116 protein-coding genes and 1 tRNA gene (2 of these 117 cut by a window edge) are annotated in these 110,332 nt (G+C 68.1%); 55 read left to right on the forward strand and 62 right to left on the reverse strand.

The window, feature by feature from the left end; genetic code table 11:
- From clpB to ACZ6YV_RS02810, 3 genes are all read right to left on the reverse strand, one after another.
- Positions 1 to 8, reverse strand: the 5' portion of a protein-coding gene (gene clpB / locus ACZ6YV_RS02800; protein WP_465508011.1) for an ATP-dependent chaperone ClpB. 2,593 nt of this gene lie to the left of the window's left edge; only the first 8 of its 2,601 coding nucleotides appear in the window; its start codon is at positions 6 to 8; its stop codon lies beyond the left edge, outside the window.
- 89 nt (positions 9 to 97) lie between these two features.
- A complete protein-coding gene (locus ACZ6YV_RS02805) occupies positions 98 to 1,282 on the reverse strand; it encodes an MFS transporter (protein WP_465508012.1) in 1,185 nt (394 codons plus the stop codon).
- A gap of 75 nt (positions 1,283 to 1,357) precedes the next feature.
- The gene (locus tag ACZ6YV_RS02810; protein ID WP_465508013.1) at positions 1,358 to 1,822 is read right to left on the reverse strand and encodes a MarR family winged helix-turn-helix transcriptional regulator; all 465 of its coding nucleotides are present in this window, start codon (positions 1,820 to 1,822) and stop codon (positions 1,358 to 1,360) included.
- A 269-nt stretch (positions 1,823 to 2,091) separates the two neighbouring features.
- On the opposite strand from ACZ6YV_RS02810, the gene ACZ6YV_RS02815 reads away from it, so the two are divergent.
- The 4 genes from ACZ6YV_RS02815 (at position 2,092) to ACZ6YV_RS02830 (ending at position 6,452) form a co-directional block, all read left to right on the forward strand.
- Positions 2,092 to 3,297 carry a globin domain-containing protein gene (locus tag ACZ6YV_RS02815; protein WP_465508014.1) on the forward strand — a complete coding sequence of 402 codons (1,206 nt, stop codon included), beginning with the start codon at positions 2,092 to 2,094 and terminating at the stop codon, positions 3,295 to 3,297.
- Positions 3,298 to 3,828: 531 nt separating this feature from the next.
- The gene (locus ACZ6YV_RS02820; protein WP_465508513.1) at positions 3,829 to 4,929 is read left to right on the forward strand and encodes a globin domain-containing protein; all 1,101 of its coding nucleotides are present in this window, start codon (positions 3,829 to 3,831) and stop codon (positions 4,927 to 4,929) included.
- Between the two features lie 160 nt (positions 4,930 to 5,089).
- Positions 5,090 to 5,842, forward strand: a complete 753-nt coding sequence (locus ACZ6YV_RS02825; protein ID WP_465508015.1) for a lytic polysaccharide monooxygenase — start codon at positions 5,090 to 5,092, stop codon at positions 5,840 to 5,842.
- Between the two features lie 10 nt (positions 5,843 to 5,852).
- A complete protein-coding gene (locus ACZ6YV_RS02830) occupies positions 5,853 to 6,452 on the forward strand; it encodes a DUF305 domain-containing protein (protein WP_465508016.1) in 600 nt (199 codons plus the stop codon).
- Between the two features lie 52 nt (positions 6,453 to 6,504).
- Here the strand turns inward: ACZ6YV_RS02830 and ACZ6YV_RS02835 are convergent, their stop codons facing one another.
- The 7 genes from ACZ6YV_RS02835 to ACZ6YV_RS02865 are packed head-to-tail and all read right to left on the reverse strand — an operon-like array spanning position 6,505 to position 12,738.
- Complete coding sequence (locus tag ACZ6YV_RS02835; RefSeq protein WP_465508017.1) at positions 6,505 to 7,695, reverse strand: cytochrome P450 family protein; 1,191 nt, start codon at positions 7,693 to 7,695, stop codon at positions 6,505 to 6,507.
- Positions 7,692 to 8,807 (reverse strand): peptidase M16 family protein, encoded by a 1,116-nt coding sequence (locus tag ACZ6YV_RS02840; RefSeq protein ID WP_465508018.1) that lies wholly within the window; start codon positions 8,805 to 8,807, stop codon positions 7,692 to 7,694. The genes ACZ6YV_RS02835 and ACZ6YV_RS02840 overlap by 4 nt, the downstream gene beginning before the upstream one ends.
- Entirely contained in the window at positions 8,804 to 9,883 is a 1,080-nt protein-coding gene (locus tag ACZ6YV_RS02845; RefSeq protein WP_465508019.1) for an insulinase family protein, read from the reverse strand. The genes ACZ6YV_RS02840 and ACZ6YV_RS02845 overlap by 4 nt, the downstream gene beginning before the upstream one ends.
- Complete coding sequence (locus tag ACZ6YV_RS02850; protein ID WP_465508020.1) at positions 9,880 to 11,094, reverse strand: MFS transporter; 1,215 nt, start codon at positions 11,092 to 11,094, stop codon at positions 9,880 to 9,882. Before ACZ6YV_RS02850 ends, ACZ6YV_RS02845 begins: the two co-directional genes overlap by 4 nt.
- The gene (locus ACZ6YV_RS02855) at positions 11,091 to 11,786 is read right to left on the reverse strand and encodes a CYTH domain-containing protein (RefSeq protein ID WP_465508021.1); all 696 of its coding nucleotides are present in this window, start codon (positions 11,784 to 11,786) and stop codon (positions 11,091 to 11,093) included. Before ACZ6YV_RS02855 ends, ACZ6YV_RS02850 begins: the two co-directional genes overlap by 4 nt.
- The gene (locus ACZ6YV_RS02860; RefSeq protein WP_465508022.1) at positions 11,783 to 12,535 is read right to left on the reverse strand and encodes a hypothetical protein; all 753 of its coding nucleotides are present in this window, start codon (positions 12,533 to 12,535) and stop codon (positions 11,783 to 11,785) included. Before ACZ6YV_RS02860 ends, ACZ6YV_RS02855 begins: the two co-directional genes overlap by 4 nt.
- 59 nt (positions 12,536 to 12,594) lie before the next feature.
- On the reverse strand, positions 12,595 to 12,738 hold the full coding sequence (locus ACZ6YV_RS02865) for a hypothetical protein (RefSeq protein WP_378236785.1): 144 nt from the start codon (positions 12,736 to 12,738) through the stop codon (positions 12,595 to 12,597).
- 174 nt (positions 12,739 to 12,912) lie between these two features.
- On the opposite strand from ACZ6YV_RS02865, the gene ACZ6YV_RS02870 reads away from it, so the two are divergent.
- Entirely contained in the window at positions 12,913 to 13,104 is a 192-nt protein-coding gene (locus tag ACZ6YV_RS02870; protein WP_465508023.1) for a hypothetical protein, read from the forward strand.
- 4 nt (positions 13,105 to 13,108) lie between these two features.
- Here ACZ6YV_RS02870 and ACZ6YV_RS02875 read toward each other — a convergent pair whose 3' ends face one another.
- The 8 genes from ACZ6YV_RS02875 to ACZ6YV_RS02910 form a co-directional block, all read right to left on the reverse strand.
- Entirely contained in the window at positions 13,109 to 16,099 is a 2,991-nt protein-coding gene (locus ACZ6YV_RS02875) for an AfsR/SARP family transcriptional regulator (protein ID WP_465508024.1), read from the reverse strand.
- Between the two features lie 178 nt (positions 16,100 to 16,277).
- On the reverse strand, positions 16,278 to 16,706 hold the full coding sequence (locus ACZ6YV_RS02880; RefSeq protein WP_465508514.1) for a heat shock protein transcriptional repressor HspR: 429 nt from the start codon (positions 16,704 to 16,706) through the stop codon (positions 16,278 to 16,280).
- Positions 16,707 to 16,711: 5 nt separating this feature from the next.
- The gene (gene dnaJ / locus ACZ6YV_RS02885; protein WP_378236781.1) at positions 16,712 to 17,890 is read right to left on the reverse strand and encodes a molecular chaperone DnaJ; all 1,179 of its coding nucleotides are present in this window, start codon (positions 17,888 to 17,890) and stop codon (positions 16,712 to 16,714) included.
- A 33-nt stretch (positions 17,891 to 17,923) separates the two neighbouring features.
- The gene (gene grpE, locus ACZ6YV_RS02890; RefSeq protein WP_465508025.1) at positions 17,924 to 18,700 is read right to left on the reverse strand and encodes a nucleotide exchange factor GrpE; all 777 of its coding nucleotides are present in this window, start codon (positions 18,698 to 18,700) and stop codon (positions 17,924 to 17,926) included.
- Positions 18,697 to 20,574, reverse strand: a complete 1,878-nt coding sequence (dnaK, locus tag ACZ6YV_RS02895) for a molecular chaperone DnaK (RefSeq protein ID WP_465508026.1) — start codon at positions 20,572 to 20,574, stop codon at positions 18,697 to 18,699. The genes grpE (ACZ6YV_RS02890) and dnaK overlap by 4 nt, the downstream gene beginning before the upstream one ends.
- Positions 20,575 to 20,740: 166 nt before the next feature.
- On the reverse strand, positions 20,741 to 22,147 hold the full coding sequence (locus tag ACZ6YV_RS02900; protein WP_465508027.1) for an alpha/beta hydrolase: 1,407 nt from the start codon (positions 22,145 to 22,147) through the stop codon (positions 20,741 to 20,743).
- Complete coding sequence (locus tag ACZ6YV_RS02905; protein ID WP_465508554.1) at positions 22,144 to 22,815, reverse strand: DUF4097 family beta strand repeat-containing protein; 672 nt, start codon at positions 22,813 to 22,815, stop codon at positions 22,144 to 22,146. Before ACZ6YV_RS02905 ends, ACZ6YV_RS02900 begins: the two co-directional genes overlap by 4 nt.
- Before the next feature lie 27 nt (positions 22,816 to 22,842).
- Positions 22,843 to 23,610 carry a DUF4097 family beta strand repeat-containing protein gene (locus ACZ6YV_RS02910; protein ID WP_465508028.1) on the reverse strand — a complete coding sequence of 256 codons (768 nt, stop codon included), beginning with the start codon at positions 23,608 to 23,610 and terminating at the stop codon, positions 22,843 to 22,845.
- 161 nt (positions 23,611 to 23,771) lie between these two features.
- Between ACZ6YV_RS02910 and ACZ6YV_RS02915 the strand changes: the two genes are divergently transcribed.
- The gene (locus ACZ6YV_RS02915; RefSeq protein ID WP_465508029.1) at positions 23,772 to 24,311 is read left to right on the forward strand and encodes a YbhB/YbcL family Raf kinase inhibitor-like protein; all 540 of its coding nucleotides are present in this window, start codon (positions 23,772 to 23,774) and stop codon (positions 24,309 to 24,311) included.
- A gap of 65 nt (positions 24,312 to 24,376) precedes the next feature.
- On the opposite strand, the gene ACZ6YV_RS02920 is transcribed toward ACZ6YV_RS02915, so the two are convergent.
- From ACZ6YV_RS02920 to ACZ6YV_RS02930, 3 genes are read right to left on the reverse strand one after another with little or no spacing between them, the layout of a single operon-like run.
- Positions 24,377 to 24,811 (reverse strand): GNAT family N-acetyltransferase, encoded by a 435-nt coding sequence (locus tag ACZ6YV_RS02920; protein WP_465508030.1) that lies wholly within the window; start codon positions 24,809 to 24,811, stop codon positions 24,377 to 24,379.
- Positions 24,812 to 24,833: 22 nt separating this feature from the next.
- A complete protein-coding gene (locus ACZ6YV_RS02925; RefSeq protein WP_020632424.1) occupies positions 24,834 to 25,394 on the reverse strand; it encodes a TetR/AcrR family transcriptional regulator in 561 nt (186 codons plus the stop codon).
- Positions 25,395 to 25,721 (reverse strand): DMT family transporter, encoded by a 327-nt coding sequence (locus tag ACZ6YV_RS02930; protein ID WP_465508031.1) that lies wholly within the window; start codon positions 25,719 to 25,721, stop codon positions 25,395 to 25,397.
- A gap of 152 nt (positions 25,722 to 25,873) precedes the next feature.
- Here ACZ6YV_RS02930 and ACZ6YV_RS02935 point away from each other — a divergent pair, with 152 nt between their 5' ends.
- The 3 genes from ACZ6YV_RS02935 (at position 25,874) to ACZ6YV_RS02945 (ending at position 29,867) form a co-directional block, all read left to right on the forward strand.
- Complete coding sequence (locus tag ACZ6YV_RS02935; RefSeq protein WP_465508032.1) at positions 25,874 to 28,168, forward strand: (Fe-S)-binding protein; 2,295 nt, start codon at positions 25,874 to 25,876, stop codon at positions 28,166 to 28,168.
- Between the two features lie 160 nt (positions 28,169 to 28,328).
- Complete coding sequence (locus tag ACZ6YV_RS02940) at positions 28,329 to 28,841, forward strand: DUF742 domain-containing protein (protein ID WP_465508033.1); 513 nt, start codon at positions 28,329 to 28,331, stop codon at positions 28,839 to 28,841.
- Between the two features lie 30 nt (positions 28,842 to 28,871).
- Positions 28,872 to 29,867 carry a cation diffusion facilitator family transporter gene (locus tag ACZ6YV_RS02945; RefSeq protein ID WP_465508034.1) on the forward strand — a complete coding sequence of 332 codons (996 nt, stop codon included), beginning with the start codon at positions 28,872 to 28,874 and terminating at the stop codon, positions 29,865 to 29,867.
- On the opposite strand, the gene ACZ6YV_RS02950 is transcribed toward ACZ6YV_RS02945, so the two are convergent.
- A complete protein-coding gene (locus tag ACZ6YV_RS02950) occupies positions 29,861 to 30,550 on the reverse strand; it encodes a CAP domain-containing protein (protein ID WP_465508515.1) in 690 nt (229 codons plus the stop codon). The genes ACZ6YV_RS02945 and ACZ6YV_RS02950 overlap by 7 nt on opposite strands.
- A 121-nt stretch (positions 30,551 to 30,671) precedes the next feature.
- Positions 30,672 to 31,139 (reverse strand): MarR family winged helix-turn-helix transcriptional regulator, encoded by a 468-nt coding sequence (locus tag ACZ6YV_RS02955; protein ID WP_465508035.1) that lies wholly within the window; start codon positions 31,137 to 31,139, stop codon positions 30,672 to 30,674.
- A 73-nt stretch (positions 31,140 to 31,212) separates the two neighbouring features.
- On the opposite strand from ACZ6YV_RS02955, the gene ACZ6YV_RS02960 reads away from it, so the two are divergent.
- On the forward strand, positions 31,213 to 32,403 hold the full coding sequence (locus ACZ6YV_RS02960) for an FAD-dependent oxidoreductase (protein ID WP_465508036.1): 1,191 nt from the start codon (positions 31,213 to 31,215) through the stop codon (positions 32,401 to 32,403).
- Positions 32,404 to 32,408: 5 nt separating this feature from the next.
- Here the strand turns inward: ACZ6YV_RS02960 and dcd are convergent, their stop codons facing one another.
- Both dcd and ACZ6YV_RS02970 read right to left on the reverse strand, forming a co-directional pair.
- Positions 32,409 to 32,990 carry a dCTP deaminase gene (gene dcd / locus ACZ6YV_RS02965; RefSeq protein WP_016338162.1) on the reverse strand — a complete coding sequence of 194 codons (582 nt, stop codon included), beginning with the start codon at positions 32,988 to 32,990 and terminating at the stop codon, positions 32,409 to 32,411.
- Between the two features lie 13 nt (positions 32,991 to 33,003).
- The gene (locus tag ACZ6YV_RS02970; RefSeq protein ID WP_465508037.1) at positions 33,004 to 34,209 is read right to left on the reverse strand and encodes an oxygenase MpaB family protein; all 1,206 of its coding nucleotides are present in this window, start codon (positions 34,207 to 34,209) and stop codon (positions 33,004 to 33,006) included.
- 110 nt (positions 34,210 to 34,319) lie between these two features.
- On the opposite strand from ACZ6YV_RS02970, the gene ACZ6YV_RS02975 reads away from it, so the two are divergent.
- The 4 genes from ACZ6YV_RS02975 (at position 34,320) to ACZ6YV_RS02990 (ending at position 36,388) form a co-directional block, all read left to right on the forward strand.
- Positions 34,320 to 34,390, forward strand: a tRNA-Gly gene (locus tag ACZ6YV_RS02975).
- 130 nt (positions 34,391 to 34,520) lie between these two features.
- On the forward strand, positions 34,521 to 35,111 hold the full coding sequence (locus ACZ6YV_RS02980; RefSeq protein WP_465508516.1) for a YdcF family protein: 591 nt from the start codon (positions 34,521 to 34,523) through the stop codon (positions 35,109 to 35,111).
- A gap of 230 nt (positions 35,112 to 35,341) precedes the next feature.
- Positions 35,342 to 35,866: a hypothetical protein gene (locus tag ACZ6YV_RS02985; protein ID WP_465508038.1), complete on the forward strand. Its 525-nt coding sequence runs from the start codon at positions 35,342 to 35,344 to the stop codon at positions 35,864 to 35,866.
- A gap of 27 nt (positions 35,867 to 35,893) precedes the next feature.
- On the forward strand, positions 35,894 to 36,388 hold the full coding sequence (locus ACZ6YV_RS02990) for a GNAT family N-acetyltransferase (RefSeq protein WP_465508039.1): 495 nt from the start codon (positions 35,894 to 35,896) through the stop codon (positions 36,386 to 36,388).
- Positions 36,389 to 36,392: 4 nt separating this feature from the next.
- On the opposite strand, the gene ACZ6YV_RS02995 is transcribed toward ACZ6YV_RS02990, so the two are convergent.
- A complete protein-coding gene (locus tag ACZ6YV_RS02995) occupies positions 36,393 to 37,046 on the reverse strand; it encodes a hypothetical protein (RefSeq protein WP_378236762.1) in 654 nt (217 codons plus the stop codon).
- Positions 37,047 to 37,131: 85 nt separating this feature from the next.
- On the reverse strand, positions 37,132 to 37,533 hold the full coding sequence (locus ACZ6YV_RS03000; protein ID WP_465508040.1) for a DUF4279 domain-containing protein: 402 nt from the start codon (positions 37,531 to 37,533) through the stop codon (positions 37,132 to 37,134).
- A 36-nt stretch (positions 37,534 to 37,569) separates the two neighbouring features.
- Between ACZ6YV_RS03000 and ACZ6YV_RS03005 the strand changes: the two genes are divergently transcribed.
- Both ACZ6YV_RS03005 and ACZ6YV_RS03010 read left to right on the forward strand, forming a co-directional pair.
- Complete coding sequence (locus ACZ6YV_RS03005; RefSeq protein ID WP_465508041.1) at positions 37,570 to 37,869, forward strand: pyridoxamine 5'-phosphate oxidase family protein; 300 nt, start codon at positions 37,570 to 37,572, stop codon at positions 37,867 to 37,869.
- 34 nt (positions 37,870 to 37,903) lie between these two features.
- Positions 37,904 to 38,431, forward strand: a complete 528-nt coding sequence (locus ACZ6YV_RS03010; RefSeq protein WP_465508042.1) for a GNAT family N-acetyltransferase — start codon at positions 37,904 to 37,906, stop codon at positions 38,429 to 38,431.
- Here the strand turns inward: ACZ6YV_RS03010 and ACZ6YV_RS03015 are convergent.
- The 4 genes from ACZ6YV_RS03015 to ACZ6YV_RS03030 form a co-directional block, all read right to left on the reverse strand.
- Positions 38,428 to 38,766, reverse strand: a complete 339-nt coding sequence (locus tag ACZ6YV_RS03015) for an MmcQ/YjbR family DNA-binding protein (RefSeq protein WP_378236757.1) — start codon at positions 38,764 to 38,766, stop codon at positions 38,428 to 38,430. The two genes, ACZ6YV_RS03010 and ACZ6YV_RS03015, sit on opposite strands and share 4 nt — an antisense overlap.
- Positions 38,767 to 38,875: 109 nt before the next feature.
- Complete coding sequence (locus ACZ6YV_RS03020; RefSeq protein ID WP_465508043.1) at positions 38,876 to 40,561, reverse strand: bifunctional metallophosphatase/5'-nucleotidase; 1,686 nt, start codon at positions 40,559 to 40,561, stop codon at positions 38,876 to 38,878.
- A gap of 106 nt (positions 40,562 to 40,667) precedes the next feature.
- Positions 40,668 to 41,453: an alpha/beta fold hydrolase gene (locus ACZ6YV_RS03025; RefSeq protein ID WP_465508044.1), complete on the reverse strand. Its 786-nt coding sequence runs from the start codon at positions 41,451 to 41,453 to the stop codon at positions 40,668 to 40,670.
- Positions 41,454 to 41,471: 18 nt separating this feature from the next.
- On the reverse strand, positions 41,472 to 41,957 hold the full coding sequence (locus ACZ6YV_RS03030; RefSeq protein ID WP_465508045.1) for a GNAT family N-acetyltransferase: 486 nt from the start codon (positions 41,955 to 41,957) through the stop codon (positions 41,472 to 41,474).
- 150 nt (positions 41,958 to 42,107) lie between these two features.
- Here ACZ6YV_RS03030 and ACZ6YV_RS03035 point away from each other — a divergent pair, with 150 nt between their 5' ends.
- Positions 42,108 to 42,755, forward strand: coding sequence for a VanZ family protein (locus ACZ6YV_RS03035; RefSeq protein ID WP_465508046.1), 648 nt, complete (start codon positions 42,108 to 42,110; stop codon positions 42,753 to 42,755).
- Here the strand turns inward: ACZ6YV_RS03035 and ACZ6YV_RS03040 are convergent.
- Positions 42,696 to 42,872: a hypothetical protein gene (locus ACZ6YV_RS03040; RefSeq protein WP_465508047.1), complete on the reverse strand. Its 177-nt coding sequence runs from the start codon at positions 42,870 to 42,872 to the stop codon at positions 42,696 to 42,698. The genes ACZ6YV_RS03035 and ACZ6YV_RS03040 overlap by 60 nt on opposite strands.
- Positions 42,873 to 42,969: 97 nt before the next feature.
- Positions 42,970 to 43,623: a class I SAM-dependent methyltransferase gene (locus ACZ6YV_RS03045; protein WP_465508048.1), complete on the reverse strand. Its 654-nt coding sequence runs from the start codon at positions 43,621 to 43,623 to the stop codon at positions 42,970 to 42,972.
- Between the two features lie 28 nt (positions 43,624 to 43,651).
- Here ACZ6YV_RS03045 and mug point away from each other — a divergent pair, with 28 nt between their 5' ends.
- The 6 genes from mug (at position 43,652) to ACZ6YV_RS03075 (ending at position 48,903) form a co-directional block, all read left to right on the forward strand.
- The gene (gene mug, locus ACZ6YV_RS03050; protein WP_465508049.1) at positions 43,652 to 44,203 is read left to right on the forward strand and encodes a G/U mismatch-specific DNA glycosylase; all 552 of its coding nucleotides are present in this window, start codon (positions 43,652 to 43,654) and stop codon (positions 44,201 to 44,203) included.
- Between the two features lie 282 nt (positions 44,204 to 44,485).
- Positions 44,486 to 45,286, forward strand: a complete 801-nt coding sequence (locus tag ACZ6YV_RS03055; RefSeq protein ID WP_378236749.1) for a response regulator transcription factor — start codon at positions 44,486 to 44,488, stop codon at positions 45,284 to 45,286.
- A gap of 262 nt (positions 45,287 to 45,548) precedes the next feature.
- The gene (locus ACZ6YV_RS03060; protein ID WP_465508050.1) at positions 45,549 to 47,393 is read left to right on the forward strand and encodes an acyl-CoA dehydrogenase; all 1,845 of its coding nucleotides are present in this window, start codon (positions 45,549 to 45,551) and stop codon (positions 47,391 to 47,393) included.
- Between the two features lie 124 nt (positions 47,394 to 47,517).
- Entirely contained in the window at positions 47,518 to 47,793 is a 276-nt protein-coding gene (locus ACZ6YV_RS03065) for a GlsB/YeaQ/YmgE family stress response membrane protein (RefSeq protein WP_378236747.1), read from the forward strand.
- A 74-nt stretch (positions 47,794 to 47,867) separates the two neighbouring features.
- Positions 47,868 to 48,164 carry a GlsB/YeaQ/YmgE family stress response membrane protein gene (locus ACZ6YV_RS03070; protein WP_465508051.1) on the forward strand — a complete coding sequence of 99 codons (297 nt, stop codon included), beginning with the start codon at positions 47,868 to 47,870 and terminating at the stop codon, positions 48,162 to 48,164.
- 22 nt (positions 48,165 to 48,186) lie between these two features.
- The gene (locus ACZ6YV_RS03075; RefSeq protein WP_465508052.1) at positions 48,187 to 48,903 is read left to right on the forward strand and encodes a leucine-rich repeat domain-containing protein; all 717 of its coding nucleotides are present in this window, start codon (positions 48,187 to 48,189) and stop codon (positions 48,901 to 48,903) included.
- 3 nt (positions 48,904 to 48,906) lie between these two features.
- On the opposite strand, the gene ACZ6YV_RS03080 is transcribed toward ACZ6YV_RS03075, so the two are convergent.
- The 4 genes from ACZ6YV_RS03080 to ACZ6YV_RS03095 all read right to left on the reverse strand — a co-directional run bounded on the left by ACZ6YV_RS03080 (position 48,907) and on the right by ACZ6YV_RS03095 (position 53,821).
- A complete protein-coding gene (locus tag ACZ6YV_RS03080) occupies positions 48,907 to 50,751 on the reverse strand; it encodes a VanW family protein (RefSeq protein WP_465508053.1) in 1,845 nt (614 codons plus the stop codon).
- Between the two features lie 28 nt (positions 50,752 to 50,779).
- Complete coding sequence (locus ACZ6YV_RS03085) at positions 50,780 to 51,073, reverse strand: GroES family chaperonin (protein ID WP_378236854.1); 294 nt, start codon at positions 51,071 to 51,073, stop codon at positions 50,780 to 50,782.
- Between the two features lie 40 nt (positions 51,074 to 51,113).
- Positions 51,114 to 52,922: an NHL domain-containing thioredoxin family protein gene (locus ACZ6YV_RS03090; RefSeq protein WP_465508517.1), complete on the reverse strand. Its 1,809-nt coding sequence runs from the start codon at positions 52,920 to 52,922 to the stop codon at positions 51,114 to 51,116.
- Positions 52,923 to 53,011: 89 nt separating this feature from the next.
- On the reverse strand, positions 53,012 to 53,821 hold the full coding sequence (locus tag ACZ6YV_RS03095) for a class I SAM-dependent DNA methyltransferase (protein ID WP_465508054.1): 810 nt from the start codon (positions 53,819 to 53,821) through the stop codon (positions 53,012 to 53,014).
- A gap of 80 nt (positions 53,822 to 53,901) precedes the next feature.
- Here ACZ6YV_RS03095 and ACZ6YV_RS03100 point away from each other — a divergent pair, with 80 nt between their 5' ends.
- Entirely contained in the window at positions 53,902 to 54,471 is a 570-nt protein-coding gene (locus ACZ6YV_RS03100; RefSeq protein ID WP_465508055.1) for a hypothetical protein, read from the forward strand.
- A 139-nt stretch (positions 54,472 to 54,610) separates the two neighbouring features.
- On the opposite strand, the gene ACZ6YV_RS03105 is transcribed toward ACZ6YV_RS03100, so the two are convergent.
- Positions 54,611 to 55,075, reverse strand: a complete 465-nt coding sequence (locus ACZ6YV_RS03105) for an SRPBCC family protein (RefSeq protein ID WP_465508056.1) — start codon at positions 55,073 to 55,075, stop codon at positions 54,611 to 54,613.
- Between the two features lie 35 nt (positions 55,076 to 55,110).
- Entirely contained in the window at positions 55,111 to 57,456 is a 2,346-nt protein-coding gene (locus ACZ6YV_RS03110) for an oxidoreductase (RefSeq protein ID WP_465508057.1), read from the reverse strand.
- Positions 57,457 to 58,377: 921 nt separating this feature from the next.
- Between ACZ6YV_RS03110 and ACZ6YV_RS03115 the strand changes: the two genes are divergently transcribed.
- The 6 genes from ACZ6YV_RS03115 to ACZ6YV_RS03140 all read left to right on the forward strand — a co-directional run bounded on the left by ACZ6YV_RS03115 (position 58,378) and on the right by ACZ6YV_RS03140 (position 62,327).
- Complete coding sequence (locus tag ACZ6YV_RS03115) at positions 58,378 to 58,662, forward strand: hypothetical protein (RefSeq protein ID WP_465508058.1); 285 nt, start codon at positions 58,378 to 58,380, stop codon at positions 58,660 to 58,662.
- Positions 58,663 to 58,805: 143 nt separating this feature from the next.
- Positions 58,806 to 59,006, forward strand: coding sequence for a DUF3558 family protein (locus tag ACZ6YV_RS03120; RefSeq protein WP_465508518.1), 201 nt, complete (start codon positions 58,806 to 58,808; stop codon positions 59,004 to 59,006).
- 237 nt (positions 59,007 to 59,243) lie between these two features.
- Entirely contained in the window at positions 59,244 to 59,750 is a 507-nt protein-coding gene (locus ACZ6YV_RS03125) for a hypothetical protein (RefSeq protein ID WP_465508059.1), read from the forward strand.
- A 26-nt stretch (positions 59,751 to 59,776) separates the two neighbouring features.
- Complete coding sequence (locus ACZ6YV_RS03130) at positions 59,777 to 60,361, forward strand: DUF3558 domain-containing protein (protein WP_465508060.1); 585 nt, start codon at positions 59,777 to 59,779, stop codon at positions 60,359 to 60,361.
- A gap of 3 nt (positions 60,362 to 60,364) precedes the next feature.
- Positions 60,365 to 61,582, forward strand: a complete 1,218-nt coding sequence (locus ACZ6YV_RS03135; RefSeq protein ID WP_465508061.1) for a hypothetical protein — start codon at positions 60,365 to 60,367, stop codon at positions 61,580 to 61,582.
- Between the two features lies 1 nt (position 61,583).
- Positions 61,584 to 62,327: an ESX secretion-associated protein EspG gene (locus ACZ6YV_RS03140; RefSeq protein ID WP_465508062.1), complete on the forward strand. Its 744-nt coding sequence runs from the start codon at positions 61,584 to 61,586 to the stop codon at positions 62,325 to 62,327.
- On the opposite strand, the gene ACZ6YV_RS03145 is transcribed toward ACZ6YV_RS03140, so the two are convergent.
- The 3 genes from ACZ6YV_RS03145 to ACZ6YV_RS03155 form a co-directional block, all read right to left on the reverse strand.
- Positions 62,324 to 63,079, reverse strand: a complete 756-nt coding sequence (locus tag ACZ6YV_RS03145) for an amino acid ABC transporter ATP-binding protein (protein ID WP_465508063.1) — start codon at positions 63,077 to 63,079, stop codon at positions 62,324 to 62,326. The two genes, ACZ6YV_RS03140 and ACZ6YV_RS03145, sit on opposite strands and share 4 nt — an antisense overlap.
- Positions 63,076 to 63,882: an amino acid ABC transporter permease gene (locus ACZ6YV_RS03150; protein WP_465508064.1), complete on the reverse strand. Its 807-nt coding sequence runs from the start codon at positions 63,880 to 63,882 to the stop codon at positions 63,076 to 63,078. Before ACZ6YV_RS03150 ends, ACZ6YV_RS03145 begins: the two co-directional genes overlap by 4 nt.
- A gap of 70 nt (positions 63,883 to 63,952) precedes the next feature.
- Entirely contained in the window at positions 63,953 to 64,774 is an 822-nt protein-coding gene (locus tag ACZ6YV_RS03155) for a transporter substrate-binding domain-containing protein (RefSeq protein WP_465508065.1), read from the reverse strand.
- 148 nt (positions 64,775 to 64,922) lie between these two features.
- On the opposite strand from ACZ6YV_RS03155, the gene ACZ6YV_RS03160 reads away from it, so the two are divergent.
- Genes ACZ6YV_RS03160 through ACZ6YV_RS03170 form a run of 3 tightly spaced genes read left to right on the forward strand, consistent with a single transcriptional unit; the run spans position 64,923 to position 68,383 of the window.
- On the forward strand, positions 64,923 to 66,584 hold the full coding sequence (locus ACZ6YV_RS03160) for a circularly permuted type 2 ATP-grasp protein (protein WP_465508066.1): 1,662 nt from the start codon (positions 64,923 to 64,925) through the stop codon (positions 66,582 to 66,584).
- Between the two features lie 12 nt (positions 66,585 to 66,596).
- A complete protein-coding gene (locus ACZ6YV_RS03165; RefSeq protein ID WP_005160255.1) occupies positions 66,597 to 67,544 on the forward strand; it encodes an alpha-E domain-containing protein in 948 nt (315 codons plus the stop codon).
- A complete protein-coding gene (locus ACZ6YV_RS03170) occupies positions 67,541 to 68,383 on the forward strand; it encodes a transglutaminase family protein (RefSeq protein ID WP_465508067.1) in 843 nt (280 codons plus the stop codon). The genes ACZ6YV_RS03165 and ACZ6YV_RS03170 overlap by 4 nt, the downstream gene beginning before the upstream one ends.
- Here ACZ6YV_RS03170 and ACZ6YV_RS03175 read toward each other — a convergent pair.
- Positions 68,380 to 69,384: a FecCD family ABC transporter permease gene (locus tag ACZ6YV_RS03175; protein ID WP_465508068.1), complete on the reverse strand. Its 1,005-nt coding sequence runs from the start codon at positions 69,382 to 69,384 to the stop codon at positions 68,380 to 68,382. The two genes, ACZ6YV_RS03170 and ACZ6YV_RS03175, sit on opposite strands and share 4 nt — an antisense overlap.
- Entirely contained in the window at positions 69,381 to 70,412 is a 1,032-nt protein-coding gene (locus ACZ6YV_RS03180) for a FecCD family ABC transporter permease (protein WP_465508069.1), read from the reverse strand. The genes ACZ6YV_RS03175 and ACZ6YV_RS03180 overlap by 4 nt, the downstream gene beginning before the upstream one ends.
- Positions 70,413 to 70,478: 66 nt before the next feature.
- On the opposite strand from ACZ6YV_RS03180, the gene ACZ6YV_RS03185 reads away from it, so the two are divergent.
- Positions 70,479 to 71,477 (forward strand): ABC transporter substrate-binding protein, encoded by a 999-nt coding sequence (locus ACZ6YV_RS03185; RefSeq protein WP_465508070.1) that lies wholly within the window; start codon positions 70,479 to 70,481, stop codon positions 71,475 to 71,477.
- Between the two features lie 79 nt (positions 71,478 to 71,556).
- On the opposite strand, the gene ACZ6YV_RS03190 is transcribed toward ACZ6YV_RS03185, so the two are convergent.
- The gene (locus ACZ6YV_RS03190; protein WP_465508071.1) at positions 71,557 to 72,969 is read right to left on the reverse strand and encodes a M20/M25/M40 family metallo-hydrolase; all 1,413 of its coding nucleotides are present in this window, start codon (positions 72,967 to 72,969) and stop codon (positions 71,557 to 71,559) included.
- A 373-nt stretch (positions 72,970 to 73,342) separates the two neighbouring features.
- On the opposite strand from ACZ6YV_RS03190, the gene pdhA reads away from it, so the two are divergent.
- The 5 genes from pdhA (at position 73,343) to ACZ6YV_RS03215 (ending at position 79,011) form a co-directional block, all read left to right on the forward strand.
- Positions 73,343 to 74,548, forward strand: a complete 1,206-nt coding sequence (pdhA, locus tag ACZ6YV_RS03195) for a pyruvate dehydrogenase (acetyl-transferring) E1 component subunit alpha (protein ID WP_465508072.1) — start codon at positions 73,343 to 73,345, stop codon at positions 74,546 to 74,548.
- Position 74,549: 1 nt separating this feature from the next.
- Complete coding sequence (locus ACZ6YV_RS03200; RefSeq protein WP_465508073.1) at positions 74,550 to 75,542, forward strand: alpha-ketoacid dehydrogenase subunit beta; 993 nt, start codon at positions 74,550 to 74,552, stop codon at positions 75,540 to 75,542.
- 16 nt (positions 75,543 to 75,558) lie between these two features.
- On the forward strand, positions 75,559 to 76,926 hold the full coding sequence (locus tag ACZ6YV_RS03205; RefSeq protein WP_465508074.1) for a dihydrolipoamide acetyltransferase family protein: 1,368 nt from the start codon (positions 75,559 to 75,561) through the stop codon (positions 76,924 to 76,926).
- A 243-nt stretch (positions 76,927 to 77,169) separates the two neighbouring features.
- Positions 77,170 to 78,714 (forward strand): hypothetical protein, encoded by a 1,545-nt coding sequence (locus tag ACZ6YV_RS03210; RefSeq protein WP_465508075.1) that lies wholly within the window; start codon positions 77,170 to 77,172, stop codon positions 78,712 to 78,714.
- Positions 78,715 to 78,735: 21 nt separating this feature from the next.
- On the forward strand, positions 78,736 to 79,011 hold the full coding sequence (locus tag ACZ6YV_RS03215; protein WP_465508076.1) for a hypothetical protein: 276 nt from the start codon (positions 78,736 to 78,738) through the stop codon (positions 79,009 to 79,011).
- Between the two features lie 3 nt (positions 79,012 to 79,014).
- Here the strand turns inward: ACZ6YV_RS03215 and ACZ6YV_RS03220 are convergent, their stop codons facing one another.
- Positions 79,015 to 79,275 (reverse strand): DUF6191 domain-containing protein, encoded by a 261-nt coding sequence (locus ACZ6YV_RS03220; protein ID WP_465508077.1) that lies wholly within the window; start codon positions 79,273 to 79,275, stop codon positions 79,015 to 79,017.
- Between the two features lie 118 nt (positions 79,276 to 79,393).
- Here ACZ6YV_RS03220 and ACZ6YV_RS03225 point away from each other — a divergent pair, with 118 nt between their 5' ends.
- The 4 genes from ACZ6YV_RS03225 to ACZ6YV_RS03240 are packed head-to-tail and all read left to right on the forward strand — an operon-like array spanning position 79,394 to position 82,996.
- Positions 79,394 to 79,969 (forward strand): TetR/AcrR family transcriptional regulator, encoded by a 576-nt coding sequence (locus tag ACZ6YV_RS03225; RefSeq protein WP_465508519.1) that lies wholly within the window; start codon positions 79,394 to 79,396, stop codon positions 79,967 to 79,969.
- A 32-nt stretch (positions 79,970 to 80,001) separates the two neighbouring features.
- A complete protein-coding gene (locus ACZ6YV_RS03230; protein WP_465508520.1) occupies positions 80,002 to 81,951 on the forward strand; it encodes an ABC transporter ATP-binding protein in 1,950 nt (649 codons plus the stop codon).
- Between the two features lie 2 nt (positions 81,952 to 81,953).
- Positions 81,954 to 82,454: a P-loop NTPase family protein gene (locus ACZ6YV_RS03235; protein ID WP_465508078.1), complete on the forward strand. Its 501-nt coding sequence runs from the start codon at positions 81,954 to 81,956 to the stop codon at positions 82,452 to 82,454.
- Positions 82,455 to 82,513: 59 nt separating this feature from the next.
- Complete coding sequence (locus ACZ6YV_RS03240; RefSeq protein WP_465508079.1) at positions 82,514 to 82,996, forward strand: FxsA family protein; 483 nt, start codon at positions 82,514 to 82,516, stop codon at positions 82,994 to 82,996.
- Positions 82,997 to 83,105: 109 nt separating this feature from the next.
- Here ACZ6YV_RS03240 and ACZ6YV_RS03245 read toward each other — a convergent pair whose 3' ends face one another.
- Both ACZ6YV_RS03245 and ACZ6YV_RS03250 read right to left on the reverse strand, forming a co-directional pair.
- A complete protein-coding gene (locus tag ACZ6YV_RS03245; RefSeq protein WP_465508521.1) occupies positions 83,106 to 83,696 on the reverse strand; it encodes an SCP2 sterol-binding domain-containing protein in 591 nt (196 codons plus the stop codon).
- Between the two features lie 86 nt (positions 83,697 to 83,782).
- The gene (locus tag ACZ6YV_RS03250) at positions 83,783 to 84,427 is read right to left on the reverse strand and encodes an SCP2 sterol-binding domain-containing protein (protein WP_465508080.1); all 645 of its coding nucleotides are present in this window, start codon (positions 84,425 to 84,427) and stop codon (positions 83,783 to 83,785) included.
- A gap of 126 nt (positions 84,428 to 84,553) precedes the next feature.
- Between ACZ6YV_RS03250 and ACZ6YV_RS03255 the strand changes: the two genes are divergently transcribed.
- The gene (locus tag ACZ6YV_RS03255; protein ID WP_465508081.1) at positions 84,554 to 85,219 is read left to right on the forward strand and encodes a TetR/AcrR family transcriptional regulator; all 666 of its coding nucleotides are present in this window, start codon (positions 84,554 to 84,556) and stop codon (positions 85,217 to 85,219) included.
- On the opposite strand, the gene ACZ6YV_RS03260 is transcribed toward ACZ6YV_RS03255, so the two are convergent.
- Complete coding sequence (locus ACZ6YV_RS03260; RefSeq protein WP_465508522.1) at positions 85,202 to 86,047, reverse strand: MaoC/PaaZ C-terminal domain-containing protein; 846 nt, start codon at positions 86,045 to 86,047, stop codon at positions 85,202 to 85,204. The two genes, ACZ6YV_RS03255 and ACZ6YV_RS03260, sit on opposite strands and share 18 nt — an antisense overlap.
- 2 nt (positions 86,048 to 86,049) lie before the next feature.
- The gene (locus tag ACZ6YV_RS03265; protein ID WP_465508082.1) at positions 86,050 to 87,384 is read right to left on the reverse strand and encodes a 3-oxoacyl-ACP reductase; all 1,335 of its coding nucleotides are present in this window, start codon (positions 87,382 to 87,384) and stop codon (positions 86,050 to 86,052) included.
- Between the two features lie 93 nt (positions 87,385 to 87,477).
- Between ACZ6YV_RS03265 and ACZ6YV_RS03270 the strand changes: the two genes are divergently transcribed.
- The 4 genes from ACZ6YV_RS03270 (at position 87,478) to ACZ6YV_RS03285 (ending at position 91,062) form a co-directional block, all read left to right on the forward strand.
- On the forward strand, positions 87,478 to 88,767 hold the full coding sequence (locus ACZ6YV_RS03270) for an acetyl-CoA C-acetyltransferase (RefSeq protein WP_465508083.1): 1,290 nt from the start codon (positions 87,478 to 87,480) through the stop codon (positions 88,765 to 88,767).
- Between the two features lie 70 nt (positions 88,768 to 88,837).
- Positions 88,838 to 89,791 (forward strand): ATP-binding cassette domain-containing protein, encoded by a 954-nt coding sequence (locus tag ACZ6YV_RS03275; protein ID WP_465508084.1) that lies wholly within the window; start codon positions 88,838 to 88,840, stop codon positions 89,789 to 89,791.
- Positions 89,788 to 90,591, forward strand: coding sequence for an ABC transporter permease (locus ACZ6YV_RS03280; RefSeq protein WP_093935018.1), 804 nt, complete (start codon positions 89,788 to 89,790; stop codon positions 90,589 to 90,591). Before ACZ6YV_RS03275 ends, ACZ6YV_RS03280 begins: the two co-directional genes overlap by 4 nt.
- Positions 90,592 to 90,690: 99 nt before the next feature.
- Positions 90,691 to 91,062, forward strand: coding sequence for a YciI family protein (locus tag ACZ6YV_RS03285; protein WP_378241951.1), 372 nt, complete (start codon positions 90,691 to 90,693; stop codon positions 91,060 to 91,062).
- Positions 91,063 to 91,149: 87 nt separating this feature from the next.
- Here the strand turns inward: ACZ6YV_RS03285 and ACZ6YV_RS03290 are convergent, their stop codons facing one another.
- Together ACZ6YV_RS03290 and ACZ6YV_RS03295 are read right to left on the reverse strand one after the other, a co-directional pair.
- Entirely contained in the window at positions 91,150 to 91,656 is a 507-nt protein-coding gene (locus ACZ6YV_RS03290) for a DoxX family membrane protein (protein ID WP_465508085.1), read from the reverse strand.
- A 129-nt stretch (positions 91,657 to 91,785) separates the two neighbouring features.
- The gene (locus ACZ6YV_RS03295; protein ID WP_465508086.1) at positions 91,786 to 92,817 is read right to left on the reverse strand and encodes a glycerophosphodiester phosphodiesterase family protein; all 1,032 of its coding nucleotides are present in this window, start codon (positions 92,815 to 92,817) and stop codon (positions 91,786 to 91,788) included.
- 71 nt (positions 92,818 to 92,888) lie between these two features.
- Here ACZ6YV_RS03295 and ACZ6YV_RS03300 point away from each other — a divergent pair, with 71 nt between their 5' ends.
- The 5 genes from ACZ6YV_RS03300 to ACZ6YV_RS03320 all read left to right on the forward strand — a co-directional run bounded on the left by ACZ6YV_RS03300 (position 92,889) and on the right by ACZ6YV_RS03320 (position 96,969).
- Positions 92,889 to 93,650, forward strand: coding sequence for a MerR family transcriptional regulator (locus ACZ6YV_RS03300; RefSeq protein ID WP_465508087.1), 762 nt, complete (start codon positions 92,889 to 92,891; stop codon positions 93,648 to 93,650).
- Positions 93,651 to 93,762: 112 nt separating this feature from the next.
- On the forward strand, positions 93,763 to 94,953 hold the full coding sequence (locus ACZ6YV_RS03305; RefSeq protein WP_465508088.1) for an AAA family ATPase: 1,191 nt from the start codon (positions 93,763 to 93,765) through the stop codon (positions 94,951 to 94,953).
- A 360-nt stretch (positions 94,954 to 95,313) separates the two neighbouring features.
- Complete coding sequence (locus ACZ6YV_RS03310; protein WP_005155873.1) at positions 95,314 to 95,463, forward strand: hypothetical protein; 150 nt, start codon at positions 95,314 to 95,316, stop codon at positions 95,461 to 95,463.
- Positions 95,464 to 95,698: 235 nt separating this feature from the next.
- The gene (locus ACZ6YV_RS03315) at positions 95,699 to 96,622 is read left to right on the forward strand and encodes a bifunctional helix-turn-helix transcriptional regulator/GNAT family N-acetyltransferase (RefSeq protein ID WP_465508089.1); all 924 of its coding nucleotides are present in this window, start codon (positions 95,699 to 95,701) and stop codon (positions 96,620 to 96,622) included.
- A 182-nt stretch (positions 96,623 to 96,804) separates the two neighbouring features.
- Positions 96,805 to 96,969: a hypothetical protein gene (locus tag ACZ6YV_RS03320; protein ID WP_465508090.1), complete on the forward strand. Its 165-nt coding sequence runs from the start codon at positions 96,805 to 96,807 to the stop codon at positions 96,967 to 96,969.
- Here ACZ6YV_RS03320 and mctP read toward each other — a convergent pair whose 3' ends face one another.
- A complete protein-coding gene (gene mctP / locus ACZ6YV_RS03325) occupies positions 96,970 to 98,613 on the reverse strand; it encodes a monocarboxylate uptake permease MctP (protein ID WP_465508091.1) in 1,644 nt (547 codons plus the stop codon).
- Complete coding sequence (locus tag ACZ6YV_RS03330) at positions 98,610 to 98,888, reverse strand: DUF3311 domain-containing protein (RefSeq protein WP_465508092.1); 279 nt, start codon at positions 98,886 to 98,888, stop codon at positions 98,610 to 98,612. The genes mctP and ACZ6YV_RS03330 overlap by 4 nt, the downstream gene beginning before the upstream one ends.
- A gap of 203 nt (positions 98,889 to 99,091) precedes the next feature.
- Here ACZ6YV_RS03330 and ACZ6YV_RS03335 point away from each other — a divergent pair, with 203 nt between their 5' ends.
- Together ACZ6YV_RS03335 and ACZ6YV_RS03340 are read left to right on the forward strand one after the other, a co-directional pair.
- On the forward strand, positions 99,092 to 100,708 hold the full coding sequence (locus tag ACZ6YV_RS03335; RefSeq protein ID WP_465508093.1) for an alpha/beta hydrolase: 1,617 nt from the start codon (positions 99,092 to 99,094) through the stop codon (positions 100,706 to 100,708).
- A gap of 277 nt (positions 100,709 to 100,985) precedes the next feature.
- Positions 100,986 to 101,270 (forward strand): helix-turn-helix domain-containing protein, encoded by a 285-nt coding sequence (locus tag ACZ6YV_RS03340; protein WP_465508094.1) that lies wholly within the window; start codon positions 100,986 to 100,988, stop codon positions 101,268 to 101,270.
- A gap of 244 nt (positions 101,271 to 101,514) precedes the next feature.
- On the opposite strand, the gene ACZ6YV_RS03345 is transcribed toward ACZ6YV_RS03340, so the two are convergent.
- The 8 genes from ACZ6YV_RS03345 to grpE (ACZ6YV_RS03380) form a co-directional block, all read right to left on the reverse strand.
- Positions 101,515 to 102,090: an EndoU domain-containing protein gene (locus ACZ6YV_RS03345; protein ID WP_465508095.1), complete on the reverse strand. Its 576-nt coding sequence runs from the start codon at positions 102,088 to 102,090 to the stop codon at positions 101,515 to 101,517.
- 76 nt (positions 102,091 to 102,166) lie between these two features.
- Positions 102,167 to 103,414, reverse strand: a complete 1,248-nt coding sequence (locus ACZ6YV_RS03350; RefSeq protein WP_465508096.1) for a DUF6297 family protein — start codon at positions 103,412 to 103,414, stop codon at positions 102,167 to 102,169.
- The gene (locus tag ACZ6YV_RS03355) at positions 103,408 to 104,013 is read right to left on the reverse strand and encodes an ABC transporter ATP-binding protein (protein WP_465508097.1); all 606 of its coding nucleotides are present in this window, start codon (positions 104,011 to 104,013) and stop codon (positions 103,408 to 103,410) included. Before ACZ6YV_RS03355 ends, ACZ6YV_RS03350 begins: the two co-directional genes overlap by 7 nt.
- Entirely contained in the window at positions 104,010 to 104,882 is an 873-nt protein-coding gene (locus tag ACZ6YV_RS03360) for an LLM class F420-dependent oxidoreductase (protein WP_465508098.1), read from the reverse strand. Before ACZ6YV_RS03360 ends, ACZ6YV_RS03355 begins: the two co-directional genes overlap by 4 nt.
- Before the next feature lie 85 nt (positions 104,883 to 104,967).
- Positions 104,968 to 106,791 (reverse strand): phosphoenolpyruvate carboxykinase (GTP), encoded by a 1,824-nt coding sequence (locus ACZ6YV_RS03365; RefSeq protein ID WP_465508099.1) that lies wholly within the window; start codon positions 106,789 to 106,791, stop codon positions 104,968 to 104,970.
- A 407-nt stretch (positions 106,792 to 107,198) separates the two neighbouring features.
- The gene (locus ACZ6YV_RS03370) at positions 107,199 to 107,918 is read right to left on the reverse strand and encodes a DUF6802 family protein (RefSeq protein ID WP_465508100.1); all 720 of its coding nucleotides are present in this window, start codon (positions 107,916 to 107,918) and stop codon (positions 107,199 to 107,201) included.
- A gap of 91 nt (positions 107,919 to 108,009) precedes the next feature.
- Complete coding sequence (locus tag ACZ6YV_RS03375; protein WP_465508101.1) at positions 108,010 to 109,845, reverse strand: dynamin family protein; 1,836 nt, start codon at positions 109,843 to 109,845, stop codon at positions 108,010 to 108,012.
- Positions 109,842 to 110,332, reverse strand: the 3' portion of a protein-coding gene (gene grpE / locus ACZ6YV_RS03380) for a nucleotide exchange factor GrpE (RefSeq protein ID WP_465508102.1). Its footprint extends 13 nt past the window's final position; the window shows 491 of its 504 coding nt (coding positions 14-504); the start codon falls outside the window, past its right edge; its stop codon occupies positions 109,842 to 109,844. Before grpE (ACZ6YV_RS03380) ends, ACZ6YV_RS03375 begins: the two co-directional genes overlap by 4 nt.

Consider the following 110,332-nt stretch of genomic DNA (forward strand, 5'->3'; position numbering starts at 1 on the left):
GCGTCCATCCCTCACCTCGTACTAGGTCCTGCGAAGTTCTTCTCGACACGTACAACGTCAGCAAAGTTGAGTCTGTTCCGCTCAACTCTGAAAAAGTTCAGCCCCCCGTCGGCGAGACGGCCTCCGCGGGCAGGCGCGGGCCCACCCGGCCGAGTCCGACGACGGCCGTACAGGCGCACGCGGCCACGAGCACCCACGGGATCCACACTGCCACGGAGAACAGCGCGACGACGGCCGGAGCGATCACCGCGGCGAGTGTGAACGCGTATTGGAAGGCCGCCAAATAGCGGCCCTTCGCCTCGGGCGGCGCCGCGGCTTCGGCCAGCGCCCCGGACCGCGGGCCGAACGCGAGATCGCCCGCGGCCAGCACGAGGGTCGCGCCGAGCAGGTAGACCGGCTGGAAGACCTTCGGCACGAACACCACCACGAGGCACGCCAGGCACCACACCGCGAACAACGCCGAGCCCGCGCGCATCGCGGCGATCCGGGTCAGCTTCCGGGTGAGCCGCAGCCCGACGACTCCACCCAGACTGGTGACGACGGTGAGCAGCGCGATGATCGCGCCGGGCAACCAGCGGGGGCCCTGCAGGGAGTTGAAGACGTACACCGGCATCCCGATGAGGAAGAAGTCCATCGTGAGCGCGAAGAGCCCGCTGAACACGATGAGCGCCAGGTACGGGCGGTTCCGCCAGACCCGCGCGGGCCCCGAGAGCCGCCGCGAATGCCGCGGGACCGGCGTGACCAGCGTCGAGAGGATGGCCGCGGCGACGACGAAGGTGGCGACGTCGACCATCACGGCGACGTACAGGCCCTCGCGCCCGATCCAGACCAGGAGCCCGGCCGCCGCGAGCCCGCCCAGCCCGAAGCCCGCGGAGCGGACCATCGCGGCTTCGGCGAACGGCCGGTCCTTCGGTCCTTCGCCCGCGACGTCGGCGATGAGCGAGAACTGCGAGCTGTAGAAAAGCTGCTGTCCGGCCGCGAGCATGACCGACGCGCCGACGACGCCGGTGAAGCCGCTGGCGAGCAAGAAAGCGCTCGCTCCGGCGGCCTGCAGGACGTGGGCGCAGATCATCACCGTCCGCGGTCCGATCAGATCGACGAGCCGTCCGGCGAACGCGGGGACGAGCAGTCCGGCCAGCGCACCGAGAGTGACGGCGGCCCCCGCCTGGGCGAGCGGCAGACCCACCACACGGATGACGAAGACGAGGCCCAGCGGGAGGAAGAGCCCCGAGCCGAAGTTGTCGATTCCCAAAGCGACCAGCAACGCGACCCTGCTCCGCACAACTTCGACGCTACCGGCGTGACAGCGCTACGAAAGGTCCGTTCAGTCAAGACCGGCGGGTAGCAACGACACCCGTCAGACGTCGCACGTGCGGACGGACAGGACGGCGCGAACGTCGGCGTTCATCTCCGCCAGGCGCGTGGTCAACTCGACGACCTTCTCGTCGTCCCAAGCACCGAGCGCGCGCTCCATGAACTCCAGATACCCGGTCCGCCGCCGCCCCAGTTCCTCACGGCCCCGCTCGGAGATGCTGATGATCGACGCGCGGCCGTCCTCGGGCGCGGGACGGCGGTCGACCATGCCCGCGGCGGACAGCTGGGAGATTTGACGACTCACGACCGAAAGATCCACAAAGCGCCGTTTGGCGAGTTCCGAGGGACGCGCCTCGCCGTGCTTCGCCAGATCGGACAGCAGCATCGCGGCCGCCGGATGCAGGCCGGGATCGTCCTGCCAGGCCTGCATGATCCAGGCGTGCTGCAGCTGGGAGGCGGCCTTCAGCTCACGCATCAGTTCGACCCTGACGTCGTCGTCGGAGCTCATCGGCGCCTCCCGGCTACTTGTACAGTACAACCTTATTCGGCGACACTTGCGTAAGACAACTATTTACCTCGTGAGATCGCCCACTGCCCGCCGGATTCGAGTACACCCGTCCGGAGCAACGATGCAGGCAAAAGGGCTCTCGGCAGCTAGTCTCGCGAGCGAGCCGGAACCAGCCGACCGGCCGCCAGCCACTGACCGGAGAGGTGAATGATCCGTGAATTCTTCTCCAGTGGTCACTCGTCCGTGAACCTGGGAAACTCTCTACCGGTATGCCTTTCCCGATCAGCGACTCCCAGCCCGTGACGGCCGACGCGGTCAGTCCGGTACCCCGGTCATCGGCGCCACGAGAAGCCCCGCCCGCGGTCACCGCGATGGTCCGGCTCATCCGTGACACCTGGGCGAAGTCGGAACCCTTCGTCCCGGAGATCTCCCAGTTCTTCTACGGGATGCTCTTCACCCTCGCGCCCGCCACCCGCGACTTCTTCCCGATCAACATGGAGGTCCAGCGCGGCAGGCTGGTGCGCGCGCTGGTCCACATCGTGCAGATGGTCGACCGGCCGGACGACCTCGTGCCGTTCCTGACCCAACTCGGCCGCGACCACCGCAAGTTCGGCGTCATCCCGCGGCACTACGAGGCCGTCGGCACCGCACTGCTCGCCTCGCTCAAGAGCCACCTCGGACCGGAGTGGACACCGGAGGTCGAACGGGCCTGGGCGGAGGCGTTCACCATCGTCGCCCGCGCGATGCAGGAGGCCGCCGCGGCCGACGTCAACCCGGCGTCGTGGTCGGCCACCGTGCTCGAACACCGGCGGCTCACCTGGGATCTCGCCCTGGTCCGCGTCCAGCCCGAATTCCCGGTGCCGTATCAGCCCGGTCAGTACATGAGCGTCGAAGTCCCGCAGCGGCCGAGGCTCTGGCGCTATCTGTCGCCGGCGAACGCGCCGCGCGAGGACGGCGGCATCGAGTTCCACGTGCGCGCGGTCGACGGCGGCTGGGTGTCCCGCGCCATCGTGAGCCACACGCAGCCGGGCGACGTCTGGCGGCTGGGACCGCCGCTCGGCAGGCTCGCGATCGACAGGGCCGACGGCCGCGCCGTGCTGATGATCGCGGGCGGTACCGGCGTCGCGCCGTTGCGCGCCATTCTGGACGACCTCGCGCAATGGGGCGAGAACCCGAAGGTCCAGCTGTTCTACGGCGGACCGTCGCGTGAGGACCTTTACGACCTCGACGAGTTGCGCGCCCTCGCGGCCACGAACCCGTGGCTCACCGTGACCCCGGTGGTCGAGCACGGTGACGAAGCGCCCGGCTGCGTCCAGGGCACGCTCGCGGAAGCCGTTACACAGCAAGGATCCTGGCCGGGACATCGCATCCTCGTCTCCGGCTCGCCCGCGATGATCCGGGCGACGGTGTCGCGGATGCTGGTCGCGGGCAGCGCCCTCGACCAGATCGCGTACGACCCCTTCACCATCGACTAGCAGGTCTTTTCCCCACTCCGTTCAAAGATCACCGGCTGCCCTCGAAACGCGTCGGCTAATGCTATTCCACAATGGAGATCAGCAAAAGACCGCGCACCGTTACGCAACCGGCCGATAGCGGAAAGAAAGCCACCCGATCGGCGGATCAGGTTTCGCCGAGAACTGGCGAAAAACACTGGTGAAGCAAGAGAAATACCCCTTGCATGATCACCCTTACTTAGTGCCAGACGGGGTTGACGGCGCGTATATCGTTTGCTCCGTTCGAGCGGGAAACATCTTTTACCGGATCCTTTCCCGACGTTCGGGCATACAGTCAGGAACCCTCGGGGGAACACGATCGCCATCACGACATCGGGTCTGGAGAATATGCCCGATACAACTGGAGAACATCGTTCAGCCATGACTGCAGAAACAGTGAAGTACGTGCATCCACCGAGTTCGTCCAGATCTTCACCAGCACGGAATCCCGCCACCGGACCGATTCCCGTCCCACCCTTGATCGAGACGCCCGCGGCGGACAAGACCGTCCAGATGGCCAAGCTCGTCCGCGAGAGTTTCGCCTCCGTCGAAACGAGGGCCGAGGAGCTGTCCCAGTACTTCTACGGGGCACTTTTCTCCGTTTCGCCGGATACCAGGGCGCTGTTCCCGATCAACATGGCCACGCAACGAAATCGTTTACTTCGCGCACTCGTCTACGTCGTGCAGATGGTGGACCGGCCCGAAGAGCTGACCACCTTCCTCAGCCAGCTCGGCCGGGATCACCGGAAGTTCGACGTCCTCGGCCGTCATTACGACGCGGTCGGCGTCGCGCTGATCGCCACGTTGAAAAGGTTCTTGAAAGACGGCTGGACACCCGAGGTGGAAGATGCCTGGGTCACCGCGTACGGCGTCATTTCGAAGAACATGCGCGAGGCCGCGAGCAAGGAGTCGGGGCCGGCGTGGTGGAAGGCGACCGTCGTCGAACACCGGCTCGTGTCCCGCGACGTCGCCATCGTCAAGGTGCGCACCGACCAGCCGCTCCCGTACCGGGCAGGCGGTTACGTCAGCGTCGAAGTCCCGCAGCGGCCCCGGATGTGGCGCTACTTCTCGCCGGCCACCGCGCCGCACGACGACGGGTTGATGGAGTTCCACGTGCACGCCGTGCACGGCGGCTGGGTCTCGCGCGCCATCGTCCGCCACACCCGGTTCGGCGACGCCTGGCGCCTCGGCCCCTCGCTCGGCGCGCTTTCGGTGCACCACACCGAAAGCCGTCCGCTGCTGATGATCGGCGGCGGTACCGGGGTCGCGCCGCTGCTCGCCCTGCTCGACGACATGTCGCGCTGGCAGCACAACCCGCCGGTGCACCTGTTCTTCGGCGGCCGTCGACCGGAAGACCTCTACGCCCTCGACGAACTCCGCGGGCTGACGGTCACCTGCCCTTGGCTGACGGTGACCCCGGTGACCGAGGAAGGCACCATCGCCGGCGGTGACCGCGGCACGCTGGCCACGGCGGTCACGCAACGTGGCGCTTGGAAGGAGCGTGACGTGTACGTCGCCGGGTCGCCGTCGATGATCCGCGCGACGATCGCGAAACTGCTCGCCGCCGGGACCGACCTGGCCCGGATCAAGTACGACCCCTTCACCCTGGACTGACCCGATGCTTCCTTCGTATTAGGCCGTTCGGCTGTTCTACCTGGGCTCGACGCAGCAGTAGGTCTTCGAATCATTGACCGCGGTCACCGGCGGATTTATGGTCTAGACCACATTGCTCCCCCTCAACGGGAACACCGTCGTTCCATCCCCAGGAGCCGGCATGACCGTCAAACGCAAGCTCGTGGCAGCCGCCGCCGGTGCGATCCTCGCCCCGATCGCCATCGTGGCCATCCCTCAGGTGGCCAGCGCCCACGGCTACGTGCTGTCCCCGCCCAGCCGCCAGGCGAACTGCGCCCAAGGCAAGGTTTCCGGCTGCGGTGCCATCGTCTACGAACCGCAGAGCGTCGAAGGCCCCAAGGGGCTCCGCAGCTGCAACGGCGGTCTTCCGGGATTCGCCGAGCTCAACGACGAGTCGAAGTCGTGGCCCGCCGCCTCGGTCGGCAACAGCGTGACCTTCAACTGGAAGTTCACCGCCTACCACCGGACCACGAACTACGAGTACTACATCGGCGGCACCAAGATCGCCGACATCAGCGGGAACAACTCCGCGCCGAAGGACCCGACGTCCCACACGGTCAGCCTGAACGGCTTCAGCGGACGCCAGAAGGTCCTCGCCATCTGGAACATCGCGGACACGCCGATGGCCTTCTACAGCTGCATCGACCTGCAGATCGGCGGCGGCAACCCGCCCACCACGAGCAACCCGCCGACCACCAGCAACCCGCCTTCGACGTCGAACCCGCCGAGCAGCACCACCAACCCGCCCACGGGCGGCACCTGGGCGGCCGGGACGGCCTACGCGGTCGGCAGCACGGTGACCTACGGCGGCGCGACGTACCGCTGCCAGCTGGCGCACACGGCGATCCAGGGCTGGGAACCGCCGAACACCCCCGCACTGTGGACTCGGCAGTAAGGACGCGTCCGTGAAGCTCGCCCTCGTTCTCGTCGCCGGTCTCGTGGCCCTCTCGGGCTGCGGGGCCGGTGATGGCTCACCCAACACCGCCGGCGCCCCGCTCACCCCGGTTCCCCAATCGGGCGCCCCGGCGGCCGCGGAGTACAACGACGCCGACGTGATGTTCCTGCAGATGATGCTCGCCCACAACGACCAGGGCGTGGAGATCGTCAAACTGGTGAAGACCAAGCAGGCGCAGAAACAGGAGCTCAAGGATCTCGCGGCCGCCATCGAGGCGACGCAGCTGACCGAGAGCACCGACATACGGAACTGGCTGAAGAACTGGGGCAAACCCGAGACGGGCTCGATGGACCCGAACGCCCACCACCATCACGGTGGCGACGGGCTCACCGACAAGGGCCTGCTCGACGCACTGTCCAAAAAGGATGGTTCGGAGTTCACCCTCGACTTCGCCGACATCTTCGTCGCGCACCAGCACAACGGGGTCGCGCTGGCGAGGACCGAGCTGAAGGACGGCAAGGACCCCGGTTCGAAGGCGCTGGCCCAGCGGATCATGGATTCCCGGACCGGCGAGGTCCAGCAGATCCGGACTCTCGTGCCCGGCCAGTGAACGCGTTTAGTCCTCTGAATGCGGACAAGCATTCAGAGGACTAAACGCGTTTTCAGTGGAGCAGTACGGGTAAGTCGGCGACACCGCGCGAGATGAGCGTGCGGCGCCAAGAGCGATCCGTGCCACCGGCCAGGCGAAGCGCCGGAAACCGGGTCAGCAGCACACGAAGCGCGGTGCTCACCTGAACGCGGGCCAAGGGCGCGCCGAGGCAGTAGTGGATGCCGTGGCCGAACGCGAGATGTCCCGGCGCGGTGCGGCGGATGTCGAAGTCTGCGGGTCGGGGGAAACGCGCCGGGTCGTGGCCTGCCGCGGCGAGCGCGATCATGACTGTCGCGCCGGGTGGGAGAACCGAGTCGCCCACTGGGTAAGGCGTGGTCGTGAATCGGCGCGTGGAGAACGGCTGAGGCCCGTCGTAGCGCAGGATCTCCTCCACCGCGCGGGGCAGCAGCCCCCAGTCGGCGCGCAGCGCGGCGAGCTGGTCCGGGTGGTCGAGCAGGGCGAGGACGCCGTTGGCGATCAGATTCGTGCTGGTGACATGCCCGGCGACCAGGAGAAGGAAGGTCGTGGCGCGCAGTTCGGCGTGGCTCAGCCTGTCGGCGTCCTCGTCGGTGACCCGGATCAGCGCGCTGAGCAGATCGTCGCCGGGGTCGGCCCGTTTCCGCTCGATCAGCCCGTCGAAGTAGTGGTTGATCTCCTCGATGTCCTTCTCGGTCGACGTGGCGTCCCCCGCCGCAGCCATGATCCGGCCGCAGAGACCGGAAAACTCCGACCGGTCCAGGAACGGCACGCCGAGCAGTTCGGAGATCACGGAGATGGGCAGCGGGAAGGCGAACCCGGCGACCAGGTCCTGCGGGCCGTCGCCGGACTCCATCCGGTCCAGCAACTCGACGGCGATCGCTTCGACGCGCGGGGCCAGCGCCGCGACCCGCCGGGCGGTGAACTCCCGGGAGACCAGCCTGCGCAGCCGGGTGTGGTCCGGCGGGTCGCTGGAGATCATGTTCGCGCCGATCGCGCCGGGGCCGATCCGGCCGGTGGCCCGCAGCCAGTTCTTGATCAGCGTGGGATCCCCCAGCGCGGCGAGCGCCTCGTCGTAGCCGACGATCAGCCAGACCTCGCTTCCGTTGGGCAGCCGTACGAAATGCGCCGGTCCTCGCTCGCGGAGTCCGGCGAGGACGGCATACGGATCCCGGTAAAGGTCTTCGGCCGCGTCGGTCAGGTCGACGATTTCAGGGCTGCTGATCACGGTATCTCCTCGGCGTGCGGTATTCCGGCGCGCACTCGCCACAACCGGGCCGTTCCGATGGCGCGACGTAGTTCGCCGGACATCGTGTGCGCGCCGGGAGACGGCGGTGGTGGCAGTAGGGCAGCCTGGGCCAGGCCGAGTGGCGAAACCCGGGCGAACGCCAGCTCCTGGTGTTCGCGCACGGCGGCGTAATGCCAGGATTCGACGACGTCGGGATCGGCCCGGCGGATGGCCGCGAAAGCCTTTCGCAGCCCGCTGTCCGGCTGCTCGTCGCGCCAGCACATCACGGTGACCTCGTGTTCCCCGTCGGAGACGGCGGTGGTGCCCACCGTGCGGGCCGTCCGTGTCGCGATAGGACCCTCGGGGGAGGCCAGGGCGCGAACGGCAGAGCGGCCGACGTGGTCGCCGAGCGCGGCCGTCAAGGTGAGCACCGTCAGTCCGTCCACTTCGGATGGAAGGACGATCGGCGGACGGTCCGCTTCGCCGCCGCCGGACACCGCCGTTGGTTCAGGCGGCCTCAACGCGGCGGAAACCGTTTCGAGCAAACGTTCCCGGTGCACCGAGGGCGCGGCGAAGGCGAGGACGGCGTTTTCGGGCCGGTAGTGCTCCGCGGTGAAACCTTCGACATCGGCGAGCGTGATGCCGTCGACGCTCGCCTGGTCGGCACGGGTGGTGTCGGCCATCCGGCCCCCGGGCACGGCGGCTTCCGCGGCGGCGGGACCGAGCAGCAGCAACGGATTGACGGCGGCCGCACGCATCTCCAGCACCACGGCCTGCCGTTCGGAGCGAAGGACAGCGTCGTCGATCGGACGCCCCTCGCCGAGCAGCCGGGCCAGCGTCCGGGCGACCTCGTCGCCCTGTTCCGGCAACGCCGCCACGGTGAACCGGGTCTCCGCGTTCTCCGTGCGCCCGGTGAGGTGCAGCCGCGAGCCGTCTTCCGACGCGGCGGCGATCCGGAGATGCTCGGTGAGATGGGCCGTTCCCCACGGGCGCAAGGGATCCGCGGCGGAACCGGCCGAGACCCGCAGGCAGGCACCGACGGTGTGGGCGTCGGGCGCCGGGACGAACCGGACCCGCAGCCCGGCGACCAGGACCTCTTCGTATTCGGTCATTTCAAGGTCTCCAGCCGGGACAGCTGGTCGTCGCGCAGCGCGCCGACGACGGCGATGGCGGGTGGAGCGGCGTCGGGGACGCGCAGAACGAGGCCTTCCAGCGCGCGTTCCGCGACAGCTTCGGCGAGCCGGCTCAGCGGGATTTCGCCGCGCGCCAGCCGTCGCCGATCGCCGACCGCGCCGAACGGCTCGTCCGCCTGGACGAGCAGCAGCGTGCGGCAGCGCACCGCCGCGTCGGCCAGTTCGCCGGACGGCGGCGCGGACACCGCCTCGCGCAGCGTGTCGAGCAGGAGGGTCGCGGCTTCGGCCACGTGCCGGGGATCCACGAGGGCGTAACCACCCACGCTCGGCCCGGTTTCCCGGTCGTCCCAGCTCAACGCGGCGACACCGTAGGCCAGCCCGCGCGCTCCCCGCAGCAGGCTGATCAGCCTGCCTTGAGCTCCCGTGCCCAGGAGTTCCACCAGGAGCGGGAGCGCGCCGTCGGGCAACACGTCCGCCTGCAACGGAAGGCGGACCGCCACCCTGGCCAAGGTCTCGTCCGGCATCGGTGTGGCGACCAGGCCGCCCACCCACGGTTCCCTGCCTTCGAACCGCCGCACGGGCGGACGAACCTGTTCGTCTCCGGGCCGGTACACGGTGACTCCCGTTTCGCGGCAACGATCCAGGTATCCGATGACGTCGTCCGCCGAGACGCGCGCCATCGACTCGTCGTCCCCCAAAGGTCCACAATGGACTAACCCGGAGGCGGCCGTGTCGATCGCGCCGAGCATCCGAAGATAGAGATCGCCCGAGCGGCGGCGCAGCAACCGCGACTGCGCCTCCCGCAGTCCTCGCAGCTGTTCACTGTCCGGGCCGCGGAAGTCGCCGGTCACCCGGTCCAGATCGTTCAGCGCCGTCCAATAGGAGAACGAGGAGAGGCGTGCTTCGAGCCGGTGCCGGGTGTGCCAGCCCAGTTCCTTCGGCGGCGCCCCGCCCGCAGGGGAGGCGAGCCACCGCGCGGCGAGGGCGGCGAGACCCGCGAGCCCTTCGGGGTCGTCGCGGTATCCGTACGGCAGGTCGACGATCGCGCCGCTCACACCGTCACCGCCGAGGCCCGGCGCAGCGAGAGCACGGCGACCGGCAGGGCCGTGACCGTGGCGGCGATCCCGGCCGCGGCGAGTACCGGGCCGACACCCCAGACCGGGGTCAGGAAGGTGACCAGGACGAGCGAAAGGCATTGCGCCGAAACGACGAAGGACCGGCGGAAGGCCAGCACCCGGCCGAGCGAGGCCGGATCCGCGTGCCGCTGGCACAGGAGGGTGTTGGGCATGGCGAACAGCAGGTTGTGCGCCCCGGCGACCAGTCCGGCGAGGAACACCCAGACCGGGCCGGCGTGCGCGCAGAGCACCACGAGACCGATCACCGGCGCGGCCAGGGCGGCGCCCGCGGTCACCATCAGGGCCGGGTTGAGCAGGTTCCGCCGTTTCGCCACCGACGCCGACATCGTCAGCCAGCCGACCCCCATCGCGGAGACGAACAGTCCCGCTTCCCCGGTCCTGCCGCCCTCGCCCACGAGGATCACCGCGAACTGCGGTACCGCACCGAGGCAAGCGAAAAGTGCCGCTTCCGCCAGCACCGCCGTGCGCAGCAGCCGGTCTCCGGTCAAGGAACGCAGGCCGTCGCGCAGCATGGCGAAGGGGTGGCGGCGTTCGCGCGCGGCGGCCTTCTGCCGTGGCACGGGCAGGGTGAGCAGCGCCGCGAGCACGAAGCTCGCCGCGTTGACCGCCACCGCGCCGGAAAAGCCGAGGCCCACCGCGACGGCCGCCCCCAGCAGCGGACCGAGCGCGAGGATCGCGCCGTTCGTCACCTCCTGCGCGGCGTCGGCGGCGGCCAGGCGGGAGGCGGGCACCAGTGCGGGCGTCAGGCTCGGCAGCACCGCCGAGCTCAGCGTGCTGACCGTGCCCAGCAGCACGGCCAGCACGTAGTAGAGCGGGATGTTCCGCAGGCTCACCGCGAGCAGCAGCACGAGGGTGATCGCCCCGGCGACGAGATTGAGCACGATGGACAGCCCGCGCCGGTCGAACCGGTCGGCGAGCACGCCCGCCCACGGGGAGAACAGCACCCTGGGCAGCAGTTGGACGACGAACGCGCCGCCGGTCAGGCTCGCGGAACCGGTCACCTGCAGCACCCACAACGGCAGGGCGAGCGACTGTGCCGTGCCGCCGAGCCCGGACAGCGACTGCCCGGCCCACAGCCACCAGAACGGCCGCCCGAGCCGCTCCTTGCCCTCGGTGGCGACGGCGGTCATCGCCCGGGTCGCGCCGCGTCCGCCGCCGCGACCGCGAGCTGCGCCTTGGTCCGCGATTCCCGCGGCGAGCCGATCCACGCGTCGACGGCCGCGCAGAAGTCGTCCAGTGCCTCCAGGCAGGTGAGCGAGGATTCGTTGACCTCGACCTCCAGGCAGGCGTACTCGCCGATCGGCGTGATGTCGCCATCCGGCCTGCGGAACTCGACGAGGTCGACGCTGAACACGCACGGATGGCCGCCGTCGAGTTCGCCGAACCGTTTGATCCGCCGCTGGCTGGTGACCCCCACCGACTCCAGCGGTCCCCGCACCAGGCCGAGGGACCGGAGATGGCGCAACGGCAGGACTTCCCCGGCGGTCAGGACGGCGGACAGCTCGCCGGGTTCGATCCGCTCGGAGATCTCCAGCGCGTCCCGGCGGCCTTCCCAGACCACCGTCTGTTTGACGCCGATCCAGCCGATCCCGGCCAGCCGCCCTTGGTTGGCGGCGACGCGTAGCGAGTGGCCGGCGGTGGTGAGGCTGCGCTCGGCGTCGTCGAGGTAGACGATGCCCTGGGTCGCGGTGACCGTCTCGGTGAGCCCGGTGAGGTTCGCGCGGACAGGCGGGGAATCGAGCCACCGCATCGGATTCACTGCGGCCGAAGCGCGGTCCAGCGCCCATTTGCTTTCGTGCTCGACACCCACGATCCGGGTCATCGGGCCGTCCTTTCGTCCAGCGAAGCGGGCGGGAAGAGATGGAAGACGTCCACGTCCGCGTCGGTCAGCCCGAAGACCCGGCGGAAGGTCTCCCGCACCACCGCCACCGACTGCAGGGGCGGCTGGAAGTGCCCGGACTTCGTGTTGGCGACGACCATCGAGACCCGGTGGCCGCCGATGAGCACGATCTCGCCCGCCGCGCGGGCGAGCAGCCGGTCGGGCACCAGCATCGGATGCGCCACGGGGACACCGTCGACGGTGGCGCGGTTGCGGCCGAAGATCAGATCGGCCAGCTCGAACGGCCTCGTCCAGACCAGCAACCGGTCCTCGTCGTCGACGACGAACATGTAGGAAACGCCGGAAGTCAACCGGCGCAACGGTTCCACCGGATCCCGCAGTTCGATCGTGTCCGCGAGGACGGCGCCGGCGACCGGGCGATAGCGCTGCTCGAACAGTGCGCGGTCGAACTCCAGCAACGGCGGGTCCAGCTCCAGCACCGTGCGTCGCGGCGGTGGCGCGCCCCCGGCGGAGGCGAGATAGGCCTGGCCGATCAGCTCCCGCAGCTCGCGGACCCGTTCGGCGACGCGCTCCTCACTCGGGTCCGCGGTCAGCACCGTCCGCAGCGCGATCAGCTCTTCGTAGAGGACGAAGACCCTCGCCTGCGAACGCGGACCGTAGGAGTCCGAGGCCCGCGCGCCGACCTCGGCGAACCGGCGCAGCAGCAGAGCGACGGAATCGGCGGTGAGCAATCCGGCCTCCTCGTGGCCAGGGCCGGGGATCGCTCCCCGGCCCGGCCTCGTTCCGCTGCTTACATGTCGTCCGGGTGGGTGAAGCCCGCCTGCGCCATGGCCAGCGCCTCGTGCCCGTCGGCGGTGGCGTCCAGCTCCCGGAGACCGGTCACGATGGCCTCGACCTTCAGCAGCTGCTCCGCGGTCACCAGATTCGCGTTCATGCACTTGCTCCTTACCTGGTCCTGCGGCGTCGTCCCGGCCGGAGTCCGGCGGGACGGCACCTTGGCACCACCGATGATCACGACGCCGGATCTACGCCGGTTCTGCGTCCGCTCGCAGCCGCCGTCCATCGGCCGTAGATCCGACGTAGATCGGGACTCGCGAGACTCGGGGGCGTGATCGTGGAAGACAACGACCGGACGCGCTCCCGGCGCGGAACGGTGCTCCTGTCGGCTGCGGCGGCGCTCCTGGCCGCGGCCGGATACCTGGCGCAGGGTCAGGCCATCGGCCAGGCGAACGCGTCCGAAGGCGAAGTGAACTGGAACAACACCATTTCGGCGCCGCCACCGCCGCTCGGGACCAGCTGAGACGTCAGCGCGCGTGGTTCGAAAGCTCTTCGATCGCCCGGGCCGTGTCGTCGGCTTCGGGCAGGTTGAGCGCGACGAAATGCGCATGAGCCTGGTGCAATCGCGCTTCGGCTTCGCGCGGGTTTCCCAGCTCGGCAAGGGCCTTGCCGAGCACGAGCAGCGCGTTGGCCTGGTCCCGCCGGGTGCCGAGCTCCTCGCAGAGCCGCAACGCCGACCGTGCCTCGGAAGCCGCCTCTTCGGCCCGCCCCAGTGCCAGCAGGGTTTCGGCGAGCCGGAAGAGCGCGTGCGCCGCCCGGTCCCGGATGCCGGCCGCCAGGCAGCTCTCGACGCACGTGGTGAAGTGCGCGGACGCGGCTTCGTAGCGTTCGAGCGCGTGGTTCGCGAGCCCGAGCACGTAGAGCGCGTAGCCGATTCCCGGCGCGTCACCGATCTCACGGGCCACGGCGAGCGCCGACTCGCAGACGGCGAGGACGTTCGCCGGGTCGCCACCGCGCAGCAGGGCGTGCGCCGAGTTCAGGCTGCTGGTCACCGCGCCGGAGCTGTGCCCGAGCCGCCGCGCGAGTTCGGCGGACCGGTCGAAACACCGCACAGCGAGCCGGTAGTCGTGGCGGAGCTGGGCGGCCAGGCCGAGGTTGTTGAGCGCCTGCCGGAGGATCGCCGGGTCGTCGGCCTCGGTCGCGGCGGTCACCGCGCGCCGGGCGTGCGCCTCGACGTCGGTGTGCGTCCCCGTGCGCAACGCGACTGTGCTGCACAGGAATTCGGCCCGGCCGAGCAGGCGGTGGCGTGCCCGCCTTCCCGGTCCCGCCGGTTCGGGAACACGGGCGGCCGCTCTCGCGAGAGTGCCCGCGGCGGCGTCCAGTCTTCGCGCCCCGGCTTCCACGGCGAACGGGCTCATCGCGATGAGCAGGTCGATCGCGGTGCCCAGGAGCGGAACCGAGCCGATTTCGACGACTCGCGCGCAGACCGCGACCACGGTGTCCCCGGCCGCCGACGCCCAGTCCCTCGCCGCCCGCAGGTCGGCGATCGGCGTCCCGGCGGTGCTGGGCGAGCGCGGACCGAGCACGTCCCCGGTGGGATCGCCGGGCACGGCGTGCGCGAACGCGGTGCGCGCCGTGGCCGTCAACAGCGACAGCAGCCGATCGAGCGCGGCCAGTTCGCCGTCCGCGTCGCGGTCACGGCCGCGGCCGAAGGAGACCAGGAGCTCGTGGACGCGGAACCGGCCGGGGACCGTACCGTCCAAAATGGACGCGTCGACCAGCACCTCCAGCCGCGTTTCGGCCTCGGCCGGGGGCACACCGAGGACCGCCGCCGCTTCCGGCAGCGTGAACTCGCCTCCGGCGACAGCGGTGAGCAGCACGAAATCCTTGGCGAGCGGCTCGGCGAGCTGCCGGTACGCGACTTCGAAGACCGCCTCGATGGCGAGGGGACCGGCCCGCAGCTCGGCGATCCGGCGGCGCTCGTCCCGCAGGCGTTCGACCATGGACCGCAGGGTCCAGTGCGGCCGCGCCGCGAGACGCGAGGCCACGATCCGCACCGCCAGGGGCAGCAGGCCGCAGGCGGTGACGAGGTCGAGGGCATCGTCCGGTTCGACTTCCAGCCGTCGCGCGCCGACCCCCCGCCGCACCAGTTCGAGCGCCTCGCCCGGGCTGAAGACGTCGAGGTTGACCTGGGTGAGCAGCGGCAGACCGTCGAGTCTGGCGCGGCTGGTGATCAAGACCGCGCAGCCGGGCGTACCGGGCAGCGCGTCGCGGATCTGCGCGGCGTCGGCGACGTTGTCGAGCACGATGAGCAACCGGCGGCCGTCGAGAAGCGAACGCCACAGCCCGCGGCGCTCGGCGAGGCTCCCCGGCGACCGGTTCGACGGCACGCCCAGCCCGGCGAGCAGCAGTTCCAGCAGGTCGGGGCCGGTCACCGGCTCCCCGACCTGGTCGAGGTCGCCGAGGTCGACGTGCAGCTGCCCGTCCGGATAGCGCTCGCGGATCTCGTGTGCCAGACGCACCGCGAGGGTGGTCTTGCCGACGCCGCTCATCCCGGTGATCGCCAGCATCGCCGGTGCCCGCCCGTCGGCGGTCTCCAGCACCGCCCGCAGGGCCGAGAGCTGGTCCTGCCTGCCGGTGAAGTCCGGCAGATCGGGTGGGAGCTGCGCCGGGATCGGCCGCCATCGGCCCGGCGGCTCCTCCTGTCCAGCGGGCGGCGAGAGGGTCACCGGCGGCGGGGCGGGCGCGACGACGTCGTCTCCCCGGAGGATGCGCTCGTGCAGCTCGACCAGTTCCGCGCCCGGCTCGACACCGTGGCTCTCCACCAGGCCCCGGCGGGCGTCCTGGAAGACCCTCAGCGCGTCGACCTGGCGGCCCATCCCGTAGAGCGCGCGCATCAGCAGGACGTAGAGGCGTTCCCGCATCGGGTGTTCGGCGATCATCCCGGTCAGCCGCGGCTGTGCCTCGTAGTAGTGCCCGAGCCGCAGCTCGGCCTCCAGGTACTGCTCGGTGAGCGCGGTGTGCAACTCGCCGAGCCACCGGCGGCTCTGTTCGGCGAACAGGCCGGGCACTCCCGCGAGCGGCTCGCCGGTCCACAGGGCGAGTGCTTCCGACAACACCTGTCTGGCCTGGTGCGCGTCCCCCGAAGACAGCGCTTCTTGAGCAAGGGCACCGAGTTCTCCCGCGCGGGAGGCGTCCACAGTCGAGGGCGGCACGGCGAGCCGGTAACCGTCACCCGCCGACACCAGCACGTCGTCGCCGGCACCGGCGGTGGCGAGCAGCCGCCGCAGTCGCCAGGCGTAGGTGCGGACGGTCGAAGCCGCACGGGCGGGCAGGTCCTGGTCCCACAGTGTGTCGGTCAGCCTGCCGAGGGACACCGCCGTGCCGGGCGTGAGCGCCAGCGCGGCCAGCATCGCCTGCTGTTTCGGCGTTCCCACGGGGATCGCCACCCCGTCCGGGCGGTACAGCCGCATCGGGCCCAGCACCACGAATCGCACCCCAGGCCACGCTGCCGCCATGCGCGTCGCTCCCTCCGGCGCAACGACCGTCGGCGCCACTCGATGCTAACTCCGGTGGAGCCCGGGGAGCGCGGGATTGCCTCTTCGGCTCCGCTTCGGTGCACGAACGGCCGTGGAACGACGAAGGCCTCCTCCTCACCTCAAGGGCGGGGAAGGAGGCCTTCGCGAAACTCGAGGCTCACCTGCGGGGTTTGGGCTTCCAAACCACGAGCGCGGTCTGCTGCCGCAGGGTCACGAGATCCTTGCGGTAGGAGGCGTGCACGGCCGCGGCCGTCTGTTCGGCGGTGACGTACGCCGCCGTGAGCTCCTCGGTCAGTTCGGCGATCCGGGCGCGGAGCGCGTCGACCTGGTTCTCCAGCTCGATGATCCGCTTGATGCCCGCGAGGTTGACACCGTCCTCTTGGGACAGTCGCTGCACCTCGCGGAGCAGCGCGATGTCCCGCATGGAGTAGCGACGGCCACCACCGGAGGTCCGGCCCGGCGACACGAGACCATGGCGGTCGTAGGACCGCAGGGTCTGCGCGTGCAGGCCGGACAGTTGCGCCGCCACCGAAATGACGAACACCGGGGTGTCCTCGTCCGCACCGTGCGGCAGCCCGCCGAACATCGTGCTCACCTGCCTTCGAGAAGTTCGGTGATCTCCGGTCGCGGATCGTGCTCGGACATGGCCTCCGCGTAGGCCTCCAGCGCTTCACGGGCCTTGTCGTCCAATTTGGACGGTATGGCCGCCTGCAGGGTGACCAGCAGGTCGCCCTGCGAGCCGTCCCGTTTCGCGATTCCCTTGCCGCGCACGCGAAGCACGCGACCGCTCGCCGTACCCTGCGGCACCTTCAGTGAGACCTTGCCCTCGAGCGTCGGCACGGTGATCGTGCCGCCGAGGGCCAGCTCCGCGAAGGACACCGGCACGGCGATCGTCAGGTCGAGGTCCTGGCGCCCGAACACCGCGTGCGGCGCGACGTGCACGCGGACGTACAGGTCGCCCGGCTGCGCGCCGCCCTTGCCCGGTTCGCCCTGGCCCGCCAGCCGGATCCGCTGGTCGTCGGCGACGCCCGGCGGGATCCGCACGGTCAGGGTGCGGGTGCGGGTGCTGACGCCCTCGCCCGCGCATTCCGGGCAGGGGTCGTCGATGATCGTGCCGCGGCCGCGGCAGTCGCGGCACGGCTCGGAGAACGCGAACGCGCCCTGGCTCCGGCTGACCAGCCCGCTGCCCTGACAGGTCGAACACGTCCTCGGGGAGGTCCCCGGCTTCGCGCCGTTCCCGCCGCAGGTGGAACAGGTCGCCGGGCTCGACAGCCTCAGCGGCAGGGTCGCGCCCTTGACCGCCTCGGTGAAGTCGATCCGGACGTCGGTCTCCACGTCCGCGCCGCGCTGCGGGCGGTTCGCCGTGGCACCGGCCGCGCCGCCGCGGCGGCCGAAGAGACCGCCGAGGATGTCGCCGAGCCCGCCGAAACCGGCCTGCTGCTGACCACCCGACTGACCGAAGATGTCGCCGACGTCGAAACCGCCGCTTCCGCCGCCACCACCCGGGAAGCCGAAGCCGCCCGGACCGCCGGAGCCGAAGAGGCGGCGGGCCTCGTCGTACTCCTTGCGCTTGGACGTGTCGGAAAGAACGCCGTACGCCTCGGAAACCGCCTTGAACTTCTTCTCGGCCTCCGCGTTGCCCGCGTTGGCGTCGGGGTGGTTCTCCTTGGCCAGCTTGCGATAGGCCTTCTTGATCTCGTCCGCGGTGGCGTCGGAGGAGACGCCCAGCTCACGGTAGAAGTCCTTACCGATCCATTCCCGTGCACTCACCGAACGTCTCCTCCTTTCACGCCGTATCGCCGATCAGCGGTTGTTCTCATCGAAGAGCTCGCCCTCGAGGGGCAGCTCGCCGCCCACGGGCGGGTCCACCGGGGCGTCCTGTGCCGCCGGCGCCGGAGCCGGGGCGGCACCTGGCTCGTGGTCGGTGACCCCGACCAGCGCCGCGCGCAGCACGCGCTCGCCGAAGCGGTAACCGCGGCGCATGACCGTGGTGACCGTCGGTCCGGCGACGTCCGGCGAGGTGCTGTGCTGGACGGCCTCGTGCACGCTCGGGTCGAAGGGCTCGCCCTCGGCGCCGAACGGCTCGAGCCCCGATCGCTGCAGGCTCCCGACCAGCTTCTCGCCGACCGCCTTGAACGCACCGGTCAGATCGCCGTGCTGCCCCGCGCGCTCGAGGTCGTCGAGCAGCGGGAGCAGGTCGGCGACGACCGACGCCTTGGCGCCGGTGACGACCTGTTCGCGGTCGCGGTCCACGCGCTTGCGGTAGTTGGCGTACTCCGCCTGGAGACGCTGGAGGTCGGCGGTGCGTTCCGCCAGCTCCTTCTCCAGGTCGGTGGCCACCGACACCGAATCGTCCATGATGGAGTCCCCGAGGCCGGGGCCCGCGTGGGTCGCGAGCACCGGCTCGACGGGCTCCACCGGGTCTTGCGAGGGAGCGGCGTGCTTCGGGCCATCCTGGGATTCGGGCGCCGGGGCGGGCGGGCGGACCTCACCGGTCAGCGGATCGATCCGCCTGCGGTCCCGCACGACCACCGGTTCCTCCGGGCCCCGGCCCTCGGTCTCGTCGTAGCGTCCCGTCACTTCTTGTCCTTCTCGTCCTCTTCGACGATCTCGGCGTCGACGACGTCGTCGGCCTTGGCCTGCGAACCGGTGCCCGCGCCGGCGGAACCGGTCGCGCCTTCACCGGCGGCGGCGTCATCGGCGGCGTTGCCCGCCGCGTTGGCGTAGAGCGCCGTGCCGAGCTCCTGCGAAGCGGTGTTCAGCTTCTCGATGGACTCGCGGATCTTCGCCGAGTCGGTGCCCTTGAGCGCCTCGTTGGCCTCGTCGATCGCGGACTTCACCTTGCCCTTGAGCTCCTCGGGCAGCTTGTCCTCGTTGTCCTTGACGAACTTCTCGGTCTGGTAGACGAGCGTCTCCGCCTGGTTGCGGGTCTCCGCCTCCTCGCGGCGCTGCTTGTCCTCCTCGGCGTGCGCCTCGGCGTCCTTGACCATGCGCTCGATGTCGTCCTTCGGCAGCGCGGAGCCACCGGTGATCGTCATCGACTGCTCCTTGTTCGTGCCGAGGTCCTTCGCGAGGACGTGCACGATGCCGTTGGCGTCGATGTCGAAGGTGACCTCGATCTGCGGCACGCCACGGGGGGCGGGCGGGAGACCGGTCAGCTCGAACATGCCGAGCTTCTTGTTGTGCGCCGCGATCTCGCGCTCACCCTGGAACACCTGGATCTGCACCGACGGCTGGTTGTCGTCCGCGGTGGAGAAGATCTCCGAACGCTTGGTCGGGATCGTGGTGTTGCGCTCGATGAGCTTGGTGAACACGCCGCCCTTGGTCTCGATGCCCAGCGAAAGCGGGGTCACGTCGAGCAGCAGGACGTCCTTGACCTCGCCCTTGAGCACGCCGGCCTGCAGCGCGGCGCCGACGGCGACGACCTCGTCCGGGTTCACGCCCTTGTTCGGCTCGCGGCCGCCGGTCAGCTCCTTGACCAGGTCCGACACGGCGGGCATGCGGGTGGAACCACCCACGAGCACGACGTGGTCGATGTCGCCGACGGCGACACCCGCGTCACGGATGACGTTGTTGAACGGCTTGCGGGTGCGCTCGAGCAGGTCCGAGGTGATCTTCTGGAACTCGGCGCGGGAGAGCTGCTCGTCGAGGAACAGCGGGTTCTTGTCCGAGTCCACGGTGATGTACGGCAGGTTGATGCCCGCGGAGTTCGAGCTGGACAGCTCGATCTTCGCCTTCTCGGAGGCCTCACGGATGCGCTGGAGCGCCATCTTGTCCTTGGTGAGGTCGATGCCGCTGGAGGCCTTGAACTTGTCGACCAGCCAGGTGACGATGCGCTCGTCCCAGTCGTCACCGCCGAGGTGGTTGTCACCGGATGTCGCGCGGACCTCGACGACGCCCTCGCCGATCTCCAGCAGCGAGACGTCGAACGTGCCGCCACCGAGGTCGAAGACCAGGATGGTCTGTTCCTTCTCGCCCTTGTCCAGGCCGTACGCCAGCGCGGCGGCGGTGGGCTCGTTGACGATGCGGAGCACGTTCAGGCCGGCGATCTGCCCGGCCTCCTTGGTGGCCTGCCGCTGCGCGTCCTCGAAGTAGGCGGGGACGGTGATGACCGCGTCGGTGATGGTCTCGCCCAGGTACGCCTCGGCGTCGCGCTTGAGCTTCATCAGCACACGGGCGCTGATCTCCTGCGAGGTGTAGGCCTTGCCGTCGATCTCGGTCTTCCAGTCGGTCCCGACGTGCCGCTTCACCGACCGAATGGTCCGGTCGACGTTCGTCACCGCCTGGTTCTTCGCCGGCTGACCGGTCAGCACTTCGCCGTTCTTGGCGAAGGCGACGATCGAGGGAGTGGTGCGTGAACCTTCCGAGTTGGCGATGACCGTCGGCTCGCCGCCCTCAAGGACAGCGACGACCGAGTTGGTCGTGCCGAGGTCGATGCCGACCGCTCGCGCCATGGTGTGATCCTCCTGCTAGTTCTTGACCTGCGTGTTCGCCCCCACCTTGAGTGGGTGCCACGCAAGTTCTATCGGGATGATGCGGTCTCCGTCAAGCCGGACTTGAGTCGACTGCACTCAACCTTGTACCCGGCTCAACGTGCGACCCGGGCGTCTTGTTCCCGGACTACCGGCAGACCGTGCCCGGGGCGGGTGTGAGCCCGCTCACCAGGTACTTCACTTCTTCGGTGCGCACGCAGGCCGAGTTGAGCAGCCCCGTGTGCCCGTATCCGGCGTCGACCAGCAACGCCGAGTTCTCGATGTTCCGCGCGAGCCCCTTCGCCCAGACGAGTGGCGTCGCCGGATCGTGTTCGCCGCCGACCACGAGGATCGGCGCCGCGCCCTTCACCTTCTGCGGCCGCGGCAGGTACGCCGAGGGCACGGACCAGCCCGCGCAACCGCTCGCCATGTCCCAGAACTCCGAATACCGCCAGCTGTGCGGCGCGAGGGTCTTCACCAGCCCCTGCATCACCCGCATGTCGGCGTAGGAGGTGAACGGCGAGCCGAAGTCGTGGCAGCCGATCGAGCGGTACGCGCCGTAGGACGGGTCCAGCTGCGAGTAGGGCAGCAGCCCGTCCGCGTTCCCCGAGGCCGCGTCGGCGATCCCCTTCGCGATCTCCGGCCAGAACGCGGGAAGGATGAGCGAGCCGTAGAGACCGGACGCCATTTCCTCGCCGGTCACGTTCCGGCCGAGTTGCTTCGACGGCACGCCGCCGGGCGTCGCCATGAGCGCGTCGTAGGTGGCGAGGACATCTTTGCCGCGAAGCGCGCAGTCCGCCGCCGTCGTGCACCACTTCGCGAAGTCTTTGAGGGCGCTTTCGGTCGCGATGGCCTCGTCGAGGACGGCCAGCCGCGTCGGCCGCGAATGGTCGACGGCGCCGTCGAGCACCATCGCCCGGACGCGCTTCGGGTACTTCTCCGCATACACGGCACCGAGTTCGGAACCGTAGGAGACGCCGAGCCAGTTCACCTTCGGCTCACCCAGCGCGACCCGGATCGCTTCGACGTCGTCCGCGGCGTGCCAAGTGTCCACAGAGGACAACTCGGGTCCGGTCCGCTTGAGACACTCGTCGCCCGAAGCGCGGTTGTGCGCGATGAGCTTGTCGTAGTCCGCGCGACTGCGCGGGAACCGGCTGATCGACGGATCGTGCAGATCCGGCCCGCAGGTGATCGCGGGTGTGCTGTCGCCGACGCCGCGCGGGTCGAACCCGATGACGTCGAATCGCTGCCGCACTTCGGCCATCTCGGGCTTGTCCAGCGCGAACCCGCGACCGCCGTACTTGAGCACAGTGACCCCGGCGCCGCCGGGACCGCCCGGGTTCGTCAGCAGCGAACCGACGCGGCGCGCCGGATCGGTCGCGGGCAGCTTCGCCAGCGCGATCGAAACGGTGCCGCTCACCGGAAGGCTCGCGCATTCCAGCGTCGGCGCGTACTCGGTCGCGCAGGGCTTCCAGTCGAGCCGGGGCGCGGCCGACGCGGGCAGTGCGGAGAGCGGAAGCAGGGTCAGCGCGGTGACCACCGCGAGAGCCTTCATACGGGCTTCACCGTGATCGAGCCGGTGCCGGACTTGAGGTCCAGGACGTTCGCCGAAGCCTGGTCCTGCCGCACGCCGGCGGTTTCGACCCCGCCGGTCTCCGAGCTGGCGTTGATGCGATACGCGCCGTCGGGAACGGTGACGGTGACCTTCCCGGTGTCGGCGCTCGCGGTGACCATGCCCGGTTTGGCCAGCCCGACCTTGATGTCACCGGTACCGGTGACCATTTTCACCGGTCCGGTCGAGCTCAGGACCTCGAGATCCCCGGTGTCACCCCGGAGGTCCACCGCGGCCGCCCGGGTGAGCGTGATCTTGCCGGTCCCGATGCCGCCGGAGATCGCCAGCTCGCGCGGGACCACGACCTCGTAGTCCACGCCGCACTGGCTGCAGCCGCCGAGGATCAGCGTGCCGTTCTCGACACTGTGCGTCTTGCCGGGATTCTTTCCGGTGTAGGTCACTTCGCGGCGCAGCGAGACCGGCGCGCCGTCCTCGACCCGGAGCGTGACCCCGCCGACCGGGACGTCCACCTTGATCGCGGTGATCTGCTCGGTGACCGGCGTCCCGTCGCTCAGCTTCTCGCGGCTTTCACCCGTGCAGCCGACGACCCCGAAGGCCACCAGCGCGCCGAGAGCGAGCGCGCCGAGGACGCGCTTTTCCTTGTTCCCCATGAGAAAGTGTTCCCCCGATAAAGTCCGTCAGGCCGCTTTGACCGTGACGCTTCCGCTGTCGGTGTTGAGATCGAGCTTGTGCTGGGCCGAACCCGACTGGTTGACGTCGATGTCGCGGTGGCCGCTGTCGGTGGTGCCGGTGACGTTGTAGTCGCCGGAAGGCACCTGGACCTCGATCGAACCGCTGTCGGTCCGCGCGGTGACGTCGGCGCCCGTGACCAGTTCGAGGTCGATCCGGCCGCTGTCGGTGCGGGCTTCGACGTTGCCGCCGAGCCGTTCCCCCTTGATGGCACCGGAAGCGGCCTGCACGGTGACGGCCTGTCCGATGTTCGCCAGTTCGACGCGACCGGCGTCGGACTTCACCTTCACGGTGCCCGGCACGTCGCGCACCTCGACCCGGCCGGAGTCGACGGTGATATCCACAGTGGACGCCCCGGCGATGTCCACCGACCCCGAGTCGAGCCTGCCCGAGACCGGGATCCCCGCCGGGACGGTCACTTCGTAGGCGACCTCGCAGTTGTTGCCGCAGCCTTCGAGGACCAGGGTGTCGCCGTCCACGCGGTAGGCGTCGCCCGGCTTGTTCCACCGGTATTCGAACGACTGGTGGACCTTCACCGGGCCGCTGCCCGTGCGGATCTTGAGTGCGCCCTCGTCGTTGTCGACGCGGACGTTCTTGATCTGCTGGGTGAGCTCGGCGGTCGCCTCCGCGTCGGACGGCCACCACCAGCCGAGACCGGTGAGCACACCGACGCCGATCAACGCGATGCCTCCGAGTGCGAGGAGTGGGCGCGCCATGGTCTTGAGTCCCTCCAGAGCAGGTTTTCGTGTAGCTCGACGCTAAAGGCAGCGCGACGGGTTGGACATAGGGGTAACCCCCGGATTCGTCCCTGAGAACGCACCGGGGTCCTCGGGGTCATAACCTGGCTTCGTCATCTGTTCCACGACCAGGAGGACGCATGCCGCAGGCACCCGATCCGTACGACTTCCTGCCCGATCTGCCTGCCTTCACCTTGAGCAGCATCGACATCGAAGAAGGCGGCTTCCTGCCGACACCCCAGCTTTCCGGGATCTTCGGCGCGGGCGGCGAAGATCGCTCCCCGCAGCTGTCCTGGGACGGCTTCCCCGACGGGACCAAGAGTTTCGCCGTGACCTGCTACGACCCCGACGCCCCGACGGCGAGCGGGTTCTGGCACTGGGCGGTGTTCGATATCCCGGCGTCGGTGAACGCGCTGGCCGCGAACGCGGGCGACGAAGCGGGCTCCGGCCTGCCGGCGGGCGCAGTCACTCTGAAGGGGGACGGCGGCGTGAAGCAGTTCCTCGGCGCCGCCCCGCCGCCCGGACACGGGCCGCACCGGTACATCTTCGCGGTGCACGCTGTCGACGTCGAAAAGCTGGACGTCGGGGAGGACGCTACGCCGGCTTTGCTGGGGTTCAACCTGTTCAGCCACGCGCTCGGGCGGGCGACGCTCACGGCGCTGCACGAAAACAAGGGCTGACGCCGACATTTCCGTGAAGGTCTCCTTCCCTACTCTCAAGGTAGGGAAGGAGACCTTCACGGACTTTAGGCCTGCCCGTTCGGCCGCGACCGCTCCATGTACTGCCCCTCCGGAGGGTCGCCGAAGCCGAACTGCCGGTACAGCCCGTGCGCGTCGGCGGTGTGCAGCATCCACCGGAACGCCGCGCCCGGCCCGTTGTCGATCATCTCCCGGACCAGTTCCTTGCCGAGCCCCGCGCCACGCGCCTCGTCGACGACGAAGACGTCCGCGAGGTACGCACTGCCGATGGTGTCGGAGAACGCCCGCGCGAAGCCGACCATCCGCCCTGTCGAAGTCTCGTACGCGCCGACGACGCGCCACGCGTTCCTGAAGACCTTCTCGACCAGCTCGCGGTCTCGCCACTTGCCCCAGTAGACGCCGGTGGACAGGCACTTCCACACCACGTCGAGGTCCACCCGTGCCGGGTCGTCATCCATTTCGTATGCGCCGACAGTCCTCATGATCCGCACGTTACCCAGCAGGTCAACGGGGTTTCAGCAGATAGTCCACCACCGGCCGCAGCTCGTCCGCGGACGGCGGCTCGTCGTCGATGAGGCCCTGGATCAGGAGTCCGTCGATCCCGGCGAGGAACACCCGGAACGCGACCTCGTCGTCGTGCCGGACCATCGAGGTCAGCACGTCCAGCCAGCGCCGCGCGGCGGGCCGCAGCTCGGGTTTGCGCGCGGCCAGCAGGTACAGCTCGTACTCCGCCATCGTCCGCCCGCGCCGCGGGCCCAGCGCCTCCGCGAGCAGCCCGGCGACCTCTTCCGCGCCGCGGCTGCCGCGGGACCGGGCGCGGTCGATCATCCAGTAGACCTCGGTCGCCATGTCCCTCGCGCACGAGATGAGGGTCGCGATCAGCAGGTCGTCGAGGCTGGAGAAGTGATAGGTCGTCGAAGCCGTCGGCACGCCCGCCTCGGTGGCGACCGTCCGATGGGTGACACCGGCGACGCCGTCCCGTTCGATCACCCGCAGCGCGGCCGCGATGATCTCCTCGCGCCGCTTCTCGCCCCTGGCCTTCCGGCCGTCGACCTGGATCTTCACTTAGTGCGCGCTCCCGACCTCGATCAACACGACCCCGCCGACCACCAGTGCCAGCCCGGCGATGACGGAGAGGTTGACCGGCTCCTTGAAGAACACGATGCCGACGGCCGCCACCAGCGCGACACCGGCCGCGGCCCAGATCGCGTAGGCGACGCTCACCGGCACGCCCGCCTTCAGAACGTACGCGAGCGCGACGAACGCGAAGGCGTATCCGACCACCACGACGATCGACGGTCCGACCTTGGAGAAGCCCTCGGAGAGCTTCAGCGAGACCGTGGCCGTCACCTCGGCGGCGATGGCGAAAGCGAGCAGAAGGTACGCACCCATGTCACAAAAACTACCTGGACGATCGTCTTAAAACAAAGAGAGGCGTACACCACATCGGTGGGACTTGGGCGCGGCCAGTGGGTTACCCATCAGTAAGAAGCATTAGTCTGCCCGAACCACCACAGCTTCACTCGGACGAAAGGCACCCGACGATGGGCGCTGTACAGCTGACGCTCGGCGGGATCGCGGTCCTGCTCGGCGTCGTCGCCTGGGGAATGTTCTTCGCGACCATCGCCCGCTTCGTGCGGGTGATCCGCCTCGGTCAGCCGGACTCGACCCGCAACGGCCCGTTCGTGCCGCGGATGAAGACCCTGATCAAGGAATTCGCCGCGCACACCCGCATGAACAAGGTCAAGAGCGTCGGCCCGGCGCACTGGCTGGTCATGTGGGGCTTCCTGCTCGGGTCGCTGGCCCTGTTCGAGGCGTACGGCGAGGTCTTCGTCCCCACCTGGGGCTGGCCCATCCTCGACGACTGGTCGCTGTTCCAGCTGCTCATGGAGCTGCTCGGGGTCGGCACGATCGTCGGCATCCTGGTCCTGATGGGGATCCGCCAGAAGAACCACCCGCGCCGCGCGGACCGGCAGTCCCGTTTCCAGGGCTCCAACTTCAAGTGGGCGTACTTCATCGAGGCCGTCGTGCTCATCGAGGGCATCGGCATCATCGGCGTCCGCGCCGCGAAGTCCGCGCTGGACGTCCACGAAACGCCGGTCTGGGCCGCGTTCGTCTCGCACCCGCTCGGCGAACTGCTGCCCGCCAGCGCGAACCTGGTCACGGTGTTCGCGTTCGTCAAGCTGATGAGCGCCACGATCTGGCTGATCGTCGTCGCGCGCACGATGACCATGGGCATCGCCTGGCACCGGTTCAGCGCCTTCTTCAACATCTACTTCAAGCGCGAGGCCGACGGTGGCGTCGCGCTGGGCGCGCTCAAGCCGATGATGAGCAACGGCAAGGTGCTCGACCTCGAAGAGGCAGACCCGGACGAGGACACCTTCGGCGTCGGCAAGGTCGAAGACTTCAGCTGGAAGGGCTGGCTGGACTTCTCGACCTGTACCGAATGCGGCCGCTGCCAGTCGCAGTGCCCCGCGTGGAACACCGGCAAGCCGCTTTCGCCGAAGCTGCTCATCACGCAGCTTCGCGACCACGCCTACGCGAAGGCGCCGTACCTGCTCGCGGGCGGCAAGCGCGACATGGCCGGCGACGAGGTTGGCCTGTCCGGGGACAACATGTACGCGGGGATCGACGTCCTCGCGATCGCCGAGTCCCAGAAGGCGCTCATCGGCGACGACGGCGGGATCATCGACCCCGAGGTGCTGTGGTCCTGCACCTCCTGCGGCGCGTGTGTCGAGCAGTGCCCGGTGGACATCGAGCACGTCGACCACATCGTCGACATGCGCCGCTACCAGGTGATGATCGAGTCCTCGTTCCCCAGCGAGCTCAACGGGATGTTCAAGAACCTGGAGAACAAGGGCAACCCGTGGGGCCAGAACGCCAAGGACCGGCTCGCCTGGACCGAGGACCTGGACTTCGAGGTGCCGGTGTTCGACGGCGACCTCGGCGACACCGAGTACCTCTTCTGGGTCGGCTGCGCCGGCGCGTTCGAGGACCGCGCGAAGAAGACCACGCGCGCCGTCGCGGAACTGCTGCACATCGCGGGCGTGAAGTACACCGTGCTCGGCTCGGAGGAGTCCTGCACCGGCGACCCGGCCCGCCGCGCGGGCAACGAGTTCCTGTTCCAGATGCTGGCACAGCAGAACGTCGAGATCCTGAACTCGGTGTTCGAGGGCCGCGAACGCAAGGCGCGCAAGGTGGTCGTCACCTGTGCCCACTGCTTCAACACCCTCGCGAACGAGTACCCGGAACTGGGCGGCCAGTTCGACGTCGTGCACCACACGCAGTTGCTCAACCGTCTCGTGCGGGAAAAGCACCTGACCCCGGTGGCCGCGGTCGCCGAGGACGTCACCTACCACGACCCGTGCTACCTGGGCCGTCACAACAAGGTCTACGACGCTCCGCGCGAGCTCGTCACCGCGTCGGGCGCGCAGCTGCGGGAGATGCCGCGGCACGGCGACCGCTCGATGTGCTGTGGTGCCGGCGGCGCGCGGATGTGGATGGAAGAGAAGATCGGCAAGCGGATCAACGTCGAGCGCGTGGACGAGGCGCTCGGCACCGCGCCGTCGAAGATCGCGACCGGCTGCCCGTTCTGCAAGGTGATGCTCAATGACGGTCTCACCGCGCGCCAAAGCGACGGCCAGGCGAGCGAGAAGGTCGAAATCGTCGACGTCGCGCAGCTGCTGCTGACCGCCGTCAAGCGCAAGCCGGAACCGCAGCTGGTCCCGGCGGGAGCGCCGTCCCTGGACGCCGTCTCAGATGCCGAACTCGACGAGAAGGCCGAGAAGCCCGCCGTCGAGAAGGCCGCCGAGACACCGCTCCCGGAGGAAGACAAGTAGAACTTTTCGAGGTCGGAGGGAACATTCTCTCGCACATAATGCGAGAGAATGTTCCCTCTTGTTTTATCCCGGACATGACCATTCCGTTCCCATTACCCGTTCGGCGGTACACCGTGGCGATAGGCTGCAGCGGATCCGAAAAAAGGGGTGAGGAAAATCAATGGGCAACCGTCACGAACTCCGTCCGGGCAAGGAACACCGCCTCGCGATGCCGGGATCGTCGACGCTGCGTCCGCCTGCCCGCCTCCCTTCGGCCGCGGCACTCGCCAGAATGGCCCAGGAAGCGACCATCCCCAGCATCCCGGCCGCTCGGCGACCGTCGCGACAGGAACGGCAGCGCACGCGCGTCCGCCCGTACGTCCGCACGGGCGGACGCACGCAGTCCAAGCGAAACTTCGCCATCGAAGCGATGATCTCCGTCCGGAACGACGCCCCCTGGAACGCGCCGGGGTTCAGCGTCGAATTCCATTCGGTCCGATCACTGTGCCGCCGTCCGGCTTCCGTGGCCGAAGTAGCGTCGTCACTAAGCGTTCCGCTCGGCGTCGCAAAGGTCCTTTTGGGTGATATGGCCGAACTCGGTCTGGTTACCGTTCATGAAACGCAGGCTGAATTCGACGGTCATCCGGCACTCGCCTTGATGGAACGCGTCCTGCAGGGTTTGCGTCGCCTGTGAGATCGGCCCACTCGCACTACGCTGCGCTAGGTGAGTGAAGAAACCGGTGGCGAAAGCACCCTGACGGTGGTGCTGGCGGGTGGGGTCAACCTCGCCATCGCCGTACTCAAACTGATCGCCGGGATCATCACCGGTTCCGGCGCGATGCTGTCCGAAGCCGTGCACTCGGTGGCCGACACGATCACCGAAGTACTCCTGCTGACAGCACTGAAACGCTCGGACCGTCCCGCCGACCGCGTCCACCCCTTCGGCTACGGCAAGGAGCGGTACTTCTGGTCGCTGCTCGCGGCGGTGTCGATCTTCGCCTCCGGCGCGATGTTCGCGCTCTACGAAGGCTTCTCGACGGTGTTCGGCGAAGAGACCGAGCAGACCGACCCGATCGTCGGCTACATCGTGCTCGCGATCGCCTTCGTCCTCGAGTCCGTCTCGTGGTTGCAGGCCGTGCGGCAGGTGCGGCGTGACGCCGCCGACGCGGGCCAGAAGATCTCGGTCTACCTGCGGATGATCGACGACCCGGCGCCGAAGACCGTCCTGTTCGAAGACTCGGCCGCGCTGATCGGCCTGCTGCTCGCGTTCGCCGGGATCGGGCTGCACCAGCTCACCGGCTCGCATATCTGGGACGGTGCGGCGTCGATCGCGATCGGTGTGCTGCTGGCGCTGGTCGCCTACGTGCTCGGGCGCACCAACCGCGGCCTGCTGATCGGCAGGCAGGCGGATCCGAGGCTGGTCCGCGGGGTGCGTGACCATCTGCTGGGCGCGCCCGAGATCGAGGCCGTCGTCGACCTGCAGACCATGCTGATGGGCACCGATCAGGTGCTCGTCTGCACCCGTGTCGACTTCGACGACGCGCTGGGCGCGGCGGACGTCGAACGTGCCTGCGTCCGGATCGCGGCCGAACTGACCCGGGAGTTCGGCGACGTCACCGAGGTGTTCATCGAACCGGTCCCGCGTACGGATCCCGAGCTGCGCGCGGCGGTACTGGCCCGCTACGGCGAAATCGCCGAACGGTGGGAAAAGGGTCAGTAGCCGAAGTTCTGCGTCCAGTACATGCCCTTGGTGTTGACGCCGACACCGATCTTCTTCAGCTTGCAGTTGAGGATGTTCGCGCGGTGGCCCTCGGAGTTCATCCAGGCGTCCATCACCTTGGCGGCGTTCGACTGGCCCTTGGCGATGTTCTCGGCGCCGGGCTTGTCGTAGCCGGCGGACCGGATGCGCTGGTCGAACGTGACGCCTTCCGGCGTGGTGTGGGAGAAGTAGTTCCGGGCCGACATGTCGTCGCTGTGGCCCTGCGCGGCGGCGGCGAGGTGGGACTCGTTGCTCACCGGCGAGCAGCCTGCGTCGGCGCGCTCGGAGTTGACGAGATCGATGACCTGACCGGAGAGCGAGCTGTCCTGCGAACGGGGCGGTTCCGGAGCCTTGCTCGGGGTGGGCTTGGGGGCCTCGGAAGGCTTCGGCGGCTCGGCCGGGGCGGAGGACGAGCTGGGCGGGGCGGAGGAAGACGTGGGAGCCGCCGAGGACGACGTCGGAGCTGCCGAGCCGGGCGCGGCGCCGTCCTGAGCGGGAGCGGACGTCTGGCCGAAGTAGGCGGGAGGCTTCGCGAGGGCGTCGCCGGATCTGCCCTTGGTGTCGGGGACGCTCAGCGACAGGTTGCTCAACGCGGTGCCCTGGAACCGATCGGTCACCATCAGGTAGCTCGCGCTCGCGATCACCCCACCCAGCAGCACGCTGAGCGTGACAAGCAGTAACCGGCTTCTTGTTCTATTGGGGGACACGGGGCCGAAAACTATCACGAACTGGTTACGGCAATACCCCCGAAAGTAGTAATACCGGTCAGCGGTCGCTTTGGGTGATCACTTCCGTGGACTCATGGGTGATCGCGGTCGCGTCGGCCAAGAACCGGAGGACGGTCTCCAGCTCACCGTCCGTATAACCCACGCAGACCTCGCGGACCCGCTTCACCAGGTGATCCCACATCGGCGCGGCGGAGGCCATCATCGCCCCGTCGATCTCGATGAGCACCTTCCGCCGATCCTCGGGATGCGGTTTCCGCGTGACGACACCCTTGCCCACAAGCCTGTCGATGAGCGCGGTGATCGACGCCGGTGCGAGCCCCGAAAGCTGCGAGAGCGCCTTCGGCGTCTGCGGACCGAAGCGGGCGAGATAGTCGGCCACCTTGCTTTCGACAGCCGAAAGGCCGCCCTGTTCGGCGATCGCCGAATGGAACATGACCGTCTCCGTCGACAGGGCACGCGAGCCGTTGAGGATCCGCTCGACCAGTTCCGCTCGCTCGCTTGACACATCGGCCAGCCTAGCGGAGTCTTTAGTTCGATAGAACGAATTAGTTTCTAAGAGATTCGATGGGGTGAACTACATGGCGAAGGTACTGATCGCCGGCGGGGGTATCGCGGGCACGATCACGGCGATCGCACTGCACGAGACCGGCCACGAGCCGGTGATCCACGAGGCGTACGACAGGACCGCGGAGGGGGTCGGCGCGTTCCTGACCCTCGCGGTGAACGGGCTGGACGCCTTGGCGCCGCTGGGCCTGAAAGGCCTGGTCAAGGACCTGGGATTCGACACGCCGCGGATCAAGATGCAGCTGGGGAACGGGCGCGAGCTGGCGGACTTCGCGCTCGGCGGGCAGCTGGAAGACGGCACCGTGAGCCAGACCGTGCTGCGCTCCGACCTCTACGTCGCCCTTCGCGACGAAGCCGTCAGACGCGGCATCGAGGTCCGCTACGGCAAGCGTCTGGCCGACGCGCGCGACACCGGCAGCGGCGTGCACGCGACGTTCGAGGACGGTTCGTCGTCCGAAGGTGACCTGCTGATCGGCGCGGACGGGCTCCGGTCGCGGGTGCGGGAGCTCATCGACCCGCAGGCGCCGTCGCCGCGCTACGTGCCGCTGCTGAACACCGGCGGGCTGGCCGAGGGCCCGCGCCTGGACGACGAACCCGGCGTCATGCACATGACCTTCGGCAAGCGGCTGTTCTTCGCGCACGTCGTCCACCCGGACGGTGGCGTCTGGTGGTTCGCGAACGTCCCCCGGAAGCAGGATCCGTCGCAGGCCGAGCTCACCGCGATGACCGGTGACGCCTGGCGCGAGGACCTGATCCGGCAGCTGGCGGTGGACCGCACCCCGGCCGTCGAGATCGTGCGCGCGACGCGGGAGATCTACCGGCCGTGGGCGACCTACGACTTCCCGAGCGTGCCGACCTGGCGGACGGACCGGATGGTCATCATCGGCGACGCCGCCCACGCCACCTCACCGGCGGCGGGGCAAGGCGCCGCGATGGCGATCGAGGACGCCGTCACGCTGGCGCGATGCCTGCGTGACGTGCCCTCGATCCCGAAGGCACTCGCCGTCTACGAAGGACTGCGGCGCGAGCGCGTCGAAGCCGTCGTCGAGCGCGGCAAGCGCAACGGCGACGCGAAGGCTGTCGGCCCCGTCGGACGGGTGATCCGGGACTTCTTCCTCTCGCGGGCGTTCAAGAACCCGCCGGCCGACGATCCGAACGCCTTCATGTGGCGGCACCGGATCGACTGGGAGGCGCCGGTGAGCTGACCGCGCTACCTCCAGGTGTCGACGCGGTGGAAGTTCTTGTACGCGCGGCTCGGGGTCGGTCCCCGCTGCCCCTGGTAGCGCGAACCGGCCTCGTTCGAGCCGTACGGGAACTCCGCCGCGCTGGACAGGCGGAAGATGCAGAGCTGGCCGATCTTCATGCCGGGCCAGAGCGTGATCGGCAGGTTGGCCACGTTCGACAGTTCGAGGGTGATGTGGCCGGAGAAGCCCGGGTCGATGAAGCCCGCGGTGGAGTGCGTGAGCAGGCCGAGGCGGCCAAGGGAGGACTTGCCCTCCAGGCGGCCGGCGAGGTCGTCGGCGAGCGTGACGGTCTCGTACGTCGAACCCAGCACGAACTCGCCGGGGTGAAGGACGAAGGGGTCTTCGCCCTCCTTCTCGACCAGCGACGTCAGCTCGTCCTGCTGGAGCTGCGGGTCGATATGCGTGTACTTGCTGTTGTCGAACACGCGGAAGAAGCGGTCGAGTCGCACGTCGATGCTCGACGGCTGGACCATCGTCGGGTCGAACGGGTCGACGCCGAGACGGCCGGCGTCGAGCTCTTTACGGAGGTCACGGTCGCTGAGGAGCACGTGCTCAGCGTAGTCAAGCGGCCTTCATGTGCCTGCCGTAGGTGGTGTCGGGCCGGAACACCTTGTCGACCTGGCGGAGGTAGTGGCGCCGTCCGGCGGCCCCGATCAGCTCCTGGAGCGCCGTCGCCCCCGGCACCACCCGGCGGACCGTCTCGGCGGCGAAGTTGACTCCCGCCACCGCGACCACGGCCGCCTGCGCGATCGGATCGTCGGGCAGCTCCAGGAAGTCGGCGTTGGTCTTGCCCAGGAGAAGCCTGCTGATCGCGCCGTGCCCCGCGACCGACACGTGCGCGAGGACCTTGCCGAGCGCGCCCCTGCCCTCGCCGATGCCGGCGTGGGACTTCATGAGCGCCGCGGCGAGCCGCTTGGAGTCGTCGTCGGGGATGAACTCGGTGGTCGCGAGCAGCCACAGCAGCCGCCAGGCGTCCTCCTCGTCGGCCGGGAGGAGTTCCTCGTCGACGCCCATCAGCCAGCCGACGTAACGCCAAAGGTGCAGGATGTCGGCGCGCTCGCGGGCGCTGTAGCGGAGCCCGAGCAGCTGCGTGCCGAAGACGTAGACGAGAGAGAAGAGCAGGAGCGTGCCCGCGGTCTGGACCTGGTTGACCGGCTTGTCCCAAGCGGCGTAATCCCAGTCCTTGCGGCGATTCATGGCCGCGCGGACGTGCGCGTGCACCACCCGCACCCGCAACGCGGACTCGTACCCACGGCCACCGAGCACCAGCGCGCCCGGAGTCGTCACGTGGATCCACCAGGTCGCCGTCTCGACAAGGCGACGTGACGCCTTGTACTCGATCTCGCCGGTGCCGACGAGCGACTTCGTGGCACGCGACGCGAGATAACCGCCCATCAGCGAGACGTCGCCGAGCGGAAAAAGCCCGAGCAACCCGGCGCGCGTGATCGCCCGCGCCCCGCGGTCGAGGCGCTCCGGATCGACCCAGTACGGCGTCGCCTCTACGTTGCGGAAGAAGGCTTCGAGCTCCTCCGGCGGATCCTCGACGCTGTCGATGCCTTGCCGCAGCGCCTGTTCGAGCTTTCCTTGGGCGCCTTTCCGCAGCAACGGCACCAGCACGTCGGCCGCCGGGTCCTCCCGCTGCGCGAACTTCCGCAGCCGCGCCACCTGGCGCTCGTCACCCCTGATGTCGCCGTCGATGAACAGCCTCGACGCGACCCGGAACCCGCCTTGACGGAACAGTTCGGGGTCAGGCAGCTTCTCGCCCATCCGGATCACCTCCGAGGTAGACAACAAGTGTTGTCACTTTCGTCGGCGACGTCAAGGTGGGCGGGGTCTTGGCAAGAGGAGATCCGGACCATGTATGCTGGCCGAGCACTGCGGATGTAGTTCAATGGTAGAACATCAGCTTCCCAAGCTGAATACGCGGGTTCGATTCCCGTCATCCGCTCTCCTGCGAAAGCCCCAGGTCAGTGGATGTCCACTGAGGACTTGGGGCTTTTGTTTTGGAGTCCACCGTGGCCGCGACCCTCCCGGACGATCTCCGCGTCGACGTCCAAACGCTCTGGGACTACCACGACATGCGGCACGAACTCCGGCCCGCCGACGTCGGGATCGGACTCGGCAGCCACGACCTCGGCGTCGCGATGTTCACCGCGGAGCTGTTCCACGCCGGGACGTTCCCACTCATCGTCGTCACCGGCGCCAACGCGCCGACCACCGTCGAGCGCTTCCCGCGCGGTGAGGCGGTGCACTACCGCGAGCACGCGCTTGAACTGGGCGTGCCGGATGACGCGATCCTGATCGAGCCCGAAGCGCGGAACACCGGGGAGAACGTCACGCTCACGCGACGACTGCTGGAGTCTCGCGGCATTGAGGCCGGGTCGGTCGTTCTCGTCTCGCGGCCGTATCAGCAGCGGCGCGCCTATGCGACTTGCAAGAAGCTCTGGCCTGAGGTCGAGGTTAGGTGCGCTTCGCGGCCATTGCCGCTGGATGACTACATCGAGAGCATCGGCGATGTGGACCGGGTCATCAACATGCTTGTCGGTGACACACAACGGATCACCGTCTATGCCGAACGCGGTTTCGCCGTCCAGCAGGAAGTTCCGAGCAACGTCGTAGAAGCTTACGACCGCTTAGTCCGGGCTGGATTCAAAGAGCGTCTCCTGTGACAGACCACTTGGTTGACATAGAGCCATCTGCGACGTCACGAAGGTAGCTCTGTTCAGCATTGTGAAACGCCGCCCGAGATCACACATTGGGCGCACACCCCGACGACATGACACGTTTGCCCTGCCCCTCAGGTGCCCGCAGCTCAGGGCCATTCAGCATGATCACCAGAAGTAGTCCGAGCCGACAGGTTCGGGGACCCGTCCCCGAACGCCGCAGCTACCGTCCGGGTATGCGGGCAAAGTCGAGTGACAGCACCGCGGCCGTCTTGCTGACCGTCCTGGCGGGGTCGCTGCTCATCCCGCTGTTGCTGATGGGCGGGATCTTCCTCATCATCGGACTGAACACGGGCAGCGACCCGGGGGCGTACACCGTCATCTTCGCCAAGGCGGGTGACGAATGCGGCGCGAAGGGGCAATACCTCGACACGTCCACCGGCGAGCCGCTGCAATGCATGGGCCCTGGAGGGTTCCGGTCGGCCTCGCTCGAATTCCCCGGTTTTTCCCGTGAGCAGAACGACGACGTTCGCCGTTGGCTGACCACGTTGGCGGAGGACGGCGATCTGAGCGTCTTCGACCACCGTTCGGTCCAGGCCAAGATCGACGGGATCGCGGCCGGATTGCCGCCGGGGACGCGGGTGGAACCGGAATCCGGCTCGACGAAGATCTGGATCGGCGCGGCTTTGACAGCCATCGGGCTGTCGCTGTGTTCCGGCTTCGCTTGGCGGTGGTACCAGAACCGTCGGACCGGTTTTTGATTTCCCGCCGTTGTTACGGTGCAGGACATGGAGATCCGGGAGTACCGCGAAGACGACTGGGCGCAGGTCTGGCCGATCGTGCGCGAAGTCGTGCGCGCGGCGGACACGTACACCTACGACCCCGACCTCACCGAAGAAACCTCGCGAGGCCTTTGGGTCGACGAGCCGCCGAGTCGGACGGTGGTCGCGGTCGAGGACGGCCGGGTACTCGGCACGGCCAAGACGGGCCCGAACCGCGGCGGACCCGGATCGCATGTGGCGACGGCCAGTTTCATGGTGGACAAGGAAGTTCGCGGCAAGGGCGTCGGCAGTGCGCTGTGCGCGCACGTCTTGGATTGGGCCAGGGAACAGGGTTTCGCGGGCATGCAGTTCAACGCGGTCGCCGAGTCGAACGTGGCCGGGATCCGAGTCTACGAACGGCTCGGGTTCGCGATCGTCGGGACGGTGCCGGGCGCGTTCGAGCACCCGACGCTGGGGCGCATCGGGTTGCACGTCATGTACTGCGACTTCGGTCGAGGCTGAGGCGTCAGCCTTCGACGAGTTCCCACGGGTCGCCGGCGCTCGGCCGGTCGTACACCTGGCCGGGCGCGGCGCTCAGCACCAGCGCGACGTCCGGGTAAAGCGTGACGGCGTGCTCCATTTCGAGGGCTTCGACCTCGAAGTCCTCGTCCTCCGGCACCTGGAAACCGACGAGCAGCCAGCTGCCGTCGGCCTCGCGGACGACCTGGCGCACGGCGCGGGCCGGGGCGGCGGGGTCGGTGGAGATCTCGGCGAGTTCGGTGCTCACCTGGACTTCTTCCAGCGGCGAGCCCGGATGCGTCCACGCGGCGAGGCGGGCGGCGCGCACCAGGAGGTCTTCTTCGTCGTCATCCGAGTCGGCGACCGAGCTCAGCAGCCACGCGCGCCTCTCCGGGTCCCAGTCGGCGGCCATGCCTGTGGGGAGGCCGGCGAGCACGGTGAGTTCGGGGATGAGCTCCACCGCGTCCCGCAGGGGCAGCGCGCCGAACGCGTCGCGGTTGAGGTCCATGTCCTCGGAGAACTCGTTGCCGTCGCTGATGAACCAGTCACCGTCGTCGTCCAGCACGGCGAACGCGAGGTTCGACGGGTCCTCCACCAGCGACCGGGAGATGATGACCGGCGACTCCGGATCCTGACGCATCGGCCAGTTCTCGCTCGACATGCGGGCTCCCAACGGGGGTTGTCCGGCTGTGGGGCACCATCCCACCATCTCCGGCGTCATCGCCGCGCACCGGACCGGCGGAAGGCTATTCGCTGAGGTCGTACTCGTCGACGTCCAGCGCGGCGGCGGCTTCGGTGAGGAACGCGATCACCGCCGGTGACAAGTGCCAGCCGAATTCCTCGCCGCCGTCACGGTGGTGGAAGTAGCGCACCACCTGCAGTACCGCGCTCGCGCCTTCGTCCACCAGCTTCCGGATCCCCGGGCGGACCGGGGCGAGCCTGCCGATCAAGCCCTCGATCTGGTCGTCGACAGCGCCCGGCCCGCGATGCGTCACCTTCCAGGCGTGCATCCTCGGCAGCCGGTGTTCGGCGGACCTCGATCCCAGTACCTGGGCCTCGTCGGGCGCCATCCCGAGCCGCGCGGTGATCTCCCCGGCGGACACGGTTTCGCTCTTCAAGGCGAAGTAGCAGTACTGGTGGACCTTCATACGCCCGGCACCCTAGCTTTCGGGCAGGCTGACCAGGTGAAACGTGATCAATCGCTTATCGAACGTCTCGCGCGGGAGCGCAATGTCTGGCTGTGCACGCTCCGCCGGGACGATGCCGATCCGCGCGTCAGCCTCGCGCTGGAAGACGGCGACGCGCCCGCTGTCGCCGAAGGTCTGGCACACATCCATCGCGGGGCTTTGCGCGAAGACGTTCTCGCCGCGCTGGCGGCGAAGTACGACGGCTGGGCGGCAGGCGAGGAGATCGCGCCGTTCGGGGCCAGGGTGCTGCTGGAAGTGCCCGTTAAGCGGTGGCTGCTCCGGGGTGTCGCCCAATAGTCTGGAAAGTCCGATACCGATCTTGGGATGGACGATGCTGACCGGTGAACTGATCCGCTTACGGCCGCTGGAACCCGAGGACGCGGACACGCTCTGGCGCTGGCACAACGACCCGGAGGTCACGCGCTGGCTGACCACGGACCACCCGGAATCGCTCGCCCAGATCCGCGAACGCTTCGCCGAGCGGAAGCCCAACAGCTACGGCCGGGCGAGCTTCGCGATCGAGAGCCTCGCTGTCGGCACGCTGATCGGCACCTGCACCCTGCGCGACGCCACCCCGGAACAGGGCCGCGCCGAGCTCGACATCTATCTCGGCGAGAAGGACCACTGGGGCGGCGGCTACGGCACCGACGCCATGCGCACGCTCTGCCGCTACGGCTTCGACATGATGCGGCTGCACCTGATCGCGCTGTGGGTCGTGGTCGACAACGAGGCCGCGATCCACGTCTACAAGAAGCTCGGGTTCCAGGTGGACGGCAGGCATCGGCAGTCGTTCCGCGGCCAGAACGGCGAGTGGCACGACGAGTACCTGATGAGCTTGCTCGAAGGGGAACTTCTCTAGGCCTCCAGTCCTTTCGTGAGCCTGGCGGGTGCCTTCATCCGCCAGGCCTCCTCGATGAGCTCACGCAACTGCGCCTTCTCGACCTTCTCCAGGTCGACGAGGATCGCGCCGTAGCCGTCGTAATGCGGGGTGGTGAAGTACGCGGGGTCGCCGGAGGCCAGCAGGGCCTCCTTCTCCGCGTGCTCGCACAGCAGCATCAGCCCGCCCTCGGCCTCGGTGCGCAGGCGGGCGAAGTTCTTGCCCGCGACCTTGAGCGACGGTGTGCGGTACGAAGTGGACTCCTCGACCTCCGGGAGCCTGCCCGCCAGGTCCACGACTTCTTCCCAGGTCGTCATGGCGGCCATTGTGCCCTGGGTCACTGACAAAACCACCCCACAGACGTCATGAAAGGGTCGTTCAGGACGAAGAACGTCTTGAACGACCCTTTCATGACACTCGCAGGAGCTACGGCAGGGCGATGATCCGGTCCGCGGCCGGCGGAGCGACGCCGGGGTGCGCCCCGAAGTACGCGATCAGCGCGTCCAGGTCCACCGGACCACCGGACAGGTTGGTCCCCTTCGTGAACTCGGTGAAGCCGTCCCCGCCGGCGGCGAGGAAGTTGTTCACCGAGACGCGGTACGACGCCGCCGGGTCGATCGGCGCGCCGTTGAGCGTCAGGTCCGAGATGCGCGAACCCTGGGCCGCCGAAGCCGAGTACGAGTACTTCAGCGACTTCGAGATCTGCAGCGTGCGCACGATCCCGTTGGCCTGCCACTGCTGTTCGAGCACGTTCTTCAGGTTCGCCCCGGTGAGCGTGATCGTCTGCATGATGTTCGCGAACGGCTGCACGGCGAACGCCTCGCCGTAGGTCACGACGCCGTCGCCTTCGCCGGCGGGCGAGGACGCGTAGGTGAAGTCCGTGCGGATGCCGCCCGGGTTCGTCATGGCGATCTGCGCGCCGTTCGACTGCGTGGCTTCGAGCTGGGCGTCGGCGATGACGTCGCCCAGCGGGGACTCACCGGAGGGCGCGCCCTTGGCGTTCAGGTCCGCGGTGATGGTGCCGACGGCCTTGTTCGCGATCGGCGCGGCCTTGGCCTTGGCTTCGTCGATCAGCGTCTGCACGTCGCCGTCCGGGTCGACGTCGCGCGTGACGATCTCGTTGTGCGCCTTGGTCTCGCCACGCACGACGTCGCGGGTCCGGCGGTCGATCTTCAGGTCGACGACCGAAAGCAGACGGCCGAACGACGCGCCCTGGATCACCGGGCGCGGCTTGCCTTCGGGGTCGTTGATCACGCAGTTGTACTGCTGGTGGCTGTGCCCGGTGAAGATCGCGTCCACTTTGGACGTCACCTTCTGCGCGATGGCCGTCGCGGCACCCGGCTTGACCTTGCACTCGTCCGGACCGGCGGTCTCGGAGTTGTCGCCCTGGTGCAGCAGCACGACCTGCGCCTTGACGCCGAAGAGGTCGAGCAGCTTGGCGGTGCGGTCGATCGCCTGGACCTCTTCGCCGAACTTCAGGCCCTTGATCGCCTCCGGGGTGACGACCTGCGGCAGGTCCTTCAGCGTCGCTCCGATGACGCCGATCGGGACGCCGCCGGAGAACTCGATGCTGAACGGCAGCAACGCCGGGAAGCCGTTCTCGTAGTACACGTTGGACCCGAGGAACGGGAAGTTCGCGCCCTTGAAGGACTTCCGGAACTGGCAGCCGTCGGTCGGATGACAGCCGCCGTTCTGGATCCGGCGGAGTTCCTTGAGACCCTCGTCGAACTCGTGGTTGCCCACCACGGAGGCATCGACACCGAGCTGGTTCAGCAGCTCGACGGTCGGCTCGTCGTGGAACAGCGCCGAGATCACCGGCGACGCGCCGATGCTGTCACCGGCCGAAAGCACGACCGAGTTACGCGCTTCGCTCCGAAGCTTCTTCAGATGCGTCGCGAGGTACGCGGCACCACCCGCGTTGACCGTCCCGCCGCCGGGCAGCGTGACACGGCCGCTCGAACCGGACGGCGGTTCGAGGTTGCCGTGCAGGTCGTTGAACGTGATGATCCGGACGTCGGTGGTGGCCGGCGCGGCGGACGCGGGCGCGGCGACGGTGGCCAGCGCGGTCAGCGCGACGCCGGCGACGACGGCCAGCCGGGTAGAGAGCTTCATTCTTCCTCCGATTCGCGCCCGAACGTCCCCATCGGGCGCACGGCGGAGGAGTCTGCCTGGCGGATTTGACCTTCACCAGAGGAAAAAGCAGGACGATAGGCAAACGTCACATGTCGCGCGAACCGTTCAGAAGGACCCGCGCCACGACCTCGGGCTCGTCGTTCATCGGCACGTGGCCGCAGCCGCGCAGCACCAGCAGCTCGGCCTTCGGCGCGATCCGGCGCAGCTCGGCGGCCTTCGGGCGGGCGAGGATGCGGTCGCGTTCCGCCCACGCGATGGTCACCGGCACGTCCTTGACGACGCCGTCGAACCGGAAACCGCCGCGGGCCTGCTCCAGCGTCGGCCGGAAACCAGGACAGCCCGCGAGCGCCCGGATGTCCTCCATGACGACCTGCGAGGTCAGCCGGTCCGGGCGGCCGACGATCATCCCGGTCAGCATCGACCGGCCCGCCGGTGTCGCGGCGAGACGGCGCGCGGTGCGCTCGGGCATCCGCTCGGCGAGGAGGCGATGGGTACGCAGCATGCTCAGCGCGTACCGCTGCTGGCGCGGCGTCCACAGCCCGGCCGGGGACAGCGCCGTCACGCTGCGGACGAGGCCCGCTTCGCCGAGCGCGAGCGAGAGCAGTCCGCCGAGCGAGTTGCCCGCGACGTGCGGCTTGCCGAGGCCGTGTTCGCTGAAGAACTTCCCGAACATCTCGACGGCGGCCTCGACGCCGTAGCCGCCGGAGTGCGGCGCCGATTCGCCGAACCCGGGCAGGTCGACGGTGACGACGTCACGGTGCGAAGTGAGCAGCGGGAGCACAGGTGACCAGGCCTGACGGCGGTGACCGACCCCGTGGATCAGCACCAGCGGCTCGCCCTTGCCCGCGCGGTCGAAGACGACGTTGTCCATCCCGCGAGGCTAAGCCACTTACCTGCTACCGTCGGTAACAGGTAAGTAAAGACGCTCGCGCCGCCGGGTGACGTCGTTCGGCATCGGCTCCAGTTCGCCCGTCGCGATGAACCCGAGCTTCAGGTACAGCCGCCGCGCCCGGTCGTTGTCCTCCGCGACGTGCAGCCACACTTCGCGCGCGCCGTCGTCCTCGGCGGCCGACCGCACCTCGCCCATCAGCTTCGTGCCCAGCCCTTGACCACGGGCTTCGGACGCGACCCACATCGAATAGAGGATCCAGCCGTCTTCGCGGGCCCGCCCGGCGACGAGCCCCACCGGACGGCCGTCGTCGAAGGCGGCGAACCAGGCGTCCGCGGCCAGCCGCGCGAGCCACTCTTCGTCGGACTGCGCCCGTTCGGCCGCGGCGATCGAGCCGTAGTTCTCGGGGGTGTCCGTCAGGGCACGCAGGCGAATCTCACGGAAGACGTCGAGGTCATCGGGGGTCAGCCGTCGAACGAGCAGCATCCCGGCAGAATCCCACGTCCACCGGCGGATCGGGGAACGAATATCGCCGATCGGCCAAGATCGGGATCAGCCGCTTGGCCGATCCGGCGCCGTCCGCCGCGGCCCTTCGACCGAAGTGGCGGGTCCCCCGGGATCCATAACGTTCCTGTCATGACGAACGCACAGGTCACCGCCCTGCAGTACGGCTTGGTCGGCTTCTTCGCGCTCTGGGCGACGGTGCTGATCCCGCAGCTGATCATCCTGCACGCGCGGCACGGCCAGGTGCGCCTTCGTCCCGTCCTGACCATGGCCGCCGTGCTGCTCTACGCCACGATGACCCTGGCGGTGACCTTCCTGCCGCTGCCCGGCCCCGGCGTCAACCGGCTGAGCCAGACCGTGCAGCTGCACCCGTTCCAGTGGATCACCGACATCCACACCGAACTGCTCAAGCACGGGCTGCCGATGGCCGACTGGTTCACCACCCAGACCTTCCAGCAGGCCACCATGAACGTGCTGCTGTTCGTGCCGCTCGGCTTCTTCGCCAGGACGCTGTGGAAGCGCGGCCTCATCGGCACGACGCTGATCGGCCTCGCCGCTTCGCTGCTGATCGAGAGCACGCAGCTGACCGCGAACTTCGGCACCGCGCCCTACGTCTACCGGATCTTCGACGTCGACGACCTGCTCAACAACACCGGTGGCGCGATGCTCGGCTGGATCGCCGGAGCCCTGCTGCTCAGCCTCGTGCGGAAGCCCGTTCCTTCAGCGATCGAGCTTCAGCCGCTCGGCCGCGAGCGGATCGACCTCGCCCAGGTCCGCTAGCCTCGCCCGCCGACGCTGGGCCGCGCGCCGCGCGGCCCGCCGGTCTTCCGCGACCACCAGCACGGTGGCCACGACGAAGATCAACGCGACCAAGCCGAGGATGAGCGAGAGCTGCAAAACGCCTCCTCGAAGACAGCCTTGTGTGCGAGATCACAAACAGTACGCAGGTCCTGGTGACTTGGCCACCCCTTGCGACGAAAGTGGGTGTCTTGGATCACGCGGGGACGGCCGCGAACCACGTCCGGTCTCCGGTACACCAGCGTTCGAAAACCAGACCGGCCCCGGCGAGTGCGGCGTTCAGCGCCGGGAGTCCGAGCCGTCGGCAGGTGAAAGCCTGGGTCCAGCACCGGTCGCCCGCCGAGTAGCGGACGACGGCCGACAGCAGGTCACCGTCGCGGACGACCTGGCCGAGCAGGACGTCGACCTCGCCGATCCGGCCCCCTTGGTCGTCCCGGACCGACTCGAACCACTCCGGCGGATGCCATTCGACGAGCACCCGCCCGCCGGGCGCGACATGCGCGCGAGCGGTGCTCAAGAAGGCTTGGCGGTCGGCCTCGGCGGCGGTGTTGACCAGGTGGCTGCCGAGCAGCACCGCGTCGAAGACCCGGCCGAGCCGCAGGTCTTCGATCTTCGAACACACCGTCTCGGCACTGACCTGGGCGAGCATCTCCGGCGAGTCGTCCACCGCGACCACCGGATGCCCCAGCTCCAGCAGCGCGTGCGTGACCCGGCCGGCGCCGCTGCCGAGCTCCAGGATCGAGGTGCCCTCCGGGACCGCCGCGTGCACGATCCCGGCCTCGCCGTCGGACGGCAGCAGCCGGTAGACCTCCACCGGACAGCCGTCGGCCGTGAACGCCCCCTGATCCATACCCGCCAGCGTGCCGGAAACTGACCGGGTGACGACGAAACCGACCAAGGACGAGCTGGCCGCCGCCTACGGCAAAACCCTCGACGACGTCATCGCGCCGGACCTGGACGTGCTGTTCTGCGGGATCAACCCCGGTCTCTACTCCGGCGCCCTCGGCCTGCACTTCGCCCGTCCGGGGAACCGGTTCTGGCCCGCGCTGTATCGCGGCGGGTTCACCCCGCGCCTGTTCGATCCGAGCGAGCAGGACGAGCTGCTCGGCCTCGGCCTCGGCATCACCAACGTCGTCGCGCGGACGACGGCGCGGGCCGACGAGCTGACGCCGGACGAGTTCCGCGAAGGCGGGCGGCTCCTCACGGCGAGGGTCGCCGAATATCGGCCACGGTGGCTGGCCGTCGTCGGGATCACGGCGTACCGGACCGCGTTCGGCCAGCCGAAGGCGAAGATCGGCCCGCAGGAGGGCGACATCGCCGGCGCGCGAGTCTGGGTTCTGCCGAATCCGAGCGGGCTGAACGCGCATTGGACGCCCTCGGCGCTCGGGGACGAATTCGGCCGCCTTCACGCCGAAGTCCACTCTGAGTAGCGACCGCGCCAAGATCCTCCACTGGCGCGCTCATTCGAGCAAGGGATCCCCCACCAGCCTATACGCAGAGTTTGCTGCGACGAGGCGATACATCTATGAGGGGGATACCGCGTCACGCCCGCCGACCTACTGACTCGTAATAGTTACGAGGTGTCATCTCTGTCCGGTCCCGCAGGGGGGACCGGTTGACGAGGGTGACCACGCCGGGGGGCCGTGGTCACCGAATGGACTTCCGAGTCCTCTCTTCCGGAGATGACGGGCAGGAAAACGGAGGGGTCCGTAATGCGAGGCATCGAGCCGAACCGAACGCAGACCGGCAGGCCAGGCGGACTGTCACCAGGCGGACGAGGCCTCGGCGTGGCCGCCGTCGATCCGATCCCGATCTTCTGCGAGGGCCTGAGCTCACTGGTCCACCGCACGCCGGGGTTGCAGTGGCTCGGGCACGCGGCGAGCCATCACGCCGCGCTCCAGCTGTGCGAACAGCTCAAACCGGACGTCATCGTGCTGGATTCGGCGCTCGACCCGAACTGTCACCTGTCCCGGCTGCTCAGCGCCGGGGATCCGGCGCTGGTCATCATCACGATGGTCAGGGACACCAACCGCACGCAGCAGTACCTCGCGGCGGCGATCGCGGCCGGAGTGCACGCGATCGTGCCGCGGGCGACCGACGGGCGGCATCTGACCGAGGCGATCCGGCGCGCGCACAGCGACCGCCGCTACATCGACCCGACGCTGGCGGCGCTGACGGCGCGGCCGAAACGCCAGCCTGTGCTCCCGAAGCCGGGCGACGCCCCCAAGCCGGCGACCGCGCGCGGCCTGATGCCGCTGTCCCGCCGCGAGTACCAGGTCCTCCAGCTGGTCGCCGAGGGGCTGGAGAACTCCGGGATCGCGAAGATCCTGTTCCTGTCCGTGGAGACCGTGCGGACGCACGTCAAGAGCATCTTGCGGAAGCTTTCGGCACGCGACCGGACGCACGCCGTGACGATCGCGTTCCGGTCCGGCATCCTGGTCACACATCCGGACGACGCGCACAGCCCGGCGGACGCCCCGGCCGCCACTTCGATCGCGCCGTCACCGCGCTGAACCCGCCCTGCCGAAGGCTCCGCTATCGCGGTGGCAGGGCGCCTTGTCCACTACCGTGACGTGGAAGACCCGGCCGCGCCCTGCCGACGTCGATCGCGGTCGCGGGTTCCTCAACGGTGCTGAGACCCCCCATATTGCTGATTTACACATCACAACAGTGGCCATTCACTTGCCGCCGGTTACCCACAGGTAATATCCTGAAGTTACCGGCGAGTAGGGGACGTGTGCCCGGCCGGGGAGCCGAACACATTGGAGTGACGAAATGGGCCACTACAAGAGCAACGTCCGAGACCTGGAGTTCAACCTCTTCGAGGTCCTCGGCGTGCAGGACCGCCTCGGCAAGGGCGTCCTCGCGGAATCCGACGAGGAGACCGCCCGCGGCGTGCTGACAGAGCTGAACAAGCTCGCTTCCGGTCCCCTCGCCGACTCGTACGCCGACGCGGACCGCAACCCGCCGGTATACGACCCGAAGACCTTCTCGGTGAAGATCCCCGAGTCGTTCAAGAAGAGCTACCAGGCGCTGATGGACGGCGAGTGGTGGCGGCTCGGCCTGCCGAACGAGCTGGGCGGCTTCGGTCTGCCCCCGACCGTGCAGTGGGCCGCGGCCGAGCTGATCCTCGGCGCCAACGCGCCGCTGTTCATGTACATGGCGGGCCCGAGCTTCGCCGGGATCGTCGACAAGAACGGCACCGAAGAGCAGAAGCACTGGGCGCAGCTCATGATCGACCGCGCCTGGGGCGCGACGATGGTGCTCACCGAGCCCGACGCCGGTTCCGACGTCGGCGCCGGCCGCACCAAGGCCGTCCCGCAGGAGGACGGTTCCTGGCACATCGACGGCGTGAAGCGGTTCATCACGTCCGGCGAGCACGACATGAGCGAAAACATCATGCACCTCGTACTGGCCCGTCCCGAGGGCGCCGGCATCGAGACCAAGGCCGGCACCAAGGGCCTGTCGCTGTTCCTCGTGCCGAAGTTCCACTTCGACGGCAAGACCGGTGAGCTGGGCGAGCGCAACGGCGCCTTCGTCACCGGTGTCGAGCACAAGATGGGCATCAAGGCCTCGACCACGTGTGAGCTGACTTTCGGCCAGCACGGCACCCCCGCCAAGGGCTGGCTGCTCGGCGAGGTGCACGACGGCATCGCGCAGATGTTCCAGGTCATCGAGTACGCCCGCATGATGGTCGGCACGAAGGCCATCGCGACGCTGTCGACCGGTTACCTCAACGCGCTCGAGTACGCCAAGGAGCGCGTGCAGGGCGCCGACCTGCCGAACATGCTGAACAAGGCCGCGCCGCGCGTCACCATCACCCACCACCCGGACGTCCGCCGCTCGCTGATGCTGCAGAAGGCGTACGCCGAGGGCCTGCGTTCGGTGTACCTCTACACCGCGACGTTCCAAGACCAGGTGTGGACCGGCGAGGGCGACGAGGCCTCGCAGAAGATCGCGCACGGCGTCAACGACCTGCTGCTGCCGATCGTCAAGGGCGTCGGCTCCGAGCGCGCGACCGAGCAGCTCGTGCAGTCGCTGCAGACCCTCGGCGGGTCCGGCTTCCTGCAGGACTACCCGGTCGAGCAGTACATCCGTGACGCGAAGATCGACTCGCTGTACGAAGGCACCACGGCCATCCAGTCGCTGGACTTCTTCTTCCGCAAGATCGTCCGCGACAAGGGCGCTTCGCTGGCCTACGTCGCCGGGGAGATCACGAAGACCATCGAGTCGGAGATCGGCAACGGGCGGCTCAAGAACGAGCGCGGTCTGCTCAAGCAGGCGCTCGAAGACACCCAGGGCATGCTCGGCTCGCTGATCGGCTACCTGACCTCGTCGCAGGAAGACCCGCAGAACATCAACAAGGTCGGCCAGCACACGGTCCGCCTGCTGATGTCGGTCGGCGACCTGCTCATCGGCTGGCGGCTCATCAGGCACGCCGAGGTCGCCATCGGCAAGCTCGACGCGGGCGCGTCGGCGAAGGACACCCCGTTCTACGAGGGCAAGATCGCCGTGGCGTCGTTCTTCGCGAAGAGCGTGCTGCCGGAGCTGACGTCGCGCCGCGCGATCGTCGAGGCCGCGGACAACAGCCTCATGGAAATCTCCGAAGCCGCGTTCTAAACGGTTTCGTGACGAAGAGCCCTCTCCCATGCGGAGGGGGCTCTTCGCGTTTCGAGGGGGTTATCCGGGGTATCTCCGAGCTGAGTCCGCCCCTCGGCGGACACCTCGGCAAAGGAGTCTCTCAATGACAGTCACCGGCATCATCATGGCGATCGTGGTCGGTCTGATCCTCGGGGTGCTCGGTAGATTCTTCGCCCCCGGCAAGCAGTCCATCCCGATCTGGCTGACGATCGTCGTCGGTATCGTCGCCGCCTTCGTCGGCACCGCGATCGCCCGCGGGCTCGGCTACGCGGACACCAAGGGCTTCGACTGGCTCGAACTGATCACCCAGATCGTCATCGCCGGCATCGGGGTCACCCTGGCCGCGAACCTCTACGGACGCCGGGGTGTCACCCGGTAAGGGGTATCGAGGCGCGATGCGACCCGATTGGTGTCACCGTTGGGCGCAACTGATTCTCCAGCGAAGGAGGAACCATGTTGGGTGGCCTTTGGGGCATCATCACCACGATCGTCGTCGGGCTGATCCTCGGCGTGATCGGCCGCATGCTCGCGTCCGGTGATCAGAAGATCCCGATGTGGCTGACGATCGTGGTCGGCATCATCGCCGCTTTCATCGGCAACTGGCTGGCCGGGGTGTTCGGTGTCCGTGACACCCCGGGCATCGACTGGATCCGGCACGCCTTCCAGGTCGGCGCGGCCATCGTCGGCGTCATCGCCGCGGCCGCCATCTACGCGAAGGTCAAGGGCGGCGGACACCGGGCCGTCAGCTGACCGAGGGCTACGGTCGGCCCCTGTGACCACTCGACTCGAACTCAGTGGCCAGGGGCTGACCTCCCTGCGCGACCTCCCTCTCCCCGCTTCGCTCGAATACCTCGACCTGTACGACAACCGGCTGACGTCGGTTCCCGACGAGCTCTGGTCGCTCTCCGGGCTCCGGGTGCTGAATCTGGCCACCAACCGGCTGACGTCCGTCTCGCCGTCGATCGGCGCTCTGCGACAGCTGCACACGCTGGATCTGGGGCACAACGAACTCACGGCCCTGCCGGACGAGCTCGGCGAGCTTTCCGGGCTGACGGAATACCTCTACGTGAGCGACAACCGGCTGACCGAGTTCCCCGCCGCGCTGTGCTCGCTCGGACGGCTGAAGTACCTGGGGTGTACGGACAACCGCATCTCCACGCTGCCGGAAGACCTGTCCGGGCTGGCCTCGCTGCGCGAATTTCGCTTGTACGGCAACGGGTTGACCTCCGTGCCGGAGTCGCTGGGGACGCTTTCCTCGTTGCGCGAGCTGCATCTGCGGAAGAACCGGCTGACGTCCTTGCCGTCCGCACTGGGGGAACTGAGCGAGCTGCGTCAGCTCGACCTGCGCGAGAACCTGCTCACCTCGCTGCCGGAATCGATCGCCCGGCTGTCCAAATTGGACAAACTGGATCTGCGATGGAACAAGGACTTCCGGGAGCCGTCGTGGCTCGCGGACTTCGAAGCGCGCGGCTGCATGGTGCTGCGGTGAAGCTCAGACGCAGATGACCGCGGAGCGCGGCGAGTAGGTCGCGTTCCGGGTCTCCCGGCGGACCTCCGTCCCGGTGATGACGTCGACGAGCACGCGGGTGTCCGAGGTGCTGAAACCGGCGGCACCGGGATTCGGCACACAACCCGGGCCCGAGCCGACCTGCACCGGTTGGGGGACGTAGGAGTGCCTTTCCCCGCCGACGCTCTGGACCGAAAAGCGTTTCGTACCCCAGATCCGCACGGTCACGGAGCCGTTGGCGGGGACGACCTGGATCGCGATGCCGGTCGGGGCGTCGTTGACGATCTGCATCTCGACCGGTGAACCGTCGTCGCTGATCGCCTTCACGTCGCGGGCGACCGGATAGCGGTCGAGGTAGTGGTCGTGCTCCAGATGCCCGCCGTCGGCCAGCCCCGCCAGGTACGCGGCGTTGTAGAGCGTCGTCGCGAGCTGCGAGACGCCGCCGCCGACCACGACCGGTCCGGTGCCGTCCTCGTTCGACGGCGCGGGGACGTAACCCGCGTCCACCGTCCTCGGCCCGGACCGCGCACCGAGGCTGAACGTCTCGTTCGGCTTCACGATGGTGCCGGAGACGCGGGTGGCCAGCGCCTGCACGTTCGTCATCGCCGGTCCGCTCAGGCCGGAAGTGGTGAACTCGCCGACGACCTCGTTGATGCCGAGGACGTTCGCCGCGTCGGTGCTGACGGCCGGGCTGCTGGCGTCGTAGACCGCTTTCAGCTCCCTGTCCTCGCTCTTGGCGAGCGCCGAGGTCAGCGCGGTGAAGGTGAGGTCCCAGTTGACCTTCCTCGCGTCCTTCGACGGCTGGACAGCCGGCCTGTCACCGACGAAGACGATCTGCGCGTCCGCCCCGTCGGTCTCGGTCTCCTTGAGCTGTGGCTGCGCCGCGGCCCGCAGTTTGCCCTGGTCGATGCGGACTTCGAGGTTGCCGTCGTCGCGCGCGGCGAACTGGAAGGAGCCCGCGATCGCGTCCGGTTTCAGCGTCGCGTCCTTGCCTTCACCGCGGATGAGGAGCGGCTTCGCGACCGCCGGGACGACGATCTTGTCGAGCGCCGCGTGCACCCCCTGCGTGTTCGCCTTCACCGGCGCGACGTTCACCTTCAGCTCGACACCGCCGGCACCCAGCCAGCCGTCGGTGACCACGGTGACCGCCGCCTTGAGGTCGGCGACCGTCTGACCGGTGCGCGGTTCGACCGCGGCCGCGGCGACCGCGCCGTCGCCGCCCGCGACGGGCCGGAAGGTGATGTTCCCTTCGATCGGCGGCCGGTTCAGCTGCGCGGCGGCGAGGTCGGAGACGGCCTTTTCGAGCTTCGGCGCGTCCGTCCAGGTGACGACGCCGACCTCGCGGCTGGTGAAGAACGACATCAGCCGCGTGTACGGGCTCAGCGGCTGGTGACCGGCGCGGCCCAGCGTCTGCGGCCAGTCCAGGCCGAGACCGGACGACGTCGGGTACAGGACCGTGCGGACGTCTCCCGCCCGGACCCGCACCGGCTCGATCAGCTTCGGCTCCAGCTCACGGCGAAGCTTCGACTCGGCGTCCTTGTGCGTGAGGCCGCCGACGTCGATCCCCGCGACTGTGACGCCGCGCGGGACGTCCCCGGCGCTGGCGATCAGATCGACCGCGTACGCGAGCACGAACAGGCCCATGAGCACCCCGGCGGCCATGACGGCCTTGCCGAGCCCACGGCGGAACTTCGACGCGGGCGTCGGCGGCGGATGCACCACCCTGTCGCCCTCGAAGAGCTCGTCTACCAGGCCTTCGTCGGTTTCGGCCGGGAGGAGTTCGTCGGTGAACAGGTCGGTACCCGGCTCGTCGTGGTCATCGCGTACCAACTCTCACCACCCCTCCCACAGGCTGGAGTTACAGGTACAACCCCGTGCCGTGTTCGGACCGTTCGGTCGCCACGGCGTGGATGTCCCGCTCCCGCATGACCAGGTGCGCTTCACCCTGGATCTCGACCTCGTGCTGGTCGTCCGGGTTGAACAGCACGCGGTCGCCGGTCTTGACGTTCCGCACACTGTTGCCCACGCCCAGTACATCACCCCACGCCAGCCTGCGCGCCACCTGCGCGGTGGCGGGGATGACGATGCCGCCGGAACTCCGGCGCTCGCCGTCCTCGGGGGACAGCTTCACGAGCACCCTGTCCTGCAGCATCTGAATTTCGAGTTTCGGCCCGTCTGACACAGGTAGGACTCTACTTTCCCGGGTCCCCCGCCATGACCAGGCTCAGCACGCTTTCTCCACCGTTTTCGAACCGCACCGGCACACCCCAGTCCTGCCGGGTGATGCGGCACGCGGGGTGCTCGCCCCCGTCGTCACAGCTCGCGGCCTGCGCGACGACCTGCAGGACGCCTCCGGTGGCTCCCTCGGCGAAGCGGAGCTTGCGGAACAGGTCCGTGCCGACGCCCGCGCCTTCGGCGAGCAGCTCGGGCGGCGAGGCGCTGATTTCCAGCCGTGTCGACGGGCCGTAGCGGTCGTCGAGCTTCTCGCCGGGCGGCGGGGTGAAGACGACGGAGAACTCCAGCTCGCCCGGCGCCAGCACGGTCGGCGGGCGGCGGACCGCGTGCGCGTCCCCGGCCACGGCCTGCTCGCCGAGCGGCACCGGCCCGATCCGGCTGCCCGCCGACTCGACGACCAGCAGTTCGCCGTCGTGCACCAGCAGGCCGGACGGCTCCGCGAGACCGGTCGCGAGCGTGGTCACCCGGCGGGTGAGCGGGTCGTAGCGGCGGATGGCGCCGTTGTAGGTGTCGGCGATCGCGATGGTGTCGCCGGGCAGCACGGCGAGGCCGAGCGGATGCTGCAGGAGCGCCTCGTCGGCCGGTCCGTCGACATGGCCGAAGGAGAACAGGTCGACGCCGACCGCCGTGTGCACGGTGAACGTCTCGTCCTCGGGCTGGATCCAGCGCAGCGCCGACGTCTCCGCGTCCGCGAGCCACAGCCGTTGTCCGTCGGGTGTGAGGCCGGACGTCTGCGCGAAGAACGCTTCGTGGACGTCGCCGTCTCGCAGGCCCTCGACCGTCGTGCCGGCGAAGCGGCGGATGGTGCCCGAGACCGGCTCGAACACGCTCAGCGTGTGGTTGCCCGCCATGGCGACCACGACGCCGCCCGCGGGCCCCCACCAGGCGACGTCCCAAGGGCTGGTGAGGTCGATGTCGAGCGCCTTGCCGGTGTCGACGCCGTCGCGCCACTGGCGGCCGGTGCCGGCGACCGTGGAGACCTCGCCGGTGATCAGGTCGATGCCGCGCAGGCGGTGACCGGCCGTGTCGGCGACGACGGCGTGGTAGCCCGCGCGCTCCGCGACCTCGTACGGCAACAGGGTGATCCCGGACGGCTCGGTGAAGGTCGCCAGGTCGAACGGCCCGTCCTGCGCGCCGCGGGCGCCGCTGCCGAAGCGGCGGATGATCGTCTCGCCGTCGGACGCGAACTCGACGATGGAGTGGTTGCCGGTGTCGGCGACCAGGATCCGGCCTTCGGCGGTGGTGACGGCCTTGCTCGGGAACCGCAGTTCGGCGCGCTGCTCCTCGGCCGGGACGTATGGGCTGCCGCCGCGGCGGAGCGTGCCCTTGGCCTCGTGGGTCGCGACGAGGTCGGCGATCACCCGGCGCAGCGCCTCGGCGTGCCCTTCACCGGCGGCGACGTGGACGACGTAACCCTCGGGGTCGACGACGACCAGCGTCGGCCACGCCTTGACCGCGTACTGCGACCAGGTCGTCATCCGCGGGTCGTTGAGGACCGGGTGGTGCACCTCGTAACGCCGCACGGCCGCCTCGATCGCGGCGGCTTCGCCCTCGTGCAGGAACTTGGGCGAATGCACGCCGATGGTGACCAGAACGTCGGCGAACTCGGCCTCCAGCGGGCGCAGCTCGTCCAGCACGTGCAGGCAGTTGACGCAGCCGCTGGTCCAGAAGTCCAGCAGGACGACGCGGCCGCGCAGCCCGGCGAGCGTGAGCCGCTCGCCGCCGGTGTTGAGCCACACGTCACCGGCGAGCTCGGGCGCCCGCACGCGGGACTGCGTTCGTGGAGAAGTCACGCCATGAGTGAACTACACGGGTGGCCGCTCTGTTCCGAGGTCCAGGCGTTGGGAGGGCGAGCTCACCCCAGGGGAGGAGCCTCATGTGGGTGATGAGGTGCCTTCTCCCAGACCGACACGTGCCCCGTGCTCTCGGCGGTGAGTTCCGAGCGGTCCCAATCCGCCCAGCGGTGCTTCAGGCGCATTCCGGCGATGCGTGCCATGAGGTCCATCTCGGCGGGCCAGGCATAGCGGAAGGGAATGCGGCGGAACCGCCCGGTCCCGTCCGGTGAAACGGTGAAGTGGTTCGACGTGAACTCCTGCGTGACCACGTCGTACTGGTCGAACCCGACGTAGCCGGGGGTCATCGCGAACGGGACGATGTCCTGTCCGGGCGGCAGGCGGCGCAGGTCCGGGAGGCCGACCTCGACGACGAACAGCCCGCCCGGCCGCAGATGCGCGGCCGCGTTGCGGAAGACGTCGACCTGGCCGTCCTGGGTGGTCACGTTGCCGATGGTGTTGAACACCAGGTAGACCAGCGAAAACTCACCGGCCACCCGTGTCCTGGCCATATCGCCGATCGTGACGTCGACCGCGTCGCCGCCCGGCTTGTCCGCGATCCGCTCCGCCATCGCCCGGCTCAGTTCGATGCCGCTCACCGGCACTCCGCGCGCGGCCAGCGGCGCGGCGATCCGCCCGGTCCCGACGGCGAATTCGAGCACCGGGCCGTCGGCCAGGTCTTCGAGGACGTCCACCACGCACGCCACTGCTTCGGGCGCGTTCGCACCGCCCGGGTCGTCGTAGTCCGTGGCCACGCTTTCGGGGAACCAGCCGTCCGCCGGGTCGTCTGTCGAGCTCACGATCGGCGACGCTACCGCCGGGGCCATGCGCATTTCATCCCGTTTTCGCCGCCGTGCTCCGGTGGCGTTAAAAGAGAAGGCGTCCGCGCGTTGGGCGATTTAGGCTCGAACACATGTCCACTGTTGAGCACGCCTTCACCATCGAGGAGGCACATGACCTCCAGGCGAGCTTGGCCGAACCCGTGCGTCCCGGGTTGAGCGAGGCCGAGCTCGACGACGTCGAAGCACGCTTCGGCTTCCGGTTCGCCGACGACCACCGGACGTTCCTGTCCGCCGGGGTGCCGATCGGCGACCGCTGGCCGGACTGGCGCTGCGGCAACCCCGAACAGCTGCGGAAACGCCTGGATTGGCCGGTCGACGGGGTGCTTTACGACGTCGAACACAACGGCTTCTGGCTGCAGGACTGGGGCTTACGGCCTGTCGACCTCACCGACGCGCTTTCGCGGGCGCGCTCGCACCTGGCGCGGGTGCCGCAGCTCGTCCCCGTCTGCGGGCACCGGTATCTGCCCGGGATCGCCGGGAGCACGGGCTATCCGGTGCTGTCGGTGTATCAGACCGACATCGTCTATTACGGCTACGACCTGCGGGGATACCTGCGGCACGACTTCTGCGACGAACCGCTGGGCCCGCCACCGGCCGACGGGCCGCGGCACGTCGAGTTCTGGTCGCGCTTCGTGGAATGAACGGTCCGTTCATCCCTTGAGTTCGCGCTTCGGACCCACTACATGTGGTCGCCTCGAACCTCGAACGTCACCAAATACGCCTCCGGCGATAGCAAAGGTCCCCCGCTCCTTTCGCGATTCGGAGCAGCGGTGGTAGGGGTCAGGACTCGGCGGCGGCCTTCAGCCGGGCCAGCGTCGCGGCGATGTTCGCCCGGTTGGCGTCGTCCCGCTTCCAGACCCCGGTGAACAGCGACGTCGGCCCGCGCAGCCAGCCCGGCCGCCGGTCCCACGTGCTCTCCACGGCCACGCAGCCGTCGTCCGACGCCTCGATGTCGTACTGCCAGCGCGCGACGGGCAGCCCGGCGACCGTGGTCACCTCGAACGCGAACCGCCTGCCCTCGTCGGCGTCGGTGATCGTCGAGAGGGTGCTCCAGCGACGGATCCCGTTTCGGTTGCGGCCGCGGAACTTGGCGCCGACGGCGGCGCCTTCCGCCGCACCGACCCAGCGGTGCCCCTCGTACTCCTCGGACATACCCGCGAGCGCGCCCGGGTCGCTGACCAGGGCGTACACCTTCTCGGGCGGGGCTGCGATCGCGATCTTTCCGGTGGCGCTGGGCTCGGTCATGACATACCTCCGTACTGAGGGTATGTGAAATACCCTCAGTTGTCCCTACGGAGCATGCGACTGATACCGGCGGCGACCGTCGTCGCCAGCACCCAGCCCGAGGCGGTGAACCCGGCCGCGACCCAGTTGTCCATGCCGTGCATGTACCAGCGCGACTTGTTGCCGAAGTCGACGATCGGGACCAGGAGGTCGATCGTGTACAGCACCGGGTTCCACTGCAGCCCGGTGTCGTCCTGGTTGACCAGGCACCGCGGCCCGCTCACCGTGAGGTTGGGCTTGGTGATGCAGTCGTCGACCCCGAGCCCGAACCACAGGCTTCCCAGCACGAGCAACGTCAGCAACCAGCCGAGCGCACGCACCGGACGGAAGCCGTACCCGACCATCGACCGCTGCAGCCAGCTCCACACGCGCACACCGGGCCCGAAGAACTTGAAGCCCTTCGCGAGCGCCACATACCGGAACTGCTGCTTCTTCAGCATCACCGTGGAGGCGTGCTCTTCGTTTCCGGACGCGCGCAGCGTCGCCGCCAGCTGGTCGTAGGGTCCCGGTCGGTAACCGTCCATCGCCTTGCGCAGCAACACGATCCGATGGTCGATCGCCCGATCGTCGTCGAGCGCGATGTCCTCCTGCAGCGCGTCGTAACGGAAATCCTCCAGCTCGATCCCCGCCGTCGACGCCCAGAACGCCTCGTTGTCGCCCATCGTCCCGCAATGCGCGCGCCGCAGGACGATCCGGCCGTCCGGCGGGACAGCGGGCGTGAGCAGGAACTCGTCGGCCGAGACATCACTGCCGTCGAGCGCGATCCCGTGCTGTGACAGGGAACCGAGCCGTGCGCCGCGGAAGTCGACGCGCCGCGCGACCTGGGCGCCGTCGAGGTTGACCCCGCCCTGCGCGACGAACGGACGTTCCTTGTTCTCGGTGAGGATCAGATCCCGGCCGATCCGCGCGGTGCGGACGTCCAGCGAGTAGCTGGTGCGCGTGCGCGCGCCGGGCTCGGTCAGGCTCGTGCCGAAAAGGTTCACGCTGCCGCCGACCTCGGCGCCCTGCAGCCGCAAGGTGCCCTGGACCGTCGCGTCGGTGAGCTGGAAGTTGCCCGCGATCTTCGCGCGCCGCGCGGAAAAGACGTCACGGCGCGGGTGCAGGAACATCGAGTTCCATGCCAGCACGTTGCCACCGACGGTGATGTCGGCCATGCGCAACTGCCCGGACGGCACGCGCAGGCTCGTCGCCTCGAGGTCGCCGCCGATGGAGGTCCCGTCGAGGTGGATCGCGCGGTCGTAGTAGGGAATGCTCTGCCCGCGGGCGACCTGGACCTCGGCGCCTGCCAGCCGCAGCGAACCACCGATCCGGGCGTTGACCATCCGCAGTGTCCCGGTCGCCTGCATGCCGTCGCTCAGCTCGAGGTTCCCGTTGACCGTCGAGCGATCCGCGACCAGCGCCGGCCGCGGATCGATGTACGGATCGTTCGACTTCCACGCGTCGACGACGATCGGCCCGGCCTGGTTCACCGAGAGCTTGGCCTCGCGGAAAATGACGTCACTGTCCACAGTGGCGCTCGGCAGGAACATGATCCCACTGGCGGAAAACCGCTTCCGCTGCGAGGCGGGTCCGTAGTTGTCCACTTCGCACAGCAAGCTGCCGCCGATGTGGATCCCGTTCCCGTTGAGCGCGAAGCCGTCCCGATTGTTCAGCGTGGCGCCGGAAAAGTTGACGTTACCGCCGGCCCGCATACCCGGGATGCGGACTTCCCCGTTGGCCACCAACCGATACGCCAGCAACGCGCCGACGATGTTGACGCGGTCGGCCTGGATCGCCTTGCCGCGCGGATGGGTGATCACCGTGCGAGTAAGCACGACCGAGCCCTCGATGACCGCGTCGGTGAGGTTGACCGCCGCGTTCGGCATCCCGCGCTCACGATCGTCGCCGCGCTGGACCGTGGTCTCCTCGATCTCGTGCTCGGCGTCGACATGCACGACACTGCGGATGAGGCGGACGTCGTTGCGGGTGCGAAGGTTGCGCGCCTTGAGCCCGGGCAGCCAGCACTTGCGGAACACGAGCCCGAGCAGATGCGCCTCACGGACGTCCGGCGGATGCTCGAACCGGCACCGCTCGAACTGGAACAGATACTTGATGTCGGCCGCGCGCAGATCGAGCGTCCCGGTGATGTAGGCGTCTTCGACCTGCACGATCGGCGCGTTGGTCGCCTGGCGGCGCCACCGGAGCAGACCGGTCGTACCCGGCTTCATCAGCTCGGACGCCGGGAGCTCGTACCGCTTGTCGGGGTTCGGATCGAACGGGTCGAGCGGGGGCAGGACCGAATCGCCGTTCGGTTCGCCTTCCCCCGGATCGCGCGGCCCGTTGTTACGCCGAAAACCCGGCATCGTCTCGCTTCCTCCCCCGTCGTTCCCCGGCCACCAGCGAAGCCGATCACCCACGGGATCCGCAAGTGGCCCAGGGCAGTCGACCGGAATCTGCCACCGGATTGCGACGGCAGAACGGCCGCCACGGGTCCCGTACCAGGCCGTTCGCGTCCGCTTCGGTGATCTTGACCGGACTCGCCGTCCGGCCGCCGGTTCGCCGCTACGGTGACTCACCGGAGTCGAAGACGAACTGCGGGTAGGTCGCGCCCTTTCGCGGCCCGTGCGAAGAGGCACGACATGAAGCGTTTCTTGCTCTTGGCAGCGGCGGTATCGCTCTTGGCCGGTGGTAGCGGCACTCGGACAGCGGGCACCGCGGTGACGAGCGCACCGCCGTCGGCGCGGCTTCCGTCCGATGGGGCGCCTGCGGTGACTGACCCGATCACCTCCACTGGGGCTGTCGAGGCGGACCCGTGCGGCGCCATCCCGACAGCCGAGATCGAAGCGAGCGGTGGCTTCGTGACCTTCCAGCCGCTCGAACCGATCGAAGGTCACCCCGCGATCACCTATGGGACCACCGCAGGACATGCAGGCTTCTGCCCTCTCGCGGTCGGCGTCCGCGACGACCTGGTCTACACCCGTCGTTCCCCAGCTGTACTCGGGGAATCCCCTAGCAGGCGATCCGTGCGGGATGGCAACCAGGGTCGCCGCATCAGCGCTCAAGAACCTCAAAGGCGAATAGGCCGCCGACGACCCGTTTCCGATCACCAGGAAGTACCGTAATTCTCCGAAAGGCATCTTCAGTGCGCGTTCTTCTCGCTTTCGTTCTCACGGCGGCACCCCTGTTCGCAGCTGGTTGCGGTACCGAAACCGGGGTAACACCCGCACCGTCGTCGCCGAACGCGACAGAACTGCCGAGGGCCGGCACGCCAAGGTCGCGGCCCCTTGGATACCGCCAAATTCACCGCTGACCCCTGGATCTTCGCTGACCTGGCAAGCTCGGTCAGCGGCGGCCTGAACGTGAGCCAACCGTATGGCTTGAGCCACCTCTACGCCCTCGACAAGCACGGCAGCGGTGTGACCACTTTCAAGCCGTTGCCGAATATCGGAGGATACCCAGTCGTTGTGTTCGCGAACGGCGGCGAAGGTGCAGGGAACTGCAATCTCGCGGTCGGGGTTCGCGACGACATGAAGATCTTCGACAAGCTCAACGTAGGAAAGGCCCTCTGAATGCGACGGCTCATCATCGCAGCGACGATCACCTGCACGACTTTGCTGCTTGCGACGGGTTGCGATGGTGATAAGTCCTCGAGAAAACCACACCGGCATCGTCGTCCGCGGGCCTTCCGTGAACGGGCGCGACGGCCGAAGGCATCGCCGGATATCCGGCGGTCGAGTACGCGAATGGCGGCGAAGGTCAAGGCGCTTGTCAGCTCGCGGCAGGGCTCCGCGACGACATGACGTACGTCCTGGTCACGCAACTGCGTCGTGGAAGCCCTTACCTGGATGACCCGTGCGGCTTGAGTATGAAGGTCGCCGAGTTCACGATCCAGCACCTGAAGGTCGCTCAATGACATCGGCGTGCCGTAGGGCCGCTACGCCATACGGTCGACATGTCCGCGCTTCAAATAGCACAAAAGGACTATTTGAGACGAAGAGCGTCCAGATGGGTAGGTCAAGCTATCTTTCGGCGGTGATCTTTCACGAAGGGGCTGATCAGCGGTTTACCTGCTGCTATCGTCACCGGTTGGAGTCAGTAGCGAACTACGGGTAGGTCGCGCCCCATCGCGGCCCGTGCGGGGAGGCACGACATGACACGACCGGGAAGCGGCCCTCAGGGGGTCTACAACCAGCTGAACACGACTGTGCCGCAGGCGCCGCCGCCGGGATCGGGGATGATCCAGGGCGCCACCGCAGCGCCGCCACCTCCGGGCCCGCCGCCGAACTACGGCGAGCTGGGCAAGGGGCAGGCGCAGGCCGACTTCGCGTCGGCCTCGGCGAACGGTGGCTGGGAGTTCAACCGCGAAGCGATGGACAAGGTGATCAAGTCCCTTGAGGACAGCCTTGAGAACGAGTTCCGCGAGGCACAGACCCACGCATCCTGGCTGAATCAGATCAAGCCGCCGGGTGACGAGGTCGGGAGCCAGGGCTACGCGGTGGCGGCCAACAACTCCGGAACCTCCTACCAAGCGTTTCTTGACGGCGCTTGGAAATATACCAATGCCTACTTGGATACCCTGAAGAAGATCCGGACTGCTTACGTGGAACAAGACCAAGCAGCCCTTGACGCTCTTCGCCAAATCGGAAAGGCCGTTTGATGCGCCGGAGTACCCCGTTCCTGCCCGTGGCCATCGCAGCCATGGCGGTCTTCGCAAGCGGCTGCAGTGACCAGAAGTCCGGGAACCCCACGCCGGTGCCGTCACCGACCGCGCCCTCGACACAGCTTCCGAGGGATGGCGCCCCTGCGGTCGCCCAACCGATCAAGAACACGGCGGGAGCGGAGACGGACCCGTGCAGTGCTGTGACCACCGCGCAGATCGAACAGTTCGGCGGGAAAGTCAAAAGGACGGTGATCGACGACGTTTCTCTCGGCAAGAACTGCGGTTGGATTTTCGAGGAAGGGCCCAGCAATGTCAATGCAGGCCTCGTCGTCGGCAACAAGGAAGGGCTGAGCAGCCTTTACGCGAAGAAGGCGCACGGCGACTTCGTCACCTTCAAACCAATCGACTCTATCGAGGGATATCCCGCTGTCATTTACGGCACCACTGAGGGACATGAGGGTCTCTGCAACCTGGCTGTCGGCATTCGCGATGATCTGGTGTACACCGTCGTCCCCCAGCTGTATACCGGAAATCCGATGTTCGCGGATCCCTGCGGAATGGCCACCAAGGTCGCGGCCGCCGCGATCAAGAACTTCAAAGGGGCGTAGGCCATGACCTACAGCGGTTGGGAGATCTTCACCAAGCTCAACGCCAACCCCGCCACGACGGAAACCCTCGACAGGGCTCAGGTCGCATCGCACAAATTGATGGTCGTGCACGACAAAATGAGCGCGGCCATGGAGTCCAGCCAGACGGCGTTGAGCGCTTTCTGGAAGGGCAAAGCCGCCGACAGCGGAGCAGCAGGTCTCGCCCCGCTCATAGCGACCTCCAAGGTCGCGGGCGAGAACATGGACCGCGCCCGTCAGTCGATGTACGACCAGAACGGCTCCTTCCACTACACGCGCGGCAACGTCCGCCCGGTGGAGAAGGAGCGCGCAGGGGACAGCGGGCCCGAGGACATCGTGTCCATCGGAGCGAGTGACGACGAGATCGCAGCCGCGAAGTTCGACGCGGACACCAAGCACAACGTCGAGGTCTACGAGCCGTACTACCAGAGCACCCAGCCGCGGCAGCAGTCGCTCGCGCCGGTCTATCCGGCCGCGCACGATCCGAACGTGTCGGCTGGGCCGATCACGGCGGATCCGATCGATCCCGGGACCAAGGTCAGCGGGTTCAGTGGCGGGCACGGCGACACCGCCGGGCGGCATGGCGGACCCGGTGGTGGGTACACCGGCGGGCCGAGTTCGTACAGTCCGCCTCCTGGGGCCGAGGGGTATCAGGCGCCCAGGCCGCCGCAGATTCCGCAGCCGCCGAGGATGCCTCAGCCTCCGCAGCAACCGGGCAGGCGACCGAACGACGGGACCGATCTGTCCTCGGTGAAACCCCCGCCCGCGATGCGGCCGGGTGAGTTCCGTCCTGGCACCTTCGGGCCCGGCAGCGGCGGACCCGGAGGTGGCCCTGGTGGCGGTGGCGGCGGATTCGGCCCGGGCTCGGGTGGGTTCAGCGGCGGTTTCGGGCCCGGTGGCGGGTTCGGGCCGGGTGGATCGACGGGTGGGCCGGGCAGCATGGGGCCCGGTCGCGGCGTCGGGGCCGGTATGCCCGGCGAGGGTGCGATGCGCGGCCCCGGCGGGACACCGGCCGGAGGCGCGGCGGCGGGACGGCCCGGTTCGCCGGGTATGGGTGGCGGCGGTATGGGCGCCGGTAAGGGCGGTAAGGGTGGCGAGGACGAGGAGCACCAGCGCAAGATCACGCTGCAGGAAGAGGACGGCGACTCCATCTTCGGCGGCTACGACGGTGACAAGCCGGTTCCGCCGGTGATCGGCGCATAACGTGCTCCAGAAACCCGTCGAGCTGACGCTCCAGACGTACGAAACCCTGCTGGACCACCACAATCTCGGCGACATCCACCCGACGCTCGTCCGCGGCGCGCAGTGGTACCTGCCCGAGGAACGCCGCGAGCTGGCCGCCACCGCACAGTCCGAATTGGACAGACAGGGCCTGCTCAGGCGCGGCCGCATCGAGGACGAATTCCTTGACACGCTGCGTTTCCTGCAGCGGCCGGCGGTCGAGTACTACTCGTGGGTGAAGTCCGAGGGGCGTGAACGGACCGTTCGCGCCGCGGGCAGTGGCCGCGAAGCGCTCACTGTCGTCTTGGTCGACAAGGTCGTCTACCTGACGCCGACCCGGCCGGACACGCTCGCGCACGATTTCACCGGCCTGCTTCCCGAGGCCCCCGCCGCGCGCACACCGTCCTTGAACTGCTCGGAAGCCGATCTGCACGTCCTCATGAAGGGCGAATTGCTGACCGGCGCCAGCCCGAGCATCCGCGACGCCAAGAAGCTCCTCCAGTGGATCCGGTCGCCGCACACCTTCTTCGGACGGCTGTACGTCGCCATCCGTGACGGTGGCGGCAACCGGAAACGCGTCGAGAAGCCACCCGGCTGGATGGACACCGAGCAGGGCCGCGTCGTGTTCGGCCCGGACGCCAAGGGCTGGGTGAGCCTCGTGGGCGCCGGGCCGCACGAAATCGCCTCGAAGGTGGTCCAGCTGGAGGCTCAGCTCCGGGGACGCTAGTCCTGGTGGTTCGGGTTGAGGACCCGCGAAAGGAACGTCTTGGTGCGTTCCTCTTGCGGGTCGCCGATGACCTGGTCCGGCGCGCCCTGTTCGACGACGACGCCGCCGTCCATGAACAGCACGGTGTCGGCCACTTCACGGGCGAACTGCATCTCGTGCGTGACGACGAGCATCGTCATGCCTTCCTGCGCGAGCTGCCGCATGACCGCGAGGACGTCACCGACGAGTTCGGGGTCCAGCGCCGACGTCGGTTCGTCGAACAGCATGACGTCGGGGTCCATCGAAAGCGCCCTGGCGATCGCGACGCGCTGCTGCTGTCCACCGGACAACTGCGTCGGCAGCGAAGATTCCTTCTCCGCCAGTCCGACCTTCACGAGGTTGTCCCGCGCGATGCGCTCCGCCTCGTCCTTGCCGCGCTTGAGGACCTTGCGCTGCGCGACGGTGAGGTTTTCGAGCACGCTCAGGTGCGAGAAGAGGTTGAACGACTGGAAGACCATGCCGATCTTCGTGCGGGCGCCGTCGATGTCGACGTCCGGGTCGGTGATCTCGCTGCCGTTGACCACGATCTTGCCCTGCTGCGGCTCCTCGAGGAGGTTGACACAGCGCAACAACGTCGACTTGCCCGAACCCGACGGCCCGATGATGCAGACGACCTGACCGCGTTCGACTCGCAGGTCGATGCCCTTGAGCACTTCGAGTTCGCCGAACGCCTTGTGGAGTCCCGAAACCTCGACGATCGTCTGGGTGCTCATACCGTTCCTCCGCCGGGCACTCCGGCCCCGTATTTCTTCTCTAGCCGCTGCTGCAGGATCGACAACGGGATGGTGATGACCAGATAACAGAGACCGGCGACGACGATCGGCGTCAGCCCCTTGGCCTCCAGCAGCGCCTGACGGCTGAACTGCGCCAGTTCCTGCTGCGCCGGCGTGGTGCCGAGCAGGAACGCCAGCGACGAGTCCTTCGTCAGCATGATCAGTTCGTTGGCCAGCGGCGGCAGGATGATCCGGAACGCCTGCGGGATCACGACGGTGATCATCGTGCGGGCGGGCGACATGCCGAGCGAACGCGCGGCCTCGACCTGTCCGCGCGGCACCGCCTGGATACCGGCGCGGATGGTCTCCGCCATGTAGGCCGAGGACACGATGCCCAGCGCCAGCATGATCGACACGTTCCGCGGCAGGAAGAAGTTCGGGAAGGCGATCGGCACCCCGACACCGACCGCCAGGAAGATCAGCAGCGCGGGCAGGCCGCGGAAGAATTCGATGTACCCACGCGCGAGCCAGCGGTAGGGGCCGACCGACGACAGTCTCATCAGCGCGAGCAGGAGACCCATGCCGAGGCCGAGCGCGAAGCCCAGCGCGGTGAAGATGATGGTGTTCTTCAGTGCGACGGTGATGACGTCCGGGAACTGCTTCGCGGCGACGTCGAGATCGAAGAACGCCTTGCCCAGGCGTCCCCAATCGGCCAGCAGCGCGAACACCACGACGATCACCAGCAGCAGCGCGTATTGCGCCCACCGGAACGCCGATCGTCGCTGGCGGCGGCTCAGTGCCATTTCACTCCTCAAACAGGTGGTGACAAGCTTGTGGCCGGTGCGCTGGGCACCGGCCACAAGGGACGGATTATCAACCGGCGGCCGGGCTGCCCGGCTGCCAGGTCGGCGCCTTGCCGAACCACTTCTGGTAGATCTGCGCGTACGAGCCGTCGGTGACCGAAGCCTTGAGGACCTCGTTGACCTGGGTGAGCAGGGCGGTGTTGCCCGTCTTCATCCCGATTCCGTAGAACTCGTTCGTCTTGAACTCCGTCACGACGGTGGTGTCGGGGTTCGTCTTCACGAAGTCGTAGAGCACGCCGTTGTCGTTGACGCCCGCGTCGATCTGGCCGCTCTTGACCGCCTGCTCCAGCAGCGCGAGGTCGTCGAAGGTGACGATCTCGGCCCCGGCGGCCTTCTCCTTGGCGTAGTCGGCACCGGTGGTGGCCGACTGGACACCGATCTTCTTGCCGGCGACGTTGCTCAGGTCCTTGATCGGCGAACCGGTCTTGACCAGCAGCGCCTGCGAAGCCTCGAAGTACGGGTCGGAGAAGGCGAACTTCGCCTTGCGCTTGTCGTTGATCGTCATCCCGGCGGCGGCGAGGTCGCACTGACCGGTGTTCATCGCTTCGCCGGACTCGATGTTCTCGAAGGCGATGTCGACGATGCTCTGCTCGACACCCAGCTTCTTCGCCACGAGGTCGACCAGGTCGACGTCGAAGCCGACGATCTTGTCGCCCTGCTTGACCTGGAACGGCTGGTAGGGCAGGTGCGTGCAGGTGGTGAGCTTGCCGGAGGCGACGAGCTGGACGCCACCGGCCGCGGTGCCCTGCCCACCTTCTTCACCGCAGGCTGCCAGGGCCCCCGCGGCTAGGGCGAGCGCCGGGATCAGGGCGAGCGCTTTGAATCGGGCCACGTCGTCACTCCTTGTAGTTCCCATGTGTCGAGAGCACGCATATTGCCACTCATCCGGCGGCAAGCACAGCACTACGACGTTACAGCGCCGTTTCGGCCGTCACGGGCATTACATGAAGTATCGCGTCGACATGGCAAGGTGAGCGAGTATGGCGACCATGAACAACAACTCGGCGCCGCGCCTTCCCCCGGCCGGCCGCCGCCCTCGTGCCACCACTTCGACGAGGCGGGCGGCGAAACCCGGAGCGCAGTTCGACGGCTATCTTTCGCCGTCACGGCCGCACGCGGGCGCGTACGACGAGATGTTCACCGCCGATGGCACGGTCCGCCAGCCGTACCGAGCGCTGTACGAATCGGTCTCCGCGCTGACCTCGACGGACCTTTCGTCCCGATCGGCGGCCATCGACCGGGCCATGGTGGATCAGGGCATCACCTTCTCGCTGTCCGGCCAGGAACGCCCCTTCCCGCTCGACCTCGTACCGAGGGTGATCACTTCCACCGAATGGAGCAAACTCGAACGCGGTGTGGCACAACGGGTCCGCGCGCTCGAAGCGTTTCTCGCCGACATCTACGGCGATCGGCAGATCCTGCGTGAAGGCGTTCTTCCGCGACGGCTGATCACCTCGTGCGAGCATTTCCAGCGCGAGGCGTTCGGGATCAACCCGCCCAACGGCGTCCGCATCCACGTGTCCGGTGTGGACCTGGTGCGCGACGAGGAGGGCACGTTCCGGGTACTGGAGGACAACCTCCGCAACCCCTCGGGTGTTTCGTACGTGATGGAGAACCGCCGCACGATGGCGCGCGTGTTCCCGGACCTGTTCGCCCAGCACCGGGTGCGCCCGGTCGGCGACTACGCCTCGCATCTGCTGCGCGCGCTGCGGGCGGCGGCCGCGGCGAACGTCGCCGACCCGATGGTCGTCGTGCTCACGCCCGGCGTGCACAACTCCGCGTACTTCGAGCATTCGCTGCTGGCCCGGCTGATGGGGGTCGAGCTGGTCGAGGGCCGCGACATGTTCTGCCGGGACAACGTCGTCTACCTGCGCACCACCGAGGGCGAACGTCCGGTCGACGTCATCTACCGGCGGATCGACGACGAGTTCCTCGACCCGGTGCACTACCGGCCGGATTCCGTGCTCGGGGTCGCCGGGATCCTCAACGCGGCCCGCGCGGGCAACGTCGTGATCGCGAACGCGGTCGGCAACGGCGTCGGCGACGACAAGCTCGTCTACACCTACGTGCCCGAGATGGTGAAGTACTACCTCAACGAGAAGCCGCTGCTGCCCAACGTGGACACCTTCCGGTGCTGGCTGCCGGACGAGTTCGACTACGTCATGCAGCATATGGAAGAGCTGGTGGTCAAACCCGTCGAAGGCTCCGGCGGGTACGGCATCGTGTTCGGGCCCGAGGCGACGCCTGCCGAGCTGGCCGCCCTGAAACGAAAGGTCCGGGCGCACAAACGCGGCTGGATCGCCCAGCCCGTCGTCCAGCTGTCCACCGTTCCATCCAAAGTGGATGAACGACTGGCGCCCCGGCACGTCGACCTCCGGCCGTTCGCGGTCAACGACGGCAAGGAGATCTTCGTCCTGCCGGGCGGGCTGACCAGGGTCGCGCTCCCGGAGGGCAGTCTGGTGGTCAACTCGTCGCAGGGCGGCGGTTCGAAGGACACCTGGGTGCTGGCGCCGCGATCCTCCACGGCGGAACGGGAGCTGGAGCGGCCCGCGCTCGGCGCACTGTCCCATGTGGACGGTCTGATCGCCGAACAGGGCCCCGAGCTGACCACCACCCAGCAACAGCAGCAGCAACAGGCATAAAGGGAGGTTGATGTGCTAGCCCGTAACGCGGAATCGCTGTACTGGATCGGCCGGTACGTCGAACGCGCCGACGACACCTCCCGGATCCTCAACGTCTCCGTGCACCAGCTGCTCGAAGACGCGAGCGTCGACCCGGACCACGCGAGCCGTCAGCTGCTCGCCGTCCTCGGCATCTCGCCGGAGGGCATGGACTCGCTCGACGTGTGGAAGCTGACCGAACTGGTCGCCTATGCCAAGGACAACCCGGCGTCGATCGTCGGTTCGATCAACTCCGCCCGCGAGAACACCCGCGGCGCGCGAGAGGTCGTCTCGACCGAGCTGTGGGAATGCCTGAACGCGACCTGGAACGCAGTCCCGGACAGGCAGCGGTACGCGCGCCGCGCCGGGCCGCACGCCTTCCTTTCCTTCGTCGAGGAGCGCGCGGCGATGTTCGCCGGGCTCGCCGATTCGACGATGAGCCGCGACGACGGCTGGCTGTTCATGGTGCTCGGCCGCTCGGTCGAACGCGCGGACATGGTGGTGCGGCTGCTGCTTTCGCGGGTCCAGGACAGCGCGTCCTCACCCGGCTGGATCACCGTGCTCCGCTCGGCGGGCGCGCAGGACACCTACCTGCGGACCTACCGCGGCGCGCTCGACGCCGCCCGCGTCGTGCAGTTCCTGATGCGCGACACACTGTTCCCGCGGTCGGTGTTCCACGCGCTGCGCCAGGCCGAGGAATGCCTGGAACGGCTGGACCCCGGCGTCAATTCGCGCGCCAACGAGAAGTCCGAGGCGCTGCGGCAGCTCGGCCGCGCCCGCAGCGAGCTGGAGTTCCTGCGGCAGTCCGATCTGCTGGAGGACCTGCCGAAACGGCTCGTCACCCTGCAGACGTCGATCAAGGACATCGGCGACGCGGTTTCGGTGCAGTACTTCCATTCGTCGCCGTGGGTGGCCTGGAGCGGTGCGGAGGTTTCGCTGTGACCTGGCAGCTTCGGGTGGCCCACCGGACCGGATACCGGTACGCGACGCCGGCCACGCAGTCGTACAACGAGGCGCGGCTGACCCCGCGGTCCGATCGTCGGCAGACCACGGTCGTGAACCGCGTCGAGACCACGCCGGCGACCCGTGCGTACCGGTACACGGACTACTGGGGCACCATCGTGACCTCGTTCGACCTCCACGCGCCGCACACCGAGTTCACCGTGCTCGCGACGTCGGTGGTCGAGACCGCCGACGAAGGCGAACCGATCCGTTCGGCGTCGTGGAAGGACCTGCGCGGCGACACCGTGGTCGACCACCGCACCGAGTACCTGACGCCGACGGCGTACACGCCGCGCGATCCCGAACTGACCAAGGTCGCGCGCGAACTGCGGAAGGGGCTCGACCCGGCTGAGGCCGTGCTCGCGGTCTGCGAATGGGTCAACAACCAGCTGAAGTACCAGCCCGGGACCACCGGTGTGCACAGCACGGCGACCGACGCCTGGCGTGCGCGCGAAGGGGTTTGCCAGGACTTCGCACACGTGACGCTGGTGATGCTGCGCGCGATCGGCGTCCCGGCTCGCTACGTCTCCGGATACCTGCACACGAAGCCGGAGGCGAAGCTCGGCGAGACGGTCGAAGGCGAAAGCCACGCCTGGGTCGACGTCTGGACCGGCGGCTGGTGGGCCTACGACCCGACGAACGCGATCCCGGTCGGACCGCGGCACGTCTGGGTCGCCTACGGCCGCGACTACGCCGACGTGCCGCCGCTCAAGGGCATCTTCACCGGCGGCGGTCAGTCCACTTTGGACGTCTCGGTGCAGCTGACCCGGCTGACCTAGGCCCGTCGGCGGAGCAACAGCCAGAGCAGGTACGCACCACCGAGAGCCGCGGCGACGACGCCTGCCGGAAGCAGCGAGGACTCCAGCAGGCGCTGGCCCAGGTAGTCGGCCGCGACGACGAGGGTCGCGCCGACGAAGGCCGACGCCACCAGGTTGGGCCCCGGCAGCCGCGTCATCCGGCGGGCCAGCTGGGGCGCGGCGAGGGCGATGAACGGGAGCGGCCCGGTCGCCGCGGTGGCGGCGGCGACCAGCGCGACGGCGACCAGCACCAGGGTCAGCCGCACGCGGGGGACGTCGACGCCGATACCGGTCGCGGTGTCGTCGCCCATCTCCAGCATGCGCAGCGCGCGGCCGTTCGCGAACACGATCGGCGCGAACACCGCCATCGCGACGGACAAGGGCACGAAGTAGCTCCAGTCGCGGCCGGAGAGGTCACCGACGAGCCAGCCGACAGCCTGCGCGGCGGCTTCGAGGTTCGCCTTCACCAGCAGGTACGAGTTCACGCCTGCCAGCACCGCGCTGACCGCGATCCCGAGCAGCACCAGCCGCGAACTCAGCAGACCGTGCGGCGCGCACAGCACCATCACGACCAGCGCTGTCAGCAGCCCGCCCACCAGCGCGCCGAGCGAGACGACGCCGGGACCGGCGCCGAAGAACAGCAGGGTCACGATGCCGCCGGTCGCCGAACCGGTGGTGAACCCGATGATGTCCGGGCTGCCGAGCGGATTCCGGGTGATCGTCTGGAAGATCGTGCCCGCCAGTGCCAGCGCGGCCCCGACGAGGATCGCGACCAGCACCCGCGGCAGCCGTCCCATGACGACCAGGTACTGCGCCTTCGTACCCGAGCCTGCCAGCGTCGCGAGCACTTCGCCGGGGCTCATCTCGTAGTCGCCCGTGCCGACCGAAAGCACGACGAGGGCCAGCGTCACCAAGGCCAGCGCGGCGACGACGATCGTGGATCGGCTGTCCAAACCGGACTCGCGGCGGACGAACGCGGTCATCGGCGCACCGCCTTGAGCCGACGGGCCACGATCACGAACGCGATCCCGCCGACGACGTCGGTCATCACGCCGACCTGGATCTCGCCCGGCGAGCCGACCAGGCGGCCGAGGACGTCGCAGCCGAGCAGCAGTACCGGTCCGAGCAGGGCCGAAAGCAGCATCACCCAGCGCTCGTCCTGGCCGATCAGCGACCGGACGACGTGCGGGATCATCAGGCCGACGAAGGCGATCGGGCCGCAGGCCGCGGTCGCCGCGGCCGACAACAGCCCGACCGCGACCATCCCGGCGACGCGGACGAGCGCCGGATCAGCGCCGAGCCCCCGGGCGGTGTCCTCGCCCAGCGCCAGCGCGTTCAGCGCGCGGGCCAGCACGACCGCGATCACCACACCCGCGACGAAGAACGGCAGCAGTACGGACAGCTGTTCGAGGTTCCGGTTGACCAGCGAGCCGACCAGCCAGAACCGCATGGCCTGCAGGTTGTGCGTGTTGATCATCTGCATGCCCTGGTTGATCCCGACGAACACCGCCTGGATCGCGACGCCCGCCAGCACCAGCCGCAGCGGGCTCGAGGCGCCCCGCGTCCCGCCGATCACCGAGACCAGCGCGGTTCCCACGAGCGCTCCGGCGAAGGCGAACCAGACGTACTCGCCGGGCGAAGTCACCGAGAACACCGCGGAGCCGAGCACGATCGCGACGGCGGCGCCGTGGTTGATGCCGAGCAGACCGGGTTCCGCGACCGGGTTGCGGGTGATCGCCTGCATCAGCGCGCCCGCCAGCCCCAGCGCCATCCCGACCAGGACACCGAGCACCGTGCGGGGCAGGCGATCGTCGCGGACGACGACGTCGTTGTAGCTGCCGTCGTACGCGAAGAGGGCGTGCAGGACTTCGCCGAGGGAAAGCCTGTTCGACCCGAAGCCGATCGAAAGCAGGACGACCGCGACGAGCGCGACCAGCGACCCCACCAGGACCAGCGTTCGCACGGAGACGCTGGTCCGGGGTGATCTGACGCGCTCCGTGACTTGGACCATGGCCATCACAGTAAGCGAAGGCTAGCCTAACCATGAAACCGGTTCCACGGCGAAAGAAGATCACCGATGCACCTCTCCCGACGCGGCTTCCTCGCCGGCACCGCGGCGCTCGGCGCCACCGGCCTCCTGACCGCCTGCGGTTATCAGGAAGAAGCACCCAAGCCGGGAGCAGGCACGACGTGGTCCTTCACCGACGACCGCGGGCGCGAACTCGAAGGCGAGCGGCCCACCCGGATCGTCGCGCAGGTGACCGCCGCGGCGGCGCTGTGGGACCTCGGTGTGAAGTCGGTCGGGATCTTCGGCCCGTCGAAGTTCGCCGACGGCAAACCGGACCCGCAGGCGGGCGGCGTCGACCTGAACACGGTGACCTCGCTCGGGAACGTGTGGAACGAGTTCAACTTCGACAAGTTCGTCTCGTTGAATCCACAGCTGCTGATCAGCGTGATGTACCTCAAGGAACAGATGTGGTACGTCCCGGATACACAGACGGAGAAGATCGACAAGGCCGCGCCGAGCGTCGGGGTCCGGCTGCAGGACATCTCGATGCCCGAGGGGATCGCGAAGTTCATCTCGCTCGCGAAGGCGCTCGGCGCCGACACCGAGACCCCGGCGATCAAGGCCGCGAAGGACGAGTACGAGAAGGCCGACGCCGCGCTCGGCGAAGCGGCCAAGAAGGCCGCCGGGCTGAAGATCCTGCTGGTGTCCGCGCAGAAGGACGCCGTCTACGTCTCGAACGCGCCGAAGTTCTCGACCTCGAAGCACTACCAGAGCAAGGGGCTGAACTTCGTCACGCCGGAGGCGCCGGACGAGAGCCAGGGCGGCTACTACCAGCAGATCAGCTGGGAGAACATCGGCAAGTACCCGGCCGACGTGATCATGTACGACAACCGCGGCGGTTCGCTCTCGCTCGGCCCGGACGGGCTCGGCGGCGTGCCGACCTGGGCGCAGCTGCCCGCGGTGAAGGCGGGGAAGCTGATCCCGTGGAACAACGAGACGCCGTTCTCGTACAAGCGCTTCACTCCGCAGCTGACGGAGCTGACGGCCGCGTTGAACGAGTTCGCCTAGTCCTGCACCTCTCCCGCAAGCGCGAGGAAAGGCCCCTTCATCGCAAATTTCGCGATGAAGGGGCCTTTCATGTCAGTCGTCAGCTGCGGGCGTGCGCGTCCAGGATGTGCGCGACCGCTTCGGTGACCAGCTGCACGAACTCGATGTTCAGCCACTCGTCCGGCACGTGGATGTTCGAGTCCGGCCCGCAGGCGCCGGTGACCACGAACTGCGCCTCCGGGTACTTCTCGCCGAGCAGCCCCATGAACGGGATCGACCCGCCCATACCGAAGCTCTTGTGCGGCTCGCCGAAGACCTCGCCGCTCACGTGGTGCAGGACCTTGTCGAGCCACGGCGCGGTGTCCGGCGCGTTCCAGCCGTTCTCGGCCTGGAACCCGCCGAGCTCGACCGAAGCGTCGTAAGGCACGTCGGTGGTGAGCACGCGGCGGACCGCCTCCATCGCGGCCTGCGCGTTCGCTGTCGGCGGGAGGCGGAAGCTCAGGGTGAGCGTGGTGCTGTCGCGCAGCACGTTGCCCGCGTCGGCCGGGAGCGGGAAGCCCTCCGCGCCGATCACCGAAAGCGTCGGCCGCCACGAGTTGTTGAGCAGCAGTTCGAGGTCGTCGTCGGACACCGGCCTGCCGACCACCGGGAACATCGTCTTCGCCGCGCCGGGCGCGATCTCGACGACGCCGCGAGCCTCGTCGACCCGGTTCTCCGGGATGTCGACGCTCAGTTCGGCGAGCTTGATCTCGCCGGTCTCGACGTTCTCGATCCGGTCGATCAGCGCGCGCAGGACGCGGAACGAGCTCGCCACGATGCCGCTGGCCATGCCGGAGTGCTGCGCGGATTCGAGCACCTTCACGGTGACGTTGACGTGCAGCATGCCGCGCAGGCTGGTGGTCAGCCACAGACGCTTGTAGTCGGTGCCGCCGGCGTCGAGGCAGACGACCAGCGAGACCGCGCCGAGCTTCTCCTTCAGGTGCTCGACGTACGCGGGAAGGTCCGGGCTGCCGGACTCCTCACCGGTCTCCAGCAGCACGACCGCGCGGGAGTGCTCGCCTCCGGCGGCGCGCACGGCCTCGATCGCCGTCGTCGCCGCGTAGCCCGAGTAGCCGTCGTCGACCGCGCCGCGGCCGTACAGCCGCCCGTCGCGGATCACCGGCGTCCACGGGTCGAGCCCCTCGGACCAGCCACCGACCGGGGGCTGCTTGTCGAGGTGCCCGTACATCAGCACGGTGCCCTTTTCGGCCGCTTCGGACGTCGCCGGGATGTCGACGACCAGCAGCGGGCTGCGGCCTTCGAGTTCCACGACCTCGAGCGTCGCGCCGGGGATCTCCCGGGCGGCGATCCAGGAGCGGACGTGCTCGACGGCGGCGGCGAGATGACCGCTCTTCGCCCACTCGGAGTCGAACGCCGGCGACAAGGCGGGGATCGCCACCAGGCCGGACAGGCTCGGAAGGACGTCGTTCGTCCAGTTGGAAACCACGGTTTCGCGTACGGATTTCTGCTCCACGTCCGCCATCCTGCCACGGGCGCGGGTACGTGTGATGGGTCACAACGGCGGGCACGGATCGTCATCGATCAAGCAGGCCACGGCACCCGTCCGGGATCGGGGTCCGCTGGTCGGCACGCGAGTGAATCCCCTACTTTCGGCGGCCCCACACTCGGGCGTCCTAGCATTTTCCCTGATCAGACACCCTTTCTCAGCAACAAATCAGCATCCGCCACTGACCAAAACGGCTTCCGGCATGCCAGGATGTGCGCACGAACCGTCAACGCCGATGGTGACCCAGCGCTTCAGATCCGACGCGCTGGTCCCCGCCGGCGCAGTCACTGTGGCCGCCACAAGTGGCCGCCAGAGGCGCCGACATCAAGGAGAGCAGCGCATGCCGTCCGAACACTGGACGCACCCGGAACCTGGAGACGGTCCCGCCGCCGTAGCGGCGCAACCTTCCCCTGAACAGGTGATCGCCGGTTTGCGAGCAACGAGTGAAGGTGGCGCTGAGCTGACTCAGCTGCTCACCCCCGAAGGCGAACGGGTCTCCTCGCCGCAGTTCGACCGCTATGTCGACGACATCGACGCCGAGGCCCTCAAGGGCCTGTACCGCGACATGGTCCTGGTCCGCCGTGCGGACCGCGAGGCCAACGCGATGCAGCGCCAGGGCCAGCTCGGCATCTGGGTCCCGCTGCTCGGGCAGGAGGCCGCGCAGATCGGCTCCGGCCGCGCGCTGCGGAAGGGGGACATGGCGTTCCCCAGCTACCGCGAGCACGGTGTCGCCTACGCCCGCGGGGTCGACCTCAAAAAGGTGCTCGGCATCTTCCGCTGCACCGACCACGGTGGCTGGGACTACAAGGCCCACGGCTTCCACCCCTACACCATCGTGATCGGCAACCAGGTGCTCAACGCCGCCGGTTACGCGATGGGCCAGAAGTTCGAAGGCAAGGTCGGCGACGACGACAGCGAAGCGACCATCTGTTACTTCGGTGACGGAGCGACTTCGCAGGGCGACGTGCACGAAGGCTTCGTCTGGGCCGCCGTCTACGACGCGCCGCTCGTGTTCTTCTGCCAGAACAACCAGTGGGCGATCTCGGAGCCCACCGAACGCCAGTCGCGCCTGCCGCTGTACCAGCGCGCCCGCGGCTACGGCTTCCCCGGCATCCGCGTCGACGGCAACGACGTCCTCGCCTGCCTCGCGGTCTCCCGCTGGGCGCTCGAGGAATGCCGTCACGGCAACGGCCCGGTGCTGATCGAGGCGTTCACCTACCGGATGGACGCGCACACCACCACCGACGACCCCACCCGCTACCGGCTCTCCGACGAGCTGGAGGAGTGGAAGCTGAAGGACCCGATCGAGCGCGTCCGGGCGTACCTCGCCCGCGGTGGCGGCGCCGACCAGGCGTTCTTCGACCAGGTGCAGGCCGATTCGGACGCGTTCGCGGCCGAGCTGCGCGAGTACTGCTTCAACATGCCAGAGCCGCCGCCGGAGCGAATCTTCTCCAACGTCTACGCGGAGTCCACGCCGCTGCTGGACGCGCAGCGCGAAGAGTTCCTGTCCTACATGGACGGTTTCGTCGGGGCGGGTGAGCACTGAAATGGCAGACCTCCAGAAACTCACCATCGGCAAGGCGATCAACCTCGGCCTCCGGCGCGCCATGGAAGAGGACCCGAAGGTCCTGATCATGGGTGAGGACGTCGGCAAGCTCGGCGGCGTCTTCCGCATCACCGACGGCCTGCAGAAGGACTTCGGCGAGCAGCGCGTCCTGGACACGCCGCTGGCCGAATCGGGCATTATCGGCACCGCGGTCGGCCTCGCCGTCCGCGGATTCCGCCCGGTGTGCGAGATCCAGTTCGAAGGCTTCATCTTCCCGGGCTTCGACCAGATCTCCAGCCAGGTCGCGAAGCTGCACTACCGGACGCAGGGCAAGATCAAGATGCCCATCGTGATCCGGGTGCCGTTCGGCGGCGGCATCGGCGCTGTCGAGCACCACTCGGAGTCGCCGGAATCGCTTTTCGCGCACATCCCCGGCCTCAAGGTCGTGTCGGTCTCGAACGCCGTCGACGCCTACTGGGGCATCCAGCAGGCGATCAAATCCGACGACCCGATCCTGTTCTTCGAACCGAAGAAGCTGTACCACTCGGGCGCGATGAAGGCCGAGATCGACGTCGACGGCACGCCGGATCAGCTGTTCAAGTCCCGCGTCGTCCGCGAAGGCACGACGGCCACCGTCGTCGCGTACGGCCCGTCGGTGAAGGTCGCGCTCGACGCGGCGACCGCCGCCGAGGACGAGGGCAAGTCCCTGGAGGTCATCGACCTGCGGACGCTGTCCCCGCTCGACCTGGAGCCGGTGTTCGAGTCGGTGCGCAAGACCGGGCGGCTCATCGCGCTGAGCGAGGCGCCGTCGGAGTCTTCGCTGACCTCGGAGATCGCCGCGCGCGTGCAGCAGGAATGCTTCTACTCGCTGGAAGCCCCCGTGCTGCGGGTGACCGGATTCGACACGCCGTACCCGCCGGCCAAGCTCGAGGAGCATTACCTCCCCGACCTGGACCGGGTGCTGCACACCGTCGACCGTTCACTCGCCTGGTAAGGGGGAAGTTCCTGAAATGCCCGAGTACAAACACTTTCCCCTCGCCGACACGGCGGAAGGGCTGACCGAGGCCGACATCATCGCCTGGCAGGTCAAGCCGGGTGACACCGTCACGGTGAACCAGATCGTGGTCGAGGTCGAGACCGCGAAGGCCGCCGTCGAACTGCCCATCCCGTGGGCGGGCGTAGTCACCGAACTGCTCGTCGAACCGGGTCAGACGGTGGAGGTCGGCGCGCCGATCCTCACCATCGACGTCGACCCGGGCGGTAAGGCGGCGCCCGCCCCCGCCGCCGCTCCGGCGGTGGAGGAGCCGGCCGAAGAGGAGATGAAGCCGCTGGTCGGCTACGGCTCCAAGGCCGTCGTCACGCAGCGCCGGGCGCGGAAGGGCGCGGGTGCTCCCGTGGCCGTCGCTCCTGCTCCGGTGGCCGTGGCTCCCGCGCCTGCTCCTGTCGCCCCGGTTGCGCCTGTCGCACCTGTCGCGACTTCGAAGCCGAAGGGCGGGTACGTGCCGCTGGCGAAGCCGCCGGTGCGGAAGCTCGCCAAGGACCTCGGCGTCGATCTGCACGCCCTCACCGGAACCGCCGACGGCGGCGTCATCACCCGTGACGACGTCCATGCCGCCGCCAACGGTTCCGCCGCGCCCACCGCTGTTCAGTCCGTTGTGGACAGTGGCTACGACCCCGCGACGCGGGAACGCCGGGTGCCGGTCAAGGGCGTCCGCAAGGCCACCGCCGCGGCGATGGTGCAGAGCGCCTACACCGCCCCGCATGTCACGGAGTTCCTCACCATCGACGTCACGCCGATGATGGAATTCCGGGAGAAGCTGAAGAAGTCGCGCGAGTTCGCCGGGGTCAAGGTCACCCCGCTGACCTTCGCGGCGAAGGCCGTTTGCCTGGCGGCCAAGCGCACTCCGGACGTCAACGCGGTGTGGGACGAGGCGGCGCAGGAGATCGTCTACAAGGACTACGTGCACCTCGGGATCGCCGCGGCCACCCCGCGCGGGCTCGTCGTGCCCAAGGTCCGTGACGCGGATTCGATGTCCCTCAAGGAACTCGCGATCGCGCTCACCGAGCTGACCGACGTCGCCCGCCAGGGCAAGACCACCCCGGCGGCCATGCTCGGCGGCACGATCACCATCACCAACGTCGGCGTCTTCGGCGTCGACACCGGTACGCCGATCATCAACCCCGGCGAGTCCGCGATCCTGTGCCTCGGCGCGATCAAGGACACCCCGTGGGTGGTCGACGGCGAGATCAAGGTGCGCAAGGTGCTCCAGCTTTCGCTGAGCTTCGACCACCGCGTGGTCGACGGGCAGCAGGGTTCGGAGTTCCTGGCCGACGTCGGCGCTTTGCTGGCCGACCCCGCGGTCGCGATCACCTACTGAGTCGACTGAGCTGAAGGGCGCTTTCCCCGCATGCGATGCGGGGAAAGCGCCCTTCGCTGCGTCTGACGCGGGGATGGGGCCTTTCGGCCCGGGCCCGTTGTCGATTTTCGACCAGCTCAGCCCTGTAGCTCTTTCTCTGACAACTCCGAGTTAACGGCGTCATCACGTCGCGTAACAGAGTCGTCCGAGCCCTCGACACCCAACTCAGGAAGACGGGAAGTCGCAGGCCGGGGAGGGCTCGAAATGACCGACGACGCGTTGATCGAGAAAATCGCCAAGGCATACTCCACCGCGCTGGCGCTTCGACTGGTCCAAGGCGAAGAGGGCCCGTTCGCGCGCGTTATCGAGCATGTCGAAATCGATCATGGGGAATGCCGGCGAAGACTCATCCTGGATTGGCATCTGCCGACACTCGCCGAAGCCTTGCCGGGTCACCCGAAAGTCGACGACCCCGATTTCATCAAGGCTTTCAACGAAGCCAACCCGGTTCTGGTGGTTCCGATTCACGTCATGCGCCGCGGCAGACTCATGACGGACTTCACCGTGGAAGATCAAAAAAGAGAACAGCTCTACGTCTGCGGCCGTACAGAGTGGGGAGAGCGGACAACCTGGCTCCTCAAAGTCCTTTGGGCGCTCGTCGACATCGCCCCCAACGGCCTTGACGACCAAGAGCGAAACCGTATCGAGCAAGCGAAACGTCAGTACCTGTCGTTGCCGACGGCGAACAAGCGCGAAGCATCACAGAATGCCAGGAAGTCCATCCGCAAGCTGCGGGAAGCCAGCAAATCAGGGCTTCTTCTGCACCCTGGAACGCTGGAGCGGATCGAAGTGCTCGGCCGCTATGTCGCGACCCGTCACCTGTCGTGGGTCCACCTGACGAGACATCCGGGGCAAACCGCGCGTCTGACTCTCTCCTACCGAACCCGGTTCGCCGCGGAGTACCCGCCGGCTCCATCGAAGGGAAGCCCGCTGCGCGGCCGCAGGCTCCTCCAACGCTCGGTTGAATGGGCTCGCCGTGCGGTCGGGCAGGAGCCCTTCAGGTTCTGGGTGCCGCTGTCGATGCACAGCTTTTGCCGCAGCTACCACTTCACGATGCCGTCGCCGACCGGCACCTACTTCGAAGAACAGAGATTCGTCCTTCAGAACACCCTTCGAAAACCACAGAAGGATCAAGAAAAGGCGCTCGACAAGTTCTGCGCCGAGAACGACGCGCAGACGCTCGGCCACAAGGACGCCGGAGGACCGGTCGCACACCTCTACGGCCGCAATCTTCGAGAGGCCGCGACGAGCGATCATCTTCTCTACGCGTACGCCTACGTCCGCGAACGGCCGCCGGGTACGACGGCGGCCGCGACGTGGCTCTGCTTCTTCTCCGCGGCCTTCCTCTGGTTGTTCTGGAGCGCCTGGGACGCGCTCGTGATGACCACCACCGCGGGAACCAACATCACCGCTCTGTTCGTCGCGCTGCCCGGTTTCGCCTCGATCTGGTTTTCGAAGGCTTTCCAGCAAGAAATTCGCTCACGGATTCCCCTGGTGAACCGTGTCGGCCTGCTGCTCGTCGGCCTCTCGACCTTCTACACGCTGGTCAGCACGATGATCAACCGCGCGGTGGAGGCCGCCACCACAGGCTGGTCCGCGCTTCTCGTCGACAGTTTTTCACGAGTCGGCGTACTGATTTGCACGATCTCACTCTCCGCCATGGCCGTATACCTGTTCGGCCGAAGGGTGCTGTTCCATAAGTGCTATCAACGCCTTCAGAATTCCGTAGTCAAGCGATACATGAGTTAGGCTGAGCGAAAGGGTGGCCCAATGTCTGGAGTGCTCGAGATGGACTTCATGAACCCAAGCCGCGAGGAGTTGTGGGGCCGCTCCGACGACACGGATGGAGAGTCCTTCCACAAGGAAGCCCTCAAGGTCTTGGCCAGTGACGACCAACGCGACCGCGCCATGTTCTCCGGCGTGACCAATCAGCCGGTCATCGTCGCCGCCGACATCGCGTCCTGCGCGACCCTGCCGGACCTCATCCCCGATGCGTGGCGACCACATCTCACCAAGCTGATCCTGCACGCCGTCGAGGACGAATGACCCTCAAGCGCTTTGGGGTGGCAGCTGGATGCGCGCGACACCGGCGTCGAGGTCGACCCGGCCTCGCGGCGGAGCACCGTCGGCGTCTTCGTCGCGCAGCATGATCTCGACGCGCTTCTGCTCCATCTCGTCGCGCTTGCTCGCGTAGTAGAACGCGAACAGCTCCTCCATGCCGAGAGCCGTCGCCATCCGGTTCTCGACCTCGGACTTCTTGCGCCGCCACGGCAGCTTCTCGCCGCCGGGGATGGAGATCGCGAAGACCATCGGCTCCCTGCGCCCGAAGATACCGCGATCGTTAATCAGTTGACGGAGTGAGCACTCACTCCGCACACTGGACGGCATGACGACCCCCGAAACACCCACCCGGCGGAGAGCGCCGGGGATGAGCCCCGAAGAGCGACGGAGGATGATCGTCCAGTCCGTGCTGCCGCTGATGGTGGAGCACGGCGCCGGCGTCACCACCAGCCAGATCGCCCGCGCCGCCGGGATCGGCGAAGGCACGGTCTTCCGTGTCTTCAAGGACAAGGACGAACTCTTCGCCACCTGCTTCGCCGAAGCGCTGAAGCCCGACCAGGTGCTCGACGCCATCGCGGTGATCGACCTCGAACAACCCCTCGACGACAGGCTCGTCGAGGCGGCCGACGCGCTCAGCGCGCACCTCCAGCGGATGGGCGCGCTGATGGCGGTCATGCACGGCTCCGGCAGGCGACCCGAGCACCGCCACGACCCCGGCGACGGCAGGGACCGGCGCCGGGAGTCGATGACCGTGATGCGCGACGCCATGGCCGAACTGTTCGAACCGGAGCAGAAACGGCTTCGGCTGCCGGCGTCGCAACTGGCGGCGCTCTTCTTGTCGTTGCTGTTCAGCGGCCGGATGCGGTTCGACGCGAACGGCGACGAACCCACCACGATGGAACTCGTCGACGTCTTCCTCAACGGCGCCGTGGAGGCCGCGTGATCGGCGGCCCGCCCGGAGGAGGCGGTGGCGGCATCGAGATGCTGCTGGCACGGGGCGGCAGACGACGACGCCCGCCGTCGACGGTGCCCGACAGCGGGCTGACCGGCCCGGTCGACATCCCGGAGCCCGAACCCGAAGCCCTCCCGAAAGACCTGAAGTCCCGGCTCAGCCGCATGTGGGTCAACATCGCGGGCACGGTCCGCGGGCTGCCCAAGGTCGCGAAGCTGACCTGGCAGGCAAGCCCGTTCCTGACCATCACGATCACCGCGGTGACCCTGCTTTCCGGTCTGCTGCCCACGGCGACCGCGTATGTCGCGAAGCTGCTGATCGACTCGGTGGTCGCCGCGATCCAGGGCCACGGCTCCAAGAACGCGATCGTCGGTGTCGCGCTGTTCCAGTTCGGCGTCCTCGTGCTGACCGCACTCTCGCAGGCGCTGACCACCTACGGTCAGGCGCTGCTGCAGGAACGGATGACGCTGACCATCCGCCACCAGGTGATGGACCACGCGAGCAAGCTGCATCTGTCGTACTTCGAAGGTTCCGCGTCCTACGACATGCTGCGCCAGGCCGCGCAGGAGGCGCCGACCCGGCCGCTGTCGATGATGAACTCGGCGCTGGGCCTGATCCGGACGATGATCACCTTCGGCAGCATGATCGCGCTGCTCGTCTCGATCAGCCCGTTGCTCGCGCTCGTCGCGCTCGTGGCACCGATCCCCGCGTTCATCTCGCAGTCGAAATACGGCGCCCGCGCGTTCTGGCTGACGTTGATGATGTCACCGCTGAAACGGCGGATGGACTATCTGTCCTCTTTGGTCACCACGGACACCTATGCCAAGGAGACCAAGCTTTTCGGCCTCGGCCCGTACTTCGTCGACCGGTTCCAGCGACTCGGCCAGGTCTTCTACGACCGCCAGCGGACACTCACCCGCAAGCGCAGCATCAGTTCGACGTCCTGGGGCCTGCTGAGCACCGCCGCCGGATCCGCGATCGCGCTGTACATCGCGTTGGAGGCCGTCGGCGGCAGGCTCACGCTCGGCGATCTCGCGCTGTACACGGCCGCCGCGGCGTCGGTGCAGACGTCCGTCCAAGGCCTTTTCCTGGCGTTTTCCGGGATGTACGAAAACAATCTCTATCTCGACACGCTCTACCACTTCCTCGGCACGGAACCGGAGATCGTCGCGCCGCCGGAGCCGCGTCCCCTTCCGTCCACTGTGGAGGGACACATCCAGTTCGAAGAAGTGTCCTTCACCTATCCCGGGGCGGCCGAACCCGCCCTCGACGGCGTGAGCTTCGAGATCCTGCCTGGCGAAACGGTCGCCGTCGTCGGCCGAAATGGAGCAGGGAAGTCGACGCTGTTCAAACTGCTGTGCCGGCTGTACGACCCGACGGGCGGGCGGATCCTGCTCGACGACGTCGACATCCGCGAGTACGACCCGGTGGAGCTGCGGAAGCGGATCAGCGCGATGTTCCAGGACTACGTGACGTATCAGGGCACCGCGGCCGAGAACATCGGCCTCGGCGACCTGACCCACCTCGTCGACCGGGAACGGATCGAGGAGTCGGCGAAGCGGGCCGGTGCCGACGACCGGATCGAGCGCCTGCCCACCGGGTACGACAGCCCGCTCGGCCGCTGGTTCGACCAGGGCGTCAGCCTTTCCGGCGGCGAATGGCAGAAGATCGCGCTGGCGAGGGCGTTCCTGCGGGAAGCGCCGATCCTGATCCTCGACGAACCGACGTCCGCGCTGGACGCCCAGGCCGAACACGACCTCTTCTCGCGCCTGCGGGAGCTTTCGGAGGGGCGTACGACGCTGTACATCTCGCACCGGTTCTCGACCGTCCGGCAGGCGGAGCGGATCCTGCTGCTGGAGCACGGAAAGGTCGCCGAGTACGGGACACACGACGAGCTGATGGCGGCGAAGGCGGGCTACGCCGACCTGTTCACCTTGCAGGCCGCGGCGTACCTCGACGAAGCCGTCGGCTGACGATGCGGCGGGTCATGGTCGTCGGCTGCAGCGGCGCCGGGAAGTCGACTTTCTCGCGACGGCTCGGCGCCGCGCTCGACCTCCCCGTCACCCACCTCGACCGGCTCTACTGGCGGCCGGGGTGGACACCGGCGCCGGACGCCGAGTTCCACGCCGCGCAACAGGAGATCATCGCGTCCGACTCCTGGGTGCTCGACGGGAACTACGGGTCGTCGATGCATCTCCGGCTCCCGCGAGCGGACACGATCGTCTTCCTCGACTACCCGCGCCGCGTCTGCCTCCGGCGGGTGCTGGTGCGAACCCTGCGCGAATACGGCCAGGACAAGCAGGCGCCCGGCTGCCCCGAAAGGCTGGATCTGGAGTTCGGCCTCTACGTCTGGCGCTGGCCGAAGCACCACCGGGAGCGGACGGTGCGGCGACTCGCGGAGCAGGGGGCGCACGCACGGCGGATCGTGCTGACCAGGCCAGGCGAGGCGGAGGAGTTCCTGCGCCGATTCGGTTGACCCAGGTCACCGTATCGGGGGTTCGGGAGCAAAACGGGCAAGCCGTACGTTGTCCGGGTATGGCTGTCGCGTTCCTGCTCTATGTCGTCGCCGAGATCGCCGCCGTGTGGGCGGTGGGCTCGGCCATCGGTGTGCTCGGCACGATCGCGCTGCTCTTCGCCGGTGCGTTCATCGGGTCCTGGCTCGCGCGCCGCGAAGGCGGCCGCGCCTTCCGGGCGTTCGCCGAGTCCGCGCGCCTCGGCCGCCCCGCCGACGCGGAGAAGGAACTCACCGATGGGATGCTGATCGGCCTCGGCGGCCTGCTGATCCTGCTGCCCGGTTTCGTCAGCGACGTCATCGGCCTGCTGTTGATCCTGCCGCCGACCCGCGGTGTCGCGCGCAAGGTCTGGCAGAAGCGGATGGCCGGCCGAGCGGTCAAGTTCGCCAACCGCGCCCGCGGGCCGGTGATGGTGGTGGACAGCGAGGTCGTCACGGACACGCCGCCCGCCGAGGCCGTCAAGAAGCAGCCGCCGGTGATCGAGGGCCGCATCGTCGAGGGCTGACCGCCGCCCAGCTTAGACACTAGCTTCGCCACTAGACTCCAATGTCTAAGCTAGTGTCTAAGCTGACCGACGCAGGAAGATTCTCCTTGCGCTCGAAGAAGAACGTCCTTCAGTTCCCGCTCGGCTTAGGGATGTCGAAGTAGCCGCTGAACCGCACGGCCGGCGCGTACTCGCCCTTCACCTTCACCTTGCCGGTCACGAACATCGCCGCCACCGCCGCGTTGCCGGTGGCCATCCGGATGAAGTCGTCGACGGACAGCGTGATGGTGGTGTCCGGAGTGCGCGCGAGATCGATGCTCGAAACGCAGACGCCGTCTTCGATGACCGTTTGAAAGCGATCGAAACCGTCTTCCCCGTCACCATCGGTGAAACGCCAAGCGACGACGAAGTCGACATGCCGCGCGCGTTCGGGAACGAAATGGTCTGACATTCTGCGGAAAATCTCGTCGAGGAACGCCGAGCGCAGTTCCGAGTGGTCGGCGATCGCCTTGAGCTGCTCCCGCGACGCGCGTTGCACGACGTCGACGAGCACCTCGGTCTCCAGCGAGCTCAACTCGATGCCCGCGCCGGTTTCACCCAGCATGTGCAGGGTTTCCAGCACTTGTGTGAACTGCTCCGGGCTCAGTTTGGCGAGTTCGAGCTTCTCCGCGAAAGCGTTGATGACGTGCTCGCCCGCGGTGCGTGTCTTGTGCAGTCGCAAGGGACGGGAAAGGCGTACCTTGTCCCGCCAGCGCCGGTTCGGAGAATTTCGGGGCACGGCACGGAAGTGTATCTGCTCGGCCGGGTTCAGGACGGCTCGTGTGTTCTCGGAAGGTCGAAGAAACCGATCAGGCCCGCCGCGAATGCCAGGTCACCTTTTACTTTGATCTTTCCCGTGACGAATAGCACAGCGGGTGTCGCCTGATGGGTGATGAGCCGGAAGAAATCGACGGGTGCGATCGTGATCGTCACCCTCGGCTTCTCCCGCATGTCCCGGTCGACCGTGCACTCGCCGTGCGAGATCACCGTCTCGTAGCGGTCGAAGCCGCCGTCGCCGGTGCCGCCGGACAGCCGCCAGTGGACGACGGCGTGCAGCGTCTTCGCCCGGTCCTGCCGGATATGGGCGCCCATGCGGTCGAAGATCTCGCGCAGCACCCGCTCGCGAAGCGGCCGTTCGGCGACGACGCTCTCAAGCTGCGTACGCGAAGCCCGCGCGACGAGGTTCGCGAACCGAGCCGGGTCGACCTTGCGGAGGTCGAACGCCGGAGCGGACTCCGCGAGCCGTCCCAGCGCGGTCAGCAGCCGCCGGACGTCGTCCTTGCCGAGGTCCTTCGGGTCGATGGCGCCCGCGACTTCGTTGACGTCGAGAGAGTGCGCCTCGGCCGAATCCGGCTCGATCCGTTCCAGCGCGTCGACCAGCGCGCGGCCGGTCAGCCCCACGATCTCGGTCATTTTCCCTCCACCTCGCCTACCCGAGCGTAAGGCTACCCGTGAGTAGGTAGGCGGGCAAGCGTGCCGAAATCACCTTTGCCCGAAGGGGCCCGGTAGCGTCTTACGCGACTAATGGGAGGTCCTGAGTTGACCGAGGAAGTACCGCGTCCCGCCGAACGCGCCAAAAGGCTGCCGAGAGCGGTGCGGGAACGCCAGATCCTGGACGCAGCGGTCTCGGTGTTCTCGCGCTACGGCTATCACTCCGCGTCGATGGACGAGATCTCCGAGGTCGCCGGCGTGTCCAAGCCGATGATCTACACCTACCTCGGGTCCAAGGAAGACCTCTTCGGCGCGTGCATCCGCCGCGAAGCCACCAGGCTGCTGGAGGCGGTACAGGCCGGGATCAAACCCGATCTGCCGCCCGACATGCAGCTTTGGCACGGGCTCCGCGCGTTCTACCGGTTCGTCGCCGAGTATCGCGAGTCCTGGACGGTGCTGCACCGCCAGGCCATGACCGTCGGCGGCGCCTTCGCCGCGGAGATCACCGACATGCGCACCCGCGCGATCGAGCTGGTCGCCGCGCTGGTCGTCTCCGCGGGCACCCGCAAGGGCCTCGGCGAGCAGGCCGAGTTCTCCGGCGCGGGGCTGTCCGCCGCGCTGGTCGGGGCGGCCGAGTCGCTGGCCGACTGGGCGCTCGACCACCCCGATGTCTCCGACGGCGTGCTCGCCTCGTGGCTGATGAACCTGGTCTGGCTCGGGTTCAACGACCTGGTCGAGGGCGAGATCTGGAAGCCGTCAGAGAGCGACGACTGAGCCCTCCAGATGCGGCTTCGGCTTGCGCGCGTTCCACAGCTCGAAAGCCCAGCCGTCACCTTCGCTCCATGAGGTGAAGGCCACCTTGGCGGGCAGCAGGACCGGCTGCTTGAACTTGACGTCGACGGCGAAGGCCTCCGGAAGCCTGCCTTCGAACGCCGCGAGCGCGTGCGCCTTCGTCCACATGCCGTGCGCGATCGCGGCCGGGAACCCGAAGGCCTTCGCGGTGATCGGGTGCAGGTGGATCGGGTTGCGGTCGCCGGAGACCTCGGCGTACCGGCGGCCGATGTCGCCGGGCACGTGCCAGAGGGCGTTGGGCGACGGCTGCGAGAGCTGACCGCGCGAGGTCTTCTCGCCGCTGCCGCCACCGCGGCGCAGGTAGGTGCTGACGTCCGTCCACACTGGGCTGTCGTTGACGAGCAGCTCGCTGATCACGTCGAACTGCTTGCCCTTTTCGTGCGGGCGCAGATCCTCGGCGCGCACCCGCAGGGTGAACGACTCGTCGAGCCGCAGCGGCCGGTGCTGGGTGATCCGGTTGGCGACGTGCACCATGCCCAGCAGCGGGAACGGGAAGTCGGCCTCGGTCATCAGCGCCATCTGCAGCGGGAACGCGAGGATGTGCGGATACGTCGCCGGGAGCACGTCGTCCAGCCGGAATCCGCACACCTGGTTGTACGCGGCGAGGTGTGCCGGGTCGACGACGACGCCCTCGCGGACGAACTCGGTCGACGGCAGCGCGTTCCCGTCGCCCTTGCGCAGCGAGCCGAGCAACGCCTTGGGGTACAGCGAAGACAGGCTCGGCGACTCGTGGAGTTCCTTGACCGCCATCCTCATGCCCCCAGCAGTGCCTGGCCGCAGACGCGGACCACGTTGCCGTTGACAGCGGCCGAAGCCGGGTTCGCGTACCAGGCGATCGTCTCGGCGACGTCGACCGGGAGCCCGCCCTGGCCGAGGCTGGACAGCCGCCGCCCGCCCTCGCGGATGAACAGCGGCACCGCGGCGGTCATCTTGGTCTCGATGAACCCGGGCGCGACAGCGTTGATCGTGCCGCCGTATTCGGCCAGCTTCGGCGCGCCGACGTCCACCATGCCGATGACGCCCGCCTTGCTGGTGGCGTAGTTGGTCTGGCCGACGTTGCCCGCGATGCCCGCGATCGACGAGACGCCGATGATCCGGCCGTTCTCGTGCAGCACCTTGTCCGCCAGCAGCTTCTCGTTCACCGCGAGCTGCGACGCGAGGTTGACCGCGATGACCGAGTCCCAGCCGCCTTCGGTCATGTTGCCCAGCGTCTTGTCCCGCGTGATGCCCGCGTTGTGCACGACGATGTCGACGCCGCCGTGGCGCGTGGTCAGGTACTCGGCGAGCTTCTCCGGCGCGTCGGCGGCGGTGATGTCCAGCTGCAGTGCCGAGCCGCCGACCTTGTTGGCCACCTTCGACAGATCCGCGCCCTGGGCGGGGATGTCGAGCGCGACGACGTGGGCGCCGTCGCGGCCCAGCACCTCGGCGATGGCGGCGCCGATGCCGCGGGAAGCGCCCGTGACCAGGGCGACCTTGCCGTCGAGCGGCTTCGCCCAGTCCGCCGGGGCGGAAGCGGTCTTGGTCTCGGTGCCGACGCGGATGACCTGGGCGTCGACGAAGGCGGACTTAGCCGACAGCAGGAAGCGGAGCGTGGACTCAGTAGCCTCTTCGGCTCCTTCGGCGACGTACACGAGCTGAGCGGTCGCGCCGCGCTTCAGTTCCTTACCGACGGAACGGACGAAGCCTTCGAGCGCGCGCTGGGCGATCCGCTCGTGCCCTTCGGCCAGCTCGGGCGGCGTTCCGAGGATGACGACACGGCCCGACGGCCCGACGCTCCGGATCACCGGGTGGAAGAAGTCGTAGACCTCGCGAAGCTGCTTCGGGTCCTTCACGCCTGTCGCGTCGAAGACGAGCGCGGCGTGCTTGTCGGCCGCCGTCGAGATGACGTCGACACCCGCACGGTTCAGCTGCGCCTCGATCACCTTTTCGAGGCGGCCGCCCGGCGCGGCGCCGAGAAGCGCGGGACCCTCGAGAGCGGACTGGCCGGGCTTGTACCGGCGGAGCGTCGCGGGGTTCGGCAGGCCGAGCTTCGGCACCACGAACTTCCCCACCGGGGATTTCGTGAACTGCTGGTACCTGTCAGCCATTACGTGCCTCCCGTGCAGTTTCCATCACGTCGCATTCTAACCTACTCGCTAGTAGGTTACAGTGTGAGAGAGCCTACGGAGGAGTGGAAAAAAATGGCCACGAAAAGGACGGCACCCGTGCGCAAGGTAGCGATCATCGGCGGCAACCGGATCCCCTTCGCCCGTTCGAACGGTCCGTACTCGAAGGCGTCGAACCAGGACATGTTCACGGCCGCCCTCGACGGCCTGGTCAGCCGCTTCTCCCTGCAGGACGAGGTGATCGGCGAGGTCGCCGCCGGCGCGGTGCTCAAGCACGCCCGCGACTTCAACCTCGCCCGCGAAAGCGTCCTCGGCAGCAGGCTGAACCCCGCCACCCCAGCGTCTGACGTGCAGATGGCCTGCGGCACCGGCCTGCAGGCGATCGTCAACGTCGCCAACAAGATCGCGCTCGGCCAGATCGACTCGGCCATCGCGGGCGGCGTCGACACCACGTCCGACGCGCCGCTGGCCGTCAACGACGACCTGCGCCAGATCCTCGTCCAGCTCAACGCCGCGAAGACGCTCCCCGAACGGCTGAAGCTCGCCGCGAAGCTGCGTCCCGGGCACATCGTCCCCGAGATCCCGCGCAACTCCGAGCCGCGCACCGGCCTGTCCATGGGCGAGCACGCGGCGCTGACCGCGAAGGTCTGGGAGATCACGCGCGAGGCGCAGGACGAACTCGCCGCGACCAGCCACCAGCGTCTCGGCGCCGCGTACGACAAGGGCTTCTTCGACGACCTGGTGACGCCGTACCTCAAGCTGGCCCGCGACCAGAACCTGCGCCCGGAGTCCAGTGTCGAGAAGCTCGCGAAGCTGAAGTCCGCCTTCGGTGGCCCCGAGGGCACGATGACCGCGGGCAACTCGACGCCGCTGTCCGACGGCGCGTCGACGGTCCTCCTCGCGACCGAGCAGTGGGCGAAGGCGCGGAAGCTGCCGGTGCTGGCGTACCTGACGTTCTCGCAGACCGCGGCCGTCGACTACGTCCACGGCGACGAGGGCCTGCTGATGGCGCCCGCGTACGCCGTCCCGCAGATGCTCACGCGCGCCGGGCTCACCTTGCAGGACTTCGACTTCTACGAGATCCACGAGGCCTTCGCTTCGCAGGTGCTCGCCACCCTCAAGGCGTGGGAGGACCCGGCGTTCGCCAAGGAGAAGCTGGGCCTCGACGAGCCGCTCGGCTCCATCGATCGGGCGAAACTGAACGTCAACGGTTCGTCGCTGGCGGCCGGGCACCCGTTCGCCGCGACCGGCGGCCGCATCGTCGCCACCCTCGCGAAGCTGTTGAGCGAGAAGGGATCCGGCCGCGGACTCATCTCGATCTGCGCGGCGGGCGGCCAGGGCGTCACCGCGATCCTCGAGAAGTAGTCCGTTCGCCTGGAGCAGATCCGGGAAAAACCCCGGTGCCTTTGTCGGTGCCGGGGTCTAGTTTGTCCGCATGTTCGCAGTTCAGGCGAAAGCGCTGGTCAAGACCTACGGTTCCACCCGGGCGCTCGACGGGGTCGATCTGTCGATCCCGACGGGCAAGGTGCTGGGACTACTGGGGCCGAACGGCGCCGGCAAAACGACGACGGTCCGCATCCTGACCACGCTGCTCCGCCCGGATTCGGGCGAAGCGGAGGTGGCCGGGCATGACGTGCTGGCCCAGCCCGACGCCGTCCGGCGCTCGATCGGGCTGTCCGGGCAGTACGCCGCCGTGGACGAGAACCTCACCGGGTTCGAGAACCTGTACATGGTCGGCAGGCTGTACGGGAGCAAGAAGGCCGCGGCGAAGGCCAGGGCGCGTGAGCTGCTTTCGCGGTTCCGGCTGGAGGACGCGGCGGACCGTCCTGCCAAGACGTACTCCGGGGGTATGCGGCGGCGGCTCGACCTCGCGGGCGCGCTGGTCGCCGAGCCGACGGTGGTGATCCTCGACGAACCGACCACCGGGCTCGACCCGCGCGGCCGGATCGAGACATGGGACGTCATCAAGGAGCTCGTCGCCGACGGCACCACGGTCCTGCTGACCACGCAGTACCTGGAGGAGGCCGATCAGCTCGCCGACTCGATCGTGGTGATCGACAAGGGGAAGGTCATCGCACGCGGCACGGCCGACGAGCTCAAACAGGAGATCGGCGGCGAGCGGCTGGAGCTGGTCGTGGCCTCCGCCGACGACCTCGCCGCGACCACGCAGGTGCTCGCCGAGGTCGGTTCGGGGACGCCGTCGGTCGACGAGCACACCCGCAAGGTCGACGTCCTGGTCGAGGGCGGGCCGAAGGCGCTGATCGAGGCGCTACGGCGGCTGGACGCGCAGGGCGTCGCCGTCCAGGACGTCGCGCTGCACCGGCCGACGCTCGACGACGTCTTCCTTTCGCTGACAGGGCACGCCACGGACGAGGGGGACAAGAAGTGAGCGCGGTCGCGAAGGCCTTTTCCGACGGTGGCGTGATCACCTGGCGGAACCTGAAGAACGTCCAGCGCAACCCGGACTGGCTGATGGCGGCGACGCTGCAGCCGATCATGTTCGTGCTGCTGTTCGCGTACGTCTTCGGCGACGCGATCGGCGGGGAGGCGGGCGGGCTCGCGTACCGCGAGTTCCTGATCGCCGGGATCTTCGCGCAGACGGTCGCGTTCAACTCGGCGTTCACCGTGATCGGGTTCGCGAACGACCTGCAGAAGGGCATCATCGACAGGTTCCGTTCACTGCCGATCTCGCGCCTCGCGGTGATCTTCGGCCGGACGACGTCCGACCTGGTGATCAGCGTGGTCGCGCTGGTCGTCATGTCGCTGTGCGGGCTGCTCGTCGGCTGGCGGATCCGCGGCAGCTTCCTCGACGCGGTGCTCGGCTACCTGGTGATGCTGATGTTCGCGTGGGCGCTGTCCTGGGTCGGCGCGTGGATCGGGCTCGTCGCGCGCAGTGTCGAGGTGGCACAGAGCGCCGGGCTGATGTGGATGTTCCCGCTGAGCTTCATCTCGACGGCGTTCGTCCCGGCGGACAAGCTGCCGGGTGTGCTGAAGGCGATCGCCGACTGGAACCCGTTCACCGCGGTGATCAACTCGGCCCGTGACCTGTTCGGGAACCGCTTCGGCGTGGCCCCGACAGGCTGGCCCGCCGAGCACGCCTCGCTGTACGCGATCCTGTGCTGCATCGCCATCATCGCGATCTTCGCGCCGCTGGCGACGGCCCAGTACAAGAAGGTCGCGAGCCGCTAGAAATATTTTCTGAACGAAATGTCGAACCGCCGTCGAGCCGCTCGACGCGTCGGTGAAGGCGAGGTAGAAACAGCCTCGCCAAGACACTGAGGAGCAACGATGCGGTTTCTGATGATGCACCGGCTGGACGAGAGCGCCCCGGAAGCTTGGAACCCCAGCAAGGAGTTCATCGAGCAGATGGGCGCCTTCGTCGAGGACTCGTTCAAGAAGGGCATCCTCATCACGGCGGAGGGCGTGCACCCCTCGGAGCGGGGCGCGAAGGTCCGCAAGGTGCGCGGCGGCAAGATCACCGCGACCGACGGCCCGTTCACCGAGACCAAGGAGGTCATCGGCGGGTTCGCGCTGATCAACGCGAAGGACCTGGCGGAGGCCGTGGCTTTCGCGGAGACCTACGCGGCGCTGTTCGACGAGATCGAGGTCGAGGTCCGCACGGTCGTCGAGATGGAAGACATCGCCGCCTTGACCGAGTGACCCCGCGGGCCCGCAAGTGTCATGAATGTCCCTTTCCTGACGTTTTTCGTCAGGAAAGGGACATTCATGACATTGCCTGGAGCCGAGCTACTTGCTGATGGCTTTCTCGGCCTTCTTCGCCAGCTTCTCGGCGCGCTTCTCCGTCTTGGAAGCGGCCCGCTTGGCACGCCAGCCGAGCGAAGGCTTGCCGGCGGTGTCTGCGGCGGCCAGCAGCAGGCCGCCGGCGAGGCCGGCGTTCTTGATGAACTGGATCTGCTGCTGCTGACGCTCGGCCGGTTCCTTGATCTCCCAGAACCGGTGCGCGGCCAGCGTCGTCGGGACGAGGCTGCCGAGCAGCAGGAGTGAGGCCAGGCGCGGCGCCTTGCCGGCGGCGAGCGCGAGCCCGGCGCCGACCTTCACCGCGGCGTCGATCCGGACGAGGGTGGCGGGATCGCGGGGCACCGCCTCCGGCACCACGCCCTCCAGCTTGTCGAAGGACTCGGTGAGGAACGGCTCCGCGGCCTTAGCGTGCCCCTGGGTGTCCTTCAGCGCGCCGATCCCGCCGGAAACGAAGATCGCGGCGAGGAGCGGACGTGCGACGCGACGGAGAATCACGGTCGTAACCTTTCTGATCCGGACCCGGGAAACAAACCTATCCCCAGTCTTCCCGCCCGCCACTCCGCCGAACCGCGCTAACGGAGTATCCCGGAATATTTCTCTGGCACTAGACAGCGCTAGATTTTGCTAGCGGGCCGGATACGCCCTCGGCAGCTTGAAGCCGCGGTCGGCCGCGACCTCGCGCAGGCGGTCCGGGTAGTCGGTGATGAGGCCGTCGACACCGTCGTCGATGAGTTTGTGCATGGTGGCCGGGTCGTCGATCGTCCAGGGCACGACCTTGATCCCGGCGCGATGTGCCTCGGTGACCAGCGCCTTCGTCGTGAACGGCCGGTAGTCGGGGTCGCCGACCTTGCCGCCCTGGGGGTTGCCGTGCACCGGGGAGAGCGCGCTCGCGCCGAACGACTTCACCGCGCGGACGGGGCTGCCGCCGAAGTCGTCGATGTCGAGCCCGCCGAGCCACGGCGACTTGCCGGGCTGCCCGACCTGGAGGAATTCCGGCTGGGTCAGCGCGACCGTCGGGATCCACGGCGCGACCTTGCGCAGCAGCATCAACGAGCCCCAGTCGAAGCTCTGGACGGTGACGTTGTGCGCGAACCCGCCGCGCAGGATCTCGCGCACCGCCCGCTGGACGAACTGCTCACGCGGCGCGGTCTCCTGCGGCGCGGCGGCCTCGACCTTGGTCTCGATGGTGAACTTGACGCCCCAGGCGCGATGGTCACGCGCGAGCTGGAACAACTCGGCGAGCGTCGGCATCTTGGCGCCGGGGGAGAGCGTCTGGCCAGGGTGGGCGGGCTGCCGGATCGAACCGCAGTCCAGCGTCCGGACCTGCGCGAACGTCAGGTCCTTCACGTACTTGCCGACGTACGGGTACGCCGGGTCGCCGGGCGTCGCGGGCGCGGTGTCACGGCACTTCGCGGCTGTCGTCTTGCGGTCGTGGGTGATCACCTCGCGACCGTCCTTGGTGATCTGGAGGTCGAGTTCGAGCGTGGTCACCCCGAGCTCCATCGCCTTGCCGAACGACGCGAGCGTGCTCTCCACCGTGAGGCCGAGCCCGCCGCGGTGAGCCTGGATGTCGAAGGCTCGACGCGGATGCGCGTCGGCGACCCCGGCCGCGCCCAGGGTCAGCGCAGCGGCCACGACCAGCGCGAATGTCTTCATCAGGGCACCATGCCACGGCCGGGTGAACTTCGATTGACTTTGACGCTACGTCAACCTCTACCTTCGTGAACATGCCGAACGAGAAGGAGTGGTCGATCCAGGACCTCGCCCGCTCGGCCGGGACCACGAGCCGCACGCTGCGCCACTACGGCGACGTCGGGCTGCTCGAACCGAGCCGGGTGGGGAACAACGGATACCGCTACTACGACCAGGACGCGCTGGTGCGGCTGCAACGGATCCTGCTGCTTCGCGAGCTCGGGCTGAGCCTGCCCGCGATCGCCGAAGTGCTCGAAGGAGAGCGGGACACGACGGCGGCGCTACGCACGCACCTGACGTGGCTGGAGCAGGAGCGACAGCGGCTCGGACGGCAGATCGAATCGGTCAGGACGACCTTGGAAAAGACAGAGAGAGGTGAACAACTGATGGCAACGGAAGTGTTCGACGGCTTCGACCACACGAAGTACGAGAAGGAGGTCACCGAACGCTGGGGCGCCGACGCCTACAAGCAGGGTGACCGGTGGTGGAAGTCGCTGAGCGCCGAGGACAAGAAGGCGCACCAGCAGGAGCAGAAGGACGTCGCGGCCGCGTTCGGCGAGGCCCACGCCCAGGGTCTGCCCGCGGACGGTGACGAGGCCCAGGCGATCACGCAACGGCTGTACGAGTGGCTCCGCCCGGCTGTACGAGCCGTGTCGAAGGGCTACTTCGCCGGTCTCGGGCAGCTGTACGTCGACGACCCGCGCTACGGGCAGTACGACGAGAAGCACGGCTCCGGCACCGCGGAATACATCCGTGACGCGATGAAGATCTACGCGGAACGCAACCTGAGTGAGTAAGAACGAGGGACGGGGCTGCAGACCCGTCCACTCGGAGTAACCCGCCGCGACACGCCTATCCCTCTATCACCCAATATCGGGTCCGCGCTAGAAACGCCGATAGCTTGTGAGAGTGGATCCCATCCGCAACCCCTTCGCTCCGGGCGCCGGTCAACGGCCGCCCGAGCTGGCAGGTCGCGTGCGCGAGCTCCAGGCCTTCGAGGTCGTGCTCGAACGGGTCGCGCGCGGGAGACCGGAACGCAGCCTGATGCTGACCGGCCTGCGCGGCGTGGGGAAGACCGTGCTGCTGGGCGAACTGCGCTCGAAGGCGATCAAGCACGGCTGGGGCGCCGGCAAGATCGAAGCCCGCCCGGACACCGAACTCAGGCGGCCGCTCTCGGCCGCGCTGCACCGCGCGATCCGCGACCTCGCCGTGCGCCACCGTGCGCCGGACCGGGTCGAGCAGGTGCTCGGCGTGCTCAAGGCGTTCGCGCTGCGCGCCAACAAGCCGGACGCGAAACTCCGTGACCGCTGGCAGCCCGGCATCGACGTGCCCGCCGCGCAAGGCCGCGCCGATTCGGGCGACAGCGAGATCGACCTGGTCGAGCTGTTCACCGAGGTCGCGGAGCTCGCGGCCGACGTCGGCACCGGGGTCGCGCTGCTGATCGACGAGATCCAGGACCTTTTGCCCGAGGACGTCTCCGCGCTCTGCGCCGCCTGCCACGAACTTTCGCAGTCCGGGGCGCCGCTGGTCGTGGTCGGCGCGGGACTGCCGCACGTGCCCGCCGTCCTTTCGGCGTCGAAGTCGTACTCGGAACGCCTCTTCCGCTACGCGCGTATCGACAGGCTTGAGCGCGAAGACGCCGACCTCGCGGTGATGGCACCCATCGAACGCGAAGACGCGGGCATCGAACCGGAGGCGCTGGACGCCCTGTTCGACGCGTCCGGCGGCTACCCGTACTTCATCCAGGCGTACGGCAAGGCCGCCTGGGACGCCGCACCCGCCGACCCGATCACCGTGAAGGACGTCCAGGTCGCCGCTCCGGAGGCCGAATCGGAACTCGCCGTCGGCTTCTTCGGCTCCCGCTACGAGCGCGCGACACCCGCCGAACGTGAGTACCTGCTCGCGATGGCCGAGCTGACGCAGGGCCGGGACGAGCAGGCCGGTACCGCCGACGTGGCCGTCTACCTGGGGCGGAAGCCTTCATCGCTGTCGCCGGCGCGGGACAGCTTGATGAAGAAGGGCCTGGTCTACTCCGCCGAGCGCGGGCACATCGCCTTCACCGTCCCGCATTTCGGCCACTACCTGCTCGGCCGGGACTAAGCCTCTCTGGTCTTCTCTAGAAAAGAAGCTAGAAAGCCGTATAGGGGACTACGCGGCGGACCTTCGCGCGCCGATGAAACCTCGGCACTCGAGCCGAAGGTGCTCTACGCCTTCGGCAGACACCCCTGAGCTGCTCCATTCGGGTGCATGAGGCCGTATCGGAACGGCGCCAGAGACGCTCAGCGTTATCAAGAAGTGACCGGCGACACCAAATCCCTTCGGATTTCACCTCAAGTTGCCGATGATTCATCGGCAAGTGTGCCAAGTCACCGGATAATCGTTGGCTTCCTTGTGAAAAAGAGTGCATACTAGAAGCACAGCCACCGAGACACAAGACCCTCAAGGGGATGACTTAAACCGATGAACAACATCGCCGCCAAGCTCCGAGCCCGTCGCGCCGAGGCTCGCACTCGCCGGGCCCTGAACCGGGCGATCGACACCGCGGCCACCGCGACCGTTCGTCAGGAGCTCATCGCTATCTCGCAGGCGCATCACACGCACATGCGCTGATCTGACAACAACCGTTGTAGGTGTCGCCCATTCGAGTGACCTACGACACATAGTGCGTGAGGTGTAACGCCGCGGAACGCGACGTCGATACCCACTACGACCCCGTGATGCTGGCGGACCCCCGACCTGGCAGCATCACGGGGTTTCCATATGTCCACCCCCTGAAAGATTTCTTGCCTTCACCGCTTCGCGGCGTAATACTTGACTCCGTCAATAAATATGTTGAGGTGGTCAAATGAATCGATCCGCGGACCGGGTGGCGACTGTCCGGGCCTTCAACCGCCTGTACACCGGCGTGATCGGCGTCCTCGACGAAGGACCGGCCGACGCCGAGTACTCCCTGAGCGAGGCCAGGGTCATCTTCGAAATCGCGCAGCAGGACCCGACTCAGGTCACCGACCTGCGTAAACGTCTGGATCTCGATGCCGGATACGCGAGCAGGCTGCTCGCGAAGCTCGAAGAACGCGGCCTCCTCACACGCGAACGCAGTGACGAGGACGCCCGCCGTCAGATCGTCCGGCTGACCGAGAACGGCCGAAAGGCCTTCGCCGACCTCGACGAACGATCGGTGGGCCGGATCGGCTCGCTGCTCGGCCGGTTCGGCGACGACGAGCAGGAGCGGCTTCTCGGGGCGATGGGCACGATCACCTCGCTGGTCGGCGAGCGCGCGCCGGCTCCCACACTGGTCCTGCGCCCGCCTCGGCCGGGCGACTTCGGCTGGGTGGTCCACCGCCACGGCGCCCTCTACTCCCGCGAGTACGGCTGGGACGAACGCTTCGAAGCCCTCGTCGCCCGCGTCGTCGCGGACTACGTCGACAAGCGTGGCGAGCCCCGCCAAGCGGGCTGGATCGCCGAACTCGACGGGGAACGCGTCGGCAGCGTCTTCTGCATGGCCGGCGAAGACGGCACCACCGCGAAGCTGCGGATGCTGCTGCTCGAACCGGCCGCCCGGGGGCACGGGGTCGGGAAACGCCTGGTCACCGAATGCGTCGAGTTCGCGAGGGCGTCCGGCTACGCGGCGATCGAACTCTGGACGGTCTCACTGCTGGACGCGGCGAGGGCGGTCTACCAGAAGGTCGGCTTCCAGCTGGTGAGCGAAGAGACGATCCCGGGCTTCGGTTACGAGCTGACAGGACAGACCTGGCGGCTGGAGCTGTGACATGTTCGTCGTCTACTGCCCCACTTGCGAGCGGCGATCCGTGGTCGGAGTCGGCTCGATCGACTTCGTGGACAACCTGACGCCGGGCATGATCTCCGTTTCCGGGCGCTGCCCGGACGGCCACTACGCCGTCCTCCTGACCGGTAGTTCCTTCGCACCCCCTCGCGGCGGGCGTCTTCGGCGTGTCCCTTTCGTTCCGCACGGCCGACCACACCGTCTGCGGGAACTTCCCCGCCGGGACGCATTTCGTCTGGCACCTGCTGAACGGGCTCGTCCTGTATCAGACGGCGACCGCGGCCACGAGAAAGGCCGCGTCCAGACTGGACGCGGCCCCATCGCAAAGCTGACTAGTGGACGCCGATTTCGCGGAGATCCTTGTCGTGCTCGTCGGCGTGATAGTCCTCGGGCTCGGTGTCATCCGTGCCGTTGAAGACCTTCATCTGCCGCGCGATCACCGTGAAGATCACCGCGATCAGCAGGTTCGCCACCAGCGCGACGAAGCCGACGTAGATCTGCAGCTGCGAACCGCTGAGCGGGTGCCAGCCGAAGATCGACAGCTTGTCCAGCGCCAGCGCCGAGCCGCCGAAGTGCGACTTGCCTGTCGCCGCGTTCGGGATGTTGTAGAGCATGATCAGGCCCCAGCCGATGCCGACGATCCAGCCCGCGATCAGGCCCCAGCGGTGGAACCACCGCGTGTAGAGCGAGATCGCCACGGCGGGCAGCGTCTGCAGGATCAGCACCCCGCCGATGAGCTGGAGGTCGATCGAGAACTGCGGGTCGATGAACAGGATGAACGCCACCGCGCCGAACTTCACGATCAGCGAAGCGAGCTTGGCCTGCTTCGCCTCCTGACCCGGCGTCGCGTTCTTCTTGATGTACTCCTTGTAGATGTTGCGGGTCCACAGGTTGGCCGCCGCGATCGACATGATCGCCGCGGGCACCAGCGCGCCGATGCCGATCGCGGCGAACGCGATCCCGGCGAACCACGACGAGAACTGCGAGTCGAACAGCACCGGGACGACGGTGTTCGTGTCGGGTTTGCCGGTCGCGTTGTTGGTGATCGGGGAGACCGACGCGCTGATCGCGACGTAGCCGAGCAGCGCCAGCAGGCCCAGGACCAGTGAGTACGCCGGAAGCGCGACCATGTTCCGCTTGATCACGCTGCGGCCGCGCGAAGCGAGCACGCTGGTGAGCGAGTGCGGGTACAGGAACAGCGCGAGCGCCGAACCGAGCGCCAAGGTGGCGTACTGCAACTGGTTGTTCGCGTTGAGCAGGATGCCGTCCGCCTTCGACGGTGTCTTGTCGAACTTCGCCTGCGCCGTGTCGAAGATCGCCGACCAGCCGCCGAGCTTCGAGGGCAGGTAGATGATCGCCACGATGATCACGAGGTAGATCAGGATGTCCTTGACGAACGCGATCAGCGCGGGCGCGCGCAGGCCGGACTGGTAGGTGTAGACCGCCAGGATGATGAAGGCGACCAGCAGCGGCAGGTGCCCGACGATGCCGGAGCCGTTGATGCCCATGGTCCGGAGCACCGCTTCGAGGCCGACGAGCTGCAGCGCGATGTACGGCATCGTCGCGATGATCCCGGTGATCGCGATCAGCAGCGCCAGCGTCGGCGAGCCGAACCGGCCGCGGACGAAGTCGGCAGGCGTGACGTAGCCGCGGACACGGGAGACCGACCACATGCGCAGCGCCGGCATCAACACGATCGGGTAGACGATGATCGTGTACGGCAGCGCGAACATGCCCATCGCACCGGCGCTGAACATCAGCGCGGGGACGGCGACGAAGGTGTACGCCGTGTAGAGGTCACCGCCGAGCAGGAACCAGGTGATCCACGAACCGAACTTGCGGCCGCCGAGGCCCCATTCGTCCAGGTGGTCGAGGGTGTTGCCGGCCTTCCAGCGTGAGGCGACGAAGCCGAGCACGGTGACCACCGCGAAGAGGACCGTGAAGATGATCAGCTCTGGCCATTGGATGTTGCTCACTTGACGTCCCCCTCGTCGAGTTCGTCCACGGACAGCCGGTCGGGCCGCTCACTGGTCGGCTTGTCCTTGGTCATCACGAAGACGATCCCGGTGCACAGGACGCCGACGGCGACGAACACGAATTGGAACCAGTAGAAGAACGGCATCCCGAACAGCCGAGGGCCGTCCGTGTTGAACAAGGACGTGATCAGCACCAGCAACGGGATGATCAGCAGGAGGTTCCACGGGCTGAACTGAAAGCCCCTCACCTTCCCGTCTGCCTTACCTGACGCCATCGGACCTCACCTAACATTCCCGTAACCCCGGATGGACCCGATGACCCTAGAACCTCTCGCCCACCCGGGTCACGCGTGCCTGATATCGATTTGATCAGCGGCGCCCCATCCGACGAAGGGCGGTTGCCGTCCCGCTCCCCGCCGGATATCAATAGCCGCAGGCGCGAACAGGAACTTCGCACGCAAGATCAAAGGGGCATCGGATGAAGAAACTCCGCTATGCGGTGGTGATCCCGGCTGTCGCCGGCACCATGCTGGCCGGGTTCACTCCTGCGTTCGCAGGACCGGAGGCTGCCAAACAGCAGCCTCTGAACTCCACCAACATTCCGGGGCAGTACACGAACCAGAAGCTCGACTGGCACAAGTGCGCGGCCAACGAGCTGCCGTCCGCGCCGCCTCCCGGGGCCGAGAACATCGAGTGCGCGACCTATCGCTCGCCGCGCAACTGGTACAAGTCGAACGAGAACATCGACCTGACGATCGCCGTCAGCCGCCTCGCCGCCACCAGCGGCAACGCGACGGCCAGTGTCATCACGAACCCGGGTGGCCCCGGCGCTCCGGGCCGCAACTTCCCGGCCCGTCTGCGCAACCAGACGAAGCTGCGCGTGAACCAGGAGATCATCGGTCTCGACCCGCGCGGCACCGGCAAGAGCACCAACATCACCTGCGGCAACGCGATCGGCACCGGCTCGGACCTGGACCCGCGCGACCGCAGCCGGGCGAACCTCAACCTGATCCTGGACGCCACCAAGTACGCGGCGGACTCCTGCCAGGTGAAGTCCGGCGAGCTGGGGCCGCTCATCAACACCGCCCAGACCATCCGTGACATCGACCTGCTGCGTGTCCTCCTGGGCCGCGACAAGATCAACTGGGTCGGCTACTCGGCGGGTACCTGGATGGGCGCGCACTACGCGCAGCAGTTCCCCACCCGGACCGGCAAGTTCCTGCTCGACTCGTCGACCGAGTTCACGACGACCTGGCAGAACTCGTTCGACGGGCAGCCGCTCGGCTTCGAGCGCCGCTGGCGTCAGGACTTCCTGCCGTGGATGGGCAAGTACAACAAGGTCTACGGCTTCGGCAAGAACGGTGAAGCCGCGCGCCAGAGCTACGAGAAGGTCCGCTTCGCGCTGACGCAGAACCCTGTCGAGGTGGACGGCGTCGCGGTGTCGGCGAACGCCCTCGACTCGACCATCGCGTCGTACCTCTACTCGAAGCGCAACTTCACGGCGCTGGCCGACTACCTGGTCAACCTGAAGACGCTGACCGAGGGCACCGGGTCGCAGCAGCAGAAGGCCACGGCCGCGCAGAAGGTCAAGGCGGAGACGGTGGACGGTGACGGCGTCATCGGCCCGCAGCCGCTGTTCGTCCCGAGCGACGGCGACGCCTACAACGCCAGCTTCTGGTCCATCCCCTGCAACGAGGGCCCGTGGACCGGCAACCGGCAGAGCGTCATCCGCCAGTCGCAGAAGCTGATCGACCGCGATCTGCCGCTGCTCGGCGCCGGCTGGCTGATCCAGCCGTGCATCTTCTGGAAGAACAAGCCTGTCGACCTGCCGAAGCTCGACGGCCGCGGCGTCCCGCCGGTGCTGATCGTCCAGTCGGTGCACGACCCGGCGACCCCGATCGAGGGCGCGACCCGTGCGCACCGCGCGTTCGCCAACTCGCGGATGATCACCGTGACCGGTGAAGGTGACCACGGGATCTACGCCGGCGGCAACGCGGGTGTGGACAAGGTCGTGGAGGACTACCTCGTCGACGGCAAGGTGCCGAACGACCAGAGCCTCCCCGGACTCCCACTTCCGGTGCCCGCGGGCGGCTGAAGCCCCTAGGGATTGTGGCCCCGTCGAGTTTCGGCTCGGCGGGGCCCTTCTTTTGCATGGTCCACAGACCTGTGCACAGAGTTGTCCACAGGCTGGGGGTAACTCGGTGGGGATGGCACCTGTCCGGCCGGCTTGACGTGTCGCGAAAGCCACTTTCGGGACATCCGGTGTCCTGAAAGTGGCTTTCGCGACACATTCAGCCCGGCAGGCCGCTGTAATCCCGGATTACCGCGGCGGCTCCGGCATGGACGGTGTGACCGGTATTAGTATTGGGCTCATGGTGCGAGTGCCGTTGACGGACGAGGAACGCGAACGCGGCGAACGGCTGGGGCTGGCGCTCCGGGACGCGCGCGCGGCGGCGTCGCGGAGCATGGTCGAGGTCGCGGCGGAAGCCGGGATCTCGGTGGAGACGCTCCGGAAGATCGAGACCGGCCGGATCCCGACGCCCGCCTTCTTCACGGTGATGGCGCTCGCGGACGCCGTCGGGCTGCCGCTGGACGTGCTGAGGGCGGCCGCCGAGGACAACGCCCCGGACATCGCAGAGGTCGCGGAAGCGAGCTGAAGGGGACTTTCCCCTAGTCAGACGCGGCGAAGGGCGCTTCCCCCCATCGGATGCGGGCAAAGTCCCCTTCACCCCTGTCCACAGCTTCACCTCTGTCCACAGGGCCCCGCCGTTGTGGACAACTCCCGCCCCCGAGCGCTTTCGACCCCGACCCCGTCACCCCCTCCCGATACGCTGGTGCAGGGCACGCCCCCCAGGGACGGGTGGGGGGTAGGGTTCGCGGGGTGAGAGTGGAAAGTGCGGGTCAGGGGCGCAGGGCGGCCAGGGTGTGCGCTCGGTCGTTCAGGTAGAGGAAGCCGTCGACAGGCAGGTCGAAGCTGTTCAGCAGGCTTTCCAGGGTCGCGTATTCGTCCACGGAGAGCCGCAGGTTCTCGTTCACCGCGTGGGCGACGAGGACGTCCGCCAGCTCTTCCCACTCGCCGGACCAGTGCAGCGTGCGGTAGAAGGCCAGGACGTCCGGCGCGACGCGGTCGGCGATCTGGTCGAGCAGGCTGTCACCGAAGAAGCTGATGCGGCCGGCGGCGAGGTCGGCGACGGTCGGGTTCGCCGGGTCGGTCGCGGTGTCGGGATTGCGGACCACGCCGGGACCCGCCACCGGATAGCCCGTCTTGACGTTGCCGTTGTCCTCGACCAGCACGATCAGGTGCACGCCGTACCGCTCGCCGGCGCAGCGCCAGCGGCCGTTGTGCTGTCTGCGGCGCGGTTCACTCGGATCGTTCGCGACATCCTTGATCACCGCGATGATCTGCTCGTCGGTCCAGCCCGCGGGGAACTCGCTGGTCGCCCGCCGCCCGTTTCCCGGTGCGTGCCCGCCGCCCACTCGTGCTCCTTTCGTCGCATCGAGGGTAACCCGCGTTCGGAGTATCCGAATGATCCGAACGCGGGAACGGGTGACCTCAGCCGATCACGCTGAGCAAGACGGAGCCGACCATCAGCACGTCGACACCGCGCATGACCTGCAGCGCAGCCCCACCGCCGCTGACGTCGTAGTTCATCGGCGGCCGGGTCGCCGTCCGCAGCGCGGCGACGATGGCGAGCGGGATAGCGAGCCACACCGGCCAGGCCGGAGACACCCCGAGCGTCAGCGTCACCAGGCCGAGCAGCACCCCCCACCCGAGCCCGAGCACCGCGATCACGAGGCCGTTGACCAGCCGCAACTCCCAATCGGACGCCCCGAGCCACCGCCTGCGGCCAGGGTTGCGCCACAGCTCGCCGAGCCCGCCGACGAACGGCACGAGCGCCGCGTACGCGCCGAACGCGAAGAGCGGCCCCACCGGGACAGCGGGGAAAGCCAGATGCCCGAGACCGGCCAGGCACGCGATGACCACGCTGGCCGCCGCGTAACGCCGTCGGCCGAGCACCCCGGCCCACGCCAGCCGCAGCGTCGTCGGACGCCGCAGCGACAGCCACGGCACCGGCTTCGATTCCGGGATCAGCAGCATCGGGTCCATGAAGACCGCGGCCATCGCCCGCAGGAGCCGCGCGTTCCACCCGTCGACGAGCTCCTGGCGCCCGACCCCGGACATCGGCTCGCCGCCGAAGGCCACCGCCACCGCGACGAGGAACAGCGCACCGGCCAGCACCTCGACCGCGATCGGGCCCAGCCCCGCGGCGGCCACCGCCAGACCGGCCAGCGCGAGCACGACCGGCCCCGCGGTCTCCCCGCGGATCGCCGTCCGCCGCGCGGTGACGGCGGCCAGGATCGCCCCGGCGGCGGTCAACGCCGACATCGCGATCCACACGTCCCGCGACCCGCCGCCGATCGCGGTGACCAGCGCCCCGGTGTAGCCGACCACCACGACCAGCCCGAACCAGAGCGTCCACATCCGCTTCACGACGACACGGCGCCTGTCGACGCTGGCGAAGTCCATCCACGTCAGCGTCGCCGGTTCGGCCCAGACGAAGCCGCGGCGCAGCAGGCTGCGCCAGAACATCGCGCACAGCACGATCAGCAGACCGAACACCGCCGAGAAGTCCACAGCGGACAGTCCGAAAAGGATAGAGCGCAGCTTCGGGAGGTTTTCGAACGCGGTGAAGAGCGCGCCGAACCCGAACAGTGCCAGGAAGGTCTGGTAATCCCCGTTGAGCAGCCCGCCGAACCGCTGTCGCCCCGGGACGTGCGTGGGGGCTTTCGTGCTCACCACAACTCGAGGGTCGAGTCGGCCGCTTCGAGCAGCGGTGGATGGTGCGTGGCCACGACGACGGCCGCCCCGGCGGCTGTCGACCGCGCGATCAGCGACGTCAGCCATTCCTTCCCGGCGACGTCGAGCGCCCTTTCCGGCTCGTCGAGCAGCAGCACGTCGTGCGGCCGCGCCGTCGCGCCGAGGAGCAGCAGGCGACGGCGCTGCCCCGCCGAGAACTTGCCCGCGGTGACCTTCGCGCGTTCGGACAGGCCCGCGTCCGACAGAAGCGCGTCGAAATCACCGAGATCGGCGCCGAACGAGCCCTCCAGCAGTTCGAGATGCTGGAGCGGGGTCAGTTCGGCGAAGAAGTCGGAATCGTCGAACAGGACGGAGACCTTGCGGCGAAAGGAAACGTCACGTTCGTCGGGCTTTCCGCCCGCGACGACGACCCGGCCCCGCTGCGGGGCCTGCGTTCCGTACAGGCACCGCAGCAGGGTCGATTTCCCGACCCCGTTCGGGCCGACGATTACCGCGCATTCGCCCGCCTCGACCTCGAAATCGAGACCGTCGAACAACCAGTTCTCCCCGGCCTGGACGCCGAGCCCGCGTACGTCGATCATTTGTCGCGCAACAACTCGATGACCGGCGCGAACGCGTCCATGTTGTGCTCCAGCACGGTGAAATAGCCGAAGCCGAACCGCTCGCGATGCGCCAGGATCTGTTCGGCGATCTGCTCGTGCGTACCGACGAGCGCGGTCGGCAATTCGGCGAGCTGCGCCACGGTCAGCGCGCCGTCGAGCAGATCCCGCAGGTTCTCCAGCCCCTCTTGCCGGTCTTCGACCACGGCGATGAAATGCGGGAGGATATTGAATTCGGCGTCGCGGCCGTTCAGTTTCCCGCGGACGAAGTTCACCCGCTCCTCGATTCCGGCCGCGTCGTCGACGGCGAGCGGGCTCCCGTCGGGCACGGCCGCCGTGCCGGTGAACCCGATGATGTCGGCGTGTTCGGCGGCGAGCGTGAGCAGCCTGTCACCGCGACCGGCGATCATCAGCGGTGGGCCCGGTTTCTGCACCGTGGGCGGTTTGTGTTTTTCGTCGGCATAAAGCCGGTTGAGTTCTTTGATGGTGTTTTCGAGATGGTCGACGCGCTTTCCGGCGCGGGGGAACTCCATCCCCGCCGCTTCGAATTCGGCCTTCACGTAACCGGCTCCCAGGCCGAGTTCCAGCCTGCCTTCGGTGAACTGGTCCGTACCGGTGACGTCGCGGGCCAGCAGCACCGGGTTGTAGAAGGCGGTGTTGATGACGAAGGTGTTGAGCCGCGGACGGCTCGTCACTTCGGCGGCCAGCACGAGCGCCGGGAACGGCGGTGCCATACCGAGATGGTCGGCCGCGCCGATCACGTCGAACCCGAGGTCCTCGGCCTTGCGGCATTTGTCGACCCAAGCCGCGCGAGTCTCCGGGACGACCATGTTGACGCCGAATTTGACCATGCGCCCACGGTACTCAGCGCGAAAGAAGTAGGCCTCATCCCCAGGAACGACCCTGGGGATGAGGCCTACTCCGGCGTTCGGTTTATCAGCCGAGGCGCTGCTTCAACGCGTCGAGCTCGTCACGGAGCGACGACGGGACCTTGTCGCCGATCTTCTCGAACCACTCCTCGATCAGCGGCAGTTCCTTGCGCCACTCGTCGGCGGAGACGTCCAGCGCGGCCTGGATGTCGGCCAGCGGCTCCTTGAGGCCCTCGGTGTGGAGGTCCTCGGCGGACGGCACGAAACCGACCGGGGTCTCGTTCGCGTTGCCCTTGCCCTCGACGCGCTCGATGACCCACTTCAGGATCCGCGAGTTCTCGCCGAATCCCGGCCACAGGAAGCGGCCGTCGTCGCCGCGGCGGAACCAGTTGACGTAGAAGATCTTCGGCAGCTTGTCCGCGTCGGCGTTCTTGCCGAGGTCCAGCCAGTGCTTGAAGTAGTCACCGGCGTGGTATCCGAGGAACGGCAGCATGGCCATCGGGTCGCGGCGCACGTTGCCGACCGCGCCGGCGGCGGCCGCGGTGGTCTCCGACGACATGGTGGCGCCCATGAACACGCCGTGCTGCCAGTCGCGGGCCTCGTTCACCAGCGGGACCGTGGTCTTGCGGCGGCCGCCGAACAGGATCGCCGAGATCGGCACGCCCTGCGGGTCGTCCCACTCGGGCGCGAGGATCGGGCACTGCGACATCGGCGTGCAGTAGCGCGAGTTCGGGTGCGCGGCCTTCTCTTCCGACTCCGGCGTCCACTCCTGCTTCTTCCAGGAGGTGGCGTGCGCGGGCTTCTCGCCCATGCCCTCCCACCAGACGTCGCCGTCGTCGGTGAGCGCGACGTTCGTGTAGACCGTGTTGCCCTTTTCGATGGTGCGCATCGCGTTGGGGTTGGTGTGCCAGTCGGTGCCCGGCGCGACGCCGAAGAAGCCGAACTCGGGGTTCACCGCGTACAGGCGGCCGTCCTCGCCGAACCGCATCCAGGCGATGTCGTCACCGAGGGTCTCGGCACGCCAGCCGGGGATGGTCGGCTGCAGCATGGCGAGGTTGGTCTTGCCGCAGGCGCTCGGGAACGCGGCCGCGACGTAGTGGACCTTGTCCTCGGGGGAGATCAGCTTGAGGATCAGCATGTGCTCGGCCAGCCAGCCCTCGTCGCGGGCGATGACCGAGCCGATGCGCAGCGAGTAGCACTTCTTGCCCAGCAGCGAGTTGCCGCCGTAGCCGGAGCCGTAGCTCCAGATCTCGCGGCTCTCGGGGAAGTGCGAGATGTACTTGGTGGTGTTGCACGGCCAGGAGACGTCCTGCTGACCCGGCTCCAGCGGCGCGCCGACGGAGTGCAGGGCGGGAACGAACGAGCGCTCGGTGCCGTCCTCGGTGACGAACTTGTCCAGCGCGGCCTTGCCGGCGCGGGTCATCACTCGCATGGACGCGACGACGTAGGCGAAGTCGGTGATCTCGATGCCGAGCTTGGGGTCCTCGGCTCCGAGGGGGCCCATGCAGAAGGGGATCACGTACATCGTGCGACCGCGCATGCACCCGCGGTACAGCTCGGTCATCGTGGCCTTCATCTCGGCCGGGTCCATCCAGTTGTTGGTGGGACCGGCGTCTTCTTCGTTGTCCGAACAGATGAAGGTGCGCTCTTCGACGCGGGCGACGTCATTCGGGTCGGAGGCGGCCCAGTACGAGTTGGGCTTCGCGTCGAGCTGCACGAACGTGCCGGCGGAGACGAGCTCGGCGTTGATACGCGCGGCCTCTTCGTCGGACCCGTCGACCCACACCACGCGGTCCGGGGTGGTCAGTTCGGCGACCTCCCGGACCCAGGACAGCACGCCGCTGTGCGTCGTCGGCGCTTTTTCCAGTCCGGGGATGGCGACTGCGGTCATCTCTACTCCTGACTTCCGACGGCAGAAGCCCACATCGGGAACGACGCTGTTCCGATGCGGGCTTCAGTGCCGGCGACCGAATGGCTTCGCACACCGGCGGGAAGACCGGTGTGCGGGTTTTGGGATTCCCCGAGAGTAGCCGGATGACCGGCAGGTAACCGAGAGCTGACCTGTCGGTTCTCTCACAAGAACGATAAGGGAATCGATTCAGTATCACCGGAATGGGCCATAGGCGGAAATTCTTCCGGTGATCGAAGGCACAACAGCGGGGCGGCCGGAGGGCGAATCGGACACGAGAAAGCCCGGTACGAGGTCTCGTACCGGGCCGTTCTGTGACCAGGATTACACGAATTGGCCTATCGAAATGGACTAAACCATTCTTCTATTGGTTTAGTCCATTTCAGGATTTAGTTGGGGCTGATCCACTGGCCGGTGGCGGAATCGATCTTCGCCACTCCTTCGAGTGTTTCCGTGCCCGCGCCACCCCAGGCCGCGTCGCCCGCCGGGTCGCCCTCGACGGCCGCCGGAGTGCTCGCGAAGGCCGAGCCGATGTCCTCATTGACCACGCCGCTGCCGGTCTCGGTCCACTGGCCGGGTCCGGTGTGCTCGTAGGTCTTGGAGTTGCCGGAGGCGTCGGTCTCCACCGCGATGTCGGCCTTGCCGTCGCCGTCCTTGTCGGTGAAGGCGATCGTGCGGCCGTCCTCGGTCTGGATGACGGCGGTGTCCGGGGTTCCGTCACCGTTCGTGTCGATGGTCGGCGGACCGACCTCGACGTCGCCGCTGGGCATGTCGGCGTGCATGGTGCCGCTGGTGCCCGCGTCGGAACCGTCGTCGTTGCCGCCGCCCGCTTCGACCCAGGCGCCGGAGGCCTCGTCGTAGACGGCCTCCTGGACGACCTTGCCGTTCTCGTCGAGCACCGCGTACTGATCGGCCTCGCCGTCGCCGTCGGTGTCGACGAACGCCTGGCCGGTGCCGTCTTCGTGCTGGATGACCGCGGCGTCGTTGACGCCGTCCTTGTCGAGGTCGTAGTTGAGCTCGGCCTGGTACTCCTCGCCGTCAACGTGGACCGTGACCGCCTCCGTGGAGCCCGCCTCGGTGTCCGTGCCGCCGCTCTCGTCGACCCACATGGGATGACCCCCTCGTTGACCTGCTGGTGTGTCGAAGCCTATGACTCACCGTAGGCCCGTTCGGTTCCGGTCCACAACAGGACCACCCAGGTCAGGCGTCGCGCAGGGACCGGATACGACCCAGGAGCGCTTCGGCGCGGTCACGACCGTCGGAGACGTCCTTCAGGCGCTTCGCGACGACAGAGATCTTCTTCGCCCGTTCCTGCGCGCCCATCTTGATCGTCTTGTCGACTTCCTTCAGCTCCGCCTCGATCGCGTCGATGCGGCGGCCGAGGGCTTCGTCGAGCGCCATCGACAGCTGCTGTTCGGCCTCGATCAGCTGCTCCGCGACGAGCTGGTCCAAGGTGGACCGCGCGTCGGCGATCGCCTCGACCAGCCACTGCTTCATGTGCTGCTTGTCCGAGGCGTGTTTGCGGGTCCGCGCCATCCACCAGCCGGCGCCGAGGCCGATGATGATCGTGGCGGGCAGGATCACCGGGTTCAGGATCGCGACGCCCGCCAGCGGCAGCGCGGCGACCTTCCCGGCACCGAGGCCGCCGGAAACACCCATGAAGATGAGCAGTTTGTCCTCGGCCGTCGGCGGCTTCTTGTCCGGCGGGCGCAGGACGACCGGCGGGCCGCCCGCCCTGGCGAACTGGCCGCGGATGATGGCGAGCTCTTCGGCCGAGAACAGCTCCGCGAGGGCGACGTTGGTGACCTGGTTGAGCCGCTGGGAGAGCAGCATCGAGATCCGCTGCGACGTCGTCTGCAGCGCGATGTCGACCTGCTGGGGCAGCGCGGCGAGGTCGTCGCGCTTCGAGCCGTCGATCCGCTGCCGGAAATGGGTCGACGCGTCGCGCATCTGCCTGCTGGTCTCGTGTCCGACCTCGACCCGGGTCCGCTGGATCTCCGCGCGCAGCTTCAGCTGCCAGCCCCGCGTCGACGAGCGGCGTTCGGTACTCAGGTCGTCGCGGCGCTGGCGCAGCTGTTCCGCTTCGGCCTCGCCGGCGGACAGCGCGCGGCTTTCCGCCTGCGCCTTCGCCTTGAGCTCGGCGAGCGCGCTCGACAGCGCGCGCAGGGTGTTGGCCTCGCCCAGCATCGCCGAGCGGCCGACCAGCATCTCCTGCAGCGCGCCTTGCAGCGCGGCGATCCCGGCCTTCTCGCGCAGCATCATGGCCATCTGCTCGTTCGGGGCCTTGGCCGCCGTCTCGAACATGCGCGCGGACACCGGGTGGAACACCGCGTCGGCGAACCGGGGCGCGTGCTCGGCGAGCAGCCGCCGGTCGGCTTCGAGGACCTCGCGCCAACCGCGGAACTGGTCGGTCTTGGTCAGCGCGAACAGCACGGTTTCGACGCGCTCACCCATGTCGTGCAGGAACTGCAGTTCCGGCGCGGTGAAGGGAGAGGAAGCGTCGACGACGAACAGCAGCGCGGTGGCGCCGGCGGCCGCCTCCTTCGCCAGTTCGCCGTGCATCGAGTCGAGTCCGCCGACGCCCGGGGTGTCCACAAGGGACACGCGTTCGAGCAGCGGGACCGGGCCGGAGACCTCGACGTAGCGCGGCGGGATCTGCCCTTCCGGCAGTTCGTGCGCGGCCGAGACCCAGTGGATCAGGTCGTTGAGGTTGATCGGCACCGGCGCGAGCTGGCCGGGGTAGCAGGCCTGCGCCGACCACTGCGCGGCGTGCTCGAAGACGAGGTACGTCGCCGTGGCGACGTCGGCGTCCACAGGGGACAGTCCCGGCATGGAAAGGAGCGCGTTCACGAGGGAACTCTTGCCGCGGTTGGTCTCGCCGACCACCACGACCGACGGCTTCTTCGGCCGCGCCTTCCGGATGTCCTCGACCCATTTCGCGGCCTGAGGATCGGCTTCGCGGACGACGGTGAGCAGCTGTTCGCGCGTGCTCTTCACGACCGCGGGCAGGTTGGCCGACGCGCTCGGAGCGGTCACTGGGCCTTCTTCGCGTAGACGATGACGATCGGCGCGCGCAGGACCCGGTCGTGATCGGCGAAGCCGACGACCTCGGTCTCCGCGACGAGCCCTTCGAGTGCCGGGTCTTCGGTCGGGACAGCGCCGCCCGCCTCGTGCACGGCCGGGTCGAACCGCTCGCCGTCCGGGCGCAGGGCACGGACGCCGAGCCCGGCGAGACCGTGTTCGAGCCGCTCGACGACACCGCCGCTGCGGGCGCGGTCGAGGGCGTACAGGCAGAGCTGGATCAGCGCCTGCCTGTCGGCGAGAGCCTGTTCGAGGTCGGCCGGACCCGTGGTCGTGGACTCCACATCGGTCTTCGACGTGGCTTCGACGACCTCGGTTCCCTCGGACGGCGAAGTCCCGCCGTCCGCCTCGGCGATGATCGCCGCGATGCTCACGGCCGAGATCTGGCCGGTCGGCACATCGTCCGGGTTCTCCTCGTCGACCGCCTTCTTGCGCAGCCAGG

It is taken from the genome of Amycolatopsis sp. NPDC102522, from assembly GCF_055584485.1.

Coding starts and splice junctions, on each gene's coding strand:
- ACZ6YV_RS03055 (WP_378236749.1), top strand. CDS start 44,486: ATGCGAGGCATCGAGCCGAACCGAACGCAGACCGGCAGGCCAGGCGGA.
- ACZ6YV_RS03020 (WP_465508043.1), bottom strand. CDS start 40,561: ATGAAGCTCTCTACCCGGCTGGCCGTCGTCGCCGGCGTCGCGCTGACC.
- ACZ6YV_RS03240 (WP_465508079.1), top strand. CDS start 82,514: ATGGCTGTCGCGTTCCTGCTCTATGTCGTCGCCGAGATCGCCGCCGTG.
- ACZ6YV_RS03285 (WP_378241951.1), top strand. CDS start 90,691: ATGCGGTTTCTGATGATGCACCGGCTGGACGAGAGCGCCCCGGAAGCT.
- ACZ6YV_RS03065 (WP_378236747.1), top strand. CDS start 47,518: ATGACAGTCACCGGCATCATCATGGCGATCGTGGTCGGTCTGATCCTC.
- ACZ6YV_RS02930 (WP_465508031.1), bottom strand. CDS start 25,721: ATGGGTGCGTACCTTCTGCTCGCTTTCGCCATCGCCGCCGAGGTGACG.
- ACZ6YV_RS03205 (WP_465508074.1), top strand. CDS start 75,559: ATGCCCGAGTACAAACACTTTCCCCTCGCCGACACGGCGGAAGGGCTG.
- ACZ6YV_RS03100 (WP_465508055.1), top strand. CDS start 53,902: ATGTCCACTGTTGAGCACGCCTTCACCATCGAGGAGGCACATGACCTC.
- ACZ6YV_RS03175 (WP_465508068.1), bottom strand. CDS start 69,384: ATGACCGCGTTCGTCCGCCGCGAGTCCGGTTTGGACAGCCGATCCACG.
- ACZ6YV_RS03340 (WP_465508094.1), top strand. CDS start 100,986: ATGGTGCGAGTGCCGTTGACGGACGAGGAACGCGAACGCGGCGAACGG.
- ACZ6YV_RS02960 (WP_465508036.1), top strand. CDS start 31,213: ATGGCGAAGGTACTGATCGCCGGCGGGGGTATCGCGGGCACGATCACG.
- ACZ6YV_RS02905 (WP_465508554.1), bottom strand. CDS start 22,815: ATGGGGAACAAGGAAAAGCGCGTCCTCGGCGCGCTCGCTCTCGGCGCG.
- ACZ6YV_RS03335 (WP_465508093.1), top strand. CDS start 99,092: ATGAAGAAACTCCGCTATGCGGTGGTGATCCCGGCTGTCGCCGGCACC.
- ACZ6YV_RS02910 (WP_465508028.1), bottom strand. CDS start 23,610: ATGGCGCGCCCACTCCTCGCACTCGGAGGCATCGCGTTGATCGGCGTC.
- ACZ6YV_RS03355 (WP_465508097.1), bottom strand. CDS start 104,013: ATGATCGACGTACGCGGGCTCGGCGTCCAGGCCGGGGAGAACTGGTTG.
- ACZ6YV_RS03105 (WP_465508056.1), bottom strand. CDS start 55,075: ATGACCGAGCCCAGCGCCACCGGAAAGATCGCGATCGCAGCCCCGCCC.
- ACZ6YV_RS03025 (WP_465508044.1), bottom strand. CDS start 41,453: ATGGACAACGTCGTCTTCGACCGCGCGGGCAAGGGCGAGCCGCTGGTG.
- ACZ6YV_RS03145 (WP_465508063.1), bottom strand. CDS start 63,079: ATGAGCACCCAGACGATCGTCGAGGTTTCGGGACTCCACAAGGCGTTC.
- ACZ6YV_RS02995 (WP_378236762.1), bottom strand. CDS start 37,046: ATGTCGAGCGAGAACTGGCCGATGCGTCAGGATCCGGAGTCGCCGGTC.
- ACZ6YV_RS03300 (WP_465508087.1), top strand. CDS start 92,889: ATGCCGAACGAGAAGGAGTGGTCGATCCAGGACCTCGCCCGCTCGGCC.
- ACZ6YV_RS03235 (WP_465508078.1), top strand. CDS start 81,954: ATGCGGCGGGTCATGGTCGTCGGCTGCAGCGGCGCCGGGAAGTCGACT.
- ACZ6YV_RS03060 (WP_465508050.1), top strand. CDS start 45,549: ATGGGCCACTACAAGAGCAACGTCCGAGACCTGGAGTTCAACCTCTTC.
- ACZ6YV_RS02865 (WP_378236785.1), bottom strand. CDS start 12,738: ATGAACGCGAATCTGGTGACCGCGGAGCAGCTGCTGAAGGTCGAGGCC.
- ACZ6YV_RS03210 (WP_465508075.1), top strand. CDS start 77,170: ATGACCGACGACGCGTTGATCGAGAAAATCGCCAAGGCATACTCCACC.
- ACZ6YV_RS03095 (WP_465508054.1), bottom strand. CDS start 53,821: ATGCGCATGGCCCCGGCGGTAGCGTCGCCGATCGTGAGCTCGACAGAC.
- ACZ6YV_RS03250 (WP_465508080.1), bottom strand. CDS start 84,427: ATGACCGAGATCGTGGGGCTGACCGGCCGCGCGCTGGTCGACGCGCTG.
- ACZ6YV_RS02985 (WP_465508038.1), top strand. CDS start 35,342: ATGCGGGCAAAGTCGAGTGACAGCACCGCGGCCGTCTTGCTGACCGTC.
- ACZ6YV_RS03275 (WP_465508084.1), top strand. CDS start 88,838: ATGTTCGCAGTTCAGGCGAAAGCGCTGGTCAAGACCTACGGTTCCACC.
- ACZ6YV_RS03310 (WP_005155873.1), top strand. CDS start 95,314: ATGAACAACATCGCCGCCAAGCTCCGAGCCCGTCGCGCCGAGGCTCGC.
- ACZ6YV_RS03070 (WP_465508051.1), top strand. CDS start 47,868: ATGTTGGGTGGCCTTTGGGGCATCATCACCACGATCGTCGTCGGGCTG.
- ACZ6YV_RS03365 (WP_465508099.1), bottom strand. CDS start 106,791: ATGACCGCAGTCGCCATCCCCGGACTGGAAAAAGCGCCGACGACGCAC.
- ACZ6YV_RS02810 (WP_465508013.1), bottom strand. CDS start 1,822: ATGAGCTCCGACGACGACGTCAGGGTCGAACTGATGCGTGAGCTGAAG.
- ACZ6YV_RS03330 (WP_465508092.1), bottom strand. CDS start 98,888: ATGGCGTCAGGTAAGGCAGACGGGAAGGTGAGGGGCTTTCAGTTCAGC.
- ACZ6YV_RS03160 (WP_465508066.1), top strand. CDS start 64,923: ATGGCGACCATGAACAACAACTCGGCGCCGCGCCTTCCCCCGGCCGGC.
- ACZ6YV_RS03135 (WP_465508061.1), top strand. CDS start 60,365: ATGACCTACAGCGGTTGGGAGATCTTCACCAAGCTCAACGCCAACCCC.
- ACZ6YV_RS03035 (WP_465508046.1), top strand. CDS start 42,108: ATGACGAACGCACAGGTCACCGCCCTGCAGTACGGCTTGGTCGGCTTC.
- ACZ6YV_RS02840 (WP_465508018.1), bottom strand. CDS start 8,807: ATGACCGAATACGAAGAGGTCCTGGTCGCCGGGCTGCGGGTCCGGTTC.
- ACZ6YV_RS02970 (WP_465508037.1), bottom strand. CDS start 34,209: ATGGGCGAGAAGCTGCCTGACCCCGAACTGTTCCGTCAAGGCGGGTTC.
- ACZ6YV_RS03360 (WP_465508098.1), bottom strand. CDS start 104,882: ATGGTCAAATTCGGCGTCAACATGGTCGTCCCGGAGACTCGCGCGGCT.
- dnaK (WP_465508026.1), bottom strand. CDS start 20,574: ATGGCGCGAGCGGTCGGCATCGACCTCGGCACGACCAACTCGGTCGTC.
- ACZ6YV_RS03270 (WP_465508083.1), top strand. CDS start 87,478: ATGGCCACGAAAAGGACGGCACCCGTGCGCAAGGTAGCGATCATCGGC.
- ACZ6YV_RS03030 (WP_465508045.1), bottom strand. CDS start 41,957: ATGCTGCTCGTTCGACGGCTGACCCCCGATGACCTCGACGTCTTCCGT.
- ACZ6YV_RS03295 (WP_465508086.1), bottom strand. CDS start 92,817: ATGAAGACATTCGCGCTGGTCGTGGCCGCTGCGCTGACCCTGGGCGCG.
- ACZ6YV_RS03215 (WP_465508076.1), top strand. CDS start 78,736: ATGTCTGGAGTGCTCGAGATGGACTTCATGAACCCAAGCCGCGAGGAG.
- ACZ6YV_RS02900 (WP_465508027.1), bottom strand. CDS start 22,147: ATGAAGGCTCTCGCGGTGGTCACCGCGCTGACCCTGCTTCCGCTCTCC.
- ACZ6YV_RS03125 (WP_465508059.1), top strand. CDS start 59,244: ATGACACGACCGGGAAGCGGCCCTCAGGGGGTCTACAACCAGCTGAAC.
- ACZ6YV_RS03010 (WP_465508042.1), top strand. CDS start 37,904: ATGCTGACCGGTGAACTGATCCGCTTACGGCCGCTGGAACCCGAGGAC.
- ACZ6YV_RS03200 (WP_465508073.1), top strand. CDS start 74,550: ATGGCAGACCTCCAGAAACTCACCATCGGCAAGGCGATCAACCTCGGC.
- ACZ6YV_RS03265 (WP_465508082.1), bottom strand. CDS start 87,384: ATGGCTGACAGGTACCAGCAGTTCACGAAATCCCCGGTGGGGAAGTTC.
- ACZ6YV_RS03015 (WP_378236757.1), bottom strand. CDS start 38,766: ATGACGACCTGGGAAGAAGTCGTGGACCTGGCGGGCAGGCTCCCGGAG.
- ACZ6YV_RS03110 (WP_465508057.1), bottom strand. CDS start 57,456: ATGCCGGGTTTTCGGCGTAACAACGGGCCGCGCGATCCGGGGGAAGGC.
- ACZ6YV_RS02880 (WP_465508514.1), bottom strand. CDS start 16,706: ATGTTCGGCGGGCTGCCGCACGGTGCGGACGAGGACACCCCGGTGTTC.
- ACZ6YV_RS02850 (WP_465508020.1), bottom strand. CDS start 11,094: ATGACCGCCGTCGCCACCGAGGGCAAGGAGCGGCTCGGGCGGCCGTTC.
- ACZ6YV_RS03000 (WP_465508040.1), bottom strand. CDS start 37,533: ATGAAGGTCCACCAGTACTGCTACTTCGCCTTGAAGAGCGAAACCGTG.
- ACZ6YV_RS03185 (WP_465508070.1), top strand. CDS start 70,479: ATGCACCTCTCCCGACGCGGCTTCCTCGCCGGCACCGCGGCGCTCGGC.
- ACZ6YV_RS02935 (WP_465508032.1), top strand. CDS start 25,874: ATGGGCGCTGTACAGCTGACGCTCGGCGGGATCGCGGTCCTGCTCGGC.
- ACZ6YV_RS02920 (WP_465508030.1), bottom strand. CDS start 24,811: ATGAGGACTGTCGGCGCATACGAAATGGATGACGACCCGGCACGGGTG.
- ACZ6YV_RS02940 (WP_465508033.1), top strand. CDS start 28,329: ATGGGCAACCGTCACGAACTCCGTCCGGGCAAGGAACACCGCCTCGCG.
- ACZ6YV_RS02990 (WP_465508039.1), top strand. CDS start 35,894: ATGGAGATCCGGGAGTACCGCGAAGACGACTGGGCGCAGGTCTGGCCG.
- ACZ6YV_RS03260 (WP_465508522.1), bottom strand. CDS start 86,047: ATGGCGGTCAAGGAACTCCACGAGTCGCCGAGCCTGTCTTCGCTGTAC.
- ACZ6YV_RS03220 (WP_465508077.1), bottom strand. CDS start 79,275: ATGGTCTTCGCGATCTCCATCCCCGGCGGCGAGAAGCTGCCGTGGCGG.
- ACZ6YV_RS03180 (WP_465508069.1), bottom strand. CDS start 70,412: ATGGTCCAAGTCACGGAGCGCGTCAGATCACCCCGGACCAGCGTCTCC.
- ACZ6YV_RS03150 (WP_465508064.1), bottom strand. CDS start 63,882: ATGGCACTGAGCCGCCGCCAGCGACGATCGGCGTTCCGGTGGGCGCAA.
- ACZ6YV_RS02820 (WP_465508513.1), top strand. CDS start 3,829: ATGGCCAAGCTCGTCCGCGAGAGTTTCGCCTCCGTCGAAACGAGGGCC.
- ACZ6YV_RS03085 (WP_378236854.1), bottom strand. CDS start 51,073: ATGCTGCAGGACAGGGTGCTCGTGAAGCTGTCCCCCGAGGACGGCGAG.
- ACZ6YV_RS02855 (WP_465508021.1), bottom strand. CDS start 11,786: ATGACCCGGATCGTGGGTGTCGAGCACGAAAGCAAATGGGCGCTGGAC.
- ACZ6YV_RS03225 (WP_465508519.1), top strand. CDS start 79,394: ATGAGCCCCGAAGAGCGACGGAGGATGATCGTCCAGTCCGTGCTGCCG.
- ACZ6YV_RS02915 (WP_465508029.1), top strand. CDS start 23,772: ATGCCGCAGGCACCCGATCCGTACGACTTCCTGCCCGATCTGCCTGCC.
- ACZ6YV_RS02825 (WP_465508015.1), top strand. CDS start 5,090: ATGACCGTCAAACGCAAGCTCGTGGCAGCCGCCGCCGGTGCGATCCTC.
- ACZ6YV_RS03045 (WP_465508048.1), bottom strand. CDS start 43,623: ATGGATCAGGGGGCGTTCACGGCCGACGGCTGTCCGGTGGAGGTCTAC.
- ACZ6YV_RS02815 (WP_465508014.1), top strand. CDS start 2,092: ATGCCTTTCCCGATCAGCGACTCCCAGCCCGTGACGGCCGACGCGGTC.
- pdhA (WP_465508072.1), top strand. CDS start 73,343: ATGCCGTCCGAACACTGGACGCACCCGGAACCTGGAGACGGTCCCGCC.
- ACZ6YV_RS02875 (WP_465508024.1), bottom strand. CDS start 16,099: ATGGCGGCAGCGTGGCCTGGGGTGCGATTCGTGGTGCTGGGCCCGATG.
- ACZ6YV_RS02980 (WP_465508516.1), top strand. CDS start 34,521: ATGCGGCACGAACTCCGGCCCGCCGACGTCGGGATCGGACTCGGCAGC.
- ACZ6YV_RS03370 (WP_465508100.1), bottom strand. CDS start 107,918: ATGTGGGTCGACGAGAGCGGCGGCACGGACACCGAGGCGGGCTCCACG.
- ACZ6YV_RS03315 (WP_465508089.1), top strand. CDS start 95,699: ATGAATCGATCCGCGGACCGGGTGGCGACTGTCCGGGCCTTCAACCGC.